This is a genomic window from Streptomyces sp. NPDC048521 (assembly GCF_043199855.1).
In the GTDB taxonomy this organism is placed as follows: domain Bacteria; phylum Actinomycetota; class Actinomycetes; order Streptomycetales; family Streptomycetaceae; genus Streptomyces.
Genome location: NZ_JBICWR010000002.1, coordinates 55,529 through 170,871, shown reverse-complemented (window position 1 = coordinate 170,871; position 115,343 = coordinate 55,529). Strand labels below are relative to the sequence as shown.

Here is a 115,343-nt window from a genome sequence, read left to right as displayed (position 1 = left end):
GGAAGGCGGTGTCGTCCTGGTACCAGGGGTCGCGGTCCTCGTTGCAGTTGGTGGTGCGCTGGCCGTCGCAGTCGATGTCCATGTCGGCCTTCCAGAACACCGCGCCGTTCTTGCCGCACACGGGGATCGTGGCCGAGGTCTCGTCGTCGCTCTTGTACTTGCCGTTGGATATCTGCGAACAGGACGTCACCTTGGCGAGCAGGTCGGCCGCGCTGACCGTGCCCTCCTGGGCGGAGGTGGGGGCTGACTTCGGCGCCGCGGTGGCGGACGCGTTCGCGGGCAGGACTCCGGCGGCGAGCAGGGCGGCTCCGGAGGCCGCGGCGAGGGTCAGTGTTCGAAGACGCACTGTGGGGACCCTTCTGTTAGGAAAGTTTCCTTACCGGGTGCCGTACAAGGTGGACCCGATTGCATGTCCGCGTCAATCCTTGCGTTGCCGGGTCTCGAAACCCGTGCGTATTGCGGTGATTTGCGATACGGGCAAGACTGGGGATGGGGCATGTTCCGGATGTGTCTGGCCATGTCCGGGCCATCGCACCGGAAGGCGAGGCGTCATGTTCGTACGCACGGTGTACGCGACCGGCGATCCGGCCCGACTCGACACGGCGATCCGGGCCCTCAACTCCGAGGGGCGCGACCTGCTCGAAGAACGGCCCGGCTACCGGGGAGCGGGTGTCTTCGTCGACCGTGACCTCGGCAAACTGTTCACGGTCAGCTGGTGGGAGTCCGAGGAGGCCCGGCGCAACAGCGACGAGGTGATGCGCGAGCGGCGGCCCGCGCTGCTGGAGCCCTTCGCGGGGACGGTCGCGGTCGAGAACTACGAGGTCGCCGTCTTCCACACGCTCCCGCACCCCACCGCCGGCGGCGGACTGCGCATGACCCGGGTGGAGTTCGACCCGGCGGACGCGGACCTGTTCGCCGACACGTTCCACGCGAGCGTACTGCCCCGCTTCGAGAACCTGCCCGGCCTGGCCAGGGCCGCCCTGCTCCTGGACCGGGAGCGCGGACGCGGGATCGTCGGCACGCTCTTCACCGACCACCGCTCCCTGGCTGCGTCCCGCGCCGGCCAGGCGGCGGCCCGGCACGAGGGCGCGGCCAAGGCGCATGTGACGGTGGTCGGCCTGGAGGAGTTCCAGGTCCTGCACGCGGACGCGCGGGCCGACTGAACGGCCGCACCGTGCGCCCCGCCGGCCGGCGGGGCGCACGGTGCGGCCTGGTCCTCCTGGCGGGTGTCAGCCCACGTCGAAGGTGGCCGGGTCGGGGCCCAGGCGGCTGTCCTCGTTGAGCGCGCTGATCGCCGCGAGGTCCTCGTCGTCCAGGCTGAAGTCGAAGACCTCGATGTTCTCCTTGATCCGGGACGGCGTCACGGACTTCGGGATCACGACGTTGCCGAGCTGGACGTGCCAGCGCAGTACGACCTGGGCCGGGGTGCGGCCGTGCTTCTGCGCGATCGCGACGATCGCCGGCACCTCCAGCAGGCCCTTGCCCTGACCGAGCGGTGACCAGGCCTCCGTGGCGATGCCCTGCTCCGCGTGGAACTCGCGGACGGCGCGCTGCTGCAGATGCGGGTGCAGCTCGATCTGGTTGACCGCCGGGATGACCGAGGTCTGCGAGATCAGCCGCTGCAGGTGCTCGGGAAGGAAGTTGGACACGCCGATGGCACGGACCCGGCCGTCGGCGAGCAGCTTCTCGAACGCCTTGTAGGTGTCGATGTAGGTGTCCCGGGACGGCAGCGGCCAGTGGATCAGGTACAGGTCGAGGTAGTCCAGACCCAGCTTCTCCAGCGACGCGTCGAAGGCGCGCAGCGTGGAGTCGTACCCCTGGTCGCTGTTCCAGAGCTTGGTGGTGACGAAGATGTCCTCGCGGGGCAGGCCGGAGGCCGCGATGGCCTTGCCGGTGCCCTCTTCGTTGCCGTAGATCGCCGCTGTGTCGATGCTGCGGTACCCGGCCTCCAGTGCCGTGGCGACGGCCCGCTCGGCCTCGTCGTCCGGCACCTGCCATACGCCGAAGCCCAGCTGGGGCATCTCGACGCCGTTGTTGAGGATGATCGGGGGGACCTTGCTGCTCACGAGCTTTGTGATCCTTCGGTTGTCGACAGGTGGTACTCCCATCGTCAACGATCACGGCCCGCTCTGCATTCCTGACCGCGCAATCGGCCGCGATCGACCGGGACCGTATCCCGCCACCGGCCTCCCTCGTGAACCCGGTGCAGGCATGTGAACGCCTCGCCCACGTGTTGCCGCTCTGACGGCGCGTCAGGTCCGGTAAAGGGCGTCGACCTCGTCCGCGTACGCCTTCTCGATCGCCTTCCGCTTCAGCTTCAACGACGGCGTCAGCAGCCCGTGTTCCTCGGTGAACGGCTGCGCCAGGATGCGGAAGGTACGGATGGACTCGGCCTGGGAGACCAGGGTGTTGGCGGCGACCACCGCCCGCCGCACCTCCGTCTCCAGGTCCGCGTCGCGCACCAGCTGGGCCAGGGCCATCCCCGGCTTCCCGCGCATCTGCAGCCAGTGCTCGACCGCCTCCTGGTCGAGGGTGACCAGGGCGGCGATGTAGGGGCGGTCGTTGCCGACGACGATGCACTGGTTGACCAGCGGGTGCTCGCGGACCCGCTCCTCCAGCACGCCCGGGGAGACGCTCTTGCCGCCGGAGGTCACCAGGATCTCCTTCTTGCGGCCGGTGATCGTCAGATAGCCGTCCTCGTCCAGGGAGCCGAGGTCACCGGTGGCCAGCCAGCCGTCGTGCAGCGTCTCGTCGGTGGCCTTCTGGTTGTTGAGGTAGCCCTGGAAGACGTTGTCGCCGTGCAGCCAGATCTCCCCGTCGTCCGCGATGTGCACGGTCATGCCCGGGATGGCCTGGCCGACCGTGCCGTACCGGGTGCGCTCGGGCGGGTTGGCGGTGGCCGCGGCCGTCGACTCGGTCAGGCCGTAGCCCTCGTAGATCTGCACGCCCGCGCCCGCGAAGAACAGCCCGAGCCGGCGGTCCATCCCGGAACCACCGGACATCGCGTTCCGTATCCGGCCGCCCATCGCGGCCCGTACCTTGGAGTAGACGAGCTTGTCGAAGAGCTGGTGCTGCATGCGCAGCCCCGCCGACGGGCCGGGCCCGATGCCCCACGCCTTCGCCTCCACGGCCTCCGCGTACTTGACCGCGACGTCGACCGCCTTCTCGAACGGCCCGGATCTGCCTTCCTTCTCCGCCTTCCGGCGGGCCGCGTTGAACACCTTCTCGAAGATGTACGGCACCGCGAGGATGAACGTCGGCCGGAACGCGGCCAGATCGGGCAGCAGTGCGGCGGCGTGCAGCTGCGGCTGGTGCCCGAAGCGGACCCGGCCGCGGATCGCCGCGACCTCCACCATCCGCCCGAAGACATGCGCCAGCGGCAGGAACAGCAGGGTGGACGCCTCGTCGCCCTTCTTGGAGTGGAACACCGGCTCCCAGCGCTGGATGACGGTGTCCGCCTCGAACATGAAGTTGCCGTGCGAGATCACACAGCCCTTCGGGCGGCCGGTGGTGCCCGAGGTGTAGATGATCGTGGCGACCGAGTCCGGGGTGACCGCCTGCCGGTGCCGGTGCACCACCTCGTCGTCCAGATGCGCCCCGGCGTCGTACAGCTCCTGCACACAGCCCGCGTCCAGCTGCCACAGCTGACGCAGCTGGGGCAGCCGGTCGATGACGGTGGCGATGGTCATCGCGTGGTCCTCGTGCTCCACGATCGCCGCCGACACCTCGGCGTCGTACAGCATCCAGAAGCACTGCTCCGCCGAGGACGTGGGGTAGACGGGCACCACCTGGGCGCCGATGGACCACAGGGCGAAGTCGAACAGGGTCCACTCGTAACGGGTGCGGGACATGATGGCGACGCGGTCGCCGAAGCGGATGCCGCGCGCCAGGAGGCCCTTGGCGAGGGCGAGGACCTCGTCGCGGAACTCGGCGGAGGTCACGTCCCGCCACTGCCCGGAGGTGTCCTTGCGGCCGAGGGCGACATGCAGCGGGTCCGTGCGGGCATGCTCGAAGACGACATCGGCCAGACCGCCCACCGGCGGCGCCGACCCCAACGGCGGGTTGGTGAACTCGCGCAAACCTCGCTCCCCGATCCTCGCTGTTGGTCACGCCGGTGGTGCTCGGCACAGCGCGGTGAAAGCTACCCCACACGGTCACCGGGCGGGAGGGGGTAGGAAACCGAGCAAACCTCACGTTTTTCCGGGACGGTGGCCGGAAAATGCCCTCACATGGGGAAGGGCCGGACACAATACTGACGGGTCAGTAAGTTTCGGTGCCGTAATCTCCACCGAATCTGTACGTGCCACGCACCGCGCGGTGCCGCTCCGCCGCGGCCCGAGGGCGGCCCCGGAAAACAAGCCCCGGGGCCCTCGCCGGCGCGCTCCGCTCACCCCTGGCGAGGGTCGGTGCCGGGGCGGGTTCGCGGGGGTGCCTGGAGGTCGGTGCCGGGGCGGTGTCCGTGGTGCGGGCGGGGTGCCGGGCGGGATCAGGCGCCGTGTCGGCGCAGGCGCTCGCCGCCCGCCTGGATCGCCGCCGCCAGGGCGTTCGCGGCGCTCTCCGCCGCGGTCCGGCGCCGGCCGTGGACGAGGACGAAGTCGATCCTGCCCAGGTCGGGCAGGCCGGCCCGGTCGGGCAGCCGGGACAGGCCGGGCGGGATCAGGCGCCGGGAGTGCGCCATCACACCGAGGCCGGCGCGGGCCGCCGCGATCAGCCCGTTGAGACTGCCGCTCGTGCACACGATCCGCCAGTCCCGGCCCTGCCGCTCCAGGACCTCCAGCGCGCGGGCCCGGGTGATGCCGGGCGGCGGATACACGATCAGCGGTACGGGCCGGTCGGTGTCCAGGCGCAGCCGTTCGGCGCCGATCCACACCAGGTCGTCGCGCCAGACAAGGTCACCGCGGGGATCCTCGGGGCGCCGCTTGGCCAGCACCAGGTCCAGCTTCCCGGCGGCCAGCTGCTCGTGCAGGGTCCCGGACAGTTCCACCGTCAGCTCCAGGTCGACCTCCGGGTGGTCGTACCGGAAGCCCTCCAGGATCTCCGGCAGCCGGGTCAGGACGAAGTCCTCCGAGGCGCCGAACCGCAGCCGGCCGCGCACGCGCGTGCCGGTGAAGAACGCCGTCGCCTGCTCGTGCACCTCCAGGATCCGGCGGGCGAAGCCGAGCATCGCCTCGCCGTCCTCCGTCAGCTCCACCGAGTGGGTGTCCCGGGAGAACAGCTGCCGGCCGGCCGCGTCCTCCAGCCGGCGCACATGCTGGCTGACCGTGGACTGGCGCAACCCCAGCCGCCGGGCGGCCTGCGTGAAGCTGAGCGTCTGGGCCACCGCCAGGAAGGTGCGCAGATGCGTCGGGTCGTACACGGCTCCCCAGCCTACCGGGCCATCGCGGAACATGATGACAGTCAGAGTGGTGTGCGGGATTCCCGATCAGTGAGCGGAGGAGGACGATGGAGAGGGGTCCTGCGTGCCCGTGACCCGCGGGGCCTCCACTGACACGCACAGACACGCACAGCAATCGGAGCACCGTGAAACGCCTGCGCTGGCCGAGTTGGATGCCGATCGACCCGTACATCGTGCTGCTGCTCGGGACGGTGGGCCTCGCGGCACTCCTTCCGGCCCGGGGCGCCGCCGCGGACGTGGCCTCGGGCGCCTCGACGGCCGCGATCGCCTTTCTCTTCTTCCTCTACGGCGCCCGGCTGTCCACCCGGGAGGCCCTGGACGGACTCAGGCACTGGCGGCTCCACCTCACCGTGCTGATCTGCACGTTCGTCATCTTCCCGGTGTTCGGGCTCGCGCTGCGTGGTGCTGTGCCGGTCCTGCTGACCCAGCCCCTCTACCAGGGCCTGCTGTTCCTGACCCTGGTGCCGTCCACGATCCAGTCGTCCATCGCGTTCACGTCGATCGCTCGCGGAAACGTGCCTGCCGCGATCTGCGCCGGATCCTTCTCCTCCCTCGCCGGCATCGTCCTCACCCCGCTGCTCGCGGCGGCCCTGCTCGGCACCAGCGAGGCCGGGTTCTCCGCCGACTCACTGGTGAAGATCGTGCTCCAGCTGCTGGTGCCGTTCCTCGCCGGGCAGGTGATGCGGCGCTGGATCGGCGGCTTCGTCGCCCGGCACAAGAAGGTCCTCGGACCGGTCGACCGCGGCTCGATCCTGCTCGTCGTCTACACGGCCTTCAGCGAAGGCATGGCGCAGGGCATCTGGCACCGGATCAGCCCCGTCCGGCTGGCCGCGCTGCTCGCCGTCGAAGCGGTGCTGCTGGCTGTGATGCTCGTCCTCACCTGGTACGGCGGCAAGGCACTCGGCTTCAACCGGGAGGACCGGATCGCCCTCCAGTTCGCCGGATCGAAGAAGTCCCTCGCCTCGGGACTTCCCATGGCGAGCGTCCTGTTCGGCGTCCAGGCCTCCCTGGCCGTGCTGCCGCTGATGCTCTTCCACCAGATGCAGCTGATGGTGTGCGCGGTCATCGCCAAGCGCCGGGCCCGTGATCCGGAGGGGACGTCGGACGCGGCGGGGGAGTCGACCGCTGGTGTGGCCCAGGGGCAGCCGCAGGACCGGGTGCTTCGGTGACCGCGGCGCCTTCGGGTCCGGCAGCTCCTCGTCGCCGAGCGCCCGGCCCCACCCGTGCACCTCGTCGATCACCCCGGTGAGGAAGGCGCGGCTGTCCATGCGCTGACCGATGTGCACACCGAGGGCTGCGTGGCGGCTGCGGGCGCTCACGGGCGCAGGACGACCTTGCCGAGGTTGGCCCGTGTCTCGATCGCCGCGTGTGCCTTCGCCGCGTCCTCCAGCGCGAACTCCCCGTGCACGGCGGGCCGCACGGTGCCTTCGGCGAACAGGCGCCACAGCTCCCGCCGCCACTGCTCGTAGAGCTCCGGCCGGCCGCGGGCGATCAGGGCCATCTGGAAGCCGATCACCGACTTGGCGCCCACCAGCAGCTCGTACGCCTGGATCGTGCCGCCCCCCGAGCTGTAGGCGACCAGACGGCCGTGCGGGGCGAGTGCGGCGAGGGCGGGGGAGAGCAGAGCGCCGCCGACGGCGTCCAGGACGCAGTCGACCGGCTCCCCCCAGGCGGCGTCACCGTAGGCGACACAGTCGTCCGCGCCGAGCGAACGGACGAAGTCCGCCTTGCCCGGGTCGGACACGGCACCGACCACCCGGCCCGCACCCCGGGCCCGCGCCAGCTGGACCGCGAGGTGCCCGACACCGCTCGCCGCCGCCGTGACGAGCACCGCCTCGCCGGGTGCGGGTCGCGCCGCCGCCAGTGCCCCGAGCGCCACCAGACCGCTGCGCACCAGCGCGACCGCCTCCACGGCGGTGGCCGCCTCCGGTATCGGCGAGGCCATGGCCTCGTGCACCAGGGCGAAGTCGGCGTAGCCGTGGCCGAAGCAGAGCCCGGTCACCCGGTCGCCCGCCTGGAAGCGGGTCACGCCCTCGCCGCCCGTGACGACCTCACCGGCGATCTCGCCGCCCAGCGGGATCGGTTCGGCGGCCTCGGTGACCTTGCGGACGACGGGCAGGGTGACCCCGACCGCCTCGACGCGCACCAGCAGCTCACCGGGGCCGGGCTCGGGTACGGGGGCCTCCTCCAGGAACAGGGGACCGGCCGTGGACTCGTACCGGACACGACGCATGGCAACCTCCAGGCCGGCGCGACGGCCGATCGGTCATGGGGAACCCCGACGAACTCGTTGGTGGTCCCAACGGTAGGGGAGGTTCGTTGGGATGTCCAATGGTTCTCCGGATAGGCTGGCGCCATGGCCGAAGCACCCCTGCCCGCGATCCGCTCCCTCCCCAGCTGGCTGCTGGGCCGGGCCGCCGCGCGGGGCCGCGCCCTGGTGGCCGACGCCCTCGCGGCCGAGGGTTTGAAGATGTGGCACCACGTGGTGCTCTCCGCCGTCCGCGACCTCGCCCCGGTCGCCCAGGCCGACCTCGGCCGCAGCGTGGGCCTGGACCCCAAGGACGTCGTCGGCGTCCTGAACGACCTGCAGACGGCCGGCCTCGTGGTCCGCGCCCCCGACCCCCGCGACCGGCGCAAGAACGCCGTGTCCCTCACCGGCGAAGGCGCCCGCCTCCTCACCCGCTGCGAGCAGGTGGCCCGCGACGCCAACGACGAACTGCTCGCGCCGCTGTCGGCCGCCGAACGCGACCAGTTCATGGGCCTGCTGATCCGGATCTCCGGAACCGACGGCTGACGGGCGCGCACCCCGCCCCCCCGCCCGTGAGACCTGTTCACGGTCACCACGTCGGCATCCAGCGGCTGGGGGCCGCCCGGGGAGAGCGCACACGGTCGACCGGCCACGTTCGTGGTGTCCCCCAGGAGCGGTTCGGGACGCACGCGAGACGGACTCAGGCCGGTTCGGGGAGATGGGCCCCGGTCCTCCCCCCGTGCGACGCCACGGGCCATGCGCTTCACGAGCCTTGCCCGGCAGTCCGGCCGCTCCGCCTCGGTGATCGAGAGATCGCGGAGTCACGGAGCCGGCCCTCCTCTCCCGGCGCCCAGGACCGGGACCAGTTCCGCAGCACGCCCTCGAGGCGTGGCGCCCACCCCCTCGATCGCCGCCCGCGAACGGCTGTTGTCCTCGGCGGTACCGTGCGGGGTGAGGCGGGGCCCCGTGGCGCAGGGGGCGCTCCCCGCCGACGGGGGCCCCGCCGCCGTGCCGCGGGGGACCGGTCAGCCCTGGGCGGCCGCCTCCCGGAGGGCGATCCGGTCCTCGCCCGCGTACACGTTCATCGAGCCGCCCCGCAGGAAACCCACCAGGGTCAGACCCGTCTCCGCCGCCAGGTCCACCGCCAGCGACGACGGCGCCGACACCGCCGCCAGCACCGGGATGCCCGCCATCACCGCCTTCTGCGCCAGTTCGAACGAGGCGCGGCCGGAGACGAGGAGGATCGTCCGGGACAACGGCAGGTCACCGTTCTGCAGCGCCCGCCCGACCAGTTTGTCGACGGCGTTGTGCCGGCCCACGTCCTCCTTCGTGTCCAGCAGCTCCCCGTCCTCGGTGAACAGGGCCGCCGCGTGCAGGCCACCGGTCCGGTCGAACACCCGCTGGGCCGCCCGCAGCCGGTCGGGTAGGGCGGCCAGCAGCTCGGGGGAGACCCGCAGCGGGGGAGTGTCGGCGATCGGCCAACGGGTGGTCGTGCGGACGGCGTCCAGGCTGGCCTTGCCGCACAGCCCGCAGGAGGAGGACGTGTACACGTTCCGCTCCAGGGTGAAGTCCGGCAGGCTGACGCCGGGTGCGGTCTTCACGTCGACCACGTTGTACGTGTTCGAACCGTCCGCCGTCGCGCCCGCGCAGTAGACGATGTTGCGCAGATCGGAGGCGGTGGCCAGGACGCCCTCGCTCACCAGGAATCCCGCCGCCAGCGCGAAGTCGTCGCCCGGGGTACGCATGGTGATCGCGAGCGGCTTGCCGTTCAGCCGGATCTCCAGGGGTTCCTCGGCGACGAGCGTGTCCGGCCGGGTGGAGACCGCCCCGTCCCGGATCCGGAGGACCTTGCGTCGTTCCGTGACTCGTCCCATGTTCTGATCAGCCCCGGTTCTGTACGTGCTGGTAGCCGAAACGGCCCTTGATGCAGAGGTTGCCGTGGGTCACCGGGTTGTCGTGCGGTGAGGTGACCTTGACGATCTCATTGTCCTGCACATGGAGCGTGAGGGTGCAGCCCACCCCGCAGTACGCGCACACCGTGGTGGTCTCCGTCTGCCGGGACTCGTCCCAGGTACCCGCCGCCCGCATGTCGAACTCCGGCTTGGACGACAGCGCCCCCGTCGGGCACACCTCGAGGCAGTTCCCGCAGTACACGCACGCCGAGTCGGTCAGCGGCGCGTCGTGCTCGACGGCGATCCGCGCGTCGAAACCGCGCCCGGCGACCGAGATCGCGAAGGTGTTCTGCCACTGGTCGCCACAGGCGTCGACGCACTTGTAGCACAGGATGCACTTGCCGTAGTCGCGCACGTACAGGTCGTTGTCGATCCTCGGCTGCTCGTTCAGCCGGGCCGCGTCGGGGCCGAAGCGGTCCGGCTTCGCCTCGTACTCCTTGAGCCACTCGGCGACCTGCGGGGTGGTCGACAAGTCGACGGAGGACGCGAGCAGCTCCAGGACGATCTTCCGGCTGTGCCGGACGCGCTCGGTGTCCGTCCGGACCTCCATCCCGGGCTCCGCGCGGCGCGAGCAGGCCGGGACGAGCGTCCGCGCCCCCTCGACCTCGACCACGCACACCCGGCACGCGTTCTTCGGCCGCAGCGTGTCGCCCTGGCACAGCGTCGGCACGTCCTTCCCGGCCGCCCGGCACGCGTCCAGGACGGTCGAGCCCTCCGGGACGCGGGCCGGTTCGCCGTCGATCGTGAACTCCAGCAGACGGCGCGGGATCCCCAGCGGTGTCACGGTCATTCGTACGCCCCCAGACGGTCGATGGCGGATTCCACGGCGTTCCACGCGGTCTGCCCCAGACCGCAGATCGAGGCGTCCCGCATCGCCCGGCCGACCTCCCGCAGCAAGGCGATGTCCGTCGCGGCGCCGGGTCCCGTGCGGTCCGCGATCCGGCGCAGCGCCTCCTCCTGCCGCACGGTCCCGACCCGGCACGGCACGCACTGCCCGCAGGACTCGTCCCGGAAGAACTCGGCGATGCGCAGCAGCAACCGGGGGAGCGGCACGGTGTCGTCGAAGGCCATCACCACCCCGGAACCGAGCGTGGTGCCCGCCTGACGGGTGCCTTCGAAGGTGAGCGGGACGTCCAGCTCGTCGGGCCGTACGAACCCGCCGGCCGCCCCGCCCAGCAGCACCGCCCGCAGCCCCGGGCGCACCCCGGCCAGCGCCAGCAGTTCACCGAGCGTCGCCCCGAAGGGCAGCTCGTACACGCCCGGCCGCGCCACACTGCCGGACACGCAGAACAGCTTCGGCCCGGTGGACCGCTGCGTGCCGATGGCCGCGTACGCCGGGGCGCCCATCGTCAGGATCGGCAGGACGTTGACCAGCGTCTCCACGTTGTTCTCGGCCGTCGGCTTGCCGAACAGGCCCTTCTCCACCGGGAACGGCGGCTTGGAGCGCGGCTCGCCCCGGTAGCCCTCGATGGAGTTGAACAGGGCCGTCTCCTCGCCGCAGACGTAGGCGCCGGCGCCCCGCCGGATCTCGATGTCCAGGCTGTAGCCCTGGCCGAGGATGTCGTCGCCGAGCAGGCCGCGGGTGCGGGCCTGGTCGATCGCCCGCTGCACGCGGTGAACGGCCCGCGGGTATTCCCCGCGGATGTAGACGAAGGCCCGGTGCGCGGATATCGCGTACGAGGCGATCGTGATCGCCTCCACGAGCGCGAACGGGTCGCCCTCCATCAGTACCCGGTCCTTGAAGGTGCCCGGCTCGGACTCGTCGGCGTTGCACACCAGGTAGTGCGGGCGGTCGGGCTGGGACGCCGTGGCCTGCCACTTGCGGCCGGTGGGGAAGGCGGCGCCGCCGCGCCCGACCAGGCCGGAGTCGGTCACCTCGCGGATCACTCCGGCGGGTCCCAGCTCGAAGGCGCGGCGCAGCGCCGTGTAGCCGCCGTGCGCGCGGTAGTCGTCCAGCGAGCACGGGTCGACCACGCCGATCCGGCGCAGCAGCACCAGCGAGGGATCCCCCGCCTGGGGCACCGCCGCCACAGCCGGCGGCTCCTCGGGTGCCGCGTCCGGTGCGCTCGCCGCACGTACGGCTGCCGCCACGGACGCCGGTGCCGACACCGCCGTACGCACCTGCTCGCCCGCCCGGACCGCGAGCGCGGCCGGGGCGCGTTCGCACAGGCCCAGGCACGGGCCGCGCTCGACGCTCACCCCGCTGCCGGGCCCGAGCCGCGCCTCGATCCCCGCGCACAGCTCGCCCGCCCCGGCCGCCGTGCACGCCAGGTCGGTGCAGACGTGCAGCACCGTCGCGGGACGCGGCCGGAGCGAGAACATGGCGTAGAAGGTGGCCACGCCGTACGCCTCGGCCGGCGGCACGGTCAGTCTGCGGCACAGGTAGCCGAGGCCGCCTTCGCTGATCCAGCCGACACGGTCGTTGAGGGCGTGCAGCCCCGGCAGCAGCAGATCGCGCCGGTCGCGGGCCTCCCGGCCGCCGCGCGCCCACCGCAGGTCGGCATCCGTGCGGTCGGCGCCCTCCCAGGAGGACTCCGGAGGCCCCAGCAGGGCGTCCACGGCGGCCCGTTCCTCGTCCGTCGGTTTGCTGTCGCCGAAGCGCAGGTCCACGCCCTCACCTCACGTACGTCGTAACCGGGAGCTTCTCGATCCGGATCGCCGACGCCTTGAACTCCGCCGTCCCCGCGATCGGGCAATTGGCCTCGATCGTCAGCTGGTTGGTGTCCACCTCGTCGGGAAAGTGCATCGTCATGAAGGCCAGGCCCGGCCGGAGCGCGGTGTCGATCCACACCGGCGCCACCACCGACCCGCGCCGCGAGGACACCCGGACCTCCTCGCCGACCACGACCCCGTACCGCTCGGCGTCCTCCGGGCACAGCTCGACGTACTCGCCGCGCCTGAGCGGGGAGGCGAAACCGCCGCTCTGCACACCGGTGTTGTACGAGTCCAGGCGCCGTCCGGTGGTGAGCCGGATCGGGTACTCCTCGTCGGTGAGGTCGACCGGCGGATCGTGCTGGACCAGCCCGAACGGGGCCGGCGTCCCGCGCCTGCCGGGGTCGGTCTCCCACAACCGGCCGTGCAGGTAGGTCGGTTCCAGCCGGCCGGGGTCCGGGCAGGGCCACTGGATGCCCTGGTGTTCCTCCAGGCGTGCGTACGTCATCCCGTAGTGGTCCGGGGAGAGCGACCGCAGCTCGTTCCAGACCGCCTCGGCGTCGGTGTACTTCCAGTCGTGGCCCAGCCGGGCGGCCAGCGCGCAGATGATGTCGATGTCCTCGCGGGCCTCGCCGGGCGGGGTCACGGCCCGGCGCACGCGCTGCACGCGGCGCTCGCTGTTGGTGGTCGTGCCCTCCGTCTCCGCCCACCCGGCGGTCGCCGGCAGCACCACGTCCGCCAGCTCGGCGGTCTTCGTCAGGAAGATGTCCTGCACGACGAGGAAGTCCAGCGCCCGCAGCCGCCGTACGGCCTGCTCGCTGTCGGCCTCCGACTGCGCCGGGTTCTCCCCGACGCAGTACACCGCCCTGAGGGTGCCCGCCTCCATCGCCTCGAACATCTCCGTCAGGTTCAGCCCGTAGTGCGGCTGGAGGACGGTGTCCCAGGCCGACTCGAACTTCAGCCGGACGTCCGCGTCGAGGATGTCCTGGAAGCCGGGCAGCCGGTTGGGGATCGCGCCCATGTCGCCGCCGCCCTGCACGTTGTTCTGCCCGCGCAGCGGCTGCAGCCCGGAGCCGTAGCGGCCGACGTGACCGGTGAGGAGGGACAGGTTGATCAGCGCGCGGACGTTGTCGGTGCCGTTGTGGTGCTCGGTGATGCCGAGGGTCCAGCACAGCTGGGCGCGCTCGGCGCGGGCGTAGGCGTGCGCCAGCTCCCTGATGGCGCGGGCCGGTACGCCGGTCACCTTCTCGGCGAGCGACGGCGTCCACGGCTCGACCAGCTTGCGGTACTCCTCGAAACCGGTGGTCGCCCGCTCGATGAACGCCTCGTTGGCGAGCCCCGCGTGGATGATCTCCCGGCCGATCGCGTGCGCCATCGGGATGTCGGTGCCCACGTTCAGCCCGAGCCAGCTCTCCGCCCACTCGGCGGTGGACGTCCGGCGCGGGTCGACGGCGTACATCCGGGCGCCGTTGCGGATCCCCTTCAGCACGTGCTGGAAGAAGATCGGGTGCGCGAAGCGGGCGTTGGAGCCCCACATCACGATGACGTCGGTGTGCTCGATCTCCTCGTACGACGACGTGCCGCCGCCGGAGCCGAACGCGGCCGACAGGCCCGCGACGCTGGGGGCGTGACACGTCCGGTTGCAGGAGTCGACGTTGTGGGTGCCCATCACCACCCGGGCGAACTTCTGCGCCACGTAGTTCATCTCGTTGGTGGCGCGGGCGCAGGAGAACATGCCGAACGCGCCCCGGTTGCGCTCGAGGCCCCGGGCCGCCCGGTCCAGGGCCTCCTCCCAGCTCGCCCGCCGGAACGGCTGGTCGCGTGCGTCGCGGACCAGTGGGTGGGTGAGCCGGGTGTAGGTCTTCGCTTGCCGTTTCCTCATGCGGCGCTCCTCAGCGCGAGCAGGTCCGAGATGGCGTGCACGGTGCGCAGCGTGGGCACCTCCACGCCGGTGATCTCCGCGAGTTCGACGACGGCCGCGAGCAGCACGTCCAACTCCAGCGGCTTGCCGCGCTCCAGGTCCTGGAGCGTGGAGGTGCGGTGGTCGCCGACGCGCTCCGCGCCCGCGAGCCGCCGTTCGATGGAGACGCCGACCTCGCAGCCCAGGGCCTCGGCGACGGAGAGCGTCTCGCGCATCATCGTCTCGATGACCCGGCGGGTGCCGCCGTGCCGGCACATCTGCCGCATGGTGGCGCGGGCGAGGGCGCTGATGGGGTTGAAGGAGATGTTCCCCAGCAGCTTGAGCCAGATGTCGCTGCGCAGGTCCGGTTCCACCGGGCACTTGAGCCCGCCGGCCTTCATCGCCTCGCTCAGCTCCAGGCAGCGTGCCGAGACGGTGCGATCGGGCTCGCCGATGGAGAACCGGGTGCCTTCCAAGTGGCGTACGACGCCCGGCGCCTGGAGTTCGGTGGCCGCGTAGACGACACAGCCGACGGCCCGTTCGGGGGCGAGGACCGCGCTGACGGCGCCGCCCGGGTCCACGCTCTCGATGCGGTGGCCGTCGTAGGGGCCGCCGTGCCGGTGGAAGTACCACCAGGGGATGCCGTTCTGCGCGGCCACCACGGTGGTGCGCTCGTCGAGCAGTGGCGCGATCAGCGGCCCGCACGCCGCGTACGCGTTGGCCTTCAGGCCCAGGAAGACGTGGTCCACCGGGCCGACCTCGGCCGGGTCGTCGGTGGCCTGCGGGTGCGCGGTGAAGTCGCCGCGCGGGCTGAGCACCCGTACACCGTGCCGCCTCATGGCCGCCAGATGCGGTCCACGGGCGATGAGGTGCACTTCGGCACCGGCGCGGTGGAGCGCGGCACCTACGTAGGCGCCGATCGCTCCGGCGCCGAGGACTGCGACTTTCACGGGAACACTCCGTTCGGTTCGAGGGGATACCGCGGAGGCTGAATCCTGTCGACGAAATATTGTCTACAGTATGGAGAAGTCCTCAGCAAGGGTTCGCGCGACGACCGTTGAGCGCATGCGGCATACCGTTCACCGCATACGGTCGACGCCGCGCCTTCTCAACTCCCTTGTGCCGCCCTACCGTCCGGCACCATGAGCAGCCCCCCTCTCGCACCCCCGGGCTGGAGTCGTTGGCTCGTCCCGCCCGCCGCCCTCTCCGTCCACCTGTCCATCGGCCAGGCCTACGCCTGGAGCGTGTTCAAGCCACCGCTGGAGTCCGCCCTCCATCTCGACGGCACCCAGAGCGCGCTGCCGTTCCAGCTGGCGATCGTGATGCTCGGACTGTCGGCCGCGTTCGGCGGCACACTCGTCGAGCGCAACGGCCCGCGCTGGGCGATGACCGTCGCTCTCGTCTGCTTCTCCTCCGGCTTCCTGATCGCCGCGCTCGGCGCCCAGACGCGGCAGTACTGGCTGATCGTCCTCGGCTACGGCTTCGTCGGCGGGATCGGCCTCGGCATCGGCTACATCTCGCCCGTCTCCACACTGATCAAGTGGTTCCCGGACCGCCCGGGCATGGCCACCGGGATCGCCATCATGGGCTTCGGCGGCGGCGCGCTGATCGCCTCGCCCTGGTCGGCGCAGATGCTCCAGTCCTTCGGCACGGGCCACTCCGGGATCGCGGCCGCGTTCCTCGTGCACGGTCTGTCGTACGCCGTCTTCATGTCGCTCGGCGTTCTCCTCGTGCGCGTGCCACGCACCGAGAAACCGGTCGACGGCGGGCCCGGCAACCTCGACGGCGTCCAGGTGTCCGCCCGCAGCGCCGTGCGCACCCCGCAGTTCTGGTGCCTGTGGGTCGTCCTGTGCACGAACGTCACCGCCGGCATCGGCATCCTGGAGAAGGCCGCACCGATGATCACGGACTTCTTCGCGGACAGCTCCACCCCGGTGTCGGCCTCCGCGGCGGCCGGCTTCGTCGCCCTGCTGTCGGCAGCGAACATGGCCGGCCGGATCGGCTGGTCGTCCGCCTCCGACCTGATCGGGCGCAAGAACATCTACCGCGTCTACCTCGGCGTCGGCGCGCTGATGTACCTGCTGATCGCCCTGTTCGGGGACTCGGCGAAGCCGCTGTTCGTGCTGTGCGCGCTGGTGATCCTCTCCTTCTACGGCGGCGGTTTCGCCACGATCCCCGCCTATCTGAAGGACCTCTTCGGCACGTACCAGGTCGGTGCCATCCACGGCCGGCTGCTCACCGCCTGGTCCACGGCCGGGGTGCTCGGGCCGCTGATCGTCAACTGGATCGCCGACCGGCAGGAGGCGGCCGGCAAGCACGGCGCGTCGCTGTACGGGCTGTCGTTCGCCATCATGATCGGCCTGCTCGTGGTCGGCTTCGCCGCCAACGAACTCGTCCGCCCCGTCCATGCCCGCCACCACATCCCCGCCCCCAGGGAGGCCGCCGATGTCCAGCGACAGCAGTCCGCCTAGCCGGCGGGGCCTGATCGCCCTCGCCTGGCTGTGGGTGGCGGCGCCCCTCGCCTACGGGTTGTACGAACTCGTACAGAAGGCGACACAGCTGTTCACGGGATGAGTGCTCGGGCGTCCGAGGGGCTGAGCGAAGCCGACAACCCGGGCGCCCGTTTCCTGTGGCTTCACCTGCCCTCGTACCCGCGAGTCACTGATCAGACTGGTGGATCCTCCTACCCACGGCAACGAGGGGAACCCACCACATGAACGGCTCGCGCATCGCCGCCGTCGGCCACTACCAGCCCGCCAAGGTGCTCACCAACGACGACCTGGCCGGCCTGGTCGACACCAGTGACGAGTGGATCCGCAGCCGGGTGGGGATCCGTACCCGGCACATCGCGGGTCCGGACGAACCGGTCGACGAACTCGCCGCGCACGCCGCCGCCAAGGCACTCGCCGCCGCCGGTCTCACGCCGGCCGACATCGGCCTGGTCCTCGTCGCCACCTCGACCGCGATCGACCGCTCTCCGAACACCGCCGCCCGGGTGGCCGCGCGTCTGGGCATCCCGCAGCCGGCCGCGATGGACCTCAACGTCGTCTGCGCCGGCTTCACCCACGCCCTGGCCACCGCCGACCACGCCGTCCGGGCGGGCGCGGCGACCCGGGCGCTGGTCATCGGCGCGGACAAGATGTCCGAGGTCACCGACTGGACCGACCGCAGCACCTGCGTCCTGGTCGGCGACGGGGCCGGGGCCGCCGTGGTCGAGGCGTGCCGGCCGGGACAGCAGCCCGGGATCGGGCCGGTGCTGTGGGGATCGGTGCCGGAGATGGGCAACGCGGTGCGCATCGAGGGCACCCCACCCCGGTTCGCCCAGGAGGGGCAGAGCGTCTACCGCTGGGCCACCACCCAACTGCCGCCCATCGCCCGGCGCGCCTGCGAGCGTGCCGGCATCGCCCCCGCCGACCTCGCCGCGGTCGTCCTGCACCAGGCCAACCTGCGCATCATCGAGCCCCTCGCCGAGAAGCTCGGCGCGGTCGACGCGGTGATCGCACGCGATGTCACCGAGTCGGGCAACACCTCCGCGGCCAGCATCCCGCTCGCGCTGTCCAAGCTGATCGAGCGGGGCGCGGTCCGCAGCGGCGACCCGGCCCTGCTGTTCGGCTTCGGCGGCAACCTGTCGTACGCCGGGCAGGTCGTGCGGTGCCCGTGACGCCGTCCGCGGGGGGGCGGGGGACGGCGTGACGCGCCCGACTCCCACTCCCTTTGGCTTTTGTGCACCGTAGACTGTAGACGAAAGACAATCCATAGTGGGCAGTCCACCGTGGACCGCACACAGCACGCTGTGTACGGCAGCCAGCTCAGGAGGGGGACCGCGATGTTGTCGACCGGACTGCCGCAGGGAGCCGTGCCCAAGCTGGAACGGCCCGGCCCGCTGCGCGACCGTGTCTACGAGGCGCTGCTGGAGCTGATCACCACCCGCGCCCTGCAGCCCGGCCAGCACCTCGTCGAGAGCGAACTCGCCGGACACCTGGGCGTCTCCCGGCAGCCGGTGCGCGAGGCGCTGCAGCGGCTGAACACCGAGGGCTGGGTCGATCTGCGGCCCGCCCAGGGCGCGTTCGTGCACGAGCCGACGGAGGAGGAGGCCGACCAGCTGCTGACGGTCCGCACGCTGCTGGAGGCGGAGGCGGCCCGGCTGGCCGCCGCGCACGCGGACAGCCCCGGCATCGCCGTCCTCGAGGAGCTGTGCGCCGAGGGCGAGAGGGCGGTGGCGGCCGAGGACGTGGACCGCGCGGTCGCCCTCAACGCGGCCTTCCACGCCAAGGTGATGGAGCTGGCCGGCAACACGGTCCTCGCCGAACTGGCCGACCAGGTCGGCCGGCGGGTCCGCTGGTACTACACGCCGGTGGCCCGCCAGCGAGGCCGGCAGTCGTGGATCGAGCACCGCGAACTGATCACCGCGATCGCCGCCCGTGACGAGCAGCGCGCCACCCACCTGATGCGCGAACACACCGAGCACACCAGGCGGTCGTACCACGAGCGCGACACGACCTGACCTCCGCGGCACGCCGGCCCGCTCGCGGGCCGGCGCTGCGGCGGCGCACCGGCGTGACCGCGGCCCCTGGGACGCGCTGTTCCCCCCTCCGCGATCGGTGAAGCGATCACGGAAGGGGAACACCAGGACGGGACGGAAGCCGGGCAGGCGTCAGGAGGCCGGCCGCGGCTCCCCGAGCGCGAGCCTCTTCCCGCCGTCCCGGCCCGGCTGGCGCAGCAGCAGGGCGAGAGCCGCGGCCACCATCGAGATGCCACCGGCCAGCGCGTAGGCGCCGTTGTAGCCCCAGGCGCCCACCACCATGGACCCCAGGCCGCCGCCGAACAGGCCACTGACCAGCTTGCCGCTGTACACCAGGCCGTAGTTGGTGGCGTTGTAGTTCTCGCCGAAGTAGTCCGGCGTCAGTGCGGCGAACATCGGGTAGAACGCGCCGCCGCCGAAGCCGGAGAGGAAGGCGAAGATCAGGAACAGCCACTCGCTCTTCATCTCGCCCGCCAGGATCACACCGAACTGGGCGAGCCCGAGAACGACGATGACGAACACCAGGGCCGACTTGCGGCCCCACCTGTCGGACAGCCAGCCCACGACACCCCGCCCGACGCCGTTGATGACCGCCATGACCCCCATCGACGAGGCGGCGACGAGCGGGCCGAAGCCGACCTCCTTGGCGTAGTCGACCTGGAAGGAGATGCCGAAGATCGACACACCGGCGGTCATCACGATGGTCACCCACATCAGGGGCAGCATGCCGGTCCTGACGGCCTCCTTCGGCGTGTACTGCCGCACCGCCGGAGGATTCTTGGCCAGGCTCATGGCGTTCTTCTGGCTGCCGGAGAACGTCAGCGGGTCGATGTCCGCGGGCCACCAGTTCTTCGGCGGGTCCTTGAAGAAGATCGCGCACCCGATGACCACGATCATGACGTAGCAGCCGATCAGGTCCAGCACGCGGTGGTAGTTCCCGGTGTCGAAGCCGTAGTTGAAGATGAAGATGAACGGCAGGGACCCGTAGGCGAAGCCGCCGTTGACGAAGCCGGTCCGGGCGCCGCGGCGCTCGGGGAACCACTTGCCGACCATGTTGATGCAGGTCGCGTAGACGAGACCGGAGCCCAGGCCGCCCACCACGCCGAAACCGAGGATCGCCAGCCACACATTGCTCAGGTGCGACAGGGCGAGGAAGCCGACCAGGCACATCCCGGACCCGATGTACATGGCCCTGCGCGCCGTCAGGATGCCCTTCTCCCGCAGCCAGCCCGCCGGGAAGGCGATGCCGGCCTGGAAGAACACCCAGACGCTGAGGATCCAGAAGGTGTTGCTCTGCGTCCAGCCGTGCGCGTGGGACAGGGTGTCCTCCGCGGAGCCGTACGCGTATTCGGAGACACTGATCGCCATCATGGCGATCCACGGGAGGTACACCATGAACGCGCGGGAGTGGCCGAGAATGTCCCGGTCGCTCTCGCCGATGCGGTAGACGCGGCCGTGGGAGTCGGTCACTTCACGGTAGGGACGGGGTGCGGCGCCGGGGTCTGCCGACGAACTGCCGGCTGCGATGGGGTCCGCGGTCATATCAGGCCATCTCCTCGCCGAGCGGGTGCGGGTTGGGGACGATGCGCCGGGCCTTCGGCCTGCCCGGGGATTTCAGGAAGAGCGCCAGTACGGCGGAGGCCAGGCCGATCGATCCGGCGAGCACGAACGCGCCGTGGTAGTCCCACGCGCCGACGACGACCGCGCCCATGCCGGAGCCGACGAGCCCGGAGACCAGCTTCGAGCTGTAGACCATTCCGTAGTTGGTGGCGTTGTTGTTCTCGCCGAAGTAGTCCGCCGTCATGGCCGCGAACAGCGGGAAGATCGCCCCGCCGCCGAAACCGGAGACCATGGAGCAGAACAGGAAGAACGGCATGCTGGCCATCTGGCCGGAGACCAGCACGCCGAACTGCGCCGTGCCGAGCACGACGCACACGATGACCAGCGTGTTGCGGCGCCCGTAGCGGTCGGAGATCCAGCCGATGACACCGCGCCCGGTGCCGTTGACGATGGCCTTCAGGGACATCGCCGTGGCCACGATGCCGCCCGCGAAACCCATGTCCTTGCCGAACGGCACCTGGAAGGCGATGCCGAAGATGTTGATGCCGGCCGTGCACAGCAGACAGAACCACATCATCCACAGGACGGGCGTGCGGGCGGCCTCCTTCGGGGTGTACTGCTTGACCGCCGGCGGGTTCTTCTCCAGTGCCCGGCGGATCTTCGGGTCGTCGGTCATCCTCAGCGGATCGACGTGCGGGGGCCACCAGTTCTTCGGCGGATCCCGGAAGAACCAGCCGGCCGCGGCCACCACCAGGCACAGCCCGACGCCCACGCAGGCGAGCACGGTCCGGTAGTTGCTCAGGTCCATGTACGCGGTGAACAGGAAGACGAAGGGCACGGACCCGTAGGCGAAACCGCCGTTGACGAAGCCCGTCTTGCCGCCCTTGCGCTCGGGATACCACTTGCCGACCATGTTCACGCAGGTCGCGTAGACGAGACCGGCGCCGATGCCGCTGCACATGCCGAACCCGAAGTAGGCCACGGCCACGTGCGGCGCGTACGCCAGCGACAGATAGCCCAGCATCGTGCCGACGGCGCCGATCATCATCGCCGTACGGGCGGGCAGTCTGCCGCTCTCCCGCAGCCGGCCGGCGGGGAAGGCCACGGCCGCCTGGAAGAACACCCAGACGCCCATCAGCCAGAAGATGTGTCCGCTGCTCCACAGGTGAGCCTCGTGGAGCGTGTTCTCCGCCGACGTGAACGCGTACTCGGCGGAGCTGATGCCCATCATGCCCACCCAGGGCAGGATGACCATCCACTTGCGTGTTCGGCCCATGATGTCGGTGTCGGACTCGCCGATCCGGAACGTGCGGCCGTTGTGGTCCGTCACCTCTCTGTAGGGGACGGACGTCGAGTAGTCGGTGGTTTTCATCGCTCAGCACCCCTTGCGTCGAAAGCTCTGGCCAGCGCCCCCTGTCCAATGCCTTTCGCGTGCGCACGGGTCCCGGGGCGGCCGACCGCACTGTCGGCCGCCCCGCGTTCACTCACGTCATGAACCGCCCCCCAACAGTCCGGCCGCCCGCGCCCACCGGTACTTCGCGCCGAGCACCGCCACCGGCTTCTCGGTCGTGTACGGGTAGGCCACGACCCCCCGCTCGAACAGGTACTGGCAGGCCTCCTCGACCTCGACGTCACCGGCGAGGGAGGCCACGACCGGCTTCTCGACGCCCCGCTCGCGGAACTCGGCGACCACGCGCGCGGTCAGCTCGGCGAACACCATCGGCGGGGTGACGATCGTGTGCCAGTAGCCGAGCACGAGCGCGTGGATCCGCGGGTCCTCCAGACCCAGCCGGATCGTCGCCTCGTACGTCGACGGCGGCTCACCACCGGTGATGTCGACGGGGTTGCCGGCCGCGCCGAACGGCGGGATGAACCGGCGGAACGCCTCGTCCAGATCGGGCGGGATCTCCATCAGGGACAGCCCGTTGTCCGTCACCGCGTCCGACAGCAGCACGCCGCTGCCGCCGGCACCCGTGATGATCACGACGTTGTCGCCCTGCGGAGCGGGCAGCACGGGAAGGGCGCGGGCGTACTCCAGCATCTCGTTCAGGCCCGGCGCCCGGATCACCCCGGCCTGCCGGAGGATGTCGTCGTAGACCGCGTCGTCGCCGGCGAGGGCGCCGGTGTGCGAACCGGCAGCCTTCGCGCCCGCCGCCGTACGACCCGCCTTCAGCACCACGACCGGCTTCTTCGGCACGGTCGCACGCGCCGCCTCCACGAAGGCCCGGCCGTCCTTGAGGTCCTCCAGGTGCATCGCGATGCACTCGGTGTGCGGGTCCTCACCGAACCACGTCAGCAGGTCGTCCTCGTCCAGGTCCGACTTGTTGCCGAGGCCGACGATCGCCGACACGCCCGTCTTCGTGGTGCGGGCGAAGCCCAGGATGGCCATGCCGATGCCGCCGGACTGCGAGGTCAGTGCCACGCCGCCCTTGACGTCGTAGGGCGTGCAGAACGTGGCGCACAGGTCCTGCCAGGTGGAGTAGTAGCCGTAGATGTTCGGGCCGAGCAGGCGGACGCCGTGCCGTTCGGCGATCGCCACGATCTCCGCCTGGAGTGCGTGCTCGCCGGTCTCCGCGAACCCGGACGGGATGAGGACGGCGTTGGGGATCTTCTTGCGTCCCACCTCCTCCAGCGCCGCGGCCACGAAGCGGGCGGGAATGGCGAAGACGGCCACATCCACCTCACCGGGAACGTCCGTGACACTCTTGTACGCCTTGCGGCCCAGAATGTCATCGGCCCTGGGGTTCACCGGGTGGATCTCGCCGGCGAAGCCGCCGTCGACGAGGTTGCGCATCACCGAGTTGCCGATCTTGCCCGGCTCGTTGGAGGCGCCGATGACGGCGACGGAGGAGGGCTGCATCAACCGCCGCATGGACGTGAGGATCTCGTCGCGGGTGTACGTCCTCCTCGGCACCGGCTGCCGTTCGGCGAGGATCACCCGGATGTCGGCGGCGACCGCACCCGTCGGCGTGGCGATCACCGGATTGAGGTCCACCTCCGCGATCTCCGGGAAGTCCGCGACCAGTTGGGACACGCGCCGGATCTGCTCGGCCACCGCCCACCGGTCCACGCCGGCCTGCCCGCGCACCCCGCGCAGGATCTCCGCCGACCGGATGGAGTCGAGCATCGACAGCGCCTCGTCGGCGGAGACCGGTGCCAGCCGGAACGTCACGTCCCTCAGCACCTCGACCAGCACACCGCCGAGCCCGAACGCCACCACCTTCCCGAACGTGGGGTCGGTGACCGCGCCGACGATGACCTCCTGACCCTGGGGCAGCAACTCCTGCACCTGCACGCCCAGGACGCGGGCGCCGGCGTCGTACGCGCGCGCGTTCTCGACGATCCGGCAGAACGCGGCCCGTACGTCCGCCGCGCCCTCCACCCCGACGACCACACCACCGGCGTCGGTCTTGTGCAGGATGTCCGGCGAGACGATCTTCATGACCACCGGTCCGCCGAACCGCGCCGCCGCGGCCACCGCCTCGTCGACGTCCGTCGCCAGCGCCTCGCCCGGTACGGCGATCCCGTACGCGTCGGCGAGCACCTTGCCCTCGGGCGCCGTCAGCGCGGTACGGCCCTCGGCCCGCACGGAGTCGAGGAGCGACCGCACCTTCAGCACCCGGTCTTCGGCCATCACGTCAGATCACTCCGTTCGACTTCAGCAGGCGCAGCTCCTCGTCACCGAGGCCCAGTTCGCCGACGTAGACCTCTTCGTTGTGCTCGCCGAGCAGCGGCGAGCTGCTCACCTCGACGGGGGAGTCGGAGAGCTTGAGCGGGCTGCCGACGGTCACGAACTCGCCGCGCTCGGGGTGCGGGACGCGCACCACCATCTCGTTGGCGGCGAGCGAGGCGTCCTCGATGATCTCCTTGGTGGACAGGATCGGCCCGCACGGGATGTTGTGCGCGTTCAGCCGCTCCAGCACCTGCCACTTGGGGAGCGTGGAGGACCACTCCTCGATCAGCTGGAACATCTTGTTCAGCTTCGGCAGCCGGGCCTCCGGCGTCGCCCACTCGGGGTCGTCGGCGAGTTCGGGCCGGCCGATGAGTTCGCTGATCGGCTTCCAGCCGACGGGCTGGACGATGACGTACACGTAGTCGTTCGGGCCGCCCGGCGCGCACTGGACCGCCCAGCCGGGCTGGCCGCCGCCGGACGCGTTCCCGGACCGGGGAACCTCCGTGCCGAAGTCGTCGTTGGGATATTCGGCGAGCGGCCCGTGTGCCAGGCGCTGCTGGTCCCGCAGCTTCACCCGGCACAGGTTGAGTACAGCGTGCTGCATGGCCACGTTGACCCGCTGCCCACGCCCGGTCCGCTCCCGCTGGAAGAGCGCCGCGAGAATCCCCGCCACGGCGTGCACACCCGTCCCCGAGTCCCCGATCTGGGCTCCCGTCGCCAGCGGCGGCCCGTCCTCGAAGCCGGTGGTCGACATCGACCCGCCCATGGCCTGCGCGACGACCTCGTACGCCTTGAAGTTGGTGTACGGACCGTCCCCGAACCCCTTGATGGAGGCATAGACGATCCGGGGGTTGATCTCCTTGATGCGGTCCCAGGTGAACCCCATCCGGTCGACCGCGCCCGGGCCGAAGTTCTCGACCATGACGTCCGAGCGCCGGATCAGCTCGGTGAGGATCTCCTTGCCGCGCTCGGTCTTGGTGTTCAGGGTGATGCTCCGCTTGTTGCAGTTGAGCATCGTGAAGTAGAGGGAGTCGACGTCCGGCAGGTCCCGCAGCTGTTTGCGGGTGATGTCGCCGGTCGGCGCCTCCAGCTTGACGACGTCGGCGCCGAGCCAGGCGAGCAGCTGGGTGGCCGACGGCCCGGACTGGACGTGCGTCATGTCCAGGACGCGGATGCCTTCCAGGGCCTTGGTGGGCGTTCCAGTCATGCGGGCCACCTCACTTGTACATGGTCTGGTTCATGGTTCCGGGGGCGTAGGCGTCCGGGTCGACCCAGACGTTGATCAGCGACGGCTTGCCGGACTCGCGGGCCCGGCGCAGGGCGGGGCCGATGTCGGCGGGGTCGCGGACCTCCTCGCCGTGACCGCCCAGCAGCTGCGCGAACTTGTCGTACGCCACGTCGCCGAGGGTGTTGCCGATCCGTTCGCGTTCCTTGCCGTACTTGGCGGCCTGGCCGTAACGGATCTGGTTCATGGAGGAGTTGTTGCCGACGATGCCGACGAACGGCAGGTCGTAGCGGACGAGGGTCTCGAAGTCCCAGCCGGTGAGGGAGAAGGCGCCGTCGCCGAAGAGGGCGACGACCTCCTTGTCCGGGCGTGCCTGCTTGGCGGCGAGCACGAAGGGGACGCCGACGCCGAGGGTGCCGAGGGGACCCGGGTCCATCCAGTGACCGGGGCTCTTGGGCTGTACGACCTGCCCGGAGAAGGTGACGATGTCGCCGCCGTCGCCGATGTAGATCGAGTCCTCGGTGAGGAAGTCGTTGATCTCGCTGACCAGCCGGTAGGGGTGGATGGGCGAGGCGTCGGAGCGCAGCTGCGGCAACCGCTTCTCGAGCGCGGTCTGCTCGGCCGCGCGCAGTTCGTCCAGCCATTCCTTGCGCCGGGACGCACCCCCGTTGACGCGTCCGGAGGCGGCCTCGGTCACCGACTTCAGCACCAGGCCGGCGTCGCCGACGATGCCGAGGTCGATGTCGCGGTTCTTGCCGACGGTGCGGTAGTCGAGGTCGATCTGGACGACCGTGGCGTCGGGGGAGAGGCGCTTGCCGTAGCCCATGCGGAAGTCGAAGGGCGTGCCGACGATCACGATGACGTCGGCGTTCGAGAACGCGTAGCGGCGGGAGAGCTGGAAGTGGTGCGGGTCCCCGGGCGGGAGGGTGCCGCGGCCGGCGCCGTTCATGTACGCCGGGATGTTGAGGGCGCGCACCAGCTCGATCGCGGCCTCGGTGCCCCGGGTCGTCCACACCTGGCTGCCCAGCAGGATCGCGGGCTTCTCGGCGTGCACCAGCAGGTCGGCGAGCTTCTCGACCGCCTCCGGGTCGCCGGCGGAGCGGGTGGAGGCGCGGTAGGCGCCGGTCTTCGGGACGCGGGCCTTGGTGCGCGGCACCTTGGCGTCGAGGACATCCCGGGGGATCTCCAGGAAGGCGGGGCCGGGCGCTCCGTGATAGCACTCGCGGAAGGCCATCGACACCATGTCGGCCGCGCGGGCCGTGTCCGGCACCGTCGCCGCGAACTTGGTGATCGGCGTCATCATGTCGACGTGCGGCAGGTCCTGCAGGGAGCCCATCTTGTGCTGGGTCAGGGCTCCTTGGCCGCCGATGAGCAGCATCGGGGACTCCGCGCGGAAGGCGTTGGCGACCCCGGTGACGGCGTCGGTCGTGCCGGGTCCGGCGGTGACCACCGCGCAGCCCGGCTTTCCGGTGATGCGGGCGTAGCCGTCGGCGGCGTGTGCGGCGACCTGCTCGTGGCGCACGTCGACGACCTCTATGCCCTCGTCGACGCAGCCGTCGTAGATGTCGATGATGTGGCCGCCGCACAGGGTGTAGATGCGGTCGACCCCCTCGGCCTTCAGCGCCTTGGCAACGAGATGACCACCGGAGATGACGTCCTGGGTGTCGTCGGGCATGGCGAAGTCCTGTCCCTTTCGTAGGGGTTTGGGCGGCTCGCAGGGCACTGTATGCAGTAGATTGCATACAGTCGACGAATACTGTATGAAGCTTGTTATCCCGCATCCCGTGGTTGGTGTCCAGGGGGCGTACGCACTTTTCGGTCACCCGAGTTCGGCCACGACGAATGCCCCGGGGGCGGGCGACGACCTCGCAGACAGGAGCCGGAATGGACCTGTACGAACACCAGGCAAGGCAACTCTTCGAGGAACACGGCATCCCGGTGCCGCGGGCGGAGGTCACCGACTCGCCCAAGGAGGCCCGCGAGATCGCCCGCCGGCTCGGCGGCCGGGTCGTGGTCAAGGCACAGGTGAAGACGGGCGGGCGGGGCAAGGCGGGCGGGGTCAAGCTCGCCGCCGACCCCGCCGCCGCGGAGCTGACGGCGCGCCAGATCCTCGGTATGGACATCAAGGGGCACCCGGTCGGCACGGTGATGCTCGCCCAACCCGTCGACATCGCCGAGGAGTTCTACGTCTCCTACGTCCTGGACCGCGCGGCCGGCGGCTTCCTCGCCATCGCCTCCGCGCAGGGCGGCATGGAGATCGAGGAGGTGGCCGCGACCCGGCCGGAAGCGGTGGCGCGGATCCCCGTCGACCGGGCCGAGGGCGTCACCTCCGCCAAGGCGGGGCAGATCGCGAACGCCGCCGGGCTGCCGGCGCAGACCGCCGACGTCCTGGTGCGGCTGTGGCAGGTACTGGTCCGCGAGGACGCGCTGCTCGTCGAGGTCAATCCGCTGGTGCGCACCACCCAGGGGCACATCCTCGCCCTCGACGGCAAGGTCACCCTGGACGACAACGCCCGCTTCCGGCAGGCCCGTTGGGGCGCCGCTGACGAGGAGCACCCCGATCCGCTGGAGGCGATGGCCGCCGAGCGCGGACTCAACTACGTCAAGCTCGACGGCGAGGTCGGGATCATCGGCAACGGCGCGGGCCTGGTCATGTCGACCCTGGACGTGGTCGCCGGCTGCGGCGCCCGACCCGCGAACTTCCTCGACATCGGCGGCGGGGCCTCGGCCCAGGTCATGGCCGACGGACTGTCGGTGATCCTCGCCGACCCGGCCGTGCACTCCGTCTTCGTCAACGTCTTCGGCGGGATCACCGCATGCGACGCGGTCGCCGACGGGATCGTGGCGGCGGTCGACCGTATCCGGCTGACCAAGCCACTGGTCGTCCGCCTCGACGGCAACAACGCCGCCCGCGGGCGCGCGATCCTCGGCGACCGCGCGCACCCGCTGATCGAACAGGTCACCACGATGGACGGCGCCGCCCGCCGGGCCGCCGAACTCGCCCACACAGCGCAGGGAGCCGGGACATGGCGATCTATCTGACCAAGGAGAGCAAGGTCCTCGTGCAGGGCATGACCGGCGGCGAGGGCATGAAGCACACCCGGCGTATGCTCGCGGCCGGCACGAACGTCGTCGGCGGGGTCAACCCGCGCAAGGCCGGGCAGAGCGTCGACTTCGACGGGCAGGTGGTCCCCGTCTTCGGGTCGGTCGCCGACGGCATGCGGTCCACCGGTGCGGATGTCACGGTCGTCTTCGTCCCGCCGGCCTTCGTCAAGGCCGCCGTGACCGAGGCCGCCGACGCAGGCATCCCCCTCGCCGTCGTCATCACCGAGGGCATACCGGTCCACGACACCGTCACCTTCACCGCGTACGCACGGCACCGGGGCACCCGGATCATCGGCCCGAACTGCCCCGGCCTGATCACCCCCGGCCAGTCCGACGCGGGCATCATCCCCGCCGACATCACCAAGCCCGGCCGCATCGGACTGGTCTCGAAGTCGGGCACCCTCACCTACCAACTCATGTACGAGCTGCGGGACATCGGCTTCTCCACCTGTGTCGGCATCGGCGGCGACCCCGTCGTCGGCACCAGCCACATCGACTGCCTGGCCGCCTTCCAGGACGACCCCGACACCGAACTCGTCGTCCTCATCGGGGAGATCGGCGGCGACGCGGAGGAGCGCGCCGCCGCCTACATCCGCGACCACGTCACCAAGCCCGTCGTCGGCTACATCGCCGGCTTCACCGCACCCGAGGGCCGGACCATGGGCCACGCCGGCGCCATCGTCTCCGGCTCCGCCGGCACCGCCCGGGCCAAGCAGGAGGCGCTGGAGGCCGCGGGGGTCCGGGTCGGCCGTACACCGAGCGAGACGGCCCGCCTGGTCCTGGAGTGCCTCGGCAGCGACCGGCCCCGACCGACGGACGGCTGACCACACCAGGACCGACGGACGGCTGACCACACCCGCCCCGACCGTGCAGCGAGAACGGCTGACCACACCCGCCCCGACCGTGCAGCGAGAGCGGAGACGACGTATGGCACCCACCCTCACCCCCGCCCCCGAGCCCGCGGACCCCGTACCCCCGGCGCTCCTGAAACCCGGCACCTCCTACGCCGACGCCTGGCGGCGTTGCCGCACCGCCGCACCCGAGGCCTTCCGGGACGACCGCGTCCTCAACCTCTGGGACGCCGCCTGGCGGCCCGACGGGCGGACACTGCCGGCGACCACCCCGGTCGACGGCACCCCGATCGCCGGCGCCCCCCGCCTGGACGGCGCCACCGCCCAGCGCGCCGTACGCGCCGCCCTCGACCAGCACCGCGCCTGGCGGCACGTGCCCCTACCCGAACGGCGGGCCCGCGTCGCCGCCACCCTGGACGCACTGGCCGAGCACCGCGACCTGCTCGCCCTGCTGCTCGTCTGGGAGATCGGCAAGCCCTGGCGGCTGGCCCGCGCGGACGTGGACCGGGCGATCGACGGCGTCCGCTGGTACGTCGACGGCATCGAACCCATGCTCGCCGGCCGGGCCCCGCTGGACGGACCCGTCTCCAACATCGCCAGCTGGAACTACCCGATGAGCGTCCTCGTGCACGCCGTCCTCGTGCAGGCCCTGGCCGGCAACGCGGTCATCGCCAAGACCCCGACCGACGGCGGTGTGGCGTGCCTCACCCTCGCCGCGGCGCTGGCGGCCCGCGAGGGAGTGCCCCTCACCCTGGTCGGCGGCAGCGGCGGCGAGCTGAACCAGGCGCTGGTCCGGGCGCCGGAGATCGGCTGCGTCTCCTTCGTCGGAGGCCGCGACACCGGCGCCGCCGTCGCCACCGCCGTCGCCGACGTCGGCAAACGGCACATCCTGGAACAGGAGGGGCTCAACACCTGGGGCATCTGGGACTTCTCCGACTGGCCGCGGCTGACCGCGCTGATCCCCAAGCTCTTCGACTACGGCAAGCAGCGCTGCACCGCCTACCCGCGCTTCGTCGTGCAGCGCTCCCTGTTCGACGCGTTCCTGGCCGCCTACCTGCCGGCCGTACGGGCCGTCCGCGTCGGCCACCCGCTCGCCGTCACGGACCCGTCCGACCCGCTCCCCGACCTGGACTTCGGGCCGCTGATCAACGCGGCCAAGGCCAAGGAACTCACCGACCAGGTCGCCGAGGCGATCGACCGGGGCGCCGTACCCCTGCACCGCGGCCGGCCCGACCAGGCGCGTTTCCTGCCCGGACAGGACACCTCCGCGTACGTCCACCCCGTCACCCTCCTGAACCCGCCGCCCTCCTCGCCGCTGCACCACGCGGAACCCTTCGGCCCGGTCGACACGATCGTCCTGGTCGACACCGAGGCCGAACTGCTGGCCGCCATGAACGCCTCCAACGGCGCGCTGGTGGCCACCCTCGCCACCGACGACCGGGCCACCTACGACCGGCTCGCCCCGCAGATCCGCGCCTTCAAGACCGGCCATGGCGTGCCGCGCTCCCGAGGTGACCGGGAGGAGCTGTTCGGCGGGTTCGGCGCCTCCTGGCGCGGCGCCTTCGTCGGCGGCGAACTGCTGGTGCGGGCCGTCACCCGGGGTCCGGCGGGGGAGCGGCCGCCCGGGAACTTCCCGGAGTACCAGCTCATGCCGTGATCCGTTTCCCGCCATGATCCTCACGCACCGTACGCGGGATCTCGCCGACTGCATACAGTCGCCGATCCCGTGGCCGGGGCTCCCGGGGCACTGCCCGGCGGACGGATACGCAGGTGAAACGCACTCCGAAACCTTGGTATTGTTGTCTCGTCGCCGCGGGGAACACCCCGGCCGGGCGGCAGACACCTAGTCCGGGTGGCGGAATGGCAGACGCGCTAGCTTGAGGTGCTAGTGCCCTTTATCGGGCGTGGGGGTTCAAGTCCCCCCTCGGACACCAGTGAGAACCCCATGGCCGCGGCCATGGGGTTCTTCGTGTGGGACCAGCCGCGTCCGCCCCGCCCCTGTCAGTGGTGAACGCTACGGTCTGCCCCGTGAACGCACAGCGGGGCGACAGTGAGCCGGACGAGACCGTCCGCGCGGAGACCGACGCGCGCGGCGAGGGGCCGGCGGCGGTCCGGCGCGCGGCTCTGGATCATGTGCTGGCCCTCGTCGCGGACGCTCCCTGGAGCGGGAGCCTGGTGCTGCGCGGCAGCATGGTCATGCCGGCGTGGGTGGGGGACGCGGCGCGCGAGCCGGCCGACCTCGACTGGGTGGTCCTGGAACACGCCGTAGGCGTCGATGCCCTGGACCCGTATCCGTACCTCGACCGGATCGACACGGTGCAGCAGTGGCCCGAGGCGGCCGACGGCGCCGCGCGGTACGAGATGTGGGGGTACGAGGAGTTCGACACCGCAGGCCTGCGGCCGGCGTGCCCGCCCGAAGGACTGCACTGGCTGTACGACGACGACGCCGTGGAGACCAGCCCCCCGTACCTGGACCTGCTCGAACGCGTGACCCGGCGCCCGTACGCCGCCCCCGGTGTGTTCCTGGACGCGGGGAGCGCCCGCGTCGACGGCACGTGGACGTACGCGTACTACGCCACGCCAGGAGTACGGCTGCTCATACCCTGGCACGCGCAGGGCCTGCCGCCCGGCGAGGTGCGACTGGACTTCGCCCGGGACGAACGGCTCCCCGAGCCACCGGTGTGGACCCTCGTGCCGCGCGGCGACGGCGGACCTCCCACAGCGGTACGGACCGCGAGCCGCGAACTGTCCCTGGCGTGGAAGCTGCTGTGGCTGCACACCGACAGCCAGGACGGCGGCCGGGCGCAGGGCAAGGACCTGTACGACGCGGTGCTCCTCGCCGAGGCGGAGGGCACAGCGCTGCCGCTCCGCCTGCTGCGCTCGGTGTTCCGTGGCACGGCGCCCGTCGAGCAGAACGTCCTTTGCCCGGCCGCGCTGCTGCGCCGGGACGTGGACTGGGACGGCTTCCGGCGCAAGCACCCCTGGGTGCGCGGGACGGCACAGCAATGGCTTCGCCGACTCGCCCGGGCACTGGAATCGGCCGTCGGATAGCGGTGGCCGCCGGAACCGGACGCGGGAATCGTCCCTCGGAGAGCGCCCGTTGACACATGACGCCGGGCGAAAAAATCGGTACTCGCCGCCTGATTCCTTTTCCTACACTCGCTCATGCATCGCGCGCCGCAGCGACACCACCGCGGCGCGCTTCACGAGGTATGAGGACCGAGGGGAGCCAGGCCGTGCGTGACCGTACCGCCGTCGTCGTTCCCCCTTCGCGGACCGAGGTGATCCTCGTGTCCTCGTCCGTCCGGTGCCCGCTGCGCGGCCGGCACCGGATGCCCGTGACGCCCCGCTGACACCCCGGCCGCCCGCCCGGCACACGCCCGGCCGCCGCCGTGCCGTCAGCTCCACCCGGCGCACGGGACATCGCGCTGCCCTTCTCCAGAGCCCCTTCCCGAAAGGCACCGGGCCGTGCGCACCGACCTCACCACCCTCGCCGCCGTCCGCAACCTCGGCATCCTCGCCCACGTCGACGCCGGCAAGACCACCGTCACCGAGCGGATCCTGTACGCGACGGGCACCACCCACAAGCGGGGCGAGGTGCACGACGGCACCACCGTCACCGACTTCGACCCGCAGGAACGCGACCGCGGCATCACGATCTTCGCCGCCGCGGTGAGCTGCGCGTGGGACGGCCACCGCGTCAACCTCATCGACACCCCCGGCCACGTCGACTTCGCCGACGAGGTCGAACGTTCGCTGCGCGTCCTCGACGGGGCGATCGCCGTGTTCGACGCCGTCGCCGGGGTCGAGCCGCAGAGCGAGTCGGTGTGGCGGCAGGCCGACCGGCACGGCGTACCCAGGATCGCCTTCGTCAACAAGCTGGACCGCGCGGGCGCGGACCTCGACCGGGCCGTCGACTCGATCCGCGATCGCCTGCACCCGGCCCCGCTCGTCGTCCAGTTGCCGATCGGGGCGGAGGACGGGTTCAGGGGAGTGGTGGATTTGGTACGGATGCGCTCCCTGGTCTGGGCGGACGGCGACGGTACGGCCCTGGCGGGGCCGGTGCCGGAGGAACTGCGGCAGGAGGCGGCGCGGCGGCGCCGGGCACTGGAGGAAGCCGTGGCCGAACTGCACCCGGCCGCCCTGGAGGAGTTCTGCCGGCGGGAGACGCTCTCCGCCGCGACCCTCGCCGCCACCCTGCGCGACCTCACCCGCAGCGGGGACGGCGTGGTCGTCCTGTGCGGCTCCGCCTACCGCAACCGCGGCATCGAACCGCTGCTGGACGCGGTGGTGGCCTACCTGCCGTCGCCGCTCGACGTGCCCGCCGTGCGCGGTGTCCACGAGGGCGCCGAGCAGTCACGGGCCGCCGATCCCGAAGCACCGTTCGCGGGGCTCGTGTTCAAGGTGAACGCGAGCGCCACCGGACGACTGACCTACGTGCGCGTCTACGCGGGCACGATCGAGAAAGGGGACACCGTGCGGGACCCGGGCACCGGACGCACCGAGCGCGTGGCGCGGATCCTGCGCGTCATGGCGGACCGGCACGCCCAGCTCGACCGGGCGGTCGCCGGTGACATCGTCGCGCTCGCGGGCGTGAAGTCGGCCCGGGCCGGCTCCACGCTGTGCGATCCCGCCGCCCCCCTGTTCCTCGAACCCACCGTGGCCGCCGAGCCCGTGGTGTCCGTGGCGGTCGAGGCACGGCGCGGTGCGGACACCGGCCGGCTGGCGACGGCGCTGGCACGGCTCGCGGAGGAGGACCCCTCACTGGTGGTGCGCACCGACGCCGAGACCGGGCAGACCGTGCTGTCCGGGATGGGCGAACTCCACCTGGAGGTCGCGGTGGAGAAGATCCGCCGTGACGGGGGACCGGACGTCACCGTCGGCCGTCCCGGGGTCGCCTACCGCGAGACCGTCGTCGGCGCCGTGCGCGGGTTCGTGTTCCGGCACGTCAAACAGGACGGCGGGGCCGGGCAGTTCGCCCATGTCGTGCTCGACGTGGAACCGCTCGGTCCCGAAGCGGGCGTCACCGGCTTCGCGTTCCGGTCCGCCGTGACCGGCGGGCGGGTGCCGCAGGAGTACGTGCGCGCGGTCGAGGCCGGATGCCGTGACGCCCTCGCCGAGGGCCCCCTCGGCGGTCACCCGGTGACCGGCCTGCGGGTCACGCTCACCGACGGCTCCACGCATGTGAAGGACTCCTCCGACACGGCCTTCCGCACCGCGGGCCGGCTCGGTCTCCGCGAGGCCCTGCGCGCCTGCCCGACGGCCCTGCTGGAACCGGTCGCCGAGGTGACGGTCACCGTGCCGGACGACGCGGTCGGCGGGGTCCTCGGGGACCTGGCCGCCCGGCGCGGGCGCGTCAGCGGCTCGGAGACCCGCGGCGGCACGGCCGCGGTGACCGCGACCGTGCCGCTGGCGGAACTGTTCGGCTACGCGACGCGGTTGCGCAGCCGCACCCAGGGCCGGGGCACCTTCACGACCCGGCCCGCCGGTTACGCCCTGGCCCCGGTGCCGGGACAGGTACCGGTACGGGTCCGGTAGGCGGCGCGCGGCATCCGCCGCGGCGCCGGCGGTCCGTGCCACGAGCCGACGGGTTCGCGGCACGGGCCGTCCGCCCTCCCAGCGGACCTCCCCACGCGTTGACCTGCCGAGCCCTGTCAGGGGGCGAGGCCGAACCGGTCGGCGAACGCGGACATCTCCTCTCGCTGACGGGACGGTTCGTGAGCAGGGGGACTGACCACGATGCGGGTCACGCCCTGCCGGGCGAATTCCTCCACCTGTTCGGCGGACATGTCCATCGACCCCCATCGCGTGTACTCGAGGGCCGCCGGGTCACGGCCGGCCTCGGCAGCGGCCGACCGGGCGAGTCGCAGCTGGGCGGCCCGCTGCTCCTCGGTGAGCGAGCCGCCCGGGAACCAGCCGTCGCCATGGCGTCCGGCGCGGCGGGCGGCCGCCGGACTGGAACCGCCGACATGGACGGGAAGCACGGTGTCCGCGAAGGGCTTGGGAAAGCTGCACAGGTTGTCGAACGAGAAGAACTCCCCGTCGAAACCGACGCCGTCGCCGTCTCCCGCCCACAGCAGCCGCAGTACCTGGATCGCCTCGTCGGCGCGACGGCCCCGCGAGCGGAAGTCGACCCCGACCGCCCGGGCCTCGCCCGGCAGGGTGCCGATGCCCACGGTCAGGAGCCGCATCCGCCCTCCGGACAGCAGGTCGATGGTCGCGAGGCGCTTGGCGAGCGTCACCGGGTGGTGGTAGGGGAGCAGCAGGACGCCGGTCCCCAGGAGGATCCGGTCCGTGGCGGCGGCCGCGAAGTTCAGACAGTCGAGCGGGTCACCGTAGGGCAGCGACGGCGGGAGTGTCATGGCGCCGAGCCGCGCGCCGGGATAGAGAGCGATGTGTTCGGGCAGATAGAGCGCCTCGAAGCCGCACTCCTCGGCGTGCCGGGCGAAGCCGGCGATCCGTTCGGGATCCACACCGAGGACGGGGGTGCTGTAGGAGATCGCGAATTTCATGTCGTTCCCGCTCCGCTCGGGGGTTCAGGACGAGGTCCCTGATCACGAACACGGGACGCTACTGCTTGACGTCGGCGTCAAGGCCAGCCCCGATCCCGTTCGCCCTCGCCTGCCGGGCACCGCGCGCACTGCCGCCCCACGGGGTGGAGCCAGGTACAGGTGCATTCGGCACGCAGGTCCAGTCCGCGTGCGCCGGCCGCCCGGCATCGTCGTAGCCATGCAGAACAGACAGCCGTACAGAGCGCAGGCAGGGATCTACCTGGCCATCGCCTTCGTCGCGGCCGGAGCGCTGGGAGCGGTGCAGCCGGCCACGGGGATCCCCGAGGAGATCATTCAGCTCACCCAGTTCGGGCCGGCACTGGGCGTGGCCGCGGTGGCCCTGCTGTGGCCGTCCTGGACACGGGGGCTGCTCGCCGGAACCTCGGGAGGCGCGGCCTGCCGGCGGTGGCCGTTGCTCATCACACCGCCCTTGGTGATCCTCCTGTCGGCGGGCTCGTACGCCCTGCTCACCGGCGCTGCCCACACCACCGACCCGCGCACCCTGCACCACCCCTTCCTCGTGATCGCCCTCGCCCAACTCGTCGGCGCCTGCGGCGAGGAGATCGGCTGGCGCTGCCTGCTGCAGCCCCTGCTGCGCCGCCGCTTCGGTCCGCTCACCGCGTCGGTGGCCGTCGGGACGGTGTGGGGCCTGTGGCACGTCCAGGTGCTGACGCAGAGCCCGGCGTACGCGGCAGGCTTCCTGCTGGCCACGGTCGCCATGTCCGTCGTCCTGGGCCTGGCCCTGGAAGGGGAGACGGGAGGCCGCCGCCTGCTGTTCGCCGGTGGCTTCCACGCCCTGGTCAACCTCGGAATGCTGCTGTTCATGGACGAGGAGACCGGCAGGGCGCTGCCCATGGTGCTGTTCGGGTCGGCATGCGCGGTGGCGGCGGTGCCGTGGGTGCGGCGGTCCAGGCGGCAGCCGGTTGTTACGATCCCGGCGACTGCGGGGGTGAGTGAGACAGGTGTACGGGGCGGGGTTGTCCGGTAGGCGTGCCAGGAGCGGCCGTGGCCGGCTGCCACGACCGACCGGCGGCGGGGCATGACGACGGCGAGGACGCAGGTGGCTCGGCGCTCCTGGCCCGGTCACTGGGTGGCGCTCGGCCGGTGCCAGGTCATCTGGCTGACCGCTTTCCGGGTGTCGGGCGCCGGGCTGCTGGTGGGCGGGGCCCTGGTGCTGCTGCCGCTGGGACTCGGCCTGCGGCTGCTGCCTGCGGCGGCTTCGGTCCTGCGCCGCGTGGCCGACGGCTACCGCGCCCGCGCCGCCCTCCGCACCGGCCGCCCCCTCAGCCCGCCCGACCCGCTCCCGGCCGGTACCACGGCCCGCCGGCGCGGCGCCGCGATCCTCGCCGACGACGGTTTCCGGCACGACCTGCGCTGGGCCTGGCTCGAGCCGTACACGGGCGCCCTGGTGGTGACGGTGCCGCTCGCGCTGGTCGAGTACGGGGCGTTCGGCGTGCTGGTCCAGCCGTTCGTGTGGCGGCGGCTGGGCGAGGACAACTGGTACGCCTTCGTCCCCGTCACCTCCGTGCCCACGATGGTGGCCGCCCTGCTGCTGGGCCTGGTCCTCATGGCGGCGGGCCTGCGCCTGGCACCGGTCGTGACCCTGCTGCACGCCCGCCTCACCCGCCGTCTGCTGTCCGCGCCTCGCTCCACCGAACTGGCCCGGCGCGTGGCCCGTCTGACCGACACCCGGGCCACCGCCCTGGACGTGCACGCGGCCGAACTCACCCGGATCGGGCGGGACCTGCACGACGGTGCCCAGGCACGGCTGGTCGCCCTGGGGCTCGCCCTGGACGAGGCGACCCGCCTGCTCGTCACCGACCCCGACGGCGCCCGCACCCTCCTCCACGACGTCCGCGCCACCTCCGAACGCGCCCTGCAGGACCTGCGCGACCTGGTCCACGGCATTCATCCCCCGGTCCTGGCCGACCGGGGCCTGGCCGACGCGGTCCGCTCCCTGGCTCTGGACAGCCACCTGGACGTCGAGGTGGACGTACGCCTGCCACCGGCCCGTCTCCCCGCGCCGGTGGAGTCGGCGGCCTACTTCGCGGTGTCCGAACTCCTCGCCAACGCGGGCAAACACGCGGGCGCGACCCGAGTGGACATCTCACTCACGCACGCCGACGAGAACCTGCGCATCGACGTCACCGACGACGGCCACGGCGGCGCGGACCCGGCCGCCGGGACCGGACTGCTGGGCGTGCGGCGCCGGTTGGGTACCTTCGACGGCACGCTCGCCCTGCACAGTCCGCCGGGCGGACCGACCATCGTGACCCTGGAGATCCCGTGCGCGTCGTCCTCGCCGAAGACCTCTTCCTCCTCCGCGACGGCCTGACCCGCACCCTGCGCGAACACGGCTGCGAGGTCGTCGCCTCGGTCGACAACGGTCCCGCGCTGGAACGGGCCCTGGCGGTGACGGACCTGGACGTGGCGGTCATCGACATCCGCCTGCCTCCGACCCACACCGACGAGGGCCTGAAGGCGGCGCTGGCCGCCCGCCGCATCCGTCCCGCCCTGCCCGTCCTGATCCTCTCCCAGTACGTCGAGCAGCTCTACGCGCACGAGTTGCTCGCCTCCGGTGAGGGCGCCGTCGGCTACCTGCTCAAGGACCGGGTCACCCACACCGCCCAGTTCATCGACGCCCTGCGGACGGTCGCCGCCGGCGGCACGGTGATGGATCCCCAGGTCGTCGCCAAGCTCCTGACCCGCAGCGGCAGGCGGGGCCGTATCGATTCCCTGACCCCGCGCGAGCACGATGTCCTTGCCCGGATGGCCGAGGGCCGCTCCAACACGGCCATCGCCCAAGGCCTGCACATCAGCGAGAGCGCGGTGGCCAAACACATCGCGTCGATCTTCGGAAAGCTCGGGATAGAGCAGTCGCCGGAGGCCAACCGGCGCGTGCTGGCGGTGCTGGCCTTCCTGAAGGGGTAGGCCCCCTCGTCACATCAGGACGACGCATCCCCGCCGCTCCAGTTCGGTCAGCATGCGCGGGGAGGGTTCGCATGGATTCCAGCGCAGATCCAGCTTCTCCAGCGAGGGCATGCCGACGACCCAGTCCGGCAGCGAGGTGAGACGGTTGCTGCGCACGTCGAGTTGGCGCAGCCGGGGCAGGCCGGCCAGCGCCTCGGGGAGTTCGGTGAGGGCGTTCTCCCGCAGGTCCAGGTGGCGCAGTTCGTGGAGGGCGGCCGTGGAGGGCGGCAGGCTCTCGACCGCGTTGCCCCGGAGCCAGAGTTCGCGCAGGGCGCCGAGGTCGCCGATGCCGTCGGGCAGTGTGGTCAGTCGATTGTGCTGCGCCCGGAGTTCGATCAGGGCGGACATGCGGCCGATCGCGTCGGGCAGCGTCGTGAGGGTGTTCTCACCGACGTTGAGGTAGCGCAGCCGCGTCAGGTTCCCGAGGGAGTCCGGGATCTCGGACAACTCGTTGTCGTGCAGGTAGAGACAGCCGCTCAGCCCGGTCAGGTCGCCCAGTTCGCCGGGTACCGAGGTGAGGCGGTTGTGCCCGAGGTCCAGGGTGGTCAGCCGGCGCAGCCGCCCGATGTCGGGCGGGAGGTGCGTGAGCCCGTTGTCCGCGAGGATCAGCACCCGCAGCTCGGCCTGCCGCCAGACCGACTCGGGTACTTCTCCCAGCTGTTGACGCCATAGGTTCAGCAGGGGCATGGCCCGGTCCCTCTCCTCGGTGGGCTGGCTGTGTCGGTCTTCGCGGGTGTCCTGTGCGTGTGGGGTGGGCGGGGCGGCGCCTCGGCACGTCGGGCCAGGGGCTGATCAGCCGAAGAACCGCAGCAGATGCCGTACGACCGCTTCCGGCTGCTCCTCGGGGATGTAGTGGCCGCTGCCCGGCACCTCGACCACCTCCGCATCGGTTCCCTTCTCCGCCAGTACCGCGCTCAGCAGCCGGTAGCCGCCCTCACCGCCGCCGAGCGCCAGGAGCGGTGCGGTCACCGGGGCGTAGGTCTTCTCGTCCTCGATGTCCTGGGCGAACGCCCGGTACCAGCCGCCGGCGGCGCGGACGGCGTCCGCGGTGGAGTACGCGTGCGCGTACACGTTACGGGCGTGGTCGCCGATCGCGGCGGGGTCTTCGAGCAGGTAGTCGCACATCCAGTCGATCAGGGGACGGGAGCGGCCGGTGAGCAGTTGCTCGGGGAGGCCGGGAACCTGGTTGAAGGCGAACCACCACAGGTACCGGCCAGGGGCCGCGTGGATGTCTCCGCCGACCTGCTGGCGCCCCGGCGTGGGCAGCAGGGAGTAGGCGTAGAAGCGCTCATCGGGGTGGGCGATGTCGAGCAGCGCGATGCGCCGGGTGCCGGCGGGATGGTTGGCGGCGAAGGCGTAGGCGACCATCCCGCCGATGTCGTGCCCGGCGATGTTCACCGTGTCATGGCCCAGGTGGCGCACCAGCTCGTGGATGTCCCGGGCCATGGTCTTCTTGTCGTAGCCGCCTTCGGGCTTGTCCGAGCCGCCCATGCCGCGCAGGTCGACCGCGATCACCCGGTGGTGGTCGGCCAGCGCCGGCATGATCTTGCGGAACTGCCACCAGGTCTGCGGCCACCCGCCCAGCAGGACCAGCGGCTCCCCCCGGCCGCCCGCCACATAGTGCAGGCGAACCCCGTTGACCTCGGCATGGCCGCTGATGAACCCCCCGTCCAGCGATCGCGCCAGCTCCGCGTCGGACACTGCCCCAGACATACGACTCCCCAGCTGATGTACGAACGTACGGGATTTCCGTACCTTAGCGTCGCTGTCCCCGGGCCGCCCCTCCGATGCCCGGAATCGGTACGAAAGTGCCGTACGATCGAACTATGATCACGCCTCTCCACCCGGCGCGCGAGCAGTTCCAGCTGGAGGATGTCCTCGCCGCGCTCGGGCACCCGGTCCGGATGAAGATCGTCCGTGCGCTGGCCTCGGGCGAGGAGAAGTACTGCGGTGAGATCGAGACCGGGGCACCGAAGTCCACGCTCACCCATCACTGGCGGGTCCTGCGGGAGAGCGGCGTGATCCGCCTGCGCCACTCGGGGCGCCGGAACTACCTCACCCTGCGCGGTGAGGATCTCGAAGCCCGCTTCCCCGGGCTCCTCGCGGTCGTGTTCGGCGGCGACGCCGAGGGCTCGTCGCGAGAGACCGCCGGGCAGGAAGCGACCTGACTCCGGCAAGGAAGCGCACTCGACCCGGGTGCCAGGGTCGGTGGGACTGCGAGGCGGTCAGGGCCGGTGGGAACGCCGAGGTGGGCGAGAGGCCCGCCCAAGCCCCCCTTCACGCCGGCCGCCCCTTCACGCCAATCGCCCCTTCACGCCAGCCGCCCCTCCACCGCCGCCCGCCACGCGGGCGGCGGCGCCTGATCCGGTGCCGGGCGGGGGCGGCGGCCGCCCGTGGCGAAGAACGCGGCCAGGGGAAGGACCGCCGCGCCCACCGTCACCGCGTCCGGGCCGAGCAGGCCCAGGTCGATGCCCACCCGGGACGCCGGGTGGCGCAGGGCCTGGGCGAGGGCGTGCTCGCGGACCCGGTCCAGGAACCCGCCGCCGAGCTGCAGACCCGCCCAGCCCCCGATCAGGACCCGTTCGGGCTGGAAGAGGTTGATCAGGTCGGACAGACCGGCGCCCAGGTACGCGGCGGTCTCGGTGAGAACGGCCGTGGCCACCGGGTCGGGTGCCCCACCGTCGGCGGGGCGCGCCGCGGCGAGCAGCTCGGTCAGCGCCCGCTCCTCACCGGCCCCGGCCGACGGCCGCCCGCCCGCCTCCCGCCAGCGCGCCACGAGCGCCTCCGCGCCCGCGTACGCCTCCAGACAGCCGCGCGCCCCGCACCGGCACCGGCGCCCACCGACCCGCACGGTCAAATGTCCCCACTCCACCGCCCGTCCCTCGGCCGCCTCCTCGGTGACCACGCAGGCGCCCACCCCCGAACCGAACAGCACCACGACGGCGTTGCGCGCGCCGCGCCCCGCGCCGAACCACATCTCCGCCTGCCCCAGCGCCTTGGCCCCGTTGTCGACGAAGTACGGGACGTGGGAGGGGAGCGGGACGGACAGCCGCAGCAGCCGTTCCAGCGGCACCGCGTCCCAGCCGATGGTCTGCCCGTGGACGACGGCCCCGTCCTCGCCGGTGGTCTCGATGATGCCGGGTACGCCGATGCCGACGCCGAGCAGGTCGGCGGGGGCGAGACCGGCCGTCCGCAGGACCTCGGCGACGCCGTCCGCGACATGGCCGACGACGGCGTCCACCTCGTACCCGCGTGGCCCCAACGGGCGTTCGGCGCGGGCGAGTTCGCTCAGGCCCAGGTCGAACAGCTCCACCCGTACCCGGGTCTCGCCGATGTCCACCCCGATCAGTCGCCCGCTGTCCCGGCGGACTTGCAGCAGCCGGCGCGGCCTGCCGACGTCCGCGCCGATCACACCCGCCTCCTCCACGAGGCCGTCGGCGAGCAGTTCGGCCACGACGTTGCTGACGGAACCGGAACTCAGACCGGTCGCCGGGCCCAGCGCGTGCCGGCTCATCGGCCCATCGACATACAACCGTTGCAGAACGGCGCTCCGGCTCTCCCGCCGCAGGTCACGCACCGTGCGGCCGCTCAGCCCTGCCACCTGGCCTCCCAGTTTTCCGCGGTTTTCCGGTCCTCCGGACCGTTTGCCGCTGCCGGATCCCTTGACGTTCGTTTCTCATGAGGTTTAACTCACGTCCTAAATTAAGCCATGAGGGCGCTTCGTGGACCGAACGGGGTGTCGGCTCGCGTCAGCGGCCCTCGGGGTTCTTCTCGACTCCCGGAAAGGGACACCAGGAGCCATGCGCAGCATCCGAGCCGCGGCCGTAGGCGCCGTGACCATGTCTCTCGCCCTCGCGGCCACGGCCTGCGGAGGCGGTTCGTCCAGCGGCAGCGGGTCCAACGACTCACCGAAGACGCTCACGTACTGGGCCTCCAACCAGGGCGCCAGCATCGCGGTGGACAAGCAGGTCCTCCAGCCCGAACTCGACAAGTTCGAGAAGCAGACCGGCATCAAGGTGAAGCTGGAGGTCGTGCCCTGGTCCGACCTGCTCAACCGCATCCTCACGGCCACGACCTCGGGTCAGGGCCCGGACGTGCTGAACATCGGCAACACCTGGAGCGCCTCCCTGCAGGCGACCGGCGCGCTGCAGCCGTGGGACGCGAAGAACTTCGCGAAGATCGGCGGCAAGGACCGGTTCGTGGAATCGGCGCTGGGCTCCACCGGCGCCCAGGGCAAGGACCCGGCCGCCGTACCGCTGTACTCGATGTCGTACGCGCTCTACTACAACAAGAAGATCTTCGCCGAGGCCGGGATAGCCAAGCCGCCCGCCACCTGGGACGAGCTGATCGCCGACGGCAAGAAGATCAAGGCCAAGGGCAAGTCGGTGCTCGGCGCCGAGGGCGCGAACGTGTCGGAGAACATCCACCACGTCTTCGTCTTCGCCAAGCAGCACGGCGCCGACTTCTTCACCGCCGACGGCAAGCCCGACTTCACCAACCCCAAGGTGGTCGACGCCGTCAAGCAGTACGTGGACCTGATGGCCAAGGACAAGGTCATCCCGACCGGCGACGCCGAGTACGCGCAGAACCAGTCCGTCAGCGACTTCGCCAAGGGCAAGCAGGCCATGCTGCTGTGGCAGTCCGCCGCCGCCAACCTCAAGTCCCAGGGCATGAGCGAGGACGACTACGGCGTCGCCCCCGTGCCCGTGCAGTCCGGCACCCCCGGCACCGGCACGCAGATCAACTCGATGGTCGCCGGCATCAACATCGCCGTCTTCAAGAACAGCCACAACCTCGACGGCGCGGCGAAGTTCGTGAAGTTCATGACCAGCGACGACGAGCAGAAGATCCTCAACAAGGCGTACACCTCCATCCCGCCCGTCAAGGCCGCGCAGAGCGACGCCGCGTTCAACGCCCCCGCCACCTCCGTGCTGAAGAACACCCTCGCCACCAGCGCCGCCGCACTGCCCCAGGTGGCCGCGGAGTCGCAGTTCGAGACGGCGGTCGGCACGGCCGTCAAGGAGCTGTTCGCCGACGCCGCCGGCGGACGCGCGGTCACCACCGACTCCGTCAAGGCCAAGCTGGAGAAGGCCCAGCAGCAGATGCCGAAGGCGTGAGCAGGACGATGACCACCACCGCTCTGAAGGAGCCGGTGCGGGAGACGTCCCCCGGTGCGGCGCGCGGCAACCGCCGCCGCACCGGGCGGATCCGCCGCATCGGACTGCCCTACCTGCTGCTCCTGCCCGCCCTGCTCCTCGAACTCCTCGTCCACCTGGTGCCGATGGTCATCGGCATCGTGATGAGCTTCAAGGAACTCACCCAGTTCTACATCCGCGACTGGGGGACCGCCCCCTGGTCCGGTCTCGGCAACTACAAGGTGTCGGTGGACTTCGACGCCCCCGTCGGCGAAGCCCTGCTGCACTCCTTCTTCGTCACCGTCGGCTTCACCCTGCTCTCCGTCGGCCTGTGCTGGCTCATCGGCACGGCCGCCGCGATCTACATGCAGGACACCTTCCGCGGCCGCGGACTGCTGCGCGCGCTGTTCCTGGTGCCGTACGCGCTGCCCGTCTACGCGGCCGTCATCACCTGGGTGTTCATGTTCCAGCACGACAACGGCCTGGTGAACCACGTCCTGCACGACCAGCTGCACCTCACCGACAAGCCCTCCTTCTGGCTCATCGGCGACAACAGCTTCTACGCCCTGCTGACCGTGTCGGTGTGGAAGGGCTGGCCGTTCGCCTTCCTCATCGTGATGGCGGGACTGCAGAACATCCCCAAGGAGCTGTACGAGGCCGCCGCGCTGGACGGCGCCGGGATGTGGCAGCAGATCCGCCGCATCACCCTGCCGTCGCTGCGTCCGGTCAACCAGGTCCTGGTCCTGGTGCTGTTCCTATGGACGTTCAACGACTTCAACACCCCCTACGTCCTGTTCGGCAAGGCCGCCCCCGAGGCCGCGGACCTTATCTCGGTGCACATCTACCAGGCCTCCTTCGTCACCTGGAACTTCGGCACCGGCTCGGCCATGTCCGTGCTGCTGCTGCTCTTCCTGCTGGTCGTGACCGGCGTGTACCTGCTGTTCACCTCACGCGGACGGAAGGCCTCCCATGTCTAGCCCGAACTCACCGATGGCGGCGCCGCGTTCCTTCCAGTGGTCGCGGCGGATCTTCCTCACCCTGCTCACCGGTTTCGTGCTGCTCCCGGTGTACGTGATGGTCTCCAGCTCGCTGAAACCGCTCGCCGACGTCACCGGCAAGTTCCGCTGGCTGCCCAGCGGGCTGACCATCCGGCCGTACATCGACATCTGGTCCACGGTCCCGCTCGCCAAGTACTTCATGAACTCGCTGATCGTGGCCGGCGCGGCCACCGTCTGCTCGGTGGTCATCGCCGTGTTCGCCGCGTACGCCGTCAGCCGCTACGAGTTCCGCGGCAAGCGGGTCTTCACGGTCACCGTGCTGTCCACGCAGATGTTCCCCGGCATCCTCTTCCTCCTCCCGCTGTTCCTCATCTACGTCAACATCGGCAACGCCACCGGCATCGCCCTGTTCGGCTCGCGCGGCGGCCTGATCCTGACGTACCTGACCTTCTCGCTGCCGTTCTCCATCTGGATGCTGATCGGATACTTCGACTCGGTGCCGCGCGACCTGGACGAGGCGGCACTGGTGGACGGCTGCGGCCCGCTCGGCGCGCTGCTGCGGATCGTCGTGCCGGCGGCGATCCCCGGCATCGTCGCGGTCGCCGTCTACGCCTTCATGACGGCGTGGGGAGAAGTGCTCTTCGCGTCCGTCATGACCAACGACACCACCCGCACCCTCGCCGTCGGCCTGCAGGGCTACTCCACCCTCAACGACGTCTACTGGAACCAGATCATGGCCGCCTCACTCGTGGTGAGCGTGCCCGTGGTCGCGGGCTTCCTGCTCCTGCAGCGCTATCTCGTCGCCGGTCTGACGGCGGGCGCCGTCAAGTGACCCACATCCCGCACTCCGAAGGGACTTCCGTGTCCGAACCCATCGACCTCGCCGCACTCCCGCACGACTTCCTGTGGGGCACGGCCACAGCGGCGTACCAGATCGAAGGGGCCGTCGCCGAGGACGGCCGTACGCCCTCGATCTGGGACACCTTCTCCCACACCCCCGGGAAGATCGCGAACGACGACAACGGCGACGTCGCCTGCGACCACTACCACCGCTGGCGCGACGACATCGGCCTGATGCGGCAACTCGGCGCCAACGCCTACCGGTTGTCGGTGGCCTGGCCGCGCGTGGTCCCCGGCGGGACGGGCCCGGTGAACCCCAAGGGGCTCGCCTTCTACGACGAGCTGGTGGACGCCCTGCTGGAGGCGGAGATCACCCCGTCCGTCACCCTCTACCACTGGGACCTGCCGCAGGTGCTCCAGGACCGCGGCGGCTGGCCCGAGCGGGACACCGCCCTCGCGTTCGCCGAGTACGCTTCGGCCGTAGCCGCCCGCCTCGGCGACCGGGTCAAGCTCTGGGCAACTCTCAACGAGCCTTCCTGCTCGGCCTGGATCGGCCACCTGGAGGGCACGATGGCCCCCGGCTGGACCGACCTGACCGCGGCCGTACGCAGCTCCTACCACCTGCTCCTCGGCCACGGCCTGGCCACCCAGGCGATCCGCGCCGCCGCCCCCGACGCGCAGGTCGGCGTCGTCAACAACCTCTCCACCGTGCACGCGGCAACCGACCGCCCCGAGGACCTGGCGGCCGCCCGTCGGCACGACGGCCATGTCAACCGCTGGTGGCTCGACCCGGTGCACGGCCGCGGTTTCCCCGTGGACATGCGCGAGGTCTACGGTGTCGAGCTCCCCGAGCAGCCCGGCGACCTGGAGACGATCGCGGCCCCGCTGGACTGGCTGGGCCTGAACTACTACTTCCCGGCGTACGTCGCCGACGACCCCGAGGGCCAAGCGCCGTACGTGCGTTCGGTCCGCCGCGAGGGCGTCGCGCGCACCGGCATGGACTGGGAGATCGACGCGTCCGGCATCGAGACGCTGCTGCTCCGGCTCACCGAGGAGTACGGCGCCCGGAAGATCTACGTCACCGAGAACGGCTCCGCCTTCCCGGACGTGGTCCGCCCCGACGGCAGCATCGACGACCCCGAGCGCCAGGACTACCTGGAGCGCCACCTCGCCGCCTGCGCCTCCGCCGCCCGCAAGGGCGCCCCGCTGGCCGGCTACTTCGCCTGGTCCCTGCTGGACAACTTCGAGTGGGCCTACGGGTACGCCAAGCGCTTCGGCCTGGTCCACGTCGACTACCGCACCCAGGTGCGCACGATCAAGGGCAGCGGACACCGGTACGCGGACATCGTCCGCGCCCACCGCGGCCAGGCACGCCGGGCCGCCTGAGCCGGGCGGCGAGGCACGTCGAGCCGCCTGAGCCGGGCGGCGAGGCATGTCGGGTCGCCTGAGTCGGGCGGCGAGGCATGTCGGGTCGCCTGAGTCGGGCGGCGAGGCACGTCGGGTCGCCTGAGTCGGGCCGAGCCGGTGAACACCGGGCCGCGCAGGCCGGTCCCGGTGGGCTACCTCGGGCCGTGCAGGCCGGTCCCGGTGGGCCACCTCGGGCCGTGCAGGCCGGTCCCGGTGGGCCACCTCGGGGCCGTGCGGGTCCGGACCCGTACGCCGGGCCGTGCAGGACCGGTCCCGTACCCCGGTCTGCGCAGGCCCGGATACGAACTCCGGGCCGCGCAGGGCCGGCCGCACACCCCGGGCCGCGCACGGCCCGGCACTCACTCCGGGCCGCGCAGGGCCCGGCCACACACTCCGGGCCGCCTGAGCCGGCCCGGATCCGCCGGTGGGCGCAGGCGGGGGAGCCACGCCCACCGGCACCCGCTCCACACCGACCTGTCATGCACGCGACAGTTTCGCTTCGCGTGTCCAGGGTCGCGACACATCCCAGGAAGCGCACCTCCACCCCACAAGGAGAGCCGCATGTCCACCCGCACCGGCACGCCCCGCACCGGCACACCGCGCACCCGCACACCCCGCACCCTGCTCGCCGCCCTCGCGGCCACCACGACCCTGCTGTGCTCGGCACCGTTCCTGGCCGCCCCCGCCTCCGCCGCCCCCACCGCCGTCGCCTGGGACACCGACCGCGCGGCCGCCGCCTACGCGGTGGACCCGGCCGCCGTCACCGCATCCGGCAGCGAGAACGCCGGCAGCGCCCCCGGCCTCGCCTTCGACGGCAACGGAGCCACCCGCTGGTCCAGCAACTTCGCCGACGACGCCTGGATCCGCGTCGACCTCGGCTCCGTGATCCGCGTCGACCGCGTCGTCCTCGACTGGGAGGCCGCCTACGGCAAGCGCTACGTCCTGGAGGCCTCGAAGAACGGCACCGACTGGACGCCCTTCTACACCGAGACCGCCGGCACGGGTGGCTCGGTCACCGCGCACACCCACCCGCAGGAGGTCACCGGCCGCTACGTCCGCCTGCGCGGCCTGGAACGCGCCACCCCCTACGGCTACTCCCTCTGGAACTTCAAGGTCTACGGCGGCGAGCCGGCCCCGGCGTCCACGACCCGCAGCAACCTCGCCCTGAACCACCCGGCGTACGCGAACTGCTACCAGGACGCGGGCCACTCCCCGGCCTTCCTCACCGACGGCGGCTGGCCGGCCGACCTCAAGGGCGACGTCAGCCGCTGGTCGAGCGACTGGAACACGGACCGGTGGGTCTCGGTCGACCTGGGCGCACAGTCGACCATCGACACGGTAGACCTCTACTGGGAGTCGGCGTACGCCGTCGACTACCTCCTCCAGGTGTCCGACGACAACCGCACCTGGCGCACGGTGTACGAACCGTCGGCCGCCGACATCGCCGCCCGCCGCGCCGACGTCAAGGCCCCCGGCGACGCGGCCGGCCTGCACGACACCGTGAGGCTGCCCTCGCCGGCGACCGGCCGCTACGTCCGCATGCTCGGCAAGGAACGCCGCTCCTTCTACAACCCGGCCCCGGCCACCGCCCAGTTCGGCTACTCCCTCTACGAGTTCCAGGTCTGGGGCACCGGCGGCAGCGCCACGGCCGCCTACCCTTCCCTGCCCGCGGACCAGCCGGGCACGTACCGCACCACGTTCTTCGACGACTTCACCACGGCCTCGCTCGACCGCTCCAAGTGGCGGGTCGTCCGCACCGGCACCGAGATGGGCTCCGTCAACGGCGAGTCACAGGCGTACGTCGACTCCACGGACAATGTCCGCACACAGAACGGCAGCCTGATCCTGAACGCGAAGTACTGCAAGGGCTGCACCCGGGCAGGCGGCGGCACGTACGACTTCACGTCGGGCCGCATCGACACGAACACGCACTTCGACTTCACCTACGGCAAGGTCAGCGCCCGCATGAAACTCCCCGTGGGCGACGGCTTCTGGCCGGCCTTCTGGCTGCTCGGCAGCAACGTCGACGATCCGTCCGTGTCCTGGCCGGCCTCCGGCGAGACCGACATCATGGAGAACATCGGCTACGGCGACTGGACCAGCTCGGCCCTGCACGGCCCCGGTTACTCGGCGGACGGCAACATCGGCGCCCGCCAGACGTACACCGGCGGCGCCACGGCGGACCAATGGCACACCTACGCCGTCGAATGGACCCCGACGGCGATGCGCTTCTCCGTCGACGACCGCCTGGTCCAGGAGACGACCCGCAACAAGCTGGAATCCACCCGCGGCCAGTGGGTCTACGACCACAACCAGTACGTCATCCTCAACCTCGCCCTCGGCGGCGCCTACCCGGCCGGCTGGAACAAGGTGACCAGCCCCTACTGGGGCCTGCCCCAGTCGAGCGTGGACCGGATCGCGGCCGGGGGAGTCCAGGCGGAGGTGGACTGGGTGCGGGTGGAGCAGAAGGGGTAAGGGTCCCGACGTCAGCGGCTGAAGGCAGGTCACCTGTGCCGTCTCATGGGACGCGCTGACAAGCGAAACGCCCAGCTGATGACTACCGTCCACGGACGGAGGGACCAGGCCGTGCGGGCCTGGTCCCTGCAGCACGAGGCCTGACCGGCACGCCGGCATCGCGGCGGCACGCGCGCGGCAGTGACTGCGGGCGGCTGAGAAGGGCGGGGCAGCACCGGACTCGATGCCGACCGGTAGCCACCGGCATCGGTGTCCGCCCCGCCGGGTAATCTCTGTTTCATCGTCATCGCGGCCCGACGGGCTTCCGCTCCACCTCCGTGGAGTTCCGAAGGACATGCCCCCACCCGCACGAGTCTCTTCGTGCTGCCTGGGGGAAGTCCTTGCTGTTCCGCGCGTCCGCAAAAACGGTCGCCGTCATGGCACTCGACGGTTCGCTGTTCCTGCACCTCACCGACCAGTTCGCCCGCATGCACGGCTACCGCCCCGGCACCTCGGAAGCGCGCTCCTGGGAGCGCAGCATTCCCGCCCTGACCGCCGCGCTCAACGACGCGGGCCTGGGGGATGTGGAGGTCATGCTGGAGTACGCGCTGCCGCTGAACAGCAAGCGCGCCGACGCTGTGCTCGCCGGCGTACACCCCGTCACGGGGGAGCCGTCGTACGTCGTGGTGGAGCTGAAGCAGTGGAGCCAGGCACTGCCCCATGAGGACGACCCCTCCTTGTGTCACGTCGACGCCTACGCCCACCCGGTCCTCAACCCCATCGAGCAGGTACGCCGCTACTGCGACTACCTGGTCAACTTCAACGGGGCGGTGGCCGACCACGGGCACCGGATCAACGGCGTGGCGTTCCTGCACAACGCCACGGAGTTCGGCGTGAGCGGCCTGCGCGAGATCGAACGCGATGGTCACGGACTGCTCTTCACCGGGGAGCGCCGCGGCGCGTTCCTCGACCATCTCCGGTCCAGGCTGAGTGACAAGCACCTCGGAGCCCCGGCCGCGGACGAACTGCTCGCGGGCGCCACTGTGCCGTCGAAGCAGCTGATGTCCGTGGCCGCCGAAGAGGTGCGCGAACGTCAGCAGTTCGTGTTGCTCGATGAGCAACAGGTCGCTTACCGCATGGTGCTCAACGCGGTGGAGAAGGCGAAGCACGCCGACCGCAAGGAAGTCGTGATCGTCACCGGTGGACCCGGCACGGGCAAGAGCGTGATCGCCCTTCAGCTGCTCGGCGAGCTGTACCGGCGCGGAGTCCCGGCGCTGCATGCCACCGGCTCGCAGTCGTTCACCAAGACGATGCGGAAGGTCGCGGGCTCCCGGAAGCGGGAGGTCCAGGACTTGTTCAAGTACTTCAACAGCTTCATGACCGCCGAGAAGAACAGCCTTGGTGCTCTGATCTGCGACGAGGCACATCGCATCCGGGAGACCTCGGCCAACCGCTACACGCGTGCCGAGCACCGGAGCGGCAGGGCCCAGATCGACGAACTCATCGACGTCGCCTACGTGCCCGTCTTCTTCCTCGACGAGCATCAGGTGGTGCGCCCCGGCGAGATGGGCACCGTCGCCGACATCAAGGCGGCAGCGGCGAAGCGCGACATCCCCTGCCACGTCGTCCCGTTGGACAGCCAGTTCCGCTGCGGCGGCAGCGACGCCTACCTGCGCTGGGTGGTCCGGCTGCTCGGCCTCGAACCCGGCGGACCGGTCGTCTGGGAACCCGACGACCGCATGCAGCTGCTGGTCGCTGACAGCCCTCAGGAGATGGAGGCGTTCCTGGAGGCCCGCCGTGCGCAGGGCTACGGCGCACGCATGTCCGCCGGATACTGCTGGCGCTGGTCTCCAGAGCCAAAGCCCGGTGATCCACTTCCGCCTGATGTCGTCATCGGTGACTGGGCGCGCCCCTGGAACCTGCGCGGCGACCGCTCCGTCTCCGGCGCGCCCCCGGCCGCCCTGTGGGCCACCGACCCGGCCGGCTTCGGCCAGGTCGGGTGCGTCTACACCGCCCAGGGCTTCGAGTACGACTGGTCCGGCGTCATCATCGGCCCCGACCTGCTCTGGCGCGGCGACCGTTGGATCACGGACCGCACTGCCTCCAAGGACCCGGTGTTCAAGAAGTCCACTCCGGACTCCGACGTGGACCGCCTGATCCGCAACACGTACAAGGTGCTGCTGACCCGGGGCATGGTCGGCACCATCGTGTACTCGACGGACCCGGAGACGCGGGAGAAGCTGCGGGAGCTGACGGGCGGTCGGCTGGAACGGCGAGCTGCCACGGTGTGACGGGACCGTGGCCTGCACCAAACCGACAGAGGGCGGACGGCAGCGGCGACCCGCTGCATGGTGATGGCTTTTGGAAGGACTCTCCAGAAGCACCAGCCCCGACGGTCCTTCTTCATCGCCCAGCCTTCCCGCGTCCTGGGCCTCGCGGCTGGCGCCCTTCGCGATCTTGCGGAACGTGGGAGTGCGGTCCTGACCGCCCCAGGCAGAACGGCATGAGGGATGGGCCGGGACCGGCATCCGGTCCCGGCCCATCCCTACGTTGTCCAGCGTTCAGCGTGCCGCCAGCTCCAGCAGCTTCGGCTCGGTCGGTGCCGGTGCCGGTGCCGGTGCCGGTGGCGCCGGTGTGCGGAAGTTGTGCCACAGCCACAGCACGTCCCGGCCGAAGGACCACATCAGCGAGCCGAGGGACAGCAGGACCACTCCGAGGTTCGCGAGGTGCGGCAGCAGTTCGGAGCCCGCCAGCAGCAGGCAGATGCCCTGGACCGCAGCGACGGTCTTGCGGGCGAAGGACGGCGGCAGCGGGGCGTTCAGCCAGGGAGCGAGGCGGGCGGCGGCGACGAACGCGTACCGCATGCCACCGATCAGCAGCACCCACGGGCCCAGCTGCATGGACACGTACACGCTCAGTACCAGGATCAGGAACGCGTCGACCTCCATGTCGAAGCGGGCGCCCAAGGCGGAGGAAGTGCCTGTGCGACGGGCGACCTTGCCGTCCACGCCGTCCAGGAGGAGGGCCACGGCGGTCAGGGTGACCAGCAGCGTCACCGGCGGCGCGCTCCGGAAGGAGTCGGCGACCAGCGCGGTCACCCCGCCGACCAGGGTCGCCCGGCCGAGCGTGACCCGGTTCGCGGGCCCGAAGGAGCTGAGCCGGGAGCGGTGCAGCGCCCGGGCGAGAACCGCCCAGGTGGCGAACGCGAAGGCGAGCCCCGTCAGCCAGCCGGCCGGCCCCAGGCCGATCGCCGAGCCGAGCAGGGCCAGCAGCAGGATCTGCACGCCCGCTCCCACAGCGGTCTCCTGCTGGAGCCTCGCGTCATACGTGTTGTTCAGGGCCACCGCACACCCTCCGGCCGAGTGACAGAGTCGATCAACGCCGCGTACTGTGCGCGGCCTGTGCACTTCTCGGTACGTGAACAACTTCCCGATCGTTCAGGAGGATGCCGATGAACCGCTCCGCCCGCGCTTTCTGGCTCCGCTCACCCGGCCACGGCGAGCTGCGCGACGTCACTCTCCCGGAGCCCGCCGCGGACGAGGTCGTGGTGCGCGCGCTGTACTCCGGGGTCAGCCGCGGCACGGAGACACTCGTCTTCCGCGGCGGCGTCCCCGAGAGCCAGCACGCGGTGATGCGGGCCCCGTTCCAGGAGGGCGACTTCCCCGGACCGGTGAAGTACGGCTACCTGAACGTCGGTGTGGTCGAGGAGGGCCCGACTGCGCTGATCGGCCGTACGGTCTTCTGCCTGTATCCGCACCAGAGCCGTTACGTCGTTCCGGTGAGCGCCGTGACCGTGGTGCCCGAGCGGGTGCCCGCCGCCCGCGCCGTGCTCGCCGGGACCGTGGAGACCGCCGTGAACGCCCTGTGGGACGCGGCGCCGCTGATCGGCGACCGGATCGCGGTGGTCGGCGGCGGCATGGTCGGCTGCTCGGTGGCCGCGCTGCTCGCCCGCTTCCCCGGCCTCCGGCTGCAACTCGTCGACGCCGACCCGGCCCGCGCGAAGACCGCAAAGGCGCTCGGCGTCGACTTCGCCGCGCCCGCCGACGCCCTCGGCGACTGCGACCTCGTCGTGCACGCCAGCGCCACCGAGGCCGGCCTCACCCGCGCCCTGCAACTCCTCGCGCCGGAGGGCACGGTGGTGGAACTGAGCTGGTACGGCGACCGGCGCGTCAGCCTGCCGCTCGGCGAGGCCTTCCACTCCCGCCGGCTCACTGTGCGCAGCAGCCAGGTCGGCACCGTCTCCCCGGCCGCCCGCGCCGGCCGTACCTACGGCGACCGTATGGCCCTCGCCCTCGACCTGCTCGCCGACCCGGCGCTGGACGCGCTCATCACGGGTGAGAGCGCCTTCGAGGAGCTTCCCGACGTCCTGCCGAAGCTCGCCTCCGGTGAGGTCCCCGCCCTGTGCCACCGGGTGCGGTACGCCGAGACGGGCCTGACCTGAGAAAAGAGTGAGGGAGGGCTGAACGCGGGGAAGCCAGGAGCCGTACTACACGGCATCCCCCGACAGGCAAGGGCACGGGGGCCAGACGCGCCGCACCTGGAGGGTCGTCCGTTGTTCAGCATCACCGTCCGCGACCACATCATGATCGCTCACAGCTTCCGCGGCGAGGTGTTCGGGCCCGCGCAGCGACTGCACGGCGCCACGTTCCTCGTGGACGCGACGTTCCGCCGCGAGCAGCTGGACGAGGACAACATCGTGGTCGACATCGGCCTGGCCACGCAGGAACTGGGCGCCGTCGTCGCCGAACTGAACTACCGCAACCTCGACGACGAGCCCGAGTTCGCCGGGATCAACACCTCCACCGAGTTCCTCGCCAAGGTCATCGCCGACCGGCTCGCCGAACGCGTCCACAAGGGCGCCCTCGGCGAAGGCGCCAAGGGCCTCGCGGGGATCACGGTCACCCTGCACGAGTCGCACATCGCCTGGGCGAGTTACGAGCGTGGCCTGTGACCGACCTGACCGTGGAGAGCACCGGCCCGGGCGGGGAAGTCGCCGGCTTGGGCGGGCGGAGCGCCCGGACCGTGCGGGGCGTCCGGATCGACCAGACCGTGCAGAGCGCGGGTGCTGTCGGGAACGCGGGTGCCGTCGAGAGCGCGGGTGCCCGGGACAGCGCGGGCACCGTGCAGAGGGCACGCCTCGCCTACGTGCCCGCGCAGCCCACCGCCGCCGAGAACGCCGGAATCATCCCCATGTCCTTGCGCACCGTGCACTTCGTCATGCCGGGCGGTGTCGACGACCCGGCCGCGCCCAGCGGCGGCAACGCCTACGACCGCCGGGTCTGCCTCGACCTGCCCGGCTTCGGCTGGCAGGTGACCCGGCACGCCGCACCCGGCACCTGGCCGCACCCCGACCGGGCCGCCCGCGACGGGCTCGCCCGCACACTCCGTGACCTGCCGGACGACGCGGTCGTCCTGCTCGACGGACTCGTCGCCTGCGGCGTCCCCGAGATCGTCGTCCCCGAAGCGGAACGCCTGCGGCTCGCGGTACTCGTGCACCTGCCGCTCGGCGACGAGACCGGCCTGGACGCGGCCGTCGCGGCCGACCTCGACACCCGCGAGCGCGCGGTGCTACGGGCCGTGCCCGCGGTGATCGCGACCAGCGACTGGGCGGTGCGCCGCCTCGTCTCCCACCACGGGCTCGCCCCCGACCGGGTGCACGTCGCCGCCCCCGGCGCCGACATCGCACCCCTCGCGGCCGGCACCGACGGCGTCTCCCGCCTGCTGTGCGTGGCCGCGGTGACCCCGCGCAAGGGGCAGCACCGGCTCGTGGAGGCGCTCGCGGCGGTACGGGACCTGCCGTGGACCTGCGAGTGCGTCGGCGGCCTCGGCCACGACCCCGGGTACGTCGCCCACCTGCGCACCCTCATCGACCAATACGGCCTCGCCGACCGCCTGCGACTGACCGGGCCGCGCTCCGGCGCCGACCTCGACGCCACCTACGCCGCCGCCGACCTGATGGTCCTCACCTCGTACGCCGAGACCTACGGCATGGCGGTCACCGAGGCCCTCGCCCGCGGCATCCCCGTCCTCGCCACCGACGTCGGCGGCCTGCCCGAGGCGGTCGGCCGCGCCCCCGACGGCGGGATGCCCGGCATCCTCGTCCCGCCGGAGGACCCGGCGGCGCTCGCGGCCGAACTGCGCGGCTGGTTCGGCGAGCCCGACGTACGCCGCCGGCTCAAGGCCGCCGCCCGCGGCCGCCGCGCGGCGCTCGACGGCTGGGCGACCACAGCCCGCAGCCTGGCCGGAGTCCTCCAGCGGCTCCCCGAAGCACCTAGGAGCGCGGCATGAGCACCGCGAAGACCGCATCCACCGGATCGATTCCGGCCCAGCCGGGACCGCGCGGGCCGGTCCCGCGCCCGCCCGGTCCCAGCGAGGCGGAGCCCGTGACAGCGGACGGCAAGGAATCCGAGGCCGTGGCCCGGGGACTGGAGGACGACGGCTACCAGGAGGCGCGGATGTCGGCCGACGGAGCGAACGCGGGTCCGTCCGGCGGCCTGCCCGGTTCCGGCGCCGCCGGCGGGAGGCCGGTCGGTGCGTCCGGCGGGGGAGCCCGCAGCGCGGCTTCCGCCGACGAGGCCTCCAGGGCTGCCGCCGACGTTGCTCCGTCCGGGGTAGCCGCCGATCCTGCTTCGTCCGGGGCCGCCCCCGACCCTGACCCCTCCGCAGCTGACCCCGACCCCGCATCCTCCGAAGCGGCGACCAGTGCCGGCGCGTCCGAGGCTGCCGGCGAGGGCGCCCCCGCTCCGGTCATCGCCGGTGCCGGTCCCGTCGTCCGGCCAGGCGAGCGGGCCACCGTACGGCTGCGGGACGGTGGCGCCGAGGAGCCGCCGCGCTACGCGCCCGAGTGGCTGCAGTTGCGGGAGAGCGCCGACGCGGCCGGCCGGGCGGAGGAGTTGCTGGACCCGTTGCGGCTCCGCCTGCCCGGCCGGACGGGCGTCGTCGTGCACGACCTCGGCTGCGGCACCGGGTCGATGGGCCGTTGGCTGGCGCCCCGCCTGGACGGCGCACAGCACTGGATCCTCCACGACCGTGACCCGTACCTGCTGCACTTCGCCGCCGCGGCCTCCCCGCGCTCCGCCGCCGACGGCAGCCGCGTCACGGTCGAGACGCGCCGCGGTGACGTGGCCCGCCTGACCGCGGACGCGCTCGCCGGGGCCTCGCTGGTGACCGCGTCCGCACTGCTGGACGTGCTCACCCGCGAGGAGGTCGCCACCCTCGCCGACGCCTGCACCGGGGCCGGCTGTCCCGCGCTGCTCACGCTGTCGGTCGCCGGACGCGTGGAACTCACCCCGGCCGACCCGCTGGACGCCGAGATCGCGGAGGCCTTCAACGCCCACCAGCGGCGCGGCGGACTGCTCGGCCCGGACGCGGTCACGGTGACCTGCGAGGCGTTCGCCGAGCGCGGGGCGACCGTACAGGTGTCCCCGAGCCCGTGGCAGCTCGGCCCGGACGAGGCCGCGCTGACCGAGCAGTGGCTGCGCGGCTGGGTGGGCGCGGCCGTCGAACAGCGGCCGGACCTGCGCGACCGCGCCGACCGCTACCTGCGCGACCGGCTCGCCGCCTGCGCGGCCGGCGAACTACGGGCCGTCGTCCACCACAGCGACCTGCTGGCGCTGCCCCGGCCGACCCGGGGCACCTCATGAGCGCGCGGGCGGCGACCGCTGGTAAGGGTGGTACATCCGAGGCAGCCGCCACCGGGACGGGCGGTACGCCCGAGGCAGCCGAGTCCGCCGGTACGGACCGCACTCCCGACGCCGCCACGGCACTTCTGGAGCCGTCGGCGCCCGACGCCGCCGTGACGCTCATGGCAGCGCCGGGCGCCGGGGCAGAGGCCACGCAGACGGGCGTACCCGGCCCGGCGCAGCCCCCCGCTCCCCGCCGCCTCAGCTCCCGTGCGCTGCGCACCCACTTCGGCACCGCCGTCGGTGCGGCCCTGCTCGCCGCGCTTCTGTGGCGGCTCGGCACCGGCGTGCTGCTCGACGGGCTTCGGCGTATCGACACCGTGACGGTGCTGGTCGCGCTGGGCATCGGCGTGGTCACCACCGTGTTCAGCGCGTGGCGCTGGCAGTTGGTGGCCCGGGGATTGCGCATCCGGCTTCCGCTGGGGCCCGCCGTCGCGGACTACTACCGGGCACTGTTCCTGAACGCGGCGCTGCCCGGCGGCATTCTGGGCGATGTGCACCGGGCGGTGCGGCACGGACAGAGCGCCGGTGACCTCCGGCGCGGCGTGAAGGCGGTCGTGCTGGAGCGGGTCGCGGGTCAGCTCGCGCTGACGGTCGTCGGCGCGGCGGTGCTGCTGACCCTGCCGTCCCCGGTCCGTGCACAGGCTCGCGACTTCGCCCCGCTGGTGGCCCTGGCGGCCGTCGGCGCGCTCGCCGTCGTCCTCGCCGTCCGCATGAACCGCGCGCCCGCGCGTCGCGCAGGTGCCCTCCGCTCCGTACTCCGCGAGACGCGGCAGGGTTTGTTGTCCCGGCAGGGCGGCCCGGGCATCGCACTGTCCTCCGCCGTCGTCCTCGCCGGCCACCTCGCGATGTTCGTGGTCGCGGCCCGGGTCTCCGGTTCGGCCGCGCCGGTCGCGGTGCTGATCCCGCTCGCGGTCCTCGCCCTCGTCGCGATGGGTCTGCCGCTGAACGTGGGCGGCTTCGGCCCCCGCGAGGGCGTCACCGCCTGGGCGTTCGGGGCCGCGGGCCTGGGCGCGAGCACCGGGGTCGCCGTCGGCGTCGTGTACGGCGTGCTCAGCTTCGTGGCGAGCCTGCCCGGTGCCGTCGTCCTCATCACCCGCCACCACCAGGCGCCCCCGCGCCCCGAAGCCCCCACGCCGACCCCCGACCGCGCGCCTGCGGCGCATCCTGACCGCATGCCCGCGTCGGCCCTCGGCGGCACGCCCGCGACGGCCCCCGGCGACATCCCCACGCCGACCTCCGACCGCACGCCGGCGGAGAACCGCAACCCCGCGCCCGCGGCGAACCCCGACCGCGTGCCCCCTGCGAACCGCGACCGAGCGCCCGCGCCACCCCCCGACCGTGCCCCCGCGTCGGGCTACGCCTGCCCCGCGGGCGACGTGAGCAACGTGATGTACGGCTCGAAGGATTCGGCGAGGCTTGCCAGCAGTTTCTTCCCCTTTTCCGCGGAGCCCAGGGAAGGACGGCCGATGACGCCCGATTCGGTATAGGCGGACATTCCCACGGTGAGCAGATGCCGGCGGTCGTCGGCGGTGAAATCGGCGGACTCGTAACCAGGGCGGACGAATTCGGGGTGAGCGTGCAGCAGAATGGACGTCTCGATTTCTCCCGCGTGCATGTCGGTGAGCAGCGAGGTCCGCACCCCGGCACGTTCCCGCGCCGTCTCCCAGTCCTCGGCGGCCGGGAACAGCGCCATCCGCTCCCCGCGCGCGGAGGCCTCTTGAACGACGTTGCCCAGTACGTAGTTCCCACCGTGCCCGTTCACCACGACGAGCGCCTCGACGCCCGAGCGGCGCAGCGACTCGGCGATGTCCCGGACCACCGCGTGCAGGGTCGCGGCGGAGATGCTGACGGTCCCCGGCCAGTCCGCGTGCTCGTGCGAGCAGGAGACCGTCACCGGAGGAAGGAGGTGCACCGGGTACGCGGCGGCGATCTCCCGGGCCACGGCACAGGCGACCAGCGTGTCGGTCGCCAACGGAAGGAACGGACCGTGCTGTTCGAAACTCCCGACGGGAAGGACGGCGACCTGTGCTGAAACGCCCGCCCCCCGCGTCCGTACTTCTTCCGTGGTGTCCGTCGGCACCACCCCGTATGCCGCCGCTCGCGCTCCCGAATCGCTCATCTTCTCACGGCCTTTCGTCTCTGCTTAGGAATCAGATCATGACAGAAAACATCGGCGTACTCGGCAAGAAGTCCCCGCGGCGTTCGGGCGCGGAACGCGTCGTGAATGCACCGCTGCCCACCGTCTACGGGAAATTCCAGGCGATCGGCTACCTGGACCACGACCGCGGTGACGAGCAAGTCGCCCTCGTCCACGGCGAGATCGGCACCGAGAACGTTCTGGTCCGGTTGCACTCGGAGTGCCTGACCGGGGACGCGTTCGGCTCGCAGCACTGCGAGTGCGGCGACCAGCTGGCCTCGGCGATGCGCGCGGTGGTCGCCGAAGGCAGCGGCGTCGTCGTCTACTTGAGGGGCCACGAGGGCCGCGGCATCGGACTGCTCGCCAAGCTGCGCGCGATGGCCCTGCAGGCGGAGGGCCTGGACACGGTCGAGGCGAACCTGGCGCTCGGGCTGCCCGTCGACGCCCGCGACTACGGCGTCGCCGCCCAGATCCTGCACGACCTCGGGGTGCGCTCGGTACGGCTGATGTCCAACAACCCGCGCAAGCGCGAGGCGCTGGTCCAGCACGGGATCCAGGTCGCCGAGCAGGTGCCGCTGCTGATCGAGCCGTGCGAGAGCAACATCACCTATCTGCGGACCAAGCGGGAGCGGATGGACCACCACCTGCCCCACCTGGACGCCGTCGCCCACGGCTCCTGACCCGCCGGCTCACTCCATCCGTTCCCGCCACCGGGCGCGGTGCCCGGCGTGTGCCCCACCGCCCGCACCGCCCCCGGTGACGCGATCCGGTGCCGGGCCCGCCGCCCATCTCTCGCCCTGGGCGTCCGCCACATCCTCGACGGCAGCCCGCCACCGGGCCCGAACCGGGCGGCCGAGACCCCCGCCCGCGCCGACCGGTGACCGGCCGAACTCGTCGGAGAGCGACGGGAGTCCGGCCTGCGACTCGGCCGGTAGCGTGGTCAGTCCACCAGTGCCTGGTGCACCAGCCGCCGTAGCTCCGGGAAGACCTTCAGGGTCTTCGGGCGGACCTGGGTCATGAACTGCACGGTGAGGTCGTGGCGCGGGTCGACCCAGAACGCGGTGGTGGCCACGCCTGTCCAGCCGTAGGTCCCCGGGCTCGACGGGGCCAGGGTGCGGGACGGGTCCACCACCACGGAGACGTTGAAGCCGAAGCCGAGGCCGTCGTTGCCGGGCTCCTGGTGGACGGGCGCGCCGAAGTCCCGCAGGATCGCGTCGCCAGGCAACTGGTTGCGGGTCATCAGGGAGACGGTGTCCGCGGACAGCAGCCGGATGCCGTCCAGCTCGCCGCCCCGGCGCAGCATCTCCATGAACCGGTGGAAATCGGGGGCCGAGGAGACCAGGCCGCCGCTGCCGGACAGGAACCGCGGCCGGCCGTGCACCGGCAGCCCCGGTACCGGCTCGATCCCGCCCTCCTCGGTCTCGCCGTACAACTCGGCGAGACGGCCGGCCTGTTCGGGCACGATGTGGAAGCCGGTGTCGGTCATGCCGAGCGGCCCGAGGATCCGCTCGGCGAAGAACGCGTCCAGCGGCTGCCCGGAGACCACCTCGACGACCCGGCCCAGCACATTCGAGGCGACCGAGTAGTTCCACTGCGTGCCCGGGTCGAACTGCAGCGGCATCCGCGCGTACAGCTCGACGGTCTCGGCCAGACCGGCACCCGGCGGCACCGAGTACTCCAGGCCTGCCTCGCGATAGAGGGCGTCGACCGGGTGCTTGTAGTAGAAGCCGAAGGTCAGGCCCGCGGTGTGGGTGAGCAGATGCCGGATCAGGATGGGGCCCGAGGCCGGCCGGGTGCGCACGTCGGCACCCGAACCGCCCTCGTACACACGGGGATCGGCGAATGCGGGGAGATGGCGGTCGAGCGGGTCGTCCAGGGACAGCCTGCCCTCCTCCACCAGCATCAGTACCGCGACCGCGGTCACCGGCTTGGTCATCGAGTAGATCCGCCACAGCGTGTCCGGCTCGACCGGCAGCCCGGCCGCCATGTCGCGCCGGCCGTACGCGGTGAGGTGGGCGACCCGGCCGCCGCGGGCCACGGCCACCAGGTAGCCGGGCAGCCGCCCCGCGTCGACGTAGTGGGCGAAGTGCTGGTCCAGGCGGTCCAGCGCCCTGACGTCCAGCCCCGCCTCGCCCGGGTCGACTTCCTGTCGCAGCTGTCCCATCGCTCTCCTCCGCTCGCGTCGTACGCGGTGCGCTCCGGCCGGCCCGCCGGCCCGCACTCGTCTCTTATCGTCGCGCAGGAACACCGCCGGGGACCCGCTCGTCAGCGGCGTGTGTGATCGACGCGACGCTCGCGGACCCGGGCAGCGCGCCGGCCAGGGGCACCCCGAGCGCGGCCACGGCCGCCAGCGCGAGGAGCGCCGGCCCGGTGCCCGCGTGCAGCAGCGCGGTCGCCGCGGCCACGCCGATGGCGGGGCCGACGTTCAGCGCGGTCTGCTGCAGCCCGCCCGCCACTCCGGCCACCGCCACGTCCGCCCGCCGCACGACCACGTGCGTGGCGGCCACCATGACCGTGCCGAACCCTGCGCCCAGCAACGCGAACCCGCACGCCAGGGCGGGTGCGGCGGTGGCCCGGGACAGCACGAGGACACCGAGTGCGAGCGCCGCCGCCGAGGCTCCCGTCGTACCGCGCGCCCCGAACCGGCGCAGCAGCACCGGACACAGGGACGCGGCGAGGATCATCAGCACCGCCAGCGGCAGGCTGCGCAGCGCGCTGTGGAACGGGTCGAGGCCCAGGCGGCGCTGCAGCACGTACGTGGCGACGAACAGGGTGCCGAACAGGGACGCGGACACCGCGACCAGGACGCCCAGGGCCGCCCCGATCGCCCGCGAGCCGATCACCTCGGGCGGCAGCAACGGGCTCGCCGTCCGCCGCTCGTGCCGGACCAGGACGGCGGCCGCGGCCAGGGCGGCGACGGCCCCCACCGGGGAGGCGGGCCGTACGGCCAGCGTGTGCACCAGGCAGGCCAGGGTCACCGCGAGCAGTACCGCACCCGGTACGTCCAGCGGGGGCCGGGAGTCCGCCGGGCCGGGGTCCGGCCGCAGCAGGGCCGGCAGGCCGAAGGCGAGCGCGGGCAGCACATTGACGAAGAACACCGCCCGCCAGCCCAGGCCCGACACCAGCGCACCGCCCACCAGCGGGCCGGCCGCCGCCGCCAGCCCGATCGCGCCGGTCCGCACGGCCAGAGGCGTCGCGAGCCGGTCCGGCGGGTACGCGGCCCGCAGCATGCCGAGTGTGGCCGGCTGCAGCAGCGCCCCGAACACGCCCTGCACCGTCCGCAGTCCGATCACCCAGCCCACCCCGGGGGCGAGACCGAGGCCCGCCGAGGCCGCGCCGAACCCCAGCATGCCGAGCGCGAACACCCGCCGCTGTCCGTACCGGTCGCCGAGCCGCCCGGCGAACACCAGCAGGCTCGCCACCGCGATCAGATAGGCGGTACTGGTCCACTGCACCTCGGCGAAGGTCGCGTGCAGGTCCCGTTGCAGGCTGGGCTGCGCGATCGTGAGGACCGTACCGTCCAGTGCGACGATCACCGCGCCCGCGACGCTGCTCGCCAGCGTCCACCGCCGGTTCACCGGCTGCCCCCGGGACCGAGGTGCGCGACCAGGACGGTGTCCAGGAGCGGTTCGAAGTCATCGCCGCCGACGGCGAGTTGAAGACTGCGCCAGCGCCACAGCTGGGCGATGCCGTGCAGGTTCGCCCACAGCGCACCGGCCACCTGCCGGGCGTCCGCCTCGGGGCGTACCTTCCCGACCAGGTCCGCCAACAGGGAGAACAGCGGAAGGCTGGTCCCGCGCAGCCCCAGACGGCCGCTCTCCAGCAGGTCATGACGGAACATCAGCTCATACATGCCGGGGCTGTCCAGCGCGAACTCCACGTACGTCCGCGCCAGTACGGCCACTTGTGCGCGGGGGGCTGCGGGCCCTTGCCCGAGCACCGCCCGCACACGGTCGGCCAGGTCGGCGAAGCCTCGCCGGGCGATGGCCGACAGCAGTTCCAGGTGGGTGGGGAAGTAGCGGCGGGGCGCCCCGTGCGAGACGCCCGCACGCCGGGCGATCTCCCGGAGGGTGAGCGCCTGCAGCCCCTCGGCGGCCAGCAACTCCACGCCCACGTCGACCAGGCGGGCTCGCAGCCCCGTCTCCGACTCAGTCATAGACACTGTCTACCAGGCGGCCGTAGACAGTGTCTACGGCTCCGGGGGTGTACGGGAATGCACCGACCGACCCGATGGGTTGACCCAGTCATGACCCAGGACTCCGCGCAGGACGCGCTGCTCGATCTGCTCTCCGACGGCCACGGCGGGGTGCTGGTCACCCTGAAGCGCGACGGCCGCCCCCAGCTGTCCAACGTCAGCCACGCCTACTACCCCGACGAGCGGATCATCCGGATCTCGGTCACCGACGACCGCGCCAAGACCCGCAACCTGCGCCGCGATCCCCGTGCCTCGTACCACGTCACCAGCGCCGACCGCTGGGCGTACACCGTCGTCGAGGGGACGGCCGAGCTGTCCCCGGTCGCCCGGGATCCGCAGGACGAGACCGTCGAGGAACTGATCCGGCTCTACCGGGACGTGCTCGGCGAGCACCCGGACTGGGACGACTACCGGGCCGCGATGGTCCGCGACCGCCGCCTCGTGGTGCGCCTGCACGTGGACCGGGTCTACGGCGCCCCGAAGCGCTGACCTCCGGTCGACGGCAGACTCACGGCGCCACGAAGCGCCGGCCTCGGGTCGACGGCAGACTTACGGTGCCTCGGCGGTCCGGGCCTCGATCGCCCGGAGGACGGCGACCATGTCCTCGCCGCCGTACCCCTGCGCCACCGTCTCCTCGAACAGGGTGTGGCAGACGTCGAGGAGCGGCGAGGCGAGGTGGGCCTTGCGGGCCGCCTCGGCGATGAGCCGGTTGTTCTTCAGCACGTCCAGCGCGGCCGCCTGCACCGCGAAGTCCCGCTCGCGCAGCTTGGGTGCCTTCATCCGGGAGACCCCGCTGGCCATGGGCCCCGCGTCGAGGACGTCCAGGAACAGCCGCCGGTCCAGGCCCTGCCGCTCGGCGAAGTGGAACGCCTCCGTCAGTCCGGTCACCAGGGTGATCAGGAAGAGGTTCACGGACAGCTTCATCAGCAGCGCGCCGGGCGCCGGACCGCACACGAACGTCTCCCGGCACATCGGGGTGAGCAGCGGCCGTACGGCGTCCACGGCGGCCTGCTCGCCGGCCAGCATGGCCACCAGTTGTCCCTGTTCCGCCGGGACCCGTGATCCGGAGACGGGCGCCTCGACGTACCGGCCGCCGGCGGCGCGGATGTCGCGCTCCAGGGCGTGGGAGTACTCGGGTGAGGTCGTGCCCATGTGGACGACGGTGCGTTGCGCGACGCGTGCGGCCAGGGTGGGGGTGCCGCGACCCAGGACGGTGTCCGTCGCGGCCTCGTCGGCGAGCATCAGCAGCACCACGTCGGCGCGCGCGAACACCTCGTTCGCGTCGGCGGCGACCGCGGCCCCGGCCGCCCGCAGCGGTTCGGCGCGTTCCGGGGTGCGGTTCCACACCACCAGGGGCACGCCGGCGGAGGCCAGGCGCAGTGCCATGGGCCGGCCCATCACTCCGAGGCCGATGAAACCGACGTTCACGGGGGCCGCCCTTCGCTCCACGGGCCGACTATGACAGTGGTCATAGTAGCGGGTGTTATGACGCCGGTCATAGAGTGGGGGCGAGGATCGGAGGTCGACGATGGCCGAGGCACGGCGGGGACCGCGGGAACGGATGGTCTTCAGCGCGGCCCAGCTCATCCGCCGCGACGGGGTCACCGCGACCGGTATGCGCGAGGTCGCCGCGCACGCCGGGGCACCGCGCGGCTCGCTCCAGCACTACTTCCCGGGCGGCAAGGAACAGCTGGTCAACGAAGCCGTCGACTGGGCCGGACGGTACGCGGGCAAGCGGATCGCCCGCTTTCTGGCCGGGCTGGACGAGCCGAGGCCGAGCAGTCTGTTCGCGGCGATGGTCGCGCAGTGGACCGACGAGTACGCCGCGGACGGCTTCGCCGCCGGCTGCCCGGTCGCCGCCGCCACCGTCGACTGCGCCTCGGCCGGCACCTCGACCCGCGAGGCGGTGGCCGCCGCGTTCGCGACCTGGCGCGGCCCGCTGGCCGAGGCCCTGACCGGCATGGGCGTCCCCCTGGCCCGCGCAGAGTCCCTGGCCACGCTGATGATCAGCACCTTGGAGGGCGCGATCATCCTCGCCCGCGCCGAACAGGACGTACGTCCTCTGGAGACCGTCGTACGGGAACTCGGCCCTCTGCTCGACGCGGCGGCGACCCCCACAGGCTGAGCGCGGCCACGCGACGGACCGGCGCCCGGCACCGCTGGTCCGCGACCGCCTTGGGCACCGGCCCGCGCGCGGCGACGGCCTGGACTCGGTACGGCGCCGATTCACCGGTTGGCCCGGCGGACGGGGGGCCGGTGCGGGCCGGACCGCCTTTCGTACCAGCCTCCGTGCAGGGCGACGGCCTCGACTCGGTAGGGCGCCGATTCGCCGGTTGGCCCGGCGGACGGGGGAGGTCCGGTGCGGCCCGGACCGCCTTTCGCATCATCGTCCGCGCGGGGTGACGGCCTCGACTCGGTACGGCGCCGATCCACCGGGCGGGGCGCGTGGAGTCGAACCGGCCGCTGGAGGGGGCCGGTGCGGACTGGGTGACGTCTGCGGCTGCCGGGTGGCGATGAACTCGTCCTGTACGAGCCGCGCCGCCCGAGACCGTGGTCACCGTCAGGCCGCCACCCGTTCGGCCGGGACCGTCTGCCGCCCCGCCCGTTCCCCGAGCAGCTCCGTCGGCACCGTGTGGGTCTCGCGAGCGGAGAGCGCGGCGATCACCGGCGGCACGCACAGCGCCGCCGTGAACAGTGCCACCGCAGCCCAGTCGTCGCCGCCCGGACCGGCGATCTCGGCCGCGAAGGTGACGGCGAACCCGGAGACCGCGAAGCCGATCTGCGTGCCGATCGCCATGCCGGACAGCCGGACGCGGGTCGCGAACATCTCGCCGTAGAAGGCGGGCCACACCCCGTTCGCGGCGCTGTAGAGGATGCCGAAGGCGGTGATCCCGAGGATCAGGGTGAGCGGGTAGGAGCCGGTGGAGATCGCCCACAGGTAGCCCGCCATCGCGCCCGCGCTGCCGACCGCGCCGATCAGGTACACCGGCCGGCGCCCGATCCGGTCCGAGAGCGTCGCCCACAGCGGGATCGCGGCCAGGGCGACCAGGTTGGCCAGCGCGCCGACCCACAGCATCGACGTACGGGACATGCCGACCGCGTCGCTGGTGGCGTAGGCCAGCGCCCAGACCGTGAAGACCGTGCTCACCGAGGCGACGAGCGCGCCCGCGATCACCCGCAGCACGTCCGCCCAGTGCTCCCGCAGCAGCACCGCGAGCGGTAGCCGGGCCACGCCCCCGGTGGCCGCCTGCCGGGCGAAGGCCGGGGTCTCGCGCAGCCGGCGCCGGATCACGTAACCGGCGACGGCGACCGCCACGCTCAGCCAGAACGGCACCCGCCAGCCCCATGACAGCAGCTGGTCCTCGGGGAGCTGGGCGACGGCGATGAAGACGAGGGTGGCGATGAGCTGGCCGCCCTGGGTGCCGCTGAGCGTGAAGCTGGTGAAGAACCCGCGCCGGTCCGGCGGCGCGTGTTCCAGGCTCATGGAACTGGCGCTGGCCTGTTCGCCGGCCGCCGACACGCCCTGCAGCACCCGGCACAGCACGAGCAGCACGGGGGCCAGGGAGCCGGCCTGGGCGCGGGTGGGCAGACAGCCGATCAGGAACGTGGACAGACCCATCAGGATCAGCGTGAACACCATGATCTTCTTGCGGCCGAGCCGGTCGCCGACGTGCCCGAGGAACAGCGCGCCGAGGGGCCGGGCCGCATAGGCGACGCCGAAGGTGGCGAGCGACAGCAGGGTCGCGGTGGCCGGGTCGGAGGCGTCGAAGAACACTTTCGGGAAGATCAGCGCGGCGGCGCTGCCGTAGATGAAGAAGTCGTAGTACTCCAGCGCGCTGCCGATCCAAGCGGCCGTCGCGGCCTTCCAGGGTTGCCCGGGCGGGGCCTCGGCGGCGGACGCGGGGGTGGGGACGGACACGGCGGTGCTCCTTCGGGGGAGACTCCACCCGGCGGCGGGGGAGTGAGCGGCGTGGGAAGGGAGCGGGCGAGGGCCGGATCGCGGCGGCTAATTAACCCTCTGGGTAGTTCGTTGCGGTGGGTGGGATGTTGCGCTCGTGTTTCCCCGCTGTCAAGAGTCCGTGCGCCAGGCCGTCAGCCGGTGGTCCGCTCCGCCGTGAGGTAGGCGATCACCATGTCCCCGAGCATGGTCCGGTAGTGCTCGCGCTGCGCCGGATCCACCAGGTCCCGGCCGAACAGGGCGCCGAAGGTGTGCCGGTTGGCGACCCGGAAGAAGCAGAACGAGCTGATCATCGCGTGCAGGTCGACCGCGTCCACATCGGCCGTGAACAGCCCGGACTCCTGCCCGGCGGCCAGGATCCGGCGGATCACCTCCAGCGCCGGGGAGCCGATCCTGCCGAGCTTCTCGGAGGCCGCGATGTGCTCGGCGTCGTGGATGTTCTCGATGCTGACCAGGCGGATGAAGTCCGGGTGCTGCTCGTGGTGGTCGAAGGTCAGCTCGGCGAGGCGCCGGATCGCCGCGACCGGGTCCAGGTGCTCCACGTCCAGCTGCTGCTCCGCCTTCCGGATCACCCCGTACGCCCGTTCCAGCACGGCCGTGAACAGCTGCTCCTTGCCGCCGAAGTAGTAGTAGATCATCCGCTTGGTGGTGCGGGTGCGGGCGGCGATCTCGTCGACCCGGGCGCCGTCGTAGCCGGCCCGGGCGAACTCCTGGGTGGCCACGTCGAGGATCTCGGCCCTGGTGCGGGCCGCGTCGCGCACGCGCCCCGCCGGTCGCAGCGGTTCTTCGACGCTCGTCATCGGTTTCCTTCGGGCCGTGGGACGCCTGGGCGGCACGCGCGTTCGCGTGCCGGTGATTGTAGAAGCAGGGCCGCGCCGCCCCGCCGAGGTCTTCCTCACCTCCCGCACGGCTGATATAGCTAACGTACTGGTTCGTACATTAGTGGTGTCTCGGGAGGTCCGCGTGGCCAAGGACTCGTATCTCGTCGGGCTGATCGGGGCCGGGATCGGCCCCTCGCTCAGCCCCGCCCTGCACCAGCGGGAGGCGGACCGGCAGGGCCTGCGCTACCTGTACCGGCTCCTCGACATCGACGTCCTCGGCCTGGCGCCCGAGGCGGTGGGCAACCTCGTCCGGGCCGCCCGTGACCTCGGCTTCGACGGGCTGAACATCACCCACCCCTGCAAGCAACTGGTCCTCGACCACCTGGACGCGCTCGACCCGCGGGCACAGGCGCTCGGCGCGGTCAACACCGTCGTCTTCGACGGCGGCCGGGCCGTCGGCCACAACACCGACGTCACCGGCTTCGCCGCCGCCTTCGCCCGCGGCCTGCCGGACGCCCCGCTGGAACGGGTCGTCCAGCTCGGCGCGGGCGGGGCCGGTGCGGCCGTCGCGCACGCCGCGCTCACCCTGGGCGCCGGCCGGGTCACCGTCGTGGACGCCCGGCCCGACCGGGCCGCCGCCCTCGTCGACTGCCTCGTACGGCACTTCGGCCCGGGCCGGGCCGCGGCGGCGACGCCCGACCGGCTGCCCGAGCTGCTCGCCGAGGCCGACGGCAGCGGCGGCCTCGTCCACGCCACCCCCACCGGCATGGCCGCCCACCCCGGCCTGCCCCTGCCGGCGGACCTGCTCAGCCCCGGCCTGTGGGTCGCCGAGGTCGTCTACCGGCCCCTGGAGACCGAGCTGCTGCGCGCCGCCCGTGCGGTCGGCTGCGCCACGCTCGACGGCGGGGGCATGGCCGCCTTCCAGGCCGCCGACGCCTTCCGGCTGTTCACCGGCCGGGAACCCGACAGCACACGGATGCTGGGGGACTTCGCCGAGCTGACCGGGACGGAGCGCTCGGGAAGTCATGCCGGATGAGAACCGCGGGCCGTCCGTGGCGGGTCGCGCCCACACGGCGGGGTCGCACATCGACACAGCTCCGCGTCCCTCCGGGGCGCGGCACCGGCATCGTCGACGACAAGGAGCACCCATGCACACCTCCATCGCCACCGTCTCGCTGAGCGGCCCGCTCACCGAGAAGCTCACCGCCGCCGCCCGCGCCGGATTCGACGGCGTGGAGATCTTCGAGAACGACCTCCTCGCCAGCCCCCTCACCCCCGAGGAGATCCGCGCTCGCTGCGCCGACCTCGGCCTCCGCATCGACCTGTACCAGCCGATGCGCGACATCGAGGCCGTGCCGGAGGAGGACTTCGCCCGCAACCTGCGCCGCGCCCGGCACAAGTTCGAGCTGATGACCCGGCTCGGCGCCGACACCGTCCTCGTCTGCTCCAACGTCTCCGCGCAGACCGTGGACGACGACTCCCTCGCCGCCGGGCACCTGAGCCGACTGGCCGACCTCGCACAGGACTTCGGCGTCCGGGTGGCGTACGAGGCGCTCGCCTGGGGCCGCCGCGTCAGCACGTACGACCACGCCTGGCGCATCGTCGAGGCGGCCGGCCACCCGGCGCTCGGCACCTGTCTGGACAGCTTCCACATCCTCTCCCGCGGCTCGGACCCCAAGGGCATCGAGGACATCCCCGGCGAGAAGATCTTCTTCCTGCAACTGGCCGACGCCCCGCTGCTCGCCATGGACGTCCTGCAGTGGAGCCGCCACTACCGCTGCTTCCCCGGCCAGGGCGGCTTCGACCTCGCCGGCCTCCTCACCCACGTGCTGCGCACCGGTTACCGGGGCCCGCTGTCCCTGGAGGTGTTCAACGACGTCTTCCGGCAGGCCGACGCCGGCCCGACGGCCGTCGACGCGCACCGCTCCCTGCTGCTCCTCCAAGAGGCCGTCGGCGCGGTCGAGTTGCCGCCGCCCACCGTCCCCACCGGGATCGCCTTCGCCGAACTCCTCACCCCGGACGCCGAACCGGTCGCCGCCCTCCTGCGCGCCCTCGGCTTCACACGGACCGCCCGGCACCACGGCAAGCCCGTCGACCTGTGGCAGCAGGGCGAGGCTCGCGTCCTCGTCAACACCGGCCCCGCCGCGCGCCGCGACGGCACCCGGCTCGCCGCGATCGGCCTCGAGTCCCCGGACCCGGCCGCCGCGGCCCGCCGCGCCGAGGCGCTCCACGCCCCCGTCCTGCCCCGCCGCCGCGCCCCCGAGGACACCCCGCTCGACGCCGTCGCGGCGCCCGACGGCACGCATCTGTTCTTCTGCGCCACCGGCCACCCCCGACTCCCCGACTGGCGAGCCGACTTCACCAGCCTGCCGGACACCCCCGCGCCCGCCGCCACGCGCGTCGACCACCTCGCGCTCACCCAGCCCTGGCACAACTTCGACGAGGCGACGCTCTTCCACCGCAGCGTCCTCGGCCTGCACGCCCAGGAGAGCGTGCACCTCGCCGACCCCTACGGGCTCATGCGCAGCCGCGCCGTCACCAACACCGACGGCAGCGTCCGGATCGCCCTCTCCGTGGGTGCCGCCCCCGCCGACGACACGGTGCACGCGGCGCACCTCGCCCTCGCCACCGACGACGTGGTCGCAGCGGCCCGCGCCTTCCGCGCGGCGGGTGGCCGCCTGCTGCCGATACCGGCCAACTACTACGAGGACCTCGCCGCCCGGTACGAGTTCGCCGACGGCGAGCTGAAGACGTACCGCGAACTGGGCATCCTCTACGACCGGGACGCGGGCGGCGCCTTCCGGCACTGCTACACCGAGACCGTCGGCCGCGTCTTCTTCGAACTCGTCCAGCGCGATCCCGGCCACCAGGGCTACGGCGCCGCGAACGCACCGGTGCGGCTGGCCGCCCAGCACGGGGCGCGCGGCACGGGCCGGTGACCCCGAGGGTGGCGCACACGGGCAGAGTGACCACCGGCATCCACCCGGTGAGGTCGGTTCCGCGCCGTACCGAGCCGCTCGTCGGGCAGCGCGTCGGCCCCGGGCGGGCGCACGGATCACGGGCGTCGACCACCGGCTGTTCCGGCCCCGAGGGTTGCGACGAAGACGACGGCAGCTCGGCGCACCTCTCCGCCTCGCTCCGGCAGTCGGAGCCCTTTTGCCCGCTGTGAGCGGGAGCATGAGGGTGCGTACGCCGGAGTGTCCCCGCGCTGTCGGCGACAGCGGTGCGGGGACACTCGTTCCGATCACGGGCGACCGGGGTCCGGACTACGGGCGCCTGTTCCACTCGGCGATCACGGGCCGGCCGTGCTCGGTGGACAGCCGGCTGACCGTGCCCGTGGCCAGCTGGAACAGGCGGCCCTCGGCGGGCGGCAGGCCCAGTCGGCGGGCGGTGAGGACGCGCAGGAAGTGGGCGTGCGCGACCAGGATCACGTCGCCGGCGTCCCCGGTGAGGGCGCCGTCGGCGCGGGCCAGCACCCGGTCCGCGCGGGCGCCGATCTCCTCGGGTGACTCGCCCGGGTGCCCCTCCGGGCCGGGCGGCACGCCGTCGGTCCACAGGTCCCAGTCGGGCCGGGTGCGGTGGATGGTGGCGGTGGTGATGCCCTCGTAGCCACCGTAGTCCCATTCGTGCAGGTCGGGATCGGGCAGGACCCCGATGAGGCCCGCCAGTTCGGCGGTGCGCAGCGCGCGGCCCAGCGGGCTGGCCAGCGCGAGGGCGAAGGTCCGGCCGGTGAGGAGCGGGGCGAGTGACTTGGCCTGTTCCTCGCCGTGCTCCGTGAGGGGCAGGTCGGTCCAGCTGGTGTGCTGTCCCGACAGGCTCCACTCCGTCTCACCGTGGCGGACCAGTAGGAGGTCCCCCACGGCAGGTCAGTCCTTCTTCTCTACGGCGTGGCCGCCGAACTGGTTGCGCAGCGCGGCGATCATCTTCATCTGCGGGGAGTCGTCCTGGCGGGAGGCGAACCGGGCGAACAGGGAGGCGGTGATCGCCGGGAGCGGCACGGCGTTGGCGATGGCTGCCTCGACGGTCCAGCGGCCCTCTCCGGAGTCCTCCGCGTAGCCGCGCAGCTTGTCCAGGTGCTCGTCCTCGTCGAGGGCGTTGACCGCGAGGTCCAGCAGCCAGGAGCGGATGACGGTGCCCTCCTGCCAGGAGCGGAAGACCTCGCGGACGTTCTCCACCGAGTGCACCTTCTCCAGCAGCTCCCAGCCCTCGGCGTAGGCCTGCATCATGGCGTACTCGATGCCGTTGTGGACCATCTTCGAGAAGTGCCCCGCGCCGACCCGGCCGGCGTGGACGTAGCCGTACGGGCCCTCCGGCTTGAGCGCGTCGAAGATCGGCTGCAGCCGGTCCACGTGCTCCTTGTCGCCGCCGACCATGAGCGCGTAGCCGTTCTCCAGGCCCCACACGCCACCGGAGACACCGGCGTCGACGAAGCCGATGCCCTTGATGCCCAGGGCGGCGGCGTGCTTCTCGTCGTCCGTCCAGCGGGAGTTGCCGCCGTCGATCACCGTGTCGCCCGGCTGGAGCAGGTCGCCGAGTTCGTCGATGACGGTCTGGGTGGCGGTGCCCGCCGGGACCATCACCCACACGTTGCGGGGCGCGTCCAGCTGCTCGACCAGTTCGGCGAGGCTCTTGACGTCGGAGACCTCGGGGTTGCGGTCGTAGCCGATGACGGTGTGGCCGGCGCGGCGGATCCGCTCGCGCATGTTGCCGCCCATCTTGCCGAGACCGATCAGACCAAGCTGCATGTCAGTTCACTTCCTGAGCGTTCTTGAGAGTGCGGTAGGCGGCGACGAGGGCCGTGGTGGACGGGTCGAGACCGGGTACGTCCGCGCCCTCGGTGAGGGCGGGCTCGACGCGCTTGGCGAGGACCTTGCCGAGTTCCACGCCCCACTGGTCGAAGGAGTCGATGTTCCAGACCGCGCCCTGCACGAACACCTTGTGCTCGTAGAGGGCGATCAGCTGGCCGAGCACGGACGGCGTCAGCTCCGGCGCGAGGATCGTCGTGGTGGGGTGGTCGCCCTTGAACGTGCGGTGCGGCACCTGCTCCTCGGGCACGCCCTCGGCACGGACCTCCTCGGCGCTCTTGCCGAAGGCGAGCGCCTGGGTCTGGGCGAAGAAGTTGGCCATCAACAGGTCGTGCTGGGCCTTCAGTTCACCGCTCAGCTCGCCGATCGGGCGGGCGAAGCCGATGAAGTCCGCCGGGATCAGCTTCGTGCCCTGGTGGATCAACTGGTAGTAGGCGTGCTGCCCGTTGGTGCCGGGCGTGCCCCACACGACCGGTCCGGTCTGCCACGCCACCGGGTCGCCGTCACGCTGCACCGACTTGCCGTTGGACTCCATGTCCAGCTGCTGCAGGTACGCGGTGAACTTGGACAGGTAGTGGCTGTACGGCAGCACCGCGTGCGACTGGGCGTCGAAGAAGTTGTTGTACCAGATGCCCAGCAGGCCCAGCAGCACGGCCGCGTTGGCCTCGGCGGGTGCGGTGCGGAAGTGGTCGTCGACGATCCGGAACCCGTCGAGCATCTCCCGGAACCGGTCCGGGCCGATGGCGATCATCAGGGACAGGCCGATGGCCGAGTCGTACGAGTAGCGGCCGCCGACCCAGTCCCAGAACTCGAACATGTTGTCCGGGTCGATGCCGAACTCGGTGACCTTCCCCGCGTTCGTGGACAGGGCCACGAAGTGCTTGGCGACGGCCTTCTCCTCACCGTCGAAGGCCCTCAGCAGCCAGGAGCGGGCGGAGGTCGCGTTGGTGATCGTCTCGATCGTGGTGAAGGTCTTGGACGCGACGATGAACAGGGTTTCGGCCGGGTCCAGGTCGCGGGTGGCCTCGTGGAGGTCGGCGCCGTCCACGTTCGACACGAACCGGAACGTCAACTCCCGTGCGGTGTACGGGCGCAGCGCCTCGTAGGCCATCGCAGGACCGAGGTCGGAGCCGCCGATGCCGATGTTGACGACGTTGCGGATCCGCCGGCCGGTGTGGCCGGTCCACTCGCCCGAGCGGACCCGGTCGGCGAAGCCGGCCATCTTGTCGAGGACCGCGTGCACCTTCGGCACCACGTTCTCGCCGTCGACCTCGATCACGGCGTCCCGCGGGGCGCGCAGCGCGGTGTGCAGCACGGCCCGGTCCTCGGTGAGGTTGATCTTCTCGCCGCGGAACATGGCGTCCCGCAGCGCGAACACGCCGGTGGCGGTGGCGAGTTCCTGGAGCCGGGCCAGGGTCTCGTCGGTGATCAGGTGCTTGCTGTAGTCGATGTGCAGGTCGCCGACCCGGACGACGTACCGCTCGGCGCGGCCGGGGTCCGTCGCGAACAGCTCGCGCAGGTGCGGCTGTCCCTCGGCGCGGTGGTCGGCGAGGGCCGTCCACTCGGGCCTGCGGGTGAGCTGGGGGGTGTCTGACGGGGCGTCGGACATGTCAGGCGTTCTCCTTGGTGGCCTCGCCCTGGAGGGCGATGGCGTACATCTCGTCGGCGTCGAGGCGGCGCAGTTCCTCGGCGATGAGTTCGGAGGTGGGGCGGACCTTCAGGGCGAGGGTGCGCGGCGGCTGCCCGGGCAGGGACAGCTGCGCGAGCGGGCCCTCGGGGCGGTCGATGACGATCTCGCCGTTCGCGGTGCCCAGGCGCACGGCCGTGACGACCGGACCGGCGGTGACCACGCGGTCCACGGTGACGCCCAGGCGGGCCTCCAGCCAGCGGGCCAGCAGCTCGGCGCTGGGGTTCTCCGCCTCGGCCTCGACGGCCGCGGACGTCACCTTCACACGGGCCTGGTCCAGGGCGGCGGCCAGCATGGACCGCCACGGGGTGAGCCGGGTCCAGGCGAGGTCGGTGTCGCCGGGCGCGTAGTTGCGCATCCGGGCCTCCAGGACCTCGAGAGGCCGCTCGACGGCGTACAGGTCCGTGATCCGGCGCTGGGCGAGGGCACCGAGCGGGTCCTTGGAGGGGGTCTCGGGTGCGTCCACCGGCCACCACACGACCACCGGGGCGTCCGGCAGCAGCAGCGGCAGGACCACCGAATCGGCGTGGTCGGACACCTCGCCGTAGGTGCGCAGCACGACCGTCTCGCCGGTGCCCGCCTCCGAACCGACCCGGACCTCGGCGTCCAGGCGCGAGTGGGTGCGGTCGCGCAGGGTGCGGACGTGCCGCTTGATGACGACCAGGGTGCGCGAGGGGTGCTCGTGCGAGGCCTCCTCGGCCGCCTTGATGGCGTCGTAGGCGTTCTCCTCGTCCGTGACGATGACCATCGTCAGGACCATGCCCACGGCCGGGGTGCCGATGGCGCGGCGGCCCTGCACCAGCGCCTTGTTGATCTTGCTTGCCGTGGTGTCGGTCAGGTCGATCTTCATGGCCTGCGCCAGCTCCGTCCGTCTCGTGCGAGCATCTCGTCCGCTTCCCTCGGTCCCCAGCTGCCCGACGCGTACTGCGCCGGCCTGCCGTGCGCCGCCCAGTACTCCTCGATCGGGTCGAGGATCTTCCAGGACTCTTCCACTTCCTGGTGACGGGGGAACAAATTGGCGTCGCCGAGCAGTACGTCCAGGATGAGCCGCTCGTACGCCTCCGGGCTCGACTCGGTGAACGACTCGCCGTAGGCGAAGTCCATCGACACGTCCCGGATCTCCATCGACGTGCCCGGCACCTTCGAGCCGAACCGCACGGTCATGCCCTCGTCCGGCTGGACGCGGATGACGATCGCGTTCTGGCCCAGCTCCTCGGTGGCGGTGGAGTCGAACGGGGAGTGCGGGGCCCGCTTGAAGACCACCGCGATCTCGGTGACCCGGCGGCCGAGCCGCTTGCCGGTGCGCAGGTAGAAGGGGACGCCCGCCCAGCGGCGGTTGTCGATGCCCAGCTTGATCGCGGCGAAGGTGTCGGTCTTGGACTTGGGGTCGATGCCGTCCTCCTGGAGGTAGCCGACGACCTTCTCGCCGCCCTGCCAGCCGGCCGCGTACTGTCCGCGCACGGTGTGCCGGCCGAGGTCCTCCGGCAGCCGCACCGACTTCAGCACCTTCAGCTTCTCGGTGAGCAGCGCCTCCGCGTCGAACGCGATCGGCTCCTCCATGGCGGTCAGCGCCATCAGCTGCAGCAGGTGGTTCTGGATGACGTCACGGGCCGACCCGATGCCGTCGTAGTAGCCCGCCCGGCCGCCGATGCCGATGTCCTCGGCCATGGTGATCTGCACATGGTCGACGTAACTGCGGTTCCAGATCGGCTCGTACATCTGGTTGGCGAAGCGGAGCGCCAGGATGTTCTGGACGGTCTCCTTGCCGAGGTAGTGGTCGATGCGGAAGACCTGGTCGGGCTCGAACACGTCGTGCACGACCGTGTTGAGCTCCTGCGCCGACCTCAGGTCGTGGCCGAACGGCTTCTCGATGACCGCCCGGCGCCAGGAGCCCTGCGGCGGATTGGCGAGGCCGTGCTTCTTCAGCTGCTGCACGACCTTCGGGAAGAACTTCGGCGGCACCGAGAGGTAGAAGGCGAAGTTGCCGCCGGTGCCGCGGGAGGCGTCCAGTTCGTCGACGGCGTTCTTCAGCTGCTTGAAGGCGGTGTCGTCGTCGAAGTCGCCGGGGATGAACCGCATGCCCTCGGCGAGCTGCTGCCACACCTCCTCGCGGAACGGGGTGCGGGAGTGCTCGCGCACCGCGTCGTGCACGACCTGCGCGAAGTCCTGGTCCTCCCAGTCCCGGCGGGCGAAGCCGACGAGGGAGAAGCCCGGCGGCAGCAGGCCGCGGTTGGCCAGGTCGTACACGGCCGGCATCAGCTTCTTGCGGGACAGGTCGCCGGTCACACCGAAGATGACCAGGCCGGACGGGCCGGCGATCCGGGGGAGCCGGCGGTCGCGGGCGTCCCGGAGCGGGTTCACCCAGTCGGCGGCCGGGACGACCGGCACGCGCACCTCCTCGGGTGCCTGGGCGGTGGGGGCGTTCTCGGTCATCAGGCGTCAACTCCCTTGTTCTTCAGGGACGTGGCGACGGCGTCCAGCAGGTCCTGCCAGGCCGCCTCGAACTTGGCGACGCCCTCGTCCTCCAGCTGCTGGACGACCTCGTCGTAGGAGATGCCGAGCCGCTCGACGGCGGCCAGGTCGGCGCGGGCCTGCGCGTAGCCGCCGGTCACCGTGTCGCCGGTGATCTCGCCGTGGTCGGCGACCGCGTTCAAGGTGGCCTCCGGCATGGTGTTGACGGTGCCCGGCGCGACCAGTTCGTCCACGTACAGGGTGTCCTTGTACGCGGGGTCCTTCACACCGGTGGACGCCCACAGCGGACGCTGCCTGTTCGCCTTGTCGCCGGCGAGCGCCAGCCAGCGCTCGGAGCCGAAGACCTCCTCGTAGGCCTCGTAGGCGAGGCGGGCGTTGGCGAGGGCCGCGCGTCCCTTGAGCGCGAGGGCCTCGTCGGTGCCGAGGGCGGTCAGCCGCTTGTCGATCTCGCTGTCCACGCGGGAGACGAAGAACGACGCCACCGAGTGGATCGTCGACAGGTCGATGCCGCGCTCACGAGCCTTCTCCAGGCCGGCCAGGTAGGCGGCCATGACCTCACGGTAGCGCTCCAGGGAGAAGATCAGCGTCACGTTGACGCTGATGCCGAGGCCGATGACCTCGGTGATCGCCGGGAGGCCCGCCTCGGTCGCCGGGATCTTGATCATCACGTTGGGCCGGTCGACCAGCCAGGCCAGCTGCTTGGCCTCGGCGACGGTGGCCTCGGTGTCGTGGGCGAGACGGGGGTCGACCTCGATGGAGACGCGACCGTCGCGGCCGTCGGTGGCGGTGTACACGGGATCCAGCACATCGGCGGCGGCCCGCACGTCGGCGGTCGTCATCATCCGCACGGCCTCGTCGACCGTGACGCCCCGTACGGCGAGGTCGGTCAGCTGCTCCTCGTAGCCCTCCCCGGAGCCGATGGCGGCCTGGAAGATGGACGGGTTCGTCGTGACACCGACGGCGCTGCCGCTCGCCACCAGTTCGGCGAGGCTGCCCGAGGTGATCCGCTTGCGGGACAGGTCGTCCAGCCAGATCGACACGCCCTCGTCGGCGAGGCGCTTGAGGGCTCCCGGGGTCGCGATTGCTTCGGTCACAGTGATCATCTTTCTCTATGCGTCGGTATCGTGCGTCGGTGTCAGGCGCGCGCGGCAGCGAGCGACTCGCGGGCCGCGGCGGCGACGTTCTCAGGGGTGAAGCCGAACTCGGCGAACAGGGTCTTGGCGTCCGCGGAGGCACCGAAGTGCTCGAGCGAGACGATGCGTCCCGCGTCGCCCACGAACCGGTACCAGGTCAGAGCGATGCCGGCCTCGACGGCGACCCGGGCCTTCACGGCCGGCGGCAGCACCCGCTCGCGGTACTCGCGCGGCTGCTCCTCGAACCACTCCACGGACGGCATGGACACCACCCGGGTGCCGATCCCCTCGGCCTCCAGCCGTTCCCGCGCGGCCACGGCCAGCTGCACCTCGGAGCCCGTCGCGATGATGATCACCTCCGGGACCTCCGTCGAGGACTCGCGCAGTACGTAGCCGCCCTTGGCCGCGTCCTCGTTCGGCGCGTACGTGGGCACGCCCTGACGGGTGAGCGCGAGCCCGTGTGGGGCGGGGTTCGTGGCGTGCCTCTTCAGGATCTCGGTCCAGGCGATCGCGGTCTCGTTGGCGTCCGCCGGGCGGACGATGTTCAGACCCGGGACGGCGCGCAGCGAGGCCAGGTGCTCGACCGGCTGGTGGGTGGGGCCGTCCTCGCCGAGGCCGATGGAGTCGTGCGTCCACACGTACGTCACCGGCAGCTGCATCAGCGCCGACATCCGGACGGCGTTGCGCATGTAGTCGGAGAACACCAGGAAGGTGCCGCCGTAGATGCGGGTGTTGCCGTGCAGGGCGATGCCGTTCATCTCGGCGGCCATGGAGAACTCGCGGATGCCGAAGTGCACGGTACGGCCGTACGGGTCGGCCTCGGGCAGCGGGTTGCCCTCGGGCAGGAACGAGCTGGACTTGTCGATGGTGGTGTTGTTGGAGCCGGCCAGGTCGGCGGAGCCGCCCCACAGCTCCGGGAGCACCGGGCCGAGCGCCTGCAGCACCTTGCCGGAGGCGGCACGGGTGGCGACCGACTTGCCCTCCTCGAACACGGGCACCGCGTCCTGCCAGCCCTCGGGCAGCTCGCCCTTGCTGACGCGGTCGAACAGCTCGGCCCGCTCGGGCTGGGCGGCACGCCACTCGGCGATCCGCTTGTCCCAGGCCGCGTGCGCCTCGGCACCGCGGTCCAGGGCCCGGCGGGTGTGCTTCAGGACCTCGTCGGTGACCTCGAAGGTCTGCTCCGGGTCGAAGCCGAGGAGGCGCTTGGTGGCGGCGATCTCGTCCTCGCCGAGCGCCGAACCGTGCGAGGCCTCGGTGTTCCGCGCGTTCGGGGCGGGCCAGGCGATGATCGTGCGCATCGCGATGATCGAGGGGCGCTCGGTCTCCGCCTGGGCGGCCTTCAGCGCCGCGTACAGGGCGGCCGGGTCGATGTCGCCGTCGGCGGTGGGCTCGACGCGCTGGGTGTGCCAGCCGTAGGCCTCGTACCGCTTCAGCACGTCCTCGGAGAAGGCGGTCGCGGTGTCACCCTCGATGGAGATGTGGTTGTCGTCGTAGACGAAGACCAGGTTGCCGAGCCGCTGGTGGCCGGCGAGCGAGGAGGCCTCGGCGGAGACGCCCTCCTCCAGGTCGCCGTCGGAGACGATCGCCCAGACGGTGTGGTCGAACGGGGAGGTGCCCGCGGGGGCCTCGGGGTCGAACAGGCCGCGCTCGTAGCGGGCGGCCATCGCCATGCCGACAGCGTTCGCGACGCCCTGGCCGAGCGGGCCGGTGGTGGTCTCCACACCGGCGGTGTGCCCGTACTCGGGGTGGCCCGGCGTCTTCGAGCCGTGCGTGCGGAACGCCTTCAGGTCGTCCAGCTCCAGCTCGTACCCGGAGAGGTAGAGCTGGGTGTAGAGGGTCAGCGAGGTGTGGCCGGGGGAGAGTACGAAGCGGTCACGGCCGGTCCACTCCGGGTCGGCCGGGTCGTGGCGCATCACCTTCTGAAAGATCGTGTACGCGGCGGGCGCCAGACTCATCGCGGTGCCCGGGTGACCGTTTCCGACCTTCTGCACCGCGTCCGCGGCCAGAAGGCGGGCGGTGTCCACGGCACGCCGGTCCAGGTCGGTCCACTCGAAGCTGTCGGAAGTCTGTGTGGTCATCTTCAAGGAGTCCTCGTTCAGTGCGGATGGCTGGCCGGACGCGTTCAAAGTTAAAAGTCTGACTTTTTCGAAGAAAGGTCGGCGTGTGTCAGCCTGTGGTGAATCTGGGACAGTGATCGCGCGACAGGGACGGCACGAAGAGGACATGGCAGTCATAAGAGACCAAGGTGACGGCGACGGGATCAGAACCTTCCCCTTCCCGGCCGAACTGGCCGTCGGTGGCGTCGGCATGCAGGTCGGCCCCATGGGGACCGACCACACCTGGCACGTCGACGCCCCCCTGCACCGCGTCCACCGCATCGACTTCCACGTGGTCATGCTCTTCACCGACGGCCCCGTACGGCACATGATCGACTTCGCCGAGTACGAGGCCACGGCCGGCGACCTGCTGTGGATCCGCCCCGGACAGGTCCACCGGTTCTCCCGCGAGTCCGTGTACCGCGGAACCGTCCTGACCATGCAGCCCGGCTTTCTGCCGCGCGCCACCGTCGAGGCCACCGGCCTGTACCGCTACGACCTCCCGCCGCTGCTGCACCCCGACCCCGCGCAACTCGCCGCACTCCACGCGGCCCTCGCCCAATTGCGCCGCGAGTACGAGGACACCGCGACACTGCCGCCCAGCCTGCACACGGACGTCCTCCGGCACAGCCTGACCGCGTTCCTGCTGCGCCTCGCCCACCTCGCGGCCAGCTCGGCGGAGGCGTCCCGGCAGCGGGCGGACACCACGTTCACCCGCTTCCGGGACGCCGTCGAACAGGGCTTCGCCACCAACCACAGCGTCAGCGCCTACGCGGACGCCCTCGGGTACTCCCGCCGCACCCTCGTCCGCGCCGTGCGCGCGGCCACCGGCGAGACCCCGAAGGGTTTCATCGACAAACGCGTCATCCTGGAGGCCAAACGCCTCCTCGCCCACACGGACCTGCCGATCGGCCGCGTCGGCGTGGCCGTGGGCTTCCCCGACGCGGCGAACTTCTCCAAGTTCTTCCACCTGCACACCGGCCAGACCCCGGTGGCGTTCCGGGCGGAGCTGCGCTAGCACCCTGGCCCCTACGGCGAGGGAGGCATCCGCCCAGGCCACGGGCGGGTTTCGCGGGGCCGCCGTCGCATACGCTCGGCAGCACGATGAAGAACAATCCGACCCCACTCGAACCCAAGGCCGACAAGGCCACGGTCCGGCGGCACAACCTCAGTCTGGTGCTGCGGGCCGTGCACGACGCGGGGGAGGCGACCCGGGCGGGCATCGCCACGCACGTCGGCCTGACCCGGGCCGCGGTGTCCTCGCTGGTCGAGCAGTTGCTGGAGTACGGCTTCGTCACCGAGTGGGGCAAGACCAGCAGCGGGCAGGTGGGGCGGCCCGGCACCGTGCTGAAAGTGTCCCGGACGGGACCGGCCGGGCTGGGCGTCGAGATCAACATCGACTACATCGCCGTGTGCGTCGTCGACCTCGCCGGCACCGACCGGGTCCGGCTGGTGGAGCACGGCGACAACCGCGGTCTGCCACCCTCGGACGTGCTGGCACGCGCGGCCCGGCTCGCGGCCCGGGCCCTGGCCTCAGCGGCCGAGCAGGAGCTGACCCCGGTCGGCGCCCATGTCGCGCTGCCCGGCCTGGTCACCGGCGGCACCGTGCGCCAGGCACCCAACCTCGGCTGGCGGCGGGTCACGGTGGAGGGAGTGTTCGCCCAGGCCCTCTCCGCGCTGCGGCCCGCCCACCGGGCCCTGCCCGTCAGCTCCGACAACGAGGCCAACACGGCCGCCCTCGCCGAGCTGTGGTTCGGCGCCGGCACCGAGGGCGTGCGCAGCTTCCTGTACCTGACCGGCGAGATCGGGGTCGGCGGCGCCCTCGTCCTGCGGGGCGAACTGCTGCGCGGCGAGCACGGCTTCGCCGGGGAGATCGGGCACGTGGTGGTCGACCCCGACGGGCCGCGCTGCCGGTGCGGCGCCCGCGGCTGCCTGGAGCAGTACGCCGGACAGGCCGCGCTGCTGCGTGCCGCCGGACTCGACGAGAACGCGGGCCTGTGCGGCATCGCCGAACTCGAGCGGCGCGCCCGGCACGGCGACCCCCCCGCCCTGTCCGCGATCGAACAGGCCGGACGGCGGCTGGGCATCGTGGTGTCCGGCGCGGTCAACCTCGTGGACCCGGACGCGGTGATGCTCGGCGGCGTCTACCGGGAACTGATGGACTGGCTGGCGCCCGCCGTCGAGCGCGAGCTGGCGCTGCGGGTGGTGTCGGGCCTGTGGCGCGGCGACGGCACGCGCCTGCGGGCCTCGTCCCCGCTCGGCGACGCCGTGCGCGGAGCGGCCGGCGTGATCGTGCGCGAGGTGCTCGCCGACCCGGCGGCGTACGCGGAGCTGGACCAGAAGTGACCCGAGGGGGCACGGGCGCCGTGCCCCCTCGGACGCCGTCAGTCGCGCTGTGCGGCGATCATCGCGCGGTACCAGTGGTAGCTGTCCTTCGGCGTCCGCCGCTGCGTGTCGTAGTCCACCCGCACGATCCCGAACCGCTTGCCGTAGCCGAAGGCCCACTCGAAGTTGTCCAGCAGCGACCAGACGTAGTAACCGCGCACGTCCACGCCCGCGTCCACCGCCGCCTTCAGCGCGGTGAGATGACCGCGCAGGTAGGCGACCCGGTCGCTGTCGTGCACCGCCCCGTCCGCGCTCACCTCGTCGTGCTCGGCGGAGCCGTTCTCGGTGATGTGGATCGGCGGCAGCGCGTCGCCGTAGCGCTGCTTCAGTTCCACCAGCAGGTCGGTGAAGCTGTCCGGGACGACCGGCCACTGCATCGCGGTGTGCCGCACCCCCTCCAGCCGTACCTCCGCGTACCGGTTGTCCGTCGCGGTCCGCCGCGCCGGGTCGGCCTCCCGGTGCGGGGCGTCGGCGACGACGATCGGCCGGTAGTAGTTGATGCCGAGGAAGTCCAGCGGCTGCCCGATCAGGGCCAGGTCGCCCTCGCGCCGGAAGTCCTGGCCGCTGATCAGCTCGCCCCAGGTCTCCTCCTCGGTCCGCGGGTAGCGGCCCGCGAGGAGCGGCTCGGTCCACACGAGGTTGTGCTGGGTGTCCGCACGGACGACGGCCGCCCGGTCGGCGGGGGAGTCGGTGGCGGGCAGGTTGCGGTCGAGGTTGAGGGTGATGCCGACCTCGCGCACCCCGGCCGCCCTGAGTGCCTCGACCGCCAGACCGTGCCCGACCAGCAGGTGGTGAGCGGCGGCGAGCGCGCCCCGGCCCTCGCGGGCGCCGGGGGCGTGGCGGCCGACGGAGTAGCCGAGGAAGGCGCTGCACCACGGCTCGTTCAGGGTGATCCAGCGCGGCACGCGGTCGCCCAGGCGCTCGGCGACGACCGCCGTGTACTCGGCGAACCGCTCGGCGGTCTCCCGGACCCGCCAGCCGCCTCGGTCCTCCAGGGCCTGCGGCAGGTCCCAGTGGTAGAGCGTGGCGGCGGGCTCGATGCCCGCGGCGAGCAGCTCGTCGACGAGCCGCGAGTAGAAGTCCAGGCCCTTGGGGTTCACCGGCCCCGAGCCGTCGGGCACGATCCGCGGCCAGGCGATCGAGAACCGGTAGGAGTCCACGCCCAGCTCCCGCAGCAGCGCCACGTCCTCGGGATAGCGGTGGTAGTGGTCGCAGGCGACGTCACCGGTGTCGCCGTTCGCCACCAGACCGGGGGTGTGACTGTAGGTGTCCCAGATCGACGGCCCGCGGCCGTCCTCGCGTGCCGCGCCCTCGATCTGGTACGAAGCGGTCGCGGCACCGAAGACGAAGCCTGGGGGGAATCGCGGGAAGTCTGCCATGTGCGGTGCTCCGGGGGTCACTTGACGGAACCGCCGGTGATGCCGGCGGCGATGTACTTCTGCGCGAGGACGAGCAGGATCGCGGCGGGGACCGCGGACAGCACGGACGCGGCCATCACCGAGCCCCAGTCGCCCACGTGGGCGCCGATGTACTGGTAGATGCCCAGCGTGATCGGCTTGACGTGGTCGGTGGTGTTGAGGGTGAGCGCGAACATGAAGTCGCTCCACGAGAACAGGAACGCGAACAGGCCGGATGTGATCAAGGAGTTGCGGCTCATCGGCAGCACCACCTGCACGAAGGTGCGCACCCGCCCCGCCCCGTCCATCTGCGCGGCCTCGATCACCTCACCGGGGATGGACACCATGAACGACCGCATCAGCACGATCGAGAAGGGGATGCCCAGCGAGGCGTCCGCGAGCATCAGGCCGAAGTAGGAGTTGACCAGGCCCAGATCGACGTACGAGGTGTACAGCGCGTTGGCGATGACGATCCCCGGCACCATCTGCGTGATCAGCGTGCCGAACACGATGGTGCGGGTGCCGCGCAGCCGGAACTGCGCCAGCCCGTAGGCCGCCGGAGCAGCGATGGCCAGGCAGACGACGACCGCGCCGAGCGAGACCCCCAGCGAGGTCAGCAGGTGCCCGCCCTGGTCGTCGAGCGCCTTGGAGAAGCCGGACAGGTCCAGGCTGTGCGGCACCGGATCGACCTCCAGCAGCCCGGCGTCGGGCTGCAGCGCGGTGTTGAGCATCCAGTACAGCGGGAACAGCATCACGCACAGGACGAGCACACCGGCGACCGTGGAGCCCAGGCGGCGCCTACTCGTGCGCGGCGTGGCAGTGTGGGTGGCCATGGGTCGGTCACTTCCCCTCGGTGCGGTTGGCCCGCAGGTAGAACACCGCGAACACCGCGGAGATCAGGATCAGTACGTTGCCGACGACCGCGCCCGCCCCGAAGTCCAGCTGGACGAAGGAGTTCTGGTAGGTGAGCGTGCCCAGGGTCTGGGTGGCGTCGGCGGGGCCGCCGTCGGTGAGGGCCAGGATCAGGTCGAGGATCTTGACCGTCGACATGAAGCCCAGGACGAGGACGACCGTGATGACGGGCCGGAGCACCGGCAGGGTGATGGAGCGGAACGTCCGCCAGGCGGAGGCGCCGTCCAGGGCGGCCGCCTCGTGCAGCTCGCGGGGGACCTCCTGCAGACCGCCGTACAGGATGACCATGTTGAACGGGATGCCGATCCAGATGTTGACCAGGATGACCGACAGCAGGGCCATGTGCGGACTGGTCAGCCATGGCGTGTGACCGTCCAGGCCGAGGGTGTCGAGGAAGGAGTTCAGCACACCCGTGTCCTGGTCGAGGATGCGCCGCCACACGATGCCGGAGACCACCATGGGCACCAGCCAGGGCAGCAGGATCAGCGACCGCAGGACACCGTTGAGGGGGAACCTCCGGGAGAAGAAGACGGCGAGGGCGAGGCCGATGCAGAACTGTCCGAGCAGCGAGCCCGCGGTGAAGACGAGTGTGTGCCACAGCGCCTTGCCGAACAGGGCGTCCTGGAAGACCTTCGACCAGTTGTCGAAGCCGTTGAGGGGCGCCTCGCCGGTGAAGAACGTCTTCGGCGTGTAGTGCTGGAAGCTCATCACGATGTTGCGGACGAGCGGGTAGCCGAAGAACAGCAGCATGAAGAGGACCGCGGGGGCGACGAACCCCCACTGGGACAGCCGGCGCCGGCGCCGCAGCCGGGCGGGATCCGGCGCGGAGGCCTTGGGCACTGCGACGGGTGCCGTGACGGTGGACGTGGTCATCTGCGCGTACCTCAGTTCCCGCTCGTGGCCCGCTGCTGGGCACGCTGGAGGGCGGCCTGGCTGGACTGGCCGGTCAGGGCGGACTGGAAGGCGCTCTGCAGGGCGAGCGACACGCTCGACCAGCCGGCGCCGAGCTTGGCCGTACGGGACCGGGCCGCGGCCACCTGGTCGGCCAGCGCGTCCAGCTCCGGCACCTGCTTGCGCCATACGGCGGCGGCCTTCTCGTTGGCCGGGACCATCCAGCTGTTGCGCGCGTAGGTCAGCTGCTCCCGCTCACTGGACAGGCAGGCGACGATCTTCCCCGCCATCCGCTCCCGCTGCTCGTCACCGGTGTCCGGCACGGTGAGCACGGCACCGCCCAGCGGGCCCACGGACTTCTCGCCCGCCTTCGGCACCGGGATCCGTGCGATGCCCCAGTGCAGTGACTTCTTGGTGTTCAGCGTCTCGACCTGCCACGGACCGTTGATCATCATCGCGGCGTTGCCCGCCATGAACTGGTCGTTGACGTCGGCCTGCGTCCAACCCACCGTCGACTTCGACAGGGAGCCATCCTTCAGCAGACTCTTCCAGTAGTCCAGCGCCTCCACGACCTTCGGCCCGTCGAGCCGCGTCTCGTCCCCGCCGTTGGACCACATGAACGGCGTGAACTGGAAGACGCCGTCCTCGGCACCGCCCGCGCTCAGCGCCACGCCGTACCTGTTGCCCTGCGTCAGCCTCCTCGCGGTCTCGCGCAGCTCCGCCCAGGTGGTGGGCACCTTCAGGCCCGCCCGGTCGAGGGTGTCCTTGTTGTAGAAGAGCGCGAGCGTGTTCACCGACCGGGCGGCTCCGTAGTACGTCCCCTTGTAGGAGCCGAAATTGACGATGCCCTGCGGGATGTCCGTGGTGCTCAGCCCGAGCGTCCTGAGGTCGGTCAGCCCGCCGGCCTCGGCGAACGTCGGCATCTCCGAGGCGTCGAACTGCACGATGTCGGGCAGCGACTTCGAGGACGCCATGCGCAGCGCCTTCGTCATCACCTGCGCCGCCGGGACGCTCTGCTGCTCGACGGTGACGCCCAGCTGCTTGCTGCAGCGGGCCATCGCCTCCGCGTCCCAGCGGTGGTACGTCTCGTCGGTCGAGGAGTTCAGCACGGTGTAGACGGAGCTGTCGTGCTGTTGTCCGCAGCCGGTCAGTGCCGCCCCGGCGACCAGGGCGGAGACGGCTGCGAGGGGTATGACGGCTCTGCGAGAGCGTCTGTTGAAGCGCTTCGACATGTGCGGCCCCTGCTGTCGTACTGTCCGGCAGCGGCGCCGGACCTCTTTGTTTACTGTGATGACTAATACGTCATACACAGGCCCGGCGCCAGACCCGGATGCGTGTCGGTTCGTTCACCCTCCGAGAGGACGTTCGCCAAGAACTCCATGATCACCCCTGGTCAGACGGGTTCTCTCGCTACCTTGGCCTGTCCGGAGGGGATTTGTTCTGTGTACGATCAAATGCCGGGCGACGCCTCCGCGCCCCGCTCGAACCACCCCAGCTCCCCCGAGGGAAGAACATGAAGTTCACCAACGGCTTCTGGCGCATCCGTGACGGCGTGCAGATCGCGTACGCCGCCGAGGCTCGTGACGTACGTGTGGAATCGAAGCGCTTCACCGCCTATGCGGCCGTGAAGAAGGTGACGCGGAGAGGGGACACGCTCAACGCGCCGCTCCTCACGGTCGACTGCTTCTCGCCCGCCGAGGGCGTCATCGGCGTCCGGGTCACTCACCACGCCGGCAAGCGCCACCCCGGTCCGGACTTCGCCCTCGCCGAGCAGGCGGACGGTGCGGGCGCCGTCCGCCGCGACGGCAGCGTCACGGAGCTGACCAGCGGCCCGCTGACCCTCCGCCTGGACGAGACCGCCCCCTGGACCCTGGTGTTCCACGACGCGGACGGCCGGGAGCTGACCCGGTCCGGCGCCAAGGGCACCGCCTTCGCCACCACCGACGACGGTGCGCACCATGTCCTCGCCCAGCTCGCGCTCGGCGTGGGCGAGCAGATCTACGGCCTCGGCGAGCGCTTCACCCCGTTCGTCAAGAACGGCCAGGTCGTCGACGTCTGGCAGGCCGACGGCGGCACCAGCAGCGAGCAGGCCTACAAGAACATCCCGTTCTACCTCTCCTCCCGCGGCTACGGCGTCTTCGTCAACCACCCCGGCAGGGTCTCCTTCGAGGTCGGCTCCGAGTCCGTCGGCCAGGTGCAGTTCAGCGTCGAGGACCAGACCGTCGAGTACTACGTGATCGCCGGTCCCACCCCGAAGGACGTCCTCGCCCGCTACACCGCCCTCACCGGCCGCCCGGCCCTGCCGCCCGCCTGGTCCTTCGGCCTCTGGCTGACCACGTCCTTCACCACCGACTACGACGAGGCGACGGTGACGTCCTTCGTCGACGGCATGGCCGAGCGCGGCATCCCGCTGTCGGTCTTCCACTTCGACTGCTTCTGGATGCGCGAGTACCAGTGGTGCGACTTCGCATGGGACCCCGCCGTCTTCCCCGACCCGGAGGGCATGCTGGCCCGGCTCAAGGCGAAGGGCCTGCGGATCAGCGCGTGGATCAACCCGTACATCGCCCAGAAGTCCCCGCTCTTCGACGAGGCGGCCGCCCTCGGCCACCTCGTGCGCCGGCCGGACGGCGACATCTGGCAGTGGGACCTGTGGCAGGCCGGCATGGGCCTGGTCGACTTCACCAGCCCCGACGCCCGCGCCTGGTTCCAGGCCAAGCTCAAGGCGCTGCTCGACCAGGGCGTGGACTGCTTCAAGACCGACTTCGGCGAGCGCATCCCCACCGACGTCGTGTGGCACGACGGCTCCGACCCGGAGCGGATGCACAACTACTACACCCATCTGTACAACCGGACCGTCTTCGAACTGCTGGAGAAGGAGCGCGGCCAGGGCGAGGCCGTCCTCTTCGCCCGCTCCGCGACCGCGGGCGGCCAGCAGTACCCCGTGCACTGGGGCGGCGACTGCTGGGCGTCCTTCGAGGCCATGGCCGAGTCCCTGCGCGGCGGGCTGTCCCTGTCCCTGAGCGGCTTCGGCTTCTGGAGCCACGACATCGGCGGCTTCGAGGGCACCCCCGACCCCGCGGTGTTCAAGCGCTGGCTCGCCTTCGGACTGCTCTCCTCGCACAGCCGCCTGCACGGGTCCTCCTCGTACCGGGTGCCGTGGAACTTCGGCGAGGAGGCCGTGGCGGTCGCCCGGCGGTTCACGCTGCTCAAGCACCGCCTCATGCCCTATCTCTACGGTGCCGCGGCCGAGGCCCACCGCACCGGCGTCCCGGTGATGCGCCCCATGCTCCTGGAGTTCCCCCAGGACCCGGCGTGCCGCCCGCTGGACCGCCAGTACATGCTCGGCCCCGACCTGCTGGTCGCCCCGGTGTTCACGGCGGACGGCGAGGTCGAGGTCTACCTCCCCGAGGGCACCTGGACGCACCTCCTGACCGGCGAGCAGGTCACCGGCCCGGCCTGGCGCACCGAGCGGCACGCCTACGACAGCCTGCCGCTGTACGTCCGCGAGGGCGCCGTCCTGCCGCTCGCCTCCGACGGCAGCCGCCCCGACGGCGACTGGCTGGACACCCCGACCCTGCTGGTGCACCCCACGGCCGAGCCCGGCTACACCGCCGAGACCACGGTGCCCGACCTGACGGGCACCCCGGCCGCCGCCTTCACCGTCCGCCGCGACGGCGCCCGGCTGCGTGTCACCGCGCGCGGCACCGACCGCCCGTTCACCGTCCGCGTCGCCGGCGGCGCGAGCGCGACGGGCGCGGGCGAGGTGGTCGTACCCCTGGCCTGAACCACGGGGCGTCGTCCCCGCGCCGGGCTCCGGTGACGGGGGCGACGGTCCGGGTGACCTGCCGTCCGCGGTGATCCCGATGGCGCCGGGCCCCGGACAGCCCCTGCGGGCGGGCGGCGAGCCGGGTCTGAAGGCCGGTACGGGACGTGAGTGCTGTGGCCGTCATGCCGGCGACGCCAGGGGGCGACCCCCTCCGTGGAGGGTCCAGCCCTGGCGTCGCCGCTTCGTGCGATCCCCGCGTCAGTGGCCGAAGTCGAACCAGTTCACGTTCACGAAGTCGGCCGGCTGGCCGCTGGTGAAGGTGAGATAGACGTCGTGGGTCCCGGTCACCGCGCCGATGTTCGCCGGGACCGTCCGCCAGGACTGCCATCCGCCCGTGCCGGCGAGGGCGAAGCTGCCGATCGGTGCGTTGCCGCGGCTGTCCAGGCGCACCTCGACCAGGCCGCTGACCCCGCTCGCGGCACCGCTCGCGACCCGGGCGTAGAACTGGGTCGCCGCTGTCGAGCCGAAGTCGACGCCCTTGTACAGCGCCCAGTCGCCGTTCGCGAGGGAGCCGATGTCCTGGCCGCCGCCCGTGTCCGTGGTCGTCTCGGTGCTGACGCCGGACTGGCTGTCGTAGGACTCGGCCTGGATGGCGCTGTAGGCGTCCCGGTTGCCGGGCGGCGGGGGAGTGGTGCCACCCCCGCCGCCCGAGGACTGCAGGACCTGCACATAGTCCACGACCATCGGGTGGCCCGGCTCGGTCCCGCTGTCCGGGCCGCCGCCGAACGCGGCCGGGAAGCCGCCGCCCATCGCCACGTTGAGGATGAGGAAGTAGCCGTGGTTGGTGGCGTTGGCCCACGTCGTCGCGTCGACCTGGTTCGCCCGGACGGTGTGGAAGGTGACGCCGTCGAGGTAGAAGCGGATCTCCTCGGGGCTGGTCGAGCGGTCCCACTCCATCGCGTAGGTGTGGAAGCCGGCCTGGCAGGTGGTACCGGTGCAGGAGGTGGAGTTGCCGATGCCGGTGGTCTCGTTGCACGGGCCGCCCGGGTTCGTGCCGCAGTGCATCGTGGCCCAGGCGGTGTTCAGGCCCTGGACGTTCTCCATGATGTCCAGCTCGCCGATGCTCGGCCAGTTCCAGTAGTTTCCGCGGAACGGGGCCCCGAGCATCCAGAACGCCGGCCAGTAGCCCTTCGCGGCGGCGCCGGTGACCTGGGGCATCTGGATCCGGGCCTGGACGCGCAGTGTGCCGCCGGCGGCGGGCTGGAAGTCGGTGCGGGTGGTCTCGATCCGGCCGGAGGTCCAGTTGCCGGAGGCGTCGCGGCGCGGGGTGATGAGCAGGTTCCCGCTGCCGTCCAGCGCGACGTTGCTGGTGCTCGACGTCATGGTCTCGACCTCGCCGGTGCCCCAGTTGGCGGCGCCGCCGGGATAGGAAGTACCCGTGTCGTACCGCCAGTTGGCGGTGTTGACGCCGGAGCCGGCCGCGCCGTCGAAGTCGTCCGCGAAGACCTGCGTCCAGCCGGAGGGCGGCGTGGGCGCGGAGGCGTCGGCGGGTGCGGTGGCGGCCGTGGCGAGGGCCGCGGCCAGGCCGAGCGTGGCGGCGACGGCGACGAGCGCGCGCCGCAGCGGGCGGGGTCTGGACATGCCGGAGGATGCACTCATGGGGGGAGCCTCTCGGTACGGGGGTGTGCGGGGGGTTGGTGAGAGCGCTCCCATGTCGATGGCTGAGAGCGCTCTCACGATGCCGACAATGTGCTCCGCGGCCCGTCGACCGTCAAGACTTGAAACAAGGAAAGTCCCCTCCACGCCCGGGAGTTCACCGGCTGAAGCCGCCTGCGAACGCGCCGCGCAGGGGCGCCGTCCGCCGGAACCCGCGTACCCGCCCTCGTCATGGCGGGGTAAGGGCACGCTCCCCACCTGGAGCAGCGCAAGCACGGTCCTCCCGCCGGCGTCGTCGAGGCGGCGTTCTCCGAGCGCTGAACCCCACCGCCGGGCGGTTCACCTGCCGGCGGGTACCGCACGTCGTCGCCGTGGACGAGGCGCTGGTCCTCGTCCGGCACGCGGACGAGCTGTCCCATGGCGAGCGGTACCGTAACGTCGAGGCGATCACCGTGCGGGAGGGCCTCGTCCGGGAGGTGCGGATCTTCTTCGGCGGCAGGGTGTGAACCGGGCCGCGACCGGCGGCAGGACCGTCCCGCTCGCGGCCGCCGCCGCGTTCCCCGGGACGGAGATGGTGAAGGTACCGCGGGCCCGTGACGGGAACGTGGTGGTGACGAACGCGCCGGTGGGCCCGGCGACCCGGTCCGCCCTGGGCGAGGCCGGCGACCGGTGGTCCCGGCGGGAACGCAGGGAAGGGTGCAGGCGTGAAGCTGACGATTCTGGGCGGCGGCGGGTTCCGGGTGCCGCTGGTGTACGGTGCGCTGCTGGCCGACCACGCCGAGGGGCGGGTCACCGAGGTCGTCCTGCACGACCTGGACGACCGCAGGCTGCGCGCGGTGACCCGAGTGCTGGCCGAGCAGGCCGCCGGCATCCCGGACGCACCCGAGGTGACCGCCACCACCGACCTGGACGAGGCCCTGCGCGGCGCCGACTTCGTCTTCTCCGCGATCCGCGTCGGTGGCCTGGAGGGCCGGGCGAACGACGAGCGGGTGGCCCTCGCCGAGGGCGTGCTCGGCCAGGAGACCGTCGGCGCGGGAGGGATCGCCTACGGCCTGCGCACCGTCCCCGTCGCCGTCGACATCGCCCGGCGCGTGGCCCGCCTCGCCCCGGAGGCCTGGGTCATCAACTTCACCAACCCGGCGGGCCTGGTCACCGAGGCCATGTCCCGCGACCTGGGCGACCGCGTCATCGGCATCTGCGACTCGCCGGTCGGCCTCGGCCGCCGTATCGCCCGCGTCCTCGGCGCCGACCCGAAGGAGGCCTTCATCGACTATGTCGGCCTCAACCACCTCGGCTGGGTACGCGGTCTGCGGGTCGCCGGACGCGACCAGCTCCCGCGCCTGCTCGCCGACCCCGCGCTGCTCGGCTCCTTCGAGGAGGGCAGGCTGTTCGGCACCGACTGGCTGCGGTCGCTGGGCGCGATCCCCAACGAGTACCTGCACTACTACTACTTCAACCGGGAGACGGTCCGCGCCTACCAGGAGGCCGAGAAGACCCGCGGCGCCTTCCTGCGCGACCAGCAGGCCGGGTTCTACGCGGAGGCGGTCGACCCCGGCGTCTCCGCGTTGCTCGCCTGGGACCGCACCCGCGCCGAGCGCGAGGCGACCTACATGGCCGAGAACCGGGAGAGCGCCGGCGCGGGCGAACGCGAGGCCGACGACCTGTCCGGCGGCTACGAGAAGGTCGCCCTCGCCCTGATGCGGGCCATCGCCCGCGACGAACGCACCACCCTCATCCTCAACGTCCGCAACCGTGCCACCCTGACCGTCCTCGACCCCGACGCCGTCATCGAGGTCCCCTGCCTGGTCGACGCCAACGGCGCCCACCCGCTGGCCGCGCAGCCGCTGCCCGGCCACGCCACCGGGCTGGTCTGCTCGGTCAAGGCCGTCGAGCGCGAGGTGCTCGCCGCGGCCGAGTCCGGCTCCCGGGCGACGGCCGTGAAGGCCTTCGCGCTGCACCCCCTGGTCGACTCGGTCAACGTGGCCCGCAGACTGGTCGAGGGCTACACCGAGGTCCATCCTGGCCTGGAGTACCTGAAGTAGCCGCTGGGGCGGCCGCTCGGGCCGGCGGGGCGGGATGCGACGCCGAGCCGGTGAGGTTGCGCCCGCTGATGGTGCGGACGCCGTGGCCGGTCGTGGCCCGCCGAACGGACGGAGGGCCGCTCCGCCGAGCGGCCCTCCGCCGTCACGCCCCGACCGTCAACCGGTGAAACCGGCCGTGATCGAGGTGAACTGCCAGTTGCTCTGGTTGATGCCGGAGCAGTTGCTCACCACGCCGCCGCCCGCGCACGGCCGGTCGCGGTTGACCGACCAGTAGGCGAGCCGGGCGATGTGGTGGGAGTTCGCCCAGTCGCGGATCTGGGTCCAGATCGCCGGAGTGGTCGTCTCCTGCTGGTCGGACAGACCGTTCATGCCGGAGATGCCGATGTGGGCGTAGGCGGTCGCGTCGTCCCAGCCGAAGGTGGACTTCAGCTTGTTCTTCAGCCCCTCGGTGGCGTTCACGGTGCTGCCGTACATGTCCGAGCCACCGCCGAAGTCGAACGGCATGATGGTGAACACGTCGATGTTCGCGCCGAGCGACTGCGCCTGCTCGATGAGCCGGTTGCCGTAGTACGTCGGCCCGGTGGTGGACGTGCCGAAGGTGACGATGGTCTTCAGGCCGGGGTTGTTGGCCTTGACCGTCTTCAGCGCGGTGAGGATCTTCGCCTGTACGGCCTCGTTCTCGAACTCGTCGGTGTTCTCGATGTCGAAGTCGATGGCCTTCAGGCCGTAGGCGTCGATCACCTTCTGGACGGCCCCGGCGAGCGCGCTCGCGGAGGAGCAGTTGGCGCCGAGCTTGCTGCCCGACCAGCCGCCGAACGACGGCACGATGTCACCGCCGGCGGAGCGGATCTGGTTGATCGCCGTCTGGTCCACACCGCCGGTCAGCGCCCGGCTGCCGTCCCAGGCAGGCGTGCAGCCGCCGGAGTCCAGCACGAACGCCATCGTGAACCACTTGACGCCGGTCGCGCTCATCACCGTCGCCGGGTTCGGCGGATCGCCCCAGCCCTCGTACAGGTACGGCGCCGCCTGCTTGAACCCGGTACCGCCACCGCCGCCCGCGTCGGTCGTCACGGTCACGGAGTTGGAGGCGGTCGAGGCGTTCCCGGCCGCGTCCCGCGCCTTCACCGTGAAGGTGTAACCCGTGCTCGGTGACAGCCCGCTGACCGTGGCGGACGTACCCGAGACGCTGAGCAGCTGGTTGCCGCCGCTGTAGATGTCGTACGCGGTCACGCCCACGTTGTCCGAGGAGGCGTTCCACTTCAGCGACACGCTCGTGGAGGTCTTGCCGGTGGAGGTGAGCCCGCTGGGCGCGGTCGGTGCCTGGGTGTCACCGCCGCCTCCGCCGCCCGGTCCGTCCAGGCTGATGTCGTCGGCGTAGTAGGTGCCCTGGCCGTACCAGCCGTGCAGATAGATGGTGGCGCTGGTCTGCGAGGCGCCGGTGGTGAAGGAGAGGCTGAGCTGGCTGTACGCCGAGGGGGACGTCGTCCAGGTGGAGGCGCCGCCGTTCACGCCGAGGTACACGTAACTGCCGCGTACCCAACCGCTCAGTGCGTACGTCGTGTTGGGCTGCACCGCGACCGTCTGGCTGCACTGCGCGTTGTCGCTGGAGGTCACCGCGCCCTGCAGCGCCTTGGAGCCGCCGTGCACGGGTGAGGAGACGACCGAGCCGAGGTTGCCGGTGCAGGACCAGGGGGACAGCCCGCCGGACTCGAAGCCCGCGTTGGTCAGGACGTTGGCCGCGTGGGCCGTACCGGGAAGGGCGACGGCCCCGCCGAGCGCGAGGGCCGCGGAACCGAGCAGAGCGAGAAGCCGGCGTCTGGGACGCCCGAGTGTGATGCGCACGCTATCTCCCTGTGGGGATGGGGTGTTCGGGAGTGCAGGGGAGTGCGGAACAGGTGCGCCAATGAATGTGGTATGGACCAATCCGGCTGTCAAGAAGACGAGCAGGATTGGTCCATACCGGTGAGTGCAGGCGTCCGGAAGGGGCGCGGGACCGTGTCCGCCGTGCGGCTCCGCCGCGCGGGCGCGGACGACCGCGGCGATCCGGCCGCGGCCCAGGACCTACAGCGGCAGGACCTGAGCCGCCTGGACCGACTGCACGGGCGAAGGCACCGCCGGCAGCACCACCTCGGCCGACTCCACCCGCTGCCGCGGAAGCGCCGCGGGCAACAGCGGGCGCGGCCCCGACACCACCGTGTAGTCCTGCCCGAGGAACGGCGGCTCGAGGAAACCCGGGTCCTCGCCCAGCGCCAGCTGCACAGCCGCCCAGGGCACGTTCACCCCGCAGAGTGACAGCTGGTGCAGCCCGCCGGCGGGCCGCGTGTTGACGTCGAGCAGCACCGGGCGGTCACCGAGCATGCGGAACTGGATGTTGGACAGGTGGTGCAGGCCGAAGCCCTCGGCGATCAGCCGGGCCGGCCCCAGCCACCGCTCGTCCAGGGTGAAGCCCCGGCGACGGCCGTTCTTGGTGCGGCCCACCGCGAGCCGCACCCGGTTGTCCGGCCCGGTCAGGCAGTCGACGGACACCTCGGGCTGCTCCAGGCGCGGCATCACCAGCCAGTCCACCGGCTCCTCGGCCCGCTTCAGCGCCTCGACGACCAGGTCCAGCTGCACGTACGGGCCGGGGAAGCCGGCGAGGTTGTCCAGCGAGAAGGGCGCGCGCGTGATCACCCGGAAACCGACCCCGCCCGCACCGGCCGCCGGTTTGAAGCAGGCCTTGTGCCCAGCCGTCTCCAACTCACCGACCGCCGTGAGGAGTTCGTCCGCCGTGCGCACCCGCCACCAGGGCGGCACCGGGACTCCGACGGAGCGGACCGCCTCGTACGCGGTGGCCTTGTCCTCGAACACGGCCACCGCTTCCGGGGTCGGCGCCAGCAGTGCCGTACCCGCCGCCGCGAACTCGGCGCGGTGCGCCACGATCGCCGCCTGGTGCAGCCGGGGCACGAAGACGTCGATGCCGCGCCGGGTGCACTGGTCGAGGGCGTACTCGACGTAGGCGGCCGGGGACAGGCCCTCCGGCTCCAGGTCGGCGGTGTCGGCGGCGGCCAGCACGGGGGAGTCGGGATCGCCGTGCGTGGCGTGGATCTCCACCGCGCGGTCGCTGGGATTTCTCCGCAGCTGATCCATGAAGAACACGTTCTCCGCGTACGTGCGGTTGAGCCAGACGCGTACGCGAGAGAGCATGCAGGCCGCCTTTCGGGGTGTGCGGGCAGGGCTGAGCGGCCCGTGCCCGGGCAGGAGGGAGGAAGGGACACCAAACGGCCCTGTGTGAAGGGAAGCGAGGGCGTCGGTGTTGGGGCGATCATACGGCTTTCGAAAGCCCCCGCGTGCAACGCGGATGTTACGGATCCCCGGGAGCCGGCCCCAGCGGATCGCGCCCCGACGCCGGTGATCCGGCAGAGCCGAGCCCGCTGCCGTACGCCAGGCGGGTGCCCGGCGTAAGCCGCGGGCCGGGCACGGCCCAGGGCCTCTTGTCCGCCGTCCGCGAATGTGTTCTGGTGGTGTCCGCGAGCCGGTGATCGAAAGGGGCGCAGGGTGGAGTCGACGGCCGGGACCGGACAGCTGCTGGCCATCAGCGACCTGCACATCAGCTACCCGGAGAACCGCGCCCTGGTGGAGGAGATGCGCCCCGGCGGCGAGGAGGACTGGCTGATCGTCGCCGGCGACGTCGCGGAGACCGTCGCCGACATCCGCTGGGCCCTCGCCACGCTCGCGGGCCGCTTCCGCAAGGTGCTGTGGGCTCCCGGCAACCACGAGCTGTGGACCCACCCGAGCGACCCCGTCACCCTGCGCGGCGTCGCCCGCTACGAGCATCTGGTCGAGCTGTGCCGGGAGTTGGGCGTGGTCACACCCGAGGACCCCTACCCGGTGTGGCACGGTCCCGGCGGCCCGGTCGCCGTCGCCCCGTTGTTCCTGCTGTACGACTACTCGTTCCTGCCGGCCGGCTGCGCCACCAAGGCCCAGGGCCTGGCCTACGCGGAGAGCACGGGCATCGTCTGCAGCGACGAGTACCTGCTGCACCCCGACCCCTACCCGACCCGTGAGGACTGGTGCCGGGCCCGGGTCGCCGAGACGCAGCGCAGGCTCGCCGAGCTGCCCGCGGACCTGCCGACCGTGCTCGCCAACCACTACCCCCTGGACCGGCATCCCACCGAGATCCTGTGGCACCCCGAGTTCGCCATGTGGTGCGGCACCGAGCTGACCGCGGACTGGCACCGCCGGTACCGCGTCGCCACGATGGTGTACGGCCATCTGCACATCCCCCGCACCACCTGGCACGACGGAGTCCGCTTCGAAGAGGTCTCCGTGGGATACCCCCGCGAATGGCGCAAGCGCCCCGGCCGTCCGGGAAGGCTGCGCCGCATCCTGCCGATGGAGGTGGACGCCGGTGATCGAGGAGCTGCTCCCGGAGTCGGTCGTGGCCGTGGAGGCACACCGTGACGACCCGCTGTGGGACGCCCCGCTGCACCCGGAGGAGGAGGTGTTCGTCGCGCGCGCGGTGGCCAAGCGCCGCCGTGAGTTCGCGGCCGTACGCGGTTGCGCCCGGCGGGCCATGGAGAAGCTCGGCGTGCCGGCGCAGGCCGTCGTCACCGGCGAGCGGGGCGCTCCGCGCTGGCCGGAAGGTCTCGCGGGCAGCATGACGCACTGCGACGGCTACTGCGCCGCCGCGCTGGTCCGCGCGACCGACCTGGCCTCCCTCGGGATCGACGCCGAACCGCACGGCCCGCTCCCGGACGGCGTGGGCGCCTCCGTCTTCCTGCCCGCCGAGGCCGCACGGCTGGCGCTGCTCGCCGGGCAGCGGCCCGCCGTGCACTGGGACCGGATACTGTTCAGCGCCAAGGAGTCCGTCTACAAGGCGTGGTACCCGCTCACCCGCAAGTGGCTGGACTTCTCCGAGGCCGACATCACCCTCCGCCCGGCACCCGACGGCGCGCCGACCGGCACCCTGCGCGCCGAACTCCTCGTCCCCGGCCCCCTGGTCGGCGACCGCCGGCTGCGGTCATTCGACGGTCGCTGGGCCGTGCGCGACGGCGTGGTGGTCACCACCGTCGTCGTACCGCACCCCTGACGGCGGCCGCCGCCCGCGACGTGGCGCACGCGGGACGGCGCAGGACCCGCGCGGCCGGTCAGGCGGGTGGGCACCATTCGCGCAGCAGCCGGAAGAACTCCTGCTCGTTGCCCGCGAGTCCCGCCCGTGCGAGGGCCGCTTCCGCCTCGGCGAGCACGGCGGGCGGGACGACGGCGGGCCGGTCGCCGTCCGGCGGCCCGTCGAAGGCGGCGCGCACCGTATGCAGCAGCCGCAGGTAGGCCTGTACGGCGGTGCGCTCACGGTCGGTCAGTACGGCGGTGGGCATCGGTCGGCTCTCCCCGAGTAGGCGTCACGGTCACGCGCCCTGCGGCGCCGCGCGCCGTCTCGTACGGCGCACGCTTCCAGCTTGCCGCCCACCACTGACAACGCCGTCCGGCTCCGCGCCGGTTCGCCCGCCCAGCGGAGGTGAAACCGCGCCGGGATCCGAGCCCGGCGGGGGAACGGCACACGGACGCCCCGGAGGTCACCGGGAGGGAGGGCGTGACCGGATGACCGACGGGCCGCGACCGCACCCGGCAGGCATCGCACGGCCGCGCACCCGTACCGGCCTGGGCCCCGCCCTCACCGGCACCGGCACCCCGGTGACGCCCACGGACCCCCGGGCTCACGACTCGGGGCGCTTGACGCTCTCCAGAAGCATGTCGAGCCACTCGGCGACCTTGTCCCGGTGCTGGTCGGTGGGCAACTGGGCGGCCCGCCAGGCGATTCCGCGCACCCCGTGGTCCTGCAACAGCCGTTCCAGCGGGTCCTCGGCGGACTCGGCCGCTGCCCGCTCCCGGTCGGCGAGCTTCTGCAGCAGCTCCTGCTCGGTGCGCTGCAGTGTGCCCGCCAGCGCCTCGGGATCCTCCGCGGTGAGGAAACCGGCGTGCACCCGGAAAAAGCGCTGGAGCGCGTCGCAGTGCTCCATCGTGGGCCGCCGGTCGCCGTTGATGAGGGCGCCGGCCTGCTGCCGGGACATGCCCGCGCCGTCGGCGATCTCCTGCTGGGTGTACCTGCGGCCGTTGGGTTTCAGCCGGGTGCGGCGCAGCAGGTCCAGACGCTGCAGGAAGCGTGCCTGCACGTCCGGTTCGCCCGCCGGCCGACCGCTGAGCAGGGCCTTGACCACCGGCTCGGGCACACCGCAGGCGGTGGAGAGCCGCCCGACGTCGAAGACCTCGGCGTGCGGTACGCCGAGCCGGTCGGCGAGCCCGGTGACGCGGGCGACGACGGCCGGCAGCTGGGCGGTCGCCGCGGCGCCCGGATCCTCGTAGCCATCCGTCACCGACAGAACTCCTACGTCTCTCGAGGGCCTCAGACGCGTGCGTGCTTCTCGCAAGCGGTCGCCGTGAACTTCCCGGAGAGTAGCGGGTGCTTCGAACTCACATCCAGGTCTCGCCACAACTGTGGCGAATTTCGGCCGTCAACCGGCAGGAAATGCCACGATAGTTGACATCGCTCAGGGCGGGGCAGCAGGATCGCATCGCCGCGTGAAGGCCGCAGAGGCAAGAGGGGTGACCTCCCGATGGCACATCAGGCAGGAGGGCAGCGGCCGGCACCGCGGCCCGTCCCCGATACCTGCGAGACCCAGGCGTACCTTGAGGACTACGCCGCGCTGCTGGAGTCCCTGCCCTTGCCGTCCCTGGTGGTCGACCGTCGCTGGAACGTGGTCATGGCCAACGGCGCGTTCGAGGCACTCTTCCGTGGCGTGCGCCCTCATCCGACGGCCATGCCCGGCGACAACTTCCTCCGGTTCGTCCTGTTCCATCCCGACGCGTCCGACGTCCTCGGCGAGCACGAGCCGGGCTGGTGCCTGCCGATGCTGGCCCACCTGCGCACCGCGCTGGAGACGTACGGTCACGACCACGAACTCCAGGCGATACGCCGGGACGTCGCCCAGGACCCGCTCATGGAGGCCGCCTACCGGCAGGGTCTGCCGCACTGGATCCGGGCCGTCGGCGAGGCCGCGACACGGCTCGACGGGGCCGTCCGGCTGCTGCTCCACCCCGACCCGCGCCGGGGCCCCGTCGAGTGCCGGATCGTGGAGGAGACCCCGCAGACCCTGCGGGACCTCGGCCACCGGCGCCTGACGATGGTGCTGCGCGACCCCCGCCGGGCGGCCTCGTCGGCGCGCCGCACGCGCCGGCCCCGTGGCACGGCCACGCATCTGACGGTCGTCCCGGCACCCGAGGACTGACCCGGCACCGCCGGTGTTCAGGTCATCGGCGGCGCCGGGTCGAAGCACCCGCCCCCTGAACGGGAGGCGGGTGTCTCGTCTACGCAAGCACCTTGCGTAACTTGCGCTACGCTTGCGTTCATGACGCGACGACTTGCGGAAGTGGCGAAGAAGGTCGGGGTCAGCGAGGCCACGGTCAGCCGGGTGCTCAACAACAAGCCCGGAGTCTCCGAAGCCACCCGGCAGGCGGTGCTGTCCGCCCTCGACGTCCTCGGCTACGAGCGCCCCACCCAGCTGCGCGGCGAACGCGCCCGGCTCGTCGGCCTGGTCCTGCCGGAGCTGCAGAACCCCATCTTCCCGGCGTTCGCCGAGGTCATCGGTGGCGCGCTCGCCCAGCTCGGACTCACCCCGGTGCTGTGCACACAGACCAAGGGCGGTGTCTCGGAGGCCGACTACGTCGAGCTGCTGCTGCAGCAGCAGGTCTCCGGCGTCGTCTTCGCCGGCGGCCTGTACGCCCAGGCCGACGCGCCGCACGACCACTACCGGCTGCTCGCCGACCGCAACATCCCCGTCGTGCTGGTCAACGCGGCCATCGAGCACCTCGGCTTCCCGGGCGTGTCCTGCGACGACGCCGTCGCCGTGGAGCAGGCCTGGCGGCATCTGGCCTCGCTCGGCCACGAGCGCATCGGCCTGGTCCTCGGCCCCGGCGACCACGTGCCCTCGGCCCGCAAACTGGCCGCCGCCCGGGCGGTCGCCGGCGACCTGCCGGAGGAGTTCGTGGCCCGCGCCATCTTCTCCATCGAGGGCGGTCACGCCGCCGCCTCCCGCCTCATCGACCGCGGCGTCACCGGCATCATCTGCGCCAGTGACCCGCTCGCGCTCGGCGCCGTCCGGGCGGCCCGCCGCAAGGGGTACGACGTCCCCGGTCGCATCTCCGTCGTCGGCTACGACGACTCGGCCTTCATGAACTGCACCGAACCCCCGCTCACCACGGTCCGCCAGCCCATCGAGGCCATGGGCCGTGCGGCCGTCGAGCTGCTGAACGCGCAGATCGGCGGCACCGCCGTACCCGCGGAGGAGCTGCTGTTCGAGCCCGAGCTGGTGGTGCGCGGATCCACCGCGCAGGCCCCGCGCGACTGAGGCGCAAGGGACCGGCGGACTGCTTCCATCCACCTGTCGAATAATTACAGATTCTGCGCGACATCTTGCGATGCGATGTCGGTGGTGCTTGAGTGTGCGGCGCCCACTGCTCCTGCCATGAGGGGTCCACCGATGAGAAGCACCGGGTTCCGCCGTACCTTTGTCGCGATCGGCGTCTGTTCCTCCCTCGCGCTCACCGCCACCGCCTGCGGATCGGGTGACGAGGGCTCGGCCGGCGGGAAGACCCGCATCACCGTCAACTGCGAGCCGCCCAAGAGCGCCAAGGTCGACCGGAGGTTCTTCGAGGAGGACATCGCCTCCTTCGAGAAGCAGAACCCGGACATCGACGTCGTCGCGCACGACGCCTTCCCCTGCCAGGACCCGAAGACCTTCGACGCCAAGCTCGCCGGCGGCCAGATGGAGGACGTCTTCTACACGTACTTCACCGACGCCAGGCACGTCGTCGACATCCGCCAGGCCGCCGATCTCACGCCGTACCTCAAGGAGCTGAAGAGCTACGACAGCATCCAGAAGCAGCTGCGGGACATCTACACCGTCGACGGGAAGGTCTACGGGATACCCCGCACCGGATACTCCATGGGGTTGATCTACAACCGCAAGCTCTTCCAGAAGGCCGGTCTCGACCCCGACAAGCCCCCGGCGACCTGGGACGAGGTCCGCGCCGCCGCCAGGAAGATCGCCGCTCTCGGTGACGGAACGGTCGGATACGCCGACTACAGCGCCCAGAACCAGGGCGGCTGGCACTTCACCGCCGAGCTGTACTCACAGGGCGGTGACGTCGTCGGCCCGGACGGCAAGAAGGCCACCATCGACACCCCCGAGGGCCGGGCCGTCCTGCAGAACCTGCACGACATGCGCTGGACCGACGACTCGATGGGCAGCAAGCAGCTCCTCGTCATCAACGACGCGCAGCAGATGATGGGTTCGGGCAAGCTCGGCATGTACCTCTCCGCCCCGGACAACATCCCGATCCTGGTCAAGGAGAAGGGCGGCAACTACAAGGACCTCGCCCTGGCCCCCATGCCCGGCGGCAAGGGCACCCTCATCGGCGGCGACGGCTACATGTTCAACAAGCGCGCCACGCCCGCCCAGATCCGCGCCGGCCTGAAGTGGCTGGACCACATGTTCCTCACCCCCGGCAAGGGCTTCCTCGGCGACTACGCCCGCGCCAAGAAGAACGACGCCCCCGTCGGCCTGCCCGAGCCGCGCCTGTTCACCGGCGCCGCCGACGCCAAGGACCAGCAGGTCAAGAAGGCCAACGCCAACGTCCCGGTGGAGAACTACCAGGCCTTCCTCGACGGCAACCAGAAGCTCCGGATGAAGATCGAGCCGCCGCACGCCCAGCAGATCTACTCCGTCCTCGACGGCACCGTCTCCGCCGTCCTCACCAAGAAGGACGCCGACATCGACCAGCTCCTCGAGGAGGCGTCCGGCAAGATCGACAGCATCCTGGCCCGGAGCTGACCGCCATGACCAAGACGGCCGAACGGCGGCCCCCGGCACCGGCAGCCGCCCGCCCGGTCCCGGCGCCGCCCCCGGCAGGGGACCGGAGGCGGCGCCGCCTCATCGACCAGGCCCGCGCCTACGCCTTCCTCCTCGGCGGCCTGATCTGCTTCGCCCTGTTCTCCTGGTACCCGGCGATACGCGCGGTCGTGATCGCCTTCCAGAAGTACACGCCGGGCTCACCGCCCGAGTGGGTCGGCACCGCCAACTTCACCCGCGTCCTGCACGATCCCGAATTCACCGCCGCCTGGCGCAACACTCTCACCTTCACCCTGCTCGCCCTGCTCATCGGCTTCGCCGTCCCCTTCGTACTCGCCCTCGTCCTCAACGAGTTGCGGCACGCGAAGGCCTTCTTCCGGGTCGTCGTCTACCTGCCCGTGATGATCCCGCCGGTGGTCAGCGCCCTGCTGTGGAAGTGGTTCTACGACCCCGGAGCCGGCCTCGCCAACGAGACGCTCCGCTTCCTGCACCTGCCCACCTCCAACTGGTCCAACGGCACCGACACCGCGCTCGTCTCCCTCGTCATCGTGGCGACCTGGGCCAACATGGGCGGTACCGTCCTCATCTACCTGGCCGCCCTGCAGTCCATCCCGGGCGAGCTGTACGAGGCCGCCGAACTGGACGGCGCGAACCTGCTCCAGCGCGTACGGCACGTCACGATCCCGCAGACCCGGTTCGTGATCCTGATGCTGATGCTCCTTCAGATCATCGCCACCATGCAGGTGTTCACCGAACCGTTCGTCATCACCGGCGGCGGTCCGGAGAACGCGACCGTCACCGTCCTCTACCTCATCTACAAATACGCCTTCCTCTACAACGACTTCGGCGGCGCCTGCGCCCTCAGCGTGATGCTCCTGGTCCTGCTCGGCGCCTTCTCCGCGCTCTATCTGCGCCTCACCCGCTCCGAGGGGGACGCATGAGCAGCACCCGCACCCTGATCTCCCCGGCCACCCTCGCCCGCCGGCGCGGGAAGGCCGTCTACTGGACGGTGTTCACCGCCGTCGTGCTCCTCTTCGCGCTGGCCTTCCTCTTCCCGGTCTACTGGATGGTGACCGGCGCGACGAAGTCCCCGGACGAGGTGGCGCAGACCCCGCCGACGCTCGTACCGAACCACTGGCACCTCAGCGGCTACACCGACGCCTGGGACCTGATGCAGCTCCCGCAGCACCTGTGGAACACGCTCGTGCAGGCGGCCGGCGCCTGGGCCTTCCAGCTGGTGTTCTGCACCGCCGCCGCCTACGCCCTGTCCAAGCTGAGACCGGCCTTCGGCAAGGTGATCCTCGGCGGCATCCTCGCCACCCTCATGGTCCCGGCGCAGGCGCTCGTCGTACCCAAGTACCTCACCGTCGCCGACCTGCCGCTCATCCACACCAGCCTGCTCAACGACCCCCTCGCCATCTGGCTGCCGGCCGTCGCCAACGCCTTCAACCTGTACCTGCTCAAACGGTTCTTCGACCAGCTGCCGCGCGATGTGCTGGAGGCCGCCGAGATCGACGGCGCCGGCAAGCTGCGCATCCTGTGGTCGGTCGTACTGCCCATGTCCCGGCCGGTGCTCGGTGTGGTGTCCATCTTCGCGCTGGTCGCCGTCTGGCAGGACTTCCTGTGGCCGCTGATGGTCTTCTCCGACACCGGCGAACAGCCGATCAGCGTGGCCCTCGTCCAGCTGTCGCAGAACATCCAGCTCACCGTGCTCATCGCCGCGATGGTGATCGCCAGCATCCCGATGGTGGCGCTGTTCCTCGTCTTCCAGCGGCACATCATCGCCGGGATCAGCGCGGGCAGCACCAAGGGCTGACACCGACACCCCGTCTACAGAGAGGCAAGCTCCGTGGGACAGCCCACCCATGCCCCGAAGGACCGCGACTGGTGGCGCTCCGCCGTCATCTACCAGGTGTACGTCCGCAGCTTCGCGGACGGCGACGGCGACGGCACCGGCGACCTCGCGGGCGTCCGCGCACGACTGCCGTACCTCGCCGAACTCGGCGTGGACGCCCTGTGGTTCACCCCCTGGTACCTGTCACCCCTCAAGGACGGCGGCTACGACGTCGCCGACTACCGGACCATCGATCCGGCCTTCGGCACCCTCGCCGAGGCGGAGAAGCTCATCGCCGAGGCCGATGCGCTGGGCATCCGGACCATCGTCGACATCGTGCCCAACCACGTCTCCGACCAGCACCCCTGGTTCCGGGCCGCGCTCGCCGCCGGGCCAGGCAGCCCGGAGCGCGAGCTCTTCCACTTCCGGCCCGGGCGCGGCGCCCACGGTGAACTCCCGCCCAACGACTGGCCGTCGCAGTTCGTCGGCTCCACCGAACCGGTGTGGACGCGGCTGCCCGACGGGGACTGGTACCTGCACCTGTTCACCCCCGAGCAGCCCGACCTCAACTGGGCGCACCCCGCGGTCCGCCAGGAACACGAGGACATCCTGCGGTTCTGGTTCGAGCGGGGCGTCGCCGGTGTCCGCATCGACTCGGCGGCCCTGCTCGCCAAGGACCCGGACCTGCCCGACCTGGCCGCGCACCCCGAGCCGCACCCGTTCGTCGACCGTGACGAACTCCACGGCATCTACCGCTCCTGGCGCGCCGTGGCCGACGCCTACGACGGTGTGTTCGTCGGCGAGGTCTGGCTCCCCGACCCCGAGCGCTTCGCCCGCTACCTGCGCCCGGACGAACTCCACACCGCCTTCAACTTCTCCTTCCTGTCCTGCCCCTGGGACGCCGGGCGGCTGCGCGCCTCGATCGACACCACCCTCGCCGAGCACGCCCCCGTCGGGGCCCCGGCCACCTGGGTGCTGTGCAACCACGACGTCACCCGCACGGTCACCCGGTACGGCCGCGAGGACACCGCCTTCGACTTCGCCACCAAGGCCTTCGGCACCCCGACGGACCTGGCGCTCGGCACCCGCAGGGCCCGCGCGGCCGCCCTGCTGTCGCTGGCCCTGCCCGGCTCGGTGTACGTCTACCAGGGGGAGGAGCTGGGACTTCCGGAGGCCGACATCCCGGTCGACCGCATCCAGGATCCGATGTACTTCCGGTCGCACGGTGTCGACCCCGGGCGCGACGGCTGCCGGGTGCCGCTGCCCTGGGCCGCCGGTGCGCCGTACGCGGGATTCGGTTCGCACGAGGAGCCGTGGCTGCCGCAGCCGGCCGGCTGGGCGTCGTACGCCGTCGACCGGCAGCAGGACGATCCGCACTCCATGCTCTCGCTCTACCGCGAGGCCATCGCCACCCGCCCGGTCTTCGGCGACGGCCCCCTGACCTGGCTGCCCGCCCCCGACGGCGTTCTCGCCTTCTCCCGCGCGGACGGCGCGATGTGCGTGGTGAACCTCGCCGCCACGCCCGCCGACCTCCCCGCGCACTCCCGACTCCTGCTGAGCAGCGGCCCGCTGGACGAGTCCGGCCGGCTGCCGCAGGACACGGCGGCCTGGCTGCGCGCCTGAGCCGCCCGCGCACAGCTGTCCCACGCACCCCCCCACGAAGGGATCAGCACATGCACAGCAGCACCGCCAGACATATCAGGCGCATGCCGGCCATCGGGGCGGTCGTCGCCCTCGCCGCCGGCATGCTCGTCACCGTCGCCCCCGCCGCGCACGCGGCCCCCGGCGCCACGCTCCCCTTCACCTCCGTGGAGGCCGAGTCGGCGACCACGAACGGCACGAGGATCGGCCCCGACTACACCCAGGGCACGCTCGCCTCCGAGGCGTCCGGCCGGCAGGCCGTGCGGCTGACGTCCGGGCAGCGCGTGGAGTTCACCGTGCCGCGCGCCGCCAACGCCCTGAACCTCGCCTACAGCGTCCCGGACGGCCAGAGCGGTTCCCTGAACGTGTACGTCAACGGCACCAGACTCGCGCGGACACTCCCGGTGACCTCCAAGTACTCGTACGTCGACACCGGTTGGATCGCCGGCGCCAAGACGCACCACTTCTTCGACAACGCCCGGCTGCCGCTGGGGCGGAACGTCCAGGCCGGCGACAAGATCGCCGTCGAGTCGACCGGCACCCAGGTCACCGTCGACGTCGCCGACTTCGAGCAGGTCGCCCCGGCCGCCGGCCAGCCCGCCGGCTCGGTGTCCGTCGTCTCCAAGGGCGCCGACCCCAGCGGCAACGGCGACTCCACCCAGGCCTTCCGGGACGCCATCGCCGCCGCCCAGGGCGGCACGGTCTGGATCCCGCCCGGCGACTACCGCGTCACCTCCTCCCTGGGCGGCGTGCAGAACGTGACCCTCCAGGGCGCCGGCAGCTGGCACTCGGTCGTGCACACCTCCCGCTTCATCGACCAGTCCGGCTCCGCCGGGAACGTCCACATCAAGGACTTCGCGGTCATCGGCGAGGTCACCGAGCGCGTCGACTCCAGCCCGGACAACTTCGTCAACGGCTCCCTCGGCCCGAACTCGTCCGTGTCCGGCATGTGGATCCAGCACCTGAAGGTCGGCCTGTGGCTCACGGGCAACAACGACAACCTGGTGGTGGAGAACAGCCGCATCCTCGACACCACCGCCGACGGCCTCAACCTCAACGGCACCGCCAAGGGCGTCCGCGTCCGCAACAACTTCCTGCGCAACCAGGGCGACGACTCCCTCGCCATGTGGTCGCTGTACTCCCCGGACACGAACTCCAGCTTCGAGAACAACACGATCTCGCAGCCCAACCTCGCCAACGGCATCGCCGTCTACGGCGGGACCGACATCACCGTGAAGAACAACCTGATCTCCGACACCAACGCCCTCGGCAGCGGCATCGCGATCTCCAACCAGAAGTTCGCCGATCCCTTCCATCCGCTGTCCGGCACCATCACGGTCGACGGCAACACGCTGGTGCGCACCGGCGCGATGAACCCCAACTGGAACCACCCGATGGGCGCGCTGCGCGTCGACTCCTACGACAGCGCGATCGACGCGACCGTGAACATCACCGACACGACGATCACCGACAGCCCGTACAGCGCCTTCGAGTTCGTCTCCGGCGGCGGGCAGGGCCACCCGGTGCGGAACGTCCATGTGACCGGCGCGACCGTGCGGAACACCGGCACGGTCGTGGTCCAGGCAGAGGCACAGGGCGCGGTCGCCTTCAAGAACGTCACCGCCACCCAGGTCGGCGTCGCCGGCGTCTACAACTGCCCCTATCCGGCGAGCTCCGGCCCCTTCACCCTCACCGACGGCGGTGGCAACTCCGGCTGGTCCACCACCTGGTCGGACTGCTCCGCCTGGCCCCAGCCCGGCCAGGGCAACCCCGACCCCGACCCGAGCCGCAACCTCGCCAGGGGCCGCCCGGCCACCGCCACCGGTTCCCAGGACGTCTACACGCCGGGCAAGGCGGTCGACGGCGACGCGAACACCTACTGGGAGTCGGCGAACAACGCCTTCCCGCAGTCCTGGACGGTCGACCTCGGCTCCTCCTACGCCGTGCGCCGCCTGGTGCTGAAGCTGCCGCCGTCCTCGGCCTGGGGCGCCCGCACCCAGACCGTCACCGTGCTCGGCAGCACCGACGGCTCGAACTACTCCACGGTCGTCGGCTCCCAGGGCTACCGCTTCGACCCGGCCACCGGCAACACGGCCACCGTCTTGCTGCCCGGCACCACCGGTCTGCGCTACCTCCGCCTGACGGTCAGCGGCAACACGGGCTGGCCGGCCGGACAGCTCAGCGAGGTGGAGGCGTACCTGACCTCCTGACCGCCCCCGTCCGCCGCCGCGTCACCGGGCCCAAGGAGCCGGTGACGCGGCGCGGCACCACACGGACCGCCGAGTTTCACATGGGCGCCACCAGACCCTTCCCTGACGTTTGCTGCTCTTGGAACACTCGCTCCGCGCAGATTCCGTCATCTGACGGCATCGCGTACGTCAGGACGAGAGGATCCTCACTCATGCCCGAAGTCAATCGGCGGCGTTTCCTTCAACTCGCGGGCGCCACCACGGCGTTCACGGCGCTGTCCAGCAGCATCCAGCGTGCGGCCGCCCTGCCCGCCCACTACCGCACGGGTTCGGTGGACGACGTCGAGCACATCGTCGTCCTGATGCAGGAGAACCGATCCTTCGACCACTACTTCGGGTCGCTCGCAGGAGTCCGGGGCTTCGGCGACCCGCGCCCGGTGACGCAGAACGGCAGGTCCGTCTGGAAGCAGTCCGACGGCACGAAGGACATCCTGCCGTTCCACCCGGACGCCGACGACCTGGGGCTGGCCTTCATCCAGGACCTGCCGCACGGCTGGAACGACGGGCACACCGCCTTCGACCAGGGCAGGTACGACAAGTGGGTGCCCGCCAAGTCCTCGACGACGATGGCGTACCTGACCCGGAACGACATCCCGTTCCACTACGCGCTCGCCGACGCCTTCACCGTCTGCGACGCGTACCACTGCTCGTTCATAGGCTCCACCGACCCCAACCGCTACTACATGTGGACGGGCTACACCGGCAACGACGGCAAGGGCGGCGGCCCGGTCCTCGGCAACGACGAGGCGGGCTACGGCTGGACGACCTACCCCGAGCGCCTGGAGCGGGCCGGGGTCTCCTGGAAGATCTACCAGGACATCGGCGACGGCCTCGACGCGAACGGCTCCTGGGGCTGGATCGACGACGCCTACCGCGGCAACTACGGCGACAACTCGCTGCTCTACTTCAACCAGTACCGCGACGCCCAGCCGGGCGACCCGCTGTACGACAAGGCCCGCACCGGCACCGACGCCCGCAAGGGCGAGGGCTTCTTCGACCAGCTGAAGGCCGACGTGAAGGCGGGCAGGCTGCCTCAGGTCTCCTGGATCGTCGCCCCCGAGGCCTTCACCGAGCATCCCAACTGGCCCGCCAACTACGGGGCCTGGTACATCTCCCAGGTCCTGGACGCGCTCACCGCCGACCCCGACGTGTGGGCGAGGACCGCGCTGTTCATCACCTACGACGAGAACGACGGCTTCTTCGACCACGTCGTCCCGCCCTTCCCGCCGGGCTCCGCCGCCCAGGGCAGGTCGACGGTGGATCCCGCACTCGACCTGTGCAAGGGCGACTCCGGCCACACCGCCGGCCCCTACGGGCTCGGCCAGCGGGTGCCGATGCTGGTCGTCTCCCCCTGGAGCAAGGGCGGTTACGTCTGCTCCGAGACCTTCGACCACACCTCGATCATCCGGTTCGTCGAACGCCGCTTCGGCGTGCAGGAGCCGAACATCTCGCCCTGGCGGCGCGCCATCTGCGGCGACCTGACCAGCGCGTTCGACTTCTCCCGCAAGGACACCGCGCCGGTCGCCCTGCCGTCGACCGCCGGCTACCGGCCGCCGGACCACGACCGTCACCCCGACTACGTGCCCACCCCGCCTGCCAGCGCATCCCTGCCCAAGCAGGAGCGTGGCAGCCGGCCCACCCGCCCGCTGAAGTACGCACCCGTCGTGGACGGTTCGGCGGACACGGCGGCCGGGAAGTTCACGCTCACCTTCGCCTCGGGGGCGCAGGCGGGCGCGGCCTTCCTCGTCACCTCGAACAACCGCACCGACGGCCCCTGGAGCTACACCACGGAGGCCGGCAAGACGCTCTCCGACACCTGGAACTCGGCCTACTCGGGCGGCTCCTACGACCTCGCCGTGCACGGCCCCAACGGCTTCGTGCGCGTCTTCAAGGGCCGCAACAAGGTCGCCGGGCCCGAGGTCACCGCCCGGCACGCCGGCGGCCGCCTGGAGCTGACGTTCACCAACAAGGGTTCCGGCACGGCGCGGCTGAAGGTCGTGAACGGCTACGGCGGCAGCCCCGTCGCGGTGAGCGTACGGCCCGGTGCCACCGTGCGGCAGACCGTCGACCTCACGGCGAGCAAGCGCTGGTACGACCTGACCGTCACCTCCGAGGCCGACCCGGCGTTCCTGCGCGGCTTCGCCGGCCACGTCGAGAACGGGCTGCCCGGCGTGAGCGACCCGGCGATCGTCACGGGGTGAACGGGCGATGAACACCGCTCCGTGCGGACTGGTCAGGTACCGGTCATATCGGGGTAGTGTGCCCCGGTGACCACGCAATCGAACACTCCTGCAGGCTGGTACCCGGATCCGCACGGAGCGGCCCAGACGCTCCGCTACTGGGACGGCACGCAGTGGACCGACCACACCAACCCGGCCGGGCAGCCGGCCGGGCAGGTCCCGCCGCAGCAGGCACCTGCCCAGCAGGCCGCCTTCCCGCAGCAGCAGACCGCCGACGCCAAGGTGCAGCGTCAGGTGCAGCAACAGGCCGGTGTCGCGGCCGGCGGTTCCGGCGGCGGCACCCTCTTCACCGAGCCCGTCCTGGTCGTGAACCAGAAGGCCAAGCTGATCGAGCTGACCAACGAGTACAAGGTCATGGATCAGAACGGCCGGGAGATCGGCTCGGTCACCCAGGTCGGGCAGGGCGTGCTGCGCAAGATCCTGCGCTTCGTCTCCAGCCTCGACCAGTTCCTCACCCACAAGCTGGAGATCCGCGACGCCCACGGCCGGCCGCAGCTGCTGCTGACCCGGCCCGCGAAGATCTTCAAGTCCCGCGTGGTCGTGACCCGTCCGGACGGTTCGCCGGTCGGCGAGATCGTCCAGAAGAACATGATCGGCAAGATCAACTTCGCGATGACGGCGAACGGCCAGCAGGTCGGCGCGATCAAGGCGGAGAACTGGCGGGCCTGGAACTTCGCGATCGTCGACCACGCGGACAACGAGGTCGCCCGGATCACCAAGACCTGGGAGGGCCTCGCCAAGACCCTGTTCACGACCGCGGACAACTACGTCCTGCAGATCCACTACCAGCTGCCCGAGCCGCTGCTGAGCCTCGTGGTGGCGACGGCCCTGACCGTCGACACCGCCCTCAAGCAGGACGCGCGCGGCTGGGGCTGAGCGGACCACACGGCGGCAGGACGGCCGCGGGGGGGGGGGGGGGGGGGGGGGGGGGGGGGGGGGGGGGGGCGGCGCGCGCCGGGCGGGGGGGGGGCGCGGGGCGGGGGGGCGGGGGGGCGCCGGGGGGGGCGGGGGGGGGGGCGCCGGGGCCCGCCCCCCCCCCCCCCCCCGCCGCCGTAAGTGGTCACAGTGCGGTGAGATGCCCCGGCTGCTCCGGCTGCCGTGGCACCAGCGCCGGTTCCGCCGCTGCCGTCCCCGGCTCCAACGCGAGCACCGCCGCGACCGGATGCTCGTCGTGCTCGTCGTGCCCGTCGTGCCCGTCGTGCCCGTCGTGCCCGTCGTGCCCGTCGTGCCCGTCGTGCCCGTCGTGCCCGTCGTGCCCGTCGTGCCCGTCGTGCTCGTCCTGCCTGTCGTCCTCGTCGTGCCGGTCGTGCACGTCGAGTTCCTCGGTCGGCCCGGCGTGATCGGATTCCGGGGCCGCGCGGGTCAGCAGGAGCACGCCCCAGGCGGCCAGGCCCGCCCCGGCCAGGGCCAGCAGCACGCCCGTGCCGCCGCCCCGCAGTCCCTGCCCGAGCAGGGTGAGGCCGATCACCGCCGCGGCCACCGGGTTGGCCAGGGTGACCACGGCCAGCGGCGCGCCGAGGCCGCCGCGATAGGCCGTCTGCGACAGCAGCAGCCCGCCGACGGCGAACGCGGCGACGAGCACCGCGACCAGGACGACCCCGGTGCCGAGCACCGGGCCGGAGCGGTCCGTGGCCGCCACCGTCACCGTCTGGGTCAGCGCCGAGGCGACACCCGAGGCGAACCCGGACGCGGTCGCGTGCCGCAGGCCCGGCCGGGCGCCGGGCCGGGACAGCACACCGATCGCGGCAGCGGTCGTACCGGCGACCGCCAGTGCCTCGGTCAGTGACAGCACCCGCGCGGGCGCCGGACCGGAGGCGGTGACCAGCAGCGCCGCGAGCCCCAGCAGGGTCAGCGCCGTACCGCGCCACTCCACCGCGCTGACCCGCCGTCCGGCCGCCCGCGCCCCGAGCGGCACGGCCGCGACCAGGGTGAGCGCGCCCAGCGGCTGGACGACGGTCAGCGGGCCGTACTTGAGGGCGACGACGTGCAGGAGGGCCGCGGCCGCGTTCAGGCCGACCGCCGACCACCAGGCACCCGTGCCCAGCAGCCGCAGCAGACCGGCGCCGGGGCCGCGGGAGGCGAGGCGCTCCTGGGCCACGGCGGCCAGCGCGTAGGCGACGGCCGAGATCAACGACAGGCCCACGGCGACCAGGGCGGCGGCGCTCATCGGCCCGCTCCCGCCAGGACGGACGGGCCGGCGGTGAGCCGGTTGGTGCCGCGCCCCGCCGTGGTGACCGTTCGCCGCGGCGGGTGGATGACCGCGAGGGCGAGGCCGAGCATGGCCGTCGCGACGATCGCGTCGAGCCAGTAGTGGTTCGCCGTACCCACGATCACCAGCAGGGTGATCACCGGATGCGCCAGCCACAGCCCGCGCCATCGGGACCGGGTGGCCGCCATCAGGCCGATCGCCACCATGAGGGCCCAGCCGAAGTGCAGCGAGGGCATCGCCGCGAACTGGTTGGACAGGTGGTCGCTGGACGGCGGACCGTACACGGACGGGCCGTACATCCGGGCCGTGTCCACGAGGCCCGTCCCGGTCAGCATCCGGGGCGGGGCCAGCGGGAACGTGAACGGCAGCACCAGGGCGGCCGTGGTGAGCGCCGCCAGCACCCGGCGGGCCCACACGTAGTGCGCGGGCCGCCTGAGGTACATCCAGACCAGGAAGGCCAGCGTGGCCGGGAAGTGCACGGTCGCGTAGTAGGTGTTCGCCAGGTGGACGAGGGCTTCGCCGTGCAGCAGTGCGGACTGCACGGAGACCTCGTCGGGGAGGTGCACCGCTCGTTCGAGGTGCCACACGTGGTGGGCGTTGCGGAAGGCGTCGCCGGTGTGGCCGGTGGCCAGCTGCCGACCGAGCTTGTAGACGAGGAAGAGTCCCGCGACCAGCAGGAACTCACGTATCAGAGCCGGGCGCGCGGGTGCGTCCGGCTCCGCTTCTGCCTCTGCAGGCTCGGTTCGGGAATTCATCCCCCGGCCCCTTCGCTGACGGTGTGCGTGTGGTGGTGCGTGCGAGACCCGGTACGCGCCCGGAACTCATCGATACGAGAACGTACCGATACGCCAGTGTACCGATACGGCTGAGTACCGGTACACTGGCGTATCGATTGAGGTGCGCCACACTGGAGACAGTGTCCGAAGCTCCACTCGAGCTTTGATCCAGCGCGCCGCACACGAAGCACCGGCCGCACACGAGTGAGGGGAAATAGCGCATGACGTCGCAGGCCGCGAACGGACCGCAGACGGTCGCCGCCTCGCGCCGCTCCAAGATCACGCCCGCGCGTGAGCGGGAGTTCTTCGACGCCGTGCTGGAGCAGATTCGCGAGTGCGGCTACGACTCCGTCACCATGGAGGGCGTCGCCGCCAGCACCCGGTGCAGCAAGTCCACGCTGTACCGGCAGTGGAAGACCAAGCCCCAGTTCGTCGCGGCCGCGCTGCGCGCCAACCGCCGGGTGCGCTTCGCCGGCATCGACACCGGATCGCTCGCCGACGACCTGCGCCAGGCCGCGCGCACCGCGGCCGACTGGTCGGGCAAGGACACCAAGCTGCTGCAGGCGCTGGGGCATGCGGTGACGGCGGACCAGGAACTGGCCGAGGCGCTGCGCGAGGCGCTGGTGTACCCGGAGATCGCCGCGCTGCGGGAGATCCTCGACCGCGGAGTGGCCAGGGGCGAGGTGGCGGCGGGCAACCCCGCGCTGGAGTACGTCCCCGCCATGATGTTCGGCGTCCTGCGCGTCCGGCCCGTGCTCAGCGGCCAGTACGCCGACGCCGACTACCTCGTCCGGTTCGTGGAGGCCACCGTGCTGCCCGCGCTCGGACTGACACAGGACCCAGGCCGCCGTTCACGGGATGACTGAACGGTGACCTGTTCGCGCCGCACCGTGGGGACGGGGGCGGCGCGCACCCCCCGGGGGGGGGGGGGGGGGGGGGGGGGGGGGGGGGGGGGGGGGGGGGGGGGGGGGGGGGGGGGGGGGCGGGGCGGGGGCGGCGGGGGGGGGGGCGCGGGCCGCCGGCACGGCCAGGCG

At 71.7% G+C, this 115,343-nt stretch carries 93 protein-coding genes, 1 tRNA gene and 2 pseudogenes (1 of these 96 cut by a window edge); 50 read left to right on the top strand and 46 right to left on the bottom strand.

Annotated elements, in window-relative coordinates; translation table 11 throughout:
* Positions 1–346, bottom strand: partial view of a glycoside hydrolase family 75 protein gene (locus ACGFRF_RS05180; protein WP_393737234.1) — the 5' portion only. Its footprint begins 362 nt before the window's first position; only the first 346 of its 708 coding nucleotides appear in the window; the start codon lies at positions 344–346; its stop codon lies beyond the left edge, outside the window.
* 205 nt (positions 347–551) lie between these two features.
* Here ACGFRF_RS05180 and ACGFRF_RS05175 point away from each other — a divergent pair, with 205 nt between their 5' ends.
* Positions 552–1,163 (top strand): hypothetical protein, encoded by a 612-nt coding sequence (locus ACGFRF_RS05175; RefSeq protein WP_393737233.1) that lies wholly within the window; start codon positions 552–554, stop codon positions 1,161–1,163.
* A gap of 66 nt (positions 1,164–1,229) precedes the next feature.
* Here the strand turns inward: ACGFRF_RS05175 and ACGFRF_RS05170 are convergent, their stop codons facing one another.
* From ACGFRF_RS05170 to ACGFRF_RS05160, 3 genes are all read right to left on the bottom strand, one after another.
* A complete protein-coding gene (locus tag ACGFRF_RS05170) occupies positions 1,230–2,066 on the bottom strand; it encodes an aldo/keto reductase (RefSeq protein WP_393737232.1) in 837 nt (278 codons plus the stop codon).
* A gap of 186 nt (positions 2,067–2,252) precedes the next feature.
* Positions 2,253–4,079, bottom strand: a complete 1,827-nt coding sequence (locus tag ACGFRF_RS05165) for an AMP-dependent synthetase/ligase (RefSeq protein ID WP_393737231.1) — start codon at positions 4,077–4,079, stop codon at positions 2,253–2,255.
* A gap of 407 nt (positions 4,080–4,486) precedes the next feature.
* Positions 4,487–5,356, bottom strand: coding sequence for a LysR substrate-binding domain-containing protein (locus ACGFRF_RS05160; protein ID WP_393737230.1), 870 nt, complete (start codon positions 5,354–5,356; stop codon positions 4,487–4,489).
* A gap of 164 nt (positions 5,357–5,520) precedes the next feature.
* Between ACGFRF_RS05160 and ACGFRF_RS05155 the strand changes: the two genes are divergently transcribed.
* A complete protein-coding gene (locus tag ACGFRF_RS05155; RefSeq protein ID WP_393737229.1) occupies positions 5,521–6,564 on the top strand; it encodes a bile acid:sodium symporter family protein in 1,044 nt (347 codons plus the stop codon).
* A 146-nt stretch (positions 6,565–6,710) separates the two neighbouring features.
* On the opposite strand, the gene ACGFRF_RS05150 is transcribed toward ACGFRF_RS05155, so the two are convergent.
* Complete coding sequence (locus ACGFRF_RS05150) at positions 6,711–7,628, bottom strand: zinc-binding alcohol dehydrogenase family protein (RefSeq protein ID WP_393737228.1); 918 nt, start codon at positions 7,626–7,628, stop codon at positions 6,711–6,713.
* 123 nt (positions 7,629–7,751) lie between these two features.
* Between ACGFRF_RS05150 and ACGFRF_RS05145 the strand changes: the two genes are divergently transcribed.
* The gene (locus tag ACGFRF_RS05145; RefSeq protein WP_393737227.1) at positions 7,752–8,189 is read left to right on the top strand and encodes a MarR family winged helix-turn-helix transcriptional regulator; all 438 of its coding nucleotides are present in this window, start codon (positions 7,752–7,754) and stop codon (positions 8,187–8,189) included.
* A 206-nt stretch (positions 8,190–8,395) separates the two neighbouring features.
* Here the strand turns inward: ACGFRF_RS05145 and ACGFRF_RS05140 are convergent.
* From ACGFRF_RS05140 to ACGFRF_RS05115, 6 genes and pseudogenes are all read right to left on the bottom strand, one after another.
* Positions 8,396–8,572 (bottom strand): annotated as a pseudogene (locus ACGFRF_RS05140) (N-acetyltransferase); the annotation flags it as partial.
* Positions 8,573–8,668: 96 nt separating this feature from the next.
* Positions 8,669–9,517, bottom strand: a complete 849-nt coding sequence (gene fdhD, locus ACGFRF_RS05135) for a formate dehydrogenase accessory sulfurtransferase FdhD (protein ID WP_393737226.1) — start codon at positions 9,515–9,517, stop codon at positions 8,669–8,671.
* Between the two features lie 7 nt (positions 9,518–9,524).
* Entirely contained in the window at positions 9,525–10,385 is an 861-nt protein-coding gene (locus ACGFRF_RS05130) for a 2Fe-2S iron-sulfur cluster-binding protein (RefSeq protein WP_393737225.1), read from the bottom strand.
* Positions 10,382–12,205 carry an NADH-ubiquinone oxidoreductase-F iron-sulfur binding region domain-containing protein gene (locus ACGFRF_RS05125; protein ID WP_393737224.1) on the bottom strand — a complete coding sequence of 608 codons (1,824 nt, stop codon included), beginning with the start codon at positions 12,203–12,205 and terminating at the stop codon, positions 10,382–10,384. The genes ACGFRF_RS05130 and ACGFRF_RS05125 overlap by 4 nt, the downstream gene beginning before the upstream one ends.
* A 4-nt stretch (positions 12,206–12,209) precedes the next feature.
* On the bottom strand, positions 12,210–14,129 hold the full coding sequence (locus ACGFRF_RS05120; RefSeq protein WP_393737223.1) for a molybdopterin oxidoreductase family protein: 1,920 nt from the start codon (positions 14,127–14,129) through the stop codon (positions 12,210–12,212).
* The gene (locus ACGFRF_RS05115; protein WP_393737222.1) at positions 14,126–15,097 is read right to left on the bottom strand and encodes a 2-dehydropantoate 2-reductase; all 972 of its coding nucleotides are present in this window, start codon (positions 15,095–15,097) and stop codon (positions 14,126–14,128) included. The genes ACGFRF_RS05120 and ACGFRF_RS05115 overlap by 4 nt, the downstream gene beginning before the upstream one ends.
* A 192-nt stretch (positions 15,098–15,289) precedes the next feature.
* Between ACGFRF_RS05115 and ACGFRF_RS05110 the strand changes: the two genes are divergently transcribed.
* From ACGFRF_RS05110 to ACGFRF_RS05095, 4 genes are all read left to right on the top strand, one after another.
* On the top strand, positions 15,290–16,618 hold the full coding sequence (locus ACGFRF_RS05110) for an OFA family MFS transporter (protein WP_393737221.1): 1,329 nt from the start codon (positions 15,290–15,292) through the stop codon (positions 16,616–16,618).
* A complete protein-coding gene (locus tag ACGFRF_RS05105; RefSeq protein ID WP_393737220.1) occupies positions 16,593–16,721 on the top strand; it encodes a hypothetical protein in 129 nt (42 codons plus the stop codon). The genes ACGFRF_RS05110 and ACGFRF_RS05105 overlap by 26 nt, the downstream gene beginning before the upstream one ends.
* 139 nt (positions 16,722–16,860) lie before the next feature.
* Positions 16,861–17,808 (top strand): beta-ketoacyl-ACP synthase III, encoded by a 948-nt coding sequence (locus ACGFRF_RS05100; RefSeq protein WP_393737219.1) that lies wholly within the window; start codon positions 16,861–16,863, stop codon positions 17,806–17,808.
* Between the two features lie 165 nt (positions 17,809–17,973).
* Positions 17,974–18,651 (top strand): GntR family transcriptional regulator, encoded by a 678-nt coding sequence (locus tag ACGFRF_RS05095; protein WP_393737218.1) that lies wholly within the window; start codon positions 17,974–17,976, stop codon positions 18,649–18,651.
* 150 nt (positions 18,652–18,801) lie between these two features.
* Here the strand turns inward: ACGFRF_RS05095 and ACGFRF_RS05090 are convergent, their stop codons facing one another.
* The 5 genes from ACGFRF_RS05090 to ACGFRF_RS05070 form a co-directional block, all read right to left on the bottom strand.
* Positions 18,802–20,211, bottom strand: coding sequence for an OFA family MFS transporter (locus ACGFRF_RS05090; protein ID WP_393737217.1), 1,410 nt, complete (start codon positions 20,209–20,211; stop codon positions 18,802–18,804).
* A gap of 1 nt (position 20,212) precedes the next feature.
* Entirely contained in the window at positions 20,213–21,601 is a 1,389-nt protein-coding gene (locus ACGFRF_RS05085) for an OFA family MFS transporter (protein ID WP_393737216.1), read from the bottom strand.
* Between the two features lie 117 nt (positions 21,602–21,718).
* Positions 21,719–23,863: an acetate--CoA ligase family protein gene (locus ACGFRF_RS05080; RefSeq protein WP_393737672.1), complete on the bottom strand. Its 2,145-nt coding sequence runs from the start codon at positions 23,861–23,863 to the stop codon at positions 21,719–21,721.
* Positions 23,864–23,867: 4 nt separating this feature from the next.
* Entirely contained in the window at positions 23,868–25,109 is a 1,242-nt protein-coding gene (gene frc / locus ACGFRF_RS05075) for a formyl-CoA transferase (protein ID WP_393737215.1), read from the bottom strand.
* Between the two features lie 10 nt (positions 25,110–25,119).
* Positions 25,120–26,802: a thiamine pyrophosphate-binding protein gene (locus tag ACGFRF_RS05070; RefSeq protein ID WP_393737214.1), complete on the bottom strand. Its 1,683-nt coding sequence runs from the start codon at positions 26,800–26,802 to the stop codon at positions 25,120–25,122.
* Positions 26,803–27,011: 209 nt separating this feature from the next.
* On the opposite strand from ACGFRF_RS05070, the gene sucC reads away from it, so the two are divergent.
* The 6 genes from sucC (at position 27,012) to fusA (ending at position 34,621) form a co-directional block, all read left to right on the top strand.
* Positions 27,012–28,169: an ADP-forming succinate--CoA ligase subunit beta gene (sucC, locus tag ACGFRF_RS05065; RefSeq protein ID WP_393737213.1), complete on the top strand. Its 1,158-nt coding sequence runs from the start codon at positions 27,012–27,014 to the stop codon at positions 28,167–28,169.
* Positions 28,154–29,056, top strand: a complete 903-nt coding sequence (sucD, locus tag ACGFRF_RS05060; RefSeq protein WP_393737212.1) for a succinate--CoA ligase subunit alpha — start codon at positions 28,154–28,156, stop codon at positions 29,054–29,056. Before sucC ends, sucD begins: the two co-directional genes overlap by 16 nt.
* 103 nt (positions 29,057–29,159) lie before the next feature.
* Positions 29,160–30,740, top strand: a complete 1,581-nt coding sequence (locus tag ACGFRF_RS05055; protein ID WP_393737211.1) for an aldehyde dehydrogenase family protein — start codon at positions 29,160–29,162, stop codon at positions 30,738–30,740.
* A 189-nt stretch (positions 30,741–30,929) separates the two neighbouring features.
* Positions 30,930–31,017: transfer RNA gene (locus ACGFRF_RS05050), tRNA-Leu, on the top strand.
* A gap of 94 nt (positions 31,018–31,111) precedes the next feature.
* Entirely contained in the window at positions 31,112–32,134 is a 1,023-nt protein-coding gene (locus tag ACGFRF_RS05045; protein WP_393737210.1) for a nucleotidyl transferase AbiEii/AbiGii toxin family protein, read from the top strand.
* 417 nt (positions 32,135–32,551) lie between these two features.
* A complete protein-coding gene (gene fusA / locus ACGFRF_RS05040; RefSeq protein ID WP_393737209.1) occupies positions 32,552–34,621 on the top strand; it encodes an elongation factor G in 2,070 nt (689 codons plus the stop codon).
* Between the two features lie 116 nt (positions 34,622–34,737).
* Here the strand turns inward: fusA and ACGFRF_RS05035 are convergent, their stop codons facing one another.
* Positions 34,738–35,595, bottom strand: a complete 858-nt coding sequence (locus ACGFRF_RS05035) for an LLM class F420-dependent oxidoreductase (RefSeq protein ID WP_393737208.1) — start codon at positions 35,593–35,595, stop codon at positions 34,738–34,740.
* Between the two features lie 217 nt (positions 35,596–35,812).
* Between ACGFRF_RS05035 and ACGFRF_RS05030 the strand changes: the two genes are divergently transcribed.
* From ACGFRF_RS05030 to ACGFRF_RS05020, 3 genes are all read left to right on the top strand, one after another.
* The gene (locus tag ACGFRF_RS05030; protein ID WP_393737207.1) at positions 35,813–36,622 is read left to right on the top strand and encodes a CPBP family intramembrane glutamic endopeptidase; all 810 of its coding nucleotides are present in this window, start codon (positions 35,813–35,815) and stop codon (positions 36,620–36,622) included.
* Between the two features lie 72 nt (positions 36,623–36,694).
* The gene (locus ACGFRF_RS05025) at positions 36,695–37,969 is read left to right on the top strand and encodes a histidine kinase (protein ID WP_393737206.1); all 1,275 of its coding nucleotides are present in this window, start codon (positions 36,695–36,697) and stop codon (positions 37,967–37,969) included.
* Positions 37,921–38,565 carry a LuxR C-terminal-related transcriptional regulator gene (locus tag ACGFRF_RS05020; protein WP_393737205.1) on the top strand — a complete coding sequence of 215 codons (645 nt, stop codon included), beginning with the start codon at positions 37,921–37,923 and terminating at the stop codon, positions 38,563–38,565. The genes ACGFRF_RS05025 and ACGFRF_RS05020 overlap by 49 nt, the downstream gene beginning before the upstream one ends.
* Before the next feature lie 9 nt (positions 38,566–38,574).
* Here ACGFRF_RS05020 and ACGFRF_RS05015 read toward each other — a convergent pair whose 3' ends face one another.
* Both ACGFRF_RS05015 and ACGFRF_RS05010 read right to left on the bottom strand, forming a co-directional pair.
* Entirely contained in the window at positions 38,575–39,291 is a 717-nt protein-coding gene (locus ACGFRF_RS05015; RefSeq protein WP_393737204.1) for a leucine-rich repeat domain-containing protein, read from the bottom strand.
* A gap of 105 nt (positions 39,292–39,396) precedes the next feature.
* On the bottom strand, positions 39,397–40,317 hold the full coding sequence (locus tag ACGFRF_RS05010) for an alpha/beta fold hydrolase (RefSeq protein ID WP_393737203.1): 921 nt from the start codon (positions 40,315–40,317) through the stop codon (positions 39,397–39,399).
* A gap of 113 nt (positions 40,318–40,430) precedes the next feature.
* Between ACGFRF_RS05010 and ACGFRF_RS05005 the strand changes: the two genes are divergently transcribed.
* Positions 40,431–40,772, top strand: coding sequence for an ArsR/SmtB family transcription factor (locus ACGFRF_RS05005; protein ID WP_393737202.1), 342 nt, complete (start codon positions 40,431–40,433; stop codon positions 40,770–40,772).
* Positions 40,773–40,915: 143 nt separating this feature from the next.
* Here the strand turns inward: ACGFRF_RS05005 and ACGFRF_RS05000 are convergent, their stop codons facing one another.
* A complete protein-coding gene (locus tag ACGFRF_RS05000) occupies positions 40,916–42,205 on the bottom strand; it encodes an ROK family protein (RefSeq protein ID WP_393737201.1) in 1,290 nt (429 codons plus the stop codon).
* 199 nt (positions 42,206–42,404) lie between these two features.
* Here ACGFRF_RS05000 and ACGFRF_RS04995 point away from each other — a divergent pair, with 199 nt between their 5' ends.
* The 6 genes from ACGFRF_RS04995 to ACGFRF_RS04970 all read left to right on the top strand — a co-directional run bounded on the left by ACGFRF_RS04995 (position 42,405) and on the right by ACGFRF_RS04970 (position 51,729).
* Positions 42,405–43,721 carry an ABC transporter substrate-binding protein gene (locus tag ACGFRF_RS04995; RefSeq protein ID WP_393737200.1) on the top strand — a complete coding sequence of 439 codons (1,317 nt, stop codon included), beginning with the start codon at positions 42,405–42,407 and terminating at the stop codon, positions 43,719–43,721.
* A gap of 8 nt (positions 43,722–43,729) precedes the next feature.
* Complete coding sequence (locus ACGFRF_RS04990; RefSeq protein ID WP_393737199.1) at positions 43,730–44,716, top strand: carbohydrate ABC transporter permease; 987 nt, start codon at positions 43,730–43,732, stop codon at positions 44,714–44,716.
* A 13-nt stretch (positions 44,717–44,729) separates the two neighbouring features.
* Positions 44,730–45,569, top strand: a complete 840-nt coding sequence (locus ACGFRF_RS04985) for a carbohydrate ABC transporter permease (protein ID WP_393737671.1) — start codon at positions 44,730–44,732, stop codon at positions 45,567–45,569.
* Positions 45,570–45,598: 29 nt separating this feature from the next.
* Complete coding sequence (locus tag ACGFRF_RS04980; RefSeq protein WP_393737198.1) at positions 45,599–46,963, top strand: GH1 family beta-glucosidase; 1,365 nt, start codon at positions 45,599–45,601, stop codon at positions 46,961–46,963.
* 582 nt (positions 46,964–47,545) lie between these two features.
* Positions 47,546–49,459: a discoidin domain-containing protein gene (locus ACGFRF_RS04975; protein ID WP_393737197.1), complete on the top strand. Its 1,914-nt coding sequence runs from the start codon at positions 47,546–47,548 to the stop codon at positions 49,457–49,459.
* A gap of 380 nt (positions 49,460–49,839) precedes the next feature.
* A complete protein-coding gene (locus tag ACGFRF_RS04970) occupies positions 49,840–51,729 on the top strand; it encodes a DNA/RNA helicase domain-containing protein (RefSeq protein WP_393737196.1) in 1,890 nt (629 codons plus the stop codon).
* A gap of 270 nt (positions 51,730–51,999) precedes the next feature.
* Here the strand turns inward: ACGFRF_RS04970 and ACGFRF_RS04965 are convergent, their stop codons facing one another.
* Positions 52,000–52,782, bottom strand: coding sequence for a CDP-alcohol phosphatidyltransferase family protein (locus tag ACGFRF_RS04965; RefSeq protein WP_393737195.1), 783 nt, complete (start codon positions 52,780–52,782; stop codon positions 52,000–52,002).
* A 107-nt stretch (positions 52,783–52,889) separates the two neighbouring features.
* Between ACGFRF_RS04965 and ACGFRF_RS04960 the strand changes: the two genes are divergently transcribed.
* From ACGFRF_RS04960 to ACGFRF_RS04940, 5 genes are all read left to right on the top strand, one after another.
* Positions 52,890–53,879, top strand: a complete 990-nt coding sequence (locus ACGFRF_RS04960) for a zinc-binding alcohol dehydrogenase (protein WP_393737194.1) — start codon at positions 52,890–52,892, stop codon at positions 53,877–53,879.
* 111 nt (positions 53,880–53,990) lie between these two features.
* Positions 53,991–54,389 (top strand): 6-pyruvoyl tetrahydropterin synthase family protein, encoded by a 399-nt coding sequence (locus ACGFRF_RS04955; RefSeq protein ID WP_393737193.1) that lies wholly within the window; start codon positions 53,991–53,993, stop codon positions 54,387–54,389.
* Between the two features lie 170 nt (positions 54,390–54,559).
* Positions 54,560–55,726 carry a glycosyltransferase family 4 protein gene (locus ACGFRF_RS04950; protein ID WP_393737670.1) on the top strand — a complete coding sequence of 389 codons (1,167 nt, stop codon included), beginning with the start codon at positions 54,560–54,562 and terminating at the stop codon, positions 55,724–55,726.
* A 167-nt stretch (positions 55,727–55,893) separates the two neighbouring features.
* Positions 55,894–57,081 carry a trans-aconitate methyltransferase gene (locus ACGFRF_RS04945; RefSeq protein ID WP_393737669.1) on the top strand — a complete coding sequence of 396 codons (1,188 nt, stop codon included), beginning with the start codon at positions 55,894–55,896 and terminating at the stop codon, positions 57,079–57,081.
* A gap of 161 nt (positions 57,082–57,242) precedes the next feature.
* The gene (locus ACGFRF_RS04940) at positions 57,243–58,610 is read left to right on the top strand and encodes a lysylphosphatidylglycerol synthase domain-containing protein (RefSeq protein ID WP_393737668.1); all 1,368 of its coding nucleotides are present in this window, start codon (positions 57,243–57,245) and stop codon (positions 58,608–58,610) included.
* On the opposite strand, the pseudogene ACGFRF_RS04935 reads toward ACGFRF_RS04940, so the two are convergent.
* Positions 58,583–59,242 (bottom strand): annotated as a pseudogene (locus tag ACGFRF_RS04935) (creatininase family protein); the annotation flags it as partial. The gene ACGFRF_RS04940 and the pseudogene ACGFRF_RS04935 overlap by 28 nt on opposite strands.
* A 38-nt stretch (positions 59,243–59,280) precedes the next feature.
* Here ACGFRF_RS04935 and ribA point away from each other — a divergent pair.
* A complete protein-coding gene (ribA, locus tag ACGFRF_RS04930) occupies positions 59,281–59,940 on the top strand; it encodes a GTP cyclohydrolase II (protein ID WP_393737192.1) in 660 nt (219 codons plus the stop codon).
* 260 nt (positions 59,941–60,200) lie between these two features.
* Here ribA and ACGFRF_RS04925 read toward each other — a convergent pair whose 3' ends face one another.
* From ACGFRF_RS04925 to ACGFRF_RS04915, 3 genes are all read right to left on the bottom strand, one after another.
* Positions 60,201–61,424 carry a serine hydrolase domain-containing protein gene (locus tag ACGFRF_RS04925; protein WP_393737191.1) on the bottom strand — a complete coding sequence of 408 codons (1,224 nt, stop codon included), beginning with the start codon at positions 61,422–61,424 and terminating at the stop codon, positions 60,201–60,203.
* Between the two features lie 64 nt (positions 61,425–61,488).
* Complete coding sequence (locus ACGFRF_RS04920) at positions 61,489–62,838, bottom strand: MFS transporter (protein WP_393737190.1); 1,350 nt, start codon at positions 62,836–62,838, stop codon at positions 61,489–61,491.
* Positions 62,835–63,416 carry a TetR/AcrR family transcriptional regulator gene (locus ACGFRF_RS04915; protein ID WP_393737189.1) on the bottom strand — a complete coding sequence of 194 codons (582 nt, stop codon included), beginning with the start codon at positions 63,414–63,416 and terminating at the stop codon, positions 62,835–62,837. Before ACGFRF_RS04915 ends, ACGFRF_RS04920 begins: the two co-directional genes overlap by 4 nt.
* 90 nt (positions 63,417–63,506) lie before the next feature.
* On the opposite strand from ACGFRF_RS04915, the gene ACGFRF_RS04910 reads away from it, so the two are divergent.
* Positions 63,507–63,944, top strand: a complete 438-nt coding sequence (locus tag ACGFRF_RS04910) for a PPOX class F420-dependent oxidoreductase (protein WP_393737188.1) — start codon at positions 63,507–63,509, stop codon at positions 63,942–63,944.
* A 60-nt stretch (positions 63,945–64,004) separates the two neighbouring features.
* On the opposite strand, the gene ACGFRF_RS04905 is transcribed toward ACGFRF_RS04910, so the two are convergent.
* Positions 64,005–65,042, bottom strand: coding sequence for an NAD(P)-dependent oxidoreductase (locus ACGFRF_RS04905; RefSeq protein ID WP_393737187.1), 1,038 nt, complete (start codon positions 65,040–65,042; stop codon positions 64,005–64,007).
* Between ACGFRF_RS04905 and ACGFRF_RS04900 the strand changes: the two genes are divergently transcribed.
* Positions 64,984–65,580, top strand: a complete 597-nt coding sequence (locus tag ACGFRF_RS04900; protein ID WP_393737186.1) for a TetR/AcrR family transcriptional regulator — start codon at positions 64,984–64,986, stop codon at positions 65,578–65,580. The genes ACGFRF_RS04905 and ACGFRF_RS04900 overlap by 59 nt on opposite strands.
* A 435-nt stretch (positions 65,581–66,015) precedes the next feature.
* Here ACGFRF_RS04900 and ACGFRF_RS04895 read toward each other — a convergent pair whose 3' ends face one another.
* Both ACGFRF_RS04895 and ACGFRF_RS04890 read right to left on the bottom strand, forming a co-directional pair.
* Positions 66,016–67,374 (bottom strand): MFS transporter, encoded by a 1,359-nt coding sequence (locus ACGFRF_RS04895; protein WP_393737185.1) that lies wholly within the window; start codon positions 67,372–67,374, stop codon positions 66,016–66,018.
* A 173-nt stretch (positions 67,375–67,547) separates the two neighbouring features.
* Entirely contained in the window at positions 67,548–68,213 is a 666-nt protein-coding gene (locus ACGFRF_RS04890; RefSeq protein WP_393737184.1) for a TetR/AcrR family transcriptional regulator, read from the bottom strand.
* 163 nt (positions 68,214–68,376) lie between these two features.
* Here ACGFRF_RS04890 and ACGFRF_RS04885 point away from each other — a divergent pair, with 163 nt between their 5' ends.
* Positions 68,377–69,270 carry a shikimate dehydrogenase gene (locus tag ACGFRF_RS04885; protein ID WP_393737183.1) on the top strand — a complete coding sequence of 298 codons (894 nt, stop codon included), beginning with the start codon at positions 68,377–68,379 and terminating at the stop codon, positions 69,268–69,270.
* A 112-nt stretch (positions 69,271–69,382) separates the two neighbouring features.
* Positions 69,383–71,173 (top strand): bifunctional sugar phosphate isomerase/epimerase/4-hydroxyphenylpyruvate dioxygenase family protein, encoded by a 1,791-nt coding sequence (locus ACGFRF_RS04880; RefSeq protein ID WP_393737182.1) that lies wholly within the window; start codon positions 69,383–69,385, stop codon positions 71,171–71,173.
* A gap of 327 nt (positions 71,174–71,500) precedes the next feature.
* Here the strand turns inward: ACGFRF_RS04880 and ACGFRF_RS04875 are convergent, their stop codons facing one another.
* Genes ACGFRF_RS04875 through tkt form a run of 7 tightly spaced genes read right to left on the bottom strand, consistent with a single transcriptional unit; the run spans position 71,501 to position 80,409 of the window.
* Positions 71,501–72,094 carry a histidine phosphatase family protein gene (locus ACGFRF_RS04875; RefSeq protein ID WP_393737181.1) on the bottom strand — a complete coding sequence of 198 codons (594 nt, stop codon included), beginning with the start codon at positions 72,092–72,094 and terminating at the stop codon, positions 71,501–71,503.
* Positions 72,095–72,100: 6 nt separating this feature from the next.
* Positions 72,101–72,979: a phosphogluconate dehydrogenase (NAD(+)-dependent, decarboxylating) gene (gene gnd, locus ACGFRF_RS04870; RefSeq protein WP_393737180.1), complete on the bottom strand. Its 879-nt coding sequence runs from the start codon at positions 72,977–72,979 to the stop codon at positions 72,101–72,103.
* A gap of 1 nt (position 72,980) precedes the next feature.
* Positions 72,981–74,648, bottom strand: coding sequence for a glucose-6-phosphate isomerase (gene pgi / locus ACGFRF_RS04865; RefSeq protein WP_393737179.1), 1,668 nt, complete (start codon positions 74,646–74,648; stop codon positions 72,981–72,983).
* A gap of 1 nt (position 74,649) precedes the next feature.
* Positions 74,650–75,576 carry a glucose-6-phosphate dehydrogenase assembly protein OpcA gene (gene opcA, locus ACGFRF_RS04860; protein WP_393737178.1) on the bottom strand — a complete coding sequence of 309 codons (927 nt, stop codon included), beginning with the start codon at positions 75,574–75,576 and terminating at the stop codon, positions 74,650–74,652.
* A complete protein-coding gene (gene zwf / locus ACGFRF_RS04855; protein WP_393737177.1) occupies positions 75,573–77,159 on the bottom strand; it encodes a glucose-6-phosphate dehydrogenase in 1,587 nt (528 codons plus the stop codon). Before zwf ends, opcA begins: the two co-directional genes overlap by 4 nt.
* Complete coding sequence (gene tal / locus ACGFRF_RS04850) at positions 77,159–78,301, bottom strand: transaldolase (RefSeq protein WP_393737176.1); 1,143 nt, start codon at positions 78,299–78,301, stop codon at positions 77,159–77,161. Before tal ends, zwf begins: the two co-directional genes overlap by 1 nt.
* A 32-nt stretch (positions 78,302–78,333) precedes the next feature.
* Entirely contained in the window at positions 78,334–80,409 is a 2,076-nt protein-coding gene (tkt, locus tag ACGFRF_RS04845; RefSeq protein ID WP_393737175.1) for a transketolase, read from the bottom strand.
* Between the two features lie 145 nt (positions 80,410–80,554).
* Between tkt and ACGFRF_RS04840 the strand changes: the two genes are divergently transcribed.
* A complete protein-coding gene (locus ACGFRF_RS04840; RefSeq protein ID WP_393737174.1) occupies positions 80,555–81,445 on the top strand; it encodes a helix-turn-helix domain-containing protein in 891 nt (296 codons plus the stop codon).
* An 86-nt stretch (positions 81,446–81,531) separates the two neighbouring features.
* Positions 81,532–82,773: an ROK family protein gene (locus ACGFRF_RS04835; protein WP_393737173.1), complete on the top strand. Its 1,242-nt coding sequence runs from the start codon at positions 81,532–81,534 to the stop codon at positions 82,771–82,773.
* Between the two features lie 38 nt (positions 82,774–82,811).
* Here the strand turns inward: ACGFRF_RS04835 and ACGFRF_RS04830 are convergent, their stop codons facing one another.
* The 4 genes from ACGFRF_RS04830 to ACGFRF_RS04815 are packed head-to-tail and all read right to left on the bottom strand — an operon-like array spanning position 82,812 to position 87,244.
* Entirely contained in the window at positions 82,812–84,191 is a 1,380-nt protein-coding gene (locus ACGFRF_RS04830) for a GH1 family beta-glucosidase (RefSeq protein WP_393737172.1), read from the bottom strand.
* Between the two features lie 17 nt (positions 84,192–84,208).
* Positions 84,209–85,042 carry a carbohydrate ABC transporter permease gene (locus tag ACGFRF_RS04825; RefSeq protein WP_393737171.1) on the bottom strand — a complete coding sequence of 278 codons (834 nt, stop codon included), beginning with the start codon at positions 85,040–85,042 and terminating at the stop codon, positions 84,209–84,211.
* Between the two features lie 7 nt (positions 85,043–85,049).
* Entirely contained in the window at positions 85,050–85,994 is a 945-nt protein-coding gene (locus tag ACGFRF_RS04820) for a carbohydrate ABC transporter permease (protein ID WP_393737170.1), read from the bottom strand.
* An 11-nt stretch (positions 85,995–86,005) separates the two neighbouring features.
* Positions 86,006–87,244 carry an ABC transporter substrate-binding protein gene (locus tag ACGFRF_RS04815; RefSeq protein ID WP_393737169.1) on the bottom strand — a complete coding sequence of 413 codons (1,239 nt, stop codon included), beginning with the start codon at positions 87,242–87,244 and terminating at the stop codon, positions 86,006–86,008.
* A gap of 281 nt (positions 87,245–87,525) precedes the next feature.
* Here ACGFRF_RS04815 and yicI point away from each other — a divergent pair, with 281 nt between their 5' ends.
* Positions 87,526–89,796 (top strand): alpha-xylosidase, encoded by a 2,271-nt coding sequence (gene yicI / locus ACGFRF_RS04810; RefSeq protein ID WP_393737168.1) that lies wholly within the window; start codon positions 87,526–87,528, stop codon positions 89,794–89,796.
* A gap of 240 nt (positions 89,797–90,036) precedes the next feature.
* Here yicI and ACGFRF_RS04805 read toward each other — a convergent pair whose 3' ends face one another.
* Positions 90,037–91,437 carry a glycoside hydrolase family 16 protein gene (locus ACGFRF_RS04805; protein ID WP_393737167.1) on the bottom strand — a complete coding sequence of 467 codons (1,401 nt, stop codon included), beginning with the start codon at positions 91,435–91,437 and terminating at the stop codon, positions 90,037–90,039.
* A gap of 368 nt (positions 91,438–91,805) precedes the next feature.
* Here ACGFRF_RS04805 and ACGFRF_RS04800 point away from each other — a divergent pair, with 368 nt between their 5' ends.
* Together ACGFRF_RS04800 and ACGFRF_RS04795 are read left to right on the top strand one after the other, a co-directional pair.
* The gene (locus ACGFRF_RS04800) at positions 91,806–91,940 is read left to right on the top strand and encodes a hypothetical protein (protein WP_393737166.1); all 135 of its coding nucleotides are present in this window, start codon (positions 91,806–91,808) and stop codon (positions 91,938–91,940) included.
* 198 nt (positions 91,941–92,138) lie between these two features.
* Positions 92,139–93,476 (top strand): 6-phospho-beta-glucosidase, encoded by a 1,338-nt coding sequence (locus ACGFRF_RS04795; RefSeq protein ID WP_393737165.1) that lies wholly within the window; start codon positions 92,139–92,141, stop codon positions 93,474–93,476.
* Positions 93,477–93,632: 156 nt separating this feature from the next.
* On the opposite strand, the gene ACGFRF_RS04790 is transcribed toward ACGFRF_RS04795, so the two are convergent.
* Both ACGFRF_RS04790 and ACGFRF_RS04785 read right to left on the bottom strand, forming a co-directional pair.
* Entirely contained in the window at positions 93,633–95,318 is a 1,686-nt protein-coding gene (locus ACGFRF_RS04790) for a carbohydrate binding domain-containing protein (protein ID WP_393737164.1), read from the bottom strand.
* 219 nt (positions 95,319–95,537) lie between these two features.
* Positions 95,538–96,659 carry an ATP-grasp domain-containing protein gene (locus tag ACGFRF_RS04785; RefSeq protein ID WP_393737163.1) on the bottom strand — a complete coding sequence of 374 codons (1,122 nt, stop codon included), beginning with the start codon at positions 96,657–96,659 and terminating at the stop codon, positions 95,538–95,540.
* A gap of 351 nt (positions 96,660–97,010) precedes the next feature.
* Here ACGFRF_RS04785 and ACGFRF_RS04780 point away from each other — a divergent pair, with 351 nt between their 5' ends.
* Positions 97,011–97,916: a metallophosphoesterase family protein gene (locus ACGFRF_RS04780; protein WP_393737162.1), complete on the top strand. Its 906-nt coding sequence runs from the start codon at positions 97,011–97,013 to the stop codon at positions 97,914–97,916.
* Positions 97,864–98,544 carry a 4'-phosphopantetheinyl transferase gene (locus ACGFRF_RS04775; protein WP_393737161.1) on the top strand — a complete coding sequence of 227 codons (681 nt, stop codon included), beginning with the start codon at positions 97,864–97,866 and terminating at the stop codon, positions 98,542–98,544. Before ACGFRF_RS04780 ends, ACGFRF_RS04775 begins: the two co-directional genes overlap by 53 nt.
* Before the next feature lie 58 nt (positions 98,545–98,602).
* Here ACGFRF_RS04775 and ACGFRF_RS04770 read toward each other — a convergent pair whose 3' ends face one another.
* The gene (locus ACGFRF_RS04770; protein ID WP_393737160.1) at positions 98,603–98,830 is read right to left on the bottom strand and encodes a hypothetical protein; all 228 of its coding nucleotides are present in this window, start codon (positions 98,828–98,830) and stop codon (positions 98,603–98,605) included.
* A gap of 339 nt (positions 98,831–99,169) precedes the next feature.
* Positions 99,170–99,826 (bottom strand): helix-turn-helix domain-containing protein, encoded by a 657-nt coding sequence (locus ACGFRF_RS04765; RefSeq protein ID WP_393737159.1) that lies wholly within the window; start codon positions 99,824–99,826, stop codon positions 99,170–99,172.
* Positions 99,827–100,066: 240 nt separating this feature from the next.
* Between ACGFRF_RS04765 and ACGFRF_RS04760 the strand changes: the two genes are divergently transcribed.
* The 9 genes from ACGFRF_RS04760 to ACGFRF_RS04720 all read left to right on the top strand — a co-directional run bounded on the left by ACGFRF_RS04760 (position 100,067) and on the right by ACGFRF_RS04720 (position 112,200).
* The gene (locus tag ACGFRF_RS04760; protein ID WP_393737158.1) at positions 100,067–100,738 is read left to right on the top strand and encodes a hypothetical protein; all 672 of its coding nucleotides are present in this window, start codon (positions 100,067–100,069) and stop codon (positions 100,736–100,738) included.
* Positions 100,739–100,858: 120 nt separating this feature from the next.
* Positions 100,859–101,857, top strand: a complete 999-nt coding sequence (locus ACGFRF_RS04755; RefSeq protein ID WP_393737157.1) for a LacI family DNA-binding transcriptional regulator — start codon at positions 100,859–100,861, stop codon at positions 101,855–101,857.
* A gap of 132 nt (positions 101,858–101,989) precedes the next feature.
* Positions 101,990–103,342, top strand: coding sequence for an ABC transporter substrate-binding protein (locus tag ACGFRF_RS04750; protein WP_393737156.1), 1,353 nt, complete (start codon positions 101,990–101,992; stop codon positions 103,340–103,342).
* A gap of 5 nt (positions 103,343–103,347) precedes the next feature.
* Complete coding sequence (locus ACGFRF_RS04745; RefSeq protein WP_393737155.1) at positions 103,348–104,301, top strand: carbohydrate ABC transporter permease; 954 nt, start codon at positions 103,348–103,350, stop codon at positions 104,299–104,301.
* A complete protein-coding gene (locus tag ACGFRF_RS04740; RefSeq protein WP_393737154.1) occupies positions 104,298–105,176 on the top strand; it encodes a carbohydrate ABC transporter permease in 879 nt (292 codons plus the stop codon). Before ACGFRF_RS04745 ends, ACGFRF_RS04740 begins: the two co-directional genes overlap by 4 nt.
* A 33-nt stretch (positions 105,177–105,209) precedes the next feature.
* Positions 105,210–106,817: an alpha-amylase family glycosyl hydrolase gene (locus ACGFRF_RS04735; protein ID WP_393737153.1), complete on the top strand. Its 1,608-nt coding sequence runs from the start codon at positions 105,210–105,212 to the stop codon at positions 106,815–106,817.
* Positions 106,818–106,867: 50 nt separating this feature from the next.
* The gene (locus tag ACGFRF_RS04730; protein WP_393737152.1) at positions 106,868–109,045 is read left to right on the top strand and encodes a discoidin domain-containing protein; all 2,178 of its coding nucleotides are present in this window, start codon (positions 106,868–106,870) and stop codon (positions 109,043–109,045) included.
* A gap of 191 nt (positions 109,046–109,236) precedes the next feature.
* Positions 109,237–111,285, top strand: a complete 2,049-nt coding sequence (locus ACGFRF_RS04725; RefSeq protein ID WP_393737151.1) for a phosphocholine-specific phospholipase C — start codon at positions 109,237–109,239, stop codon at positions 111,283–111,285.
* A 66-nt stretch (positions 111,286–111,351) separates the two neighbouring features.
* On the top strand, positions 111,352–112,200 hold the full coding sequence (locus tag ACGFRF_RS04720; protein ID WP_393737150.1) for a phospholipid scramblase-related protein: 849 nt from the start codon (positions 111,352–111,354) through the stop codon (positions 112,198–112,200).
* Between the two features lie 184 nt (positions 112,201–112,384).
* Here the strand turns inward: ACGFRF_RS04720 and ACGFRF_RS04715 are convergent, their stop codons facing one another.
* Both ACGFRF_RS04715 and ACGFRF_RS04710 read right to left on the bottom strand, forming a co-directional pair.
* Positions 112,385–113,491, bottom strand: coding sequence for a hypothetical protein (locus ACGFRF_RS04715; RefSeq protein ID WP_393737149.1), 1,107 nt, complete (start codon positions 113,489–113,491; stop codon positions 112,385–112,387).
* Positions 113,488–114,288: a phosphatase PAP2 family protein gene (locus tag ACGFRF_RS04710; RefSeq protein ID WP_393737148.1), complete on the bottom strand. Its 801-nt coding sequence runs from the start codon at positions 114,286–114,288 to the stop codon at positions 113,488–113,490. Before ACGFRF_RS04710 ends, ACGFRF_RS04715 begins: the two co-directional genes overlap by 4 nt.
* Positions 114,289–114,530: 242 nt before the next feature.
* On the opposite strand from ACGFRF_RS04710, the gene ACGFRF_RS04705 reads away from it, so the two are divergent.
* Complete coding sequence (locus ACGFRF_RS04705; RefSeq protein WP_393737147.1) at positions 114,531–115,175, top strand: TetR/AcrR family transcriptional regulator C-terminal ligand-binding domain-containing protein; 645 nt, start codon at positions 114,531–114,533, stop codon at positions 115,173–115,175.
* Positions 115,176–115,343: the final 168 nt, after the last annotated feature.

Coding starts and splice junctions, on each gene's coding strand:
- ACGFRF_RS05175 (WP_393737233.1), top strand. CDS start 552: ATGTTCGTACGCACGGTGTACGCGACCGGCGATCCGGCCCGACTCGAC.
- ACGFRF_RS05150 (WP_393737228.1), bottom strand. CDS start 7,628: ATGCGTCGTGTCCGGTACGAGTCCACGGCCGGTCCCCTGTTCCTGGAG.
- ACGFRF_RS05145 (WP_393737227.1), top strand. CDS start 7,752: ATGGCCGAAGCACCCCTGCCCGCGATCCGCTCCCTCCCCAGCTGGCTG.
- fdhD (WP_393737226.1), bottom strand. CDS start 9,517: ATGGGACGAGTCACGGAACGACGCAAGGTCCTCCGGATCCGGGACGGG.
- ACGFRF_RS05130 (WP_393737225.1), bottom strand. CDS start 10,385: ATGACCGTGACACCGCTGGGGATCCCGCGCCGTCTGCTGGAGTTCACG.
- ACGFRF_RS05120 (WP_393737223.1), bottom strand. CDS start 14,129: ATGAGGAAACGGCAAGCGAAGACCTACACCCGGCTCACCCACCCACTG.
- ACGFRF_RS05110 (WP_393737221.1), top strand. CDS start 15,290: ATGAGCAGCCCCCCTCTCGCACCCCCGGGCTGGAGTCGTTGGCTCGTC.
- ACGFRF_RS05105 (WP_393737220.1), top strand. CDS start 16,593: ATGTCCAGCGACAGCAGTCCGCCTAGCCGGCGGGGCCTGATCGCCCTC.
- ACGFRF_RS05100 (WP_393737219.1), top strand. CDS start 16,861: ATGAACGGCTCGCGCATCGCCGCCGTCGGCCACTACCAGCCCGCCAAG.
- ACGFRF_RS05095 (WP_393737218.1), top strand. CDS start 17,974: ATGTTGTCGACCGGACTGCCGCAGGGAGCCGTGCCCAAGCTGGAACGG.
- ACGFRF_RS05090 (WP_393737217.1), bottom strand. CDS start 20,211: ATGACCGCGGACCCCATCGCAGCCGGCAGTTCGTCGGCAGACCCCGGC.
- ACGFRF_RS05085 (WP_393737216.1), bottom strand. CDS start 21,601: ATGAAAACCACCGACTACTCGACGTCCGTCCCCTACAGAGAGGTGACG.
- ACGFRF_RS05080 (WP_393737672.1), bottom strand. CDS start 23,863: ATGGCCGAAGACCGGGTGCTGAAGGTGCGGTCGCTCCTCGACTCCGTG.
- frc (WP_393737215.1), bottom strand. CDS start 25,109: ATGACTGGAACGCCCACCAAGGCCCTGGAAGGCATCCGCGTCCTGGAC.
- ACGFRF_RS05070 (WP_393737214.1), bottom strand. CDS start 26,802: ATGCCCGACGACACCCAGGACGTCATCTCCGGTGGTCATCTCGTTGCC.
- sucC (WP_393737213.1), top strand. CDS start 27,012: ATGGACCTGTACGAACACCAGGCAAGGCAACTCTTCGAGGAACACGGC.
- sucD (WP_393737212.1), top strand. CDS start 28,154: ATGGCGATCTATCTGACCAAGGAGAGCAAGGTCCTCGTGCAGGGCATG.
- ACGFRF_RS05055 (WP_393737211.1), top strand. CDS start 29,160: ATGGCACCCACCCTCACCCCCGCCCCCGAGCCCGCGGACCCCGTACCC.
- ACGFRF_RS05035 (WP_393737208.1), bottom strand. CDS start 35,595: ATGAAATTCGCGATCTCCTACAGCACCCCCGTCCTCGGTGTGGATCCC.
- ACGFRF_RS05030 (WP_393737207.1), top strand. CDS start 35,813: ATGCAGAACAGACAGCCGTACAGAGCGCAGGCAGGGATCTACCTGGCC.
- ACGFRF_RS05015 (WP_393737204.1), bottom strand. CDS start 39,291: ATGCCCCTGCTGAACCTATGGCGTCAACAGCTGGGAGAAGTACCCGAG.
- ACGFRF_RS05010 (WP_393737203.1), bottom strand. CDS start 40,317: ATGTCTGGGGCAGTGTCCGACGCGGAGCTGGCGCGATCGCTGGACGGG.
- ACGFRF_RS05005 (WP_393737202.1), top strand. CDS start 40,431: ATGATCACGCCTCTCCACCCGGCGCGCGAGCAGTTCCAGCTGGAGGAT.
- ACGFRF_RS04995 (WP_393737200.1), top strand. CDS start 42,405: ATGCGCAGCATCCGAGCCGCGGCCGTAGGCGCCGTGACCATGTCTCTC.
- ACGFRF_RS04990 (WP_393737199.1), top strand. CDS start 43,730: ATGACCACCACCGCTCTGAAGGAGCCGGTGCGGGAGACGTCCCCCGGT.
- ACGFRF_RS04985 (WP_393737671.1), top strand. CDS start 44,730: ATGGCGGCGCCGCGTTCCTTCCAGTGGTCGCGGCGGATCTTCCTCACC.
- ACGFRF_RS04975 (WP_393737197.1), top strand. CDS start 47,546: ATGTCCACCCGCACCGGCACGCCCCGCACCGGCACACCGCGCACCCGC.
- ACGFRF_RS04960 (WP_393737194.1), top strand. CDS start 52,890: ATGAACCGCTCCGCCCGCGCTTTCTGGCTCCGCTCACCCGGCCACGGC.
- ACGFRF_RS04945 (WP_393737669.1), top strand. CDS start 55,894: ATGTCGGCCGACGGAGCGAACGCGGGTCCGTCCGGCGGCCTGCCCGGT.
- ACGFRF_RS04940 (WP_393737668.1), top strand. CDS start 57,243: ATGGCAGCGCCGGGCGCCGGGGCAGAGGCCACGCAGACGGGCGTACCC.
- ribA (WP_393737192.1), top strand. CDS start 59,281: ATGACAGAAAACATCGGCGTACTCGGCAAGAAGTCCCCGCGGCGTTCG.
- ACGFRF_RS04925 (WP_393737191.1), bottom strand. CDS start 61,424: ATGGGACAGCTGCGACAGGAAGTCGACCCGGGCGAGGCGGGGCTGGAC.
- ACGFRF_RS04915 (WP_393737189.1), bottom strand. CDS start 63,416: ATGACTGAGTCGGAGACGGGGCTGCGAGCCCGCCTGGTCGACGTGGGC.
- ACGFRF_RS04910 (WP_393737188.1), top strand. CDS start 63,507: ATGACCCAGGACTCCGCGCAGGACGCGCTGCTCGATCTGCTCTCCGAC.
- ACGFRF_RS04900 (WP_393737186.1), top strand. CDS start 64,984: ATGGCCGAGGCACGGCGGGGACCGCGGGAACGGATGGTCTTCAGCGCG.
- ACGFRF_RS04905 (WP_393737187.1), bottom strand. CDS start 65,042: ATGAGCTGGGCCGCGCTGAAGACCATCCGTTCCCGCGGTCCCCGCCGT.
- ACGFRF_RS04890 (WP_393737184.1), bottom strand. CDS start 68,213: ATGACGAGCGTCGAAGAACCGCTGCGACCGGCGGGGCGCGTGCGCGAC.
- ACGFRF_RS04880 (WP_393737182.1), top strand. CDS start 69,383: ATGCACACCTCCATCGCCACCGTCTCGCTGAGCGGCCCGCTCACCGAG.
- gnd (WP_393737180.1), bottom strand. CDS start 72,979: ATGCAGCTTGGTCTGATCGGTCTCGGCAAGATGGGCGGCAACATGCGC.
- pgi (WP_393737179.1), bottom strand. CDS start 74,648: ATGTCCGACGCCCCGTCAGACACCCCCCAGCTCACCCGCAGGCCCGAG.
- opcA (WP_393737178.1), bottom strand. CDS start 75,576: ATGAAGATCGACCTGACCGACACCACGGCAAGCAAGATCAACAAGGCG.
- zwf (WP_393737177.1), bottom strand. CDS start 77,159: ATGACCGAGAACGCCCCCACCGCCCAGGCACCCGAGGAGGTGCGCGTG.
- tal (WP_393737176.1), bottom strand. CDS start 78,301: ATGATCACTGTGACCGAAGCAATCGCGACCCCGGGAGCCCTCAAGCGC.
- tkt (WP_393737175.1), bottom strand. CDS start 80,409: ATGACCACACAGACTTCCGACAGCTTCGAGTGGACCGACCTGGACCGG.
- ACGFRF_RS04840 (WP_393737174.1), top strand. CDS start 80,555: ATGGCAGTCATAAGAGACCAAGGTGACGGCGACGGGATCAGAACCTTC.
- ACGFRF_RS04835 (WP_393737173.1), top strand. CDS start 81,532: ATGAAGAACAATCCGACCCCACTCGAACCCAAGGCCGACAAGGCCACG.
- ACGFRF_RS04830 (WP_393737172.1), bottom strand. CDS start 84,191: ATGGCAGACTTCCCGCGATTCCCCCCAGGCTTCGTCTTCGGTGCCGCG.
- ACGFRF_RS04825 (WP_393737171.1), bottom strand. CDS start 85,042: ATGGCCACCCACACTGCCACGCCGCGCACGAGTAGGCGCCGCCTGGGC.
- ACGFRF_RS04820 (WP_393737170.1), bottom strand. CDS start 85,994: ATGACCACGTCCACCGTCACGGCACCCGTCGCAGTGCCCAAGGCCTCC.
- ACGFRF_RS04815 (WP_393737169.1), bottom strand. CDS start 87,244: ATGTCGAAGCGCTTCAACAGACGCTCTCGCAGAGCCGTCATACCCCTC.
- yicI (WP_393737168.1), top strand. CDS start 87,526: ATGAAGTTCACCAACGGCTTCTGGCGCATCCGTGACGGCGTGCAGATC.
- ACGFRF_RS04805 (WP_393737167.1), bottom strand. CDS start 91,437: ATGAGTGCATCCTCCGGCATGTCCAGACCCCGCCCGCTGCGGCGCGCG.
- ACGFRF_RS04785 (WP_393737163.1), bottom strand. CDS start 96,659: ATGCTCTCTCGCGTACGCGTCTGGCTCAACCGCACGTACGCGGAGAAC.
- ACGFRF_RS04770 (WP_393737160.1), bottom strand. CDS start 98,830: ATGCCCACCGCCGTACTGACCGACCGTGAGCGCACCGCCGTACAGGCC.
- ACGFRF_RS04760 (WP_393737158.1), top strand. CDS start 100,067: ATGGCACATCAGGCAGGAGGGCAGCGGCCGGCACCGCGGCCCGTCCCC.
- ACGFRF_RS04755 (WP_393737157.1), top strand. CDS start 100,859: ATGACGCGACGACTTGCGGAAGTGGCGAAGAAGGTCGGGGTCAGCGAG.
- ACGFRF_RS04750 (WP_393737156.1), top strand. CDS start 101,990: ATGAGAAGCACCGGGTTCCGCCGTACCTTTGTCGCGATCGGCGTCTGT.
- ACGFRF_RS04745 (WP_393737155.1), top strand. CDS start 103,348: ATGACCAAGACGGCCGAACGGCGGCCCCCGGCACCGGCAGCCGCCCGC.
- ACGFRF_RS04740 (WP_393737154.1), top strand. CDS start 104,298: ATGAGCAGCACCCGCACCCTGATCTCCCCGGCCACCCTCGCCCGCCGG.
- ACGFRF_RS04730 (WP_393737152.1), top strand. CDS start 106,868: ATGCACAGCAGCACCGCCAGACATATCAGGCGCATGCCGGCCATCGGG.
- ACGFRF_RS04725 (WP_393737151.1), top strand. CDS start 109,237: ATGCCCGAAGTCAATCGGCGGCGTTTCCTTCAACTCGCGGGCGCCACC.
- ACGFRF_RS04715 (WP_393737149.1), bottom strand. CDS start 113,491: ATGAGCGCCGCCGCCCTGGTCGCCGTGGGCCTGTCGTTGATCTCGGCC.
- ACGFRF_RS04710 (WP_393737148.1), bottom strand. CDS start 114,288: ATGAATTCCCGAACCGAGCCTGCAGAGGCAGAAGCGGAGCCGGACGCA.
- ACGFRF_RS04705 (WP_393737147.1), top strand. CDS start 114,531: ATGACGTCGCAGGCCGCGAACGGACCGCAGACGGTCGCCGCCTCGCGC.